Origin of the sequence: Actinoplanes sp. NPDC051411 (genome assembly GCF_040682075.1) — a bacterium.
GTDB lineage: Bacteria > Actinomycetota > Actinomycetes > Mycobacteriales > Micromonosporaceae > Actinoplanes.
In genome coordinates, this window is the sequence record NZ_JBFBAD010000033.1 from 1 (window position 1) to 87,589 (window position 87,589).

The following is an 87,589-nucleotide window of genomic DNA, read 5'->3' on the forward strand; positions in this document are numbered from 1 at the left end:
GGGGGGGGGGGGGGGGGGGGGGGGGGGGGGGGCCCGGGGGGGGGGCGCCGTGGGGGGGGCCCCGGCCCCCGGGCGTCGGGCCCGCGGCGCCCCCCCCCCCCCGGCCCGCGGCGGGCGCGCCGCGCGCCCCCCCGCCACACCTGTCGTGATCGATGCCCGTGTTGACGAGAAACGGACGAATGCGGATGCTGGCCCAGTGATACCGATATCGCGGATGTCTCCCTCCACTGCCGATGTGCCGGTCATCGCCGTGAGCGTGGCGTCATGACCGCACCCCACGAGAACATCAAGATCTTCGATCTCCGCCCGGTCGAGGCGGTCGGCGGCCTCATCCCGGGCGGCCTGCACTGCGTGCCGGTCATGGCCGGGCTGCCCGGCCTGGGCATCGAGACCGACGTCGTCGGCATCCTGCACGGCGCCGACGGCCTGCGCATCCTCGACCCCGAGCCGCACGGGATCGGCCAGCGGGTCCGGAAGTTCTTCGAGAGCTGGGGCTACCAGGCCGAGATCATCAAGCTCTTCGACGAGGGACTGCGCAAGGGCGAGTCGTTGGTCGTCGTCCCCGCCGCGTACGAGGACCGGGGCGGAATCGCCCACCTGATGGCCGGCAACGGTGGCCACGCCGTCTACTACTTCGGAGTCGGGCACGTGGAGTCGCTGACCGGCCCGTGATCCGGCCCGGGTAAGACGGCGCACCGATGGCGGCACAAGGAGATGACCGGGACGGCGATCAGGGCCGGCCCGGTCATCGAGGTGAGGAGACCCGATGGCACAACCGGATGACCGCCCCGCGGTCGTCGACGGCGATCTTGTGACCGCCGTCGACATGGTGAGCGCTCTGACCAGCGCACCGCTGCGTTTCGAGGACGGGTCGACGCAGGTCTTCCGCCGGGACGGAAGCACGATCTACACCGAGCGGGGCCGTCCGACCGACGGCACCTGGTCGGTGGTCGAGGACGGAAAGTTCTCGTCGTTCTGGCCGCCCATCTACCGGGCGACCTACCTCCTGCAGTGGATCGTCGCCGACGGCGAGCGGGTAGGCCTCCGTTTCGTCGACGCCGCCGGCGGCCGGCGGTTCGACGGCCGCTTCCAGTAGCTCAGGCTCGGTCCGGCTCCTGGTCGAACAGGTGCCGGTACTGCCCGTAGCCCGCGGCCTCGAGGTCGGCGACCGGGATGAACCGCATGGCGGCCGAGTTCATGCAGTAGCGCAGGCCGCCGTCCTCGGCCGGCCCGTCGTCGAAGACGTGGCCCAGATGGCTGTCGCCGTGGGCCGAGCGGACCTCGATGCGGGTCATCCCGTAGGTGGTGTCCTTCTTCTCGACGATGTTGGCCGGCTCCAGCGGCACGGTGAAGCTCGGCCAGCCGGTGTGGCTGTCGTACTTGTTGATCGACGCAAACAGCGGCTCGCCGGAGACGAGGTCGACGTAGATGCCCGGCTCTTTGTTGTCGAAGTACGCATTTCGGAACGCCGGCTCGGTGTCGCCGTCCTGAGTGACGCGGCGCTGCTCGGTCGTCAGTTGGGCGATCGCGTCCGGATCCTTGCTGTAGGTGTCAGCCATCGCTGCTCCCTGTTCGTTGCCGGGTTCGTCGCCGGCCGAGCGGCTCGGCGTCGCTGGACGTCTGGTACCTATCCTGTGGTTCGTCGCCGCAAGCTTCTTACCTCGCGGGTGCCCACCGGCCGCCGCCTGCGCGTAGTCGAGCCCGTGGGTCACGCCCCGTCGACCGTAGCCCCGACACGAGCGTGGCGCGATCCTCTCGCCGGCCCCTCCGGCGGGTCCTCGTCCAGGCCGCCGCCTCGGCCCGGGCCGACCCGCGGACCCCGGGGTCCGCGGGCCGGAGGTGTCAGGCCCTTGTCCGCTTCGGGAGCTTCCACCCGGGGCGGGGGAAGTGGCAGGTGTAGCCGTTGGGGTAGGTCTGCAGGTAGTTCTGGTGCTCGGGCTCGGCCGGCCAGAAGTCGCCCGCCGGGGTGACCTCGGTGACGACCTTGCCGGGCCACAGGCCCGAGGCGTCGACGTCGGCGATCGTGTCCTCAGCGACGCGCTTCTGCTCGTCGCTGGTGTAGAAGATCGCCGAGCGGTAGCTGGCGCCCAGGTCGTTGCCCTGGCGGTTCTTCGTCGAGGGGTCGTGGATCTGGAAGAAGAACTCGAGCAGCGCGCGGAAGTCGGTCTTCTCGGGGTCGTAGACGATCTCGATGGACTCCGCGTGGGTGCCGTGGTTGCGGTAGGTGGCGTTCGGGACGTCGCCGCCGCTGTAGCCCACGCGCGTGGACACGACGCCGGGCCGGTGGCGGAACAGCTCCTCCATGCCCCAGAAGCAGCCGCCGGCGAGGATCGCCTTCTCGGTGGTCACGCCGTCTCCTTACTTGTCGTAAGTGTCAGTGATGGTGCCGTTTGTGAACAGGGTGCCGTCCTGCTGGGTCCCGCGGTGCTGCTCCGGGTTAAGCCGCGAAACGGCTTCCGGGTCCTTGTGGTATCGGGTCTGCTGTGGCACAGCTCTCCCTTGCGGGATGAAGCTGGGGAACCAGGCACCTGGATGCAAACGTACAGACACCCTGCGAGCCGATTGTATTCCCCCGGCACTGGACTCTACAGTCCAAGCAGAGTTCGATGCGACCTGCCGCCGGCCGGGGGTGTTCCAGTGCCGGCTCCTCCCGGACAACTTCCGCCGGCAGGTGCAGGCTCCTCTCGGGCAGTGGCGCCGAAAGTGCTGCTCTACCGGCGTTCCTCTGCCCGTGTCCGTTCGCCGGGGGAGAGTGGGATCACGGCGGTTCCTTTTCTCACGAGCAAATGTGTCGTCGTTCTCCAGGCAGCCGATTTTGATCTTATAGTGGACTTGACCGTCCAGTTCCACCGCGACTAGGTTCGGCCTTTGCTAGCGACGAACTGCCCGGGGCGGACCAGCCGGCGACGAGTTCCACTGACGTCGGGCTGCTCCCGGGGACTGGGTTCTACCAAGACGAATCGCGATTCGGTGGGAAGGAACAATCATCATGAGTGAGAGCTTCGAGGGCCGTAAGGTCGTGGTCGTCGGCGGCAGCAGCGGCATGGGCCTGGCCACGGCCCACCAGGTGGTCGCCGGGGGCGGCACCGCCGTGATCACGGGCCGAGACCAGGACAGGGTCCGGACCGCGGTCGAAGCGTTGTCGCAGAACGGAAAGGCATGGGGCATCACGGCCGAGCTGACCGACCGCGACCAGGTGCCCGAGATCCGAAAGCAGCTCGCCGCCGAGCACGCCGACGCGACCATGCTCGTCAACGCCGCGGGTTTCTTCATCCCGAAGGCGTTCAGCGAGTACGACGAGGCCTTCTACGACTCGTACAACGAACTGAACCGCGCGCTGTTCTTCATCACGCAGACCGTCGTCGCGGGCATGGTCGCCGGCGGCCGGGGCGGCGCCATCGTCAACATCGGCTCGATGTGGGCGCACCAGGGCATCGCGGCGACCCCGCACACCGGCTACTCCGTGCAGAAGGGCGGCCTGCACTCGTTCACGAAGGCGCTGGCGATCGAGCTGGCGCCGCACAGCATCCGGGTCAACGCGGTCGCGCCCGCGGTCGTGAAGACGCCCCTGTACCTGGGCTTCGTCCCAGCGGACAAGTTCGATGAAACCGTCGGCAGCTTCGACAGCTTCCACCCGCTGGGGCGTGTCGGTAGCCCGGAGGACATTGCGAACGCGGTGTCGTTCCTGCTGTCGGACAAGTCGAGCTGGATGACCGGCGCCATCGTCGACGTCGACGGCGGTGTCATGGCCGGCCGCAACTGACCCTCGAAACGTCAGACCTTGGATCACGCCCGCGGCCTGCGGACGCCCCGCGTCCGCAGCCCGCGCCCGCGGCGGGAGGCGCGGCCCGCCGACGGCCTGGCGGTCGACTTCGTCGTCGAGGGCGGTCGCGCGCAACTGGGTGAGATCGCCCAGCGGGTGCGTGACGGGCAGCTGCGGACGGACATCGGCAACGTTGCGACACTCGACGATGATGCCGTCGCCGCCTTCAACCCGACCAAGCGGAAAGGGGAAGGCGATCATCCGCGTTCGTCCGTGAGGACTCGGACAGCGAGCGGTTTTTGCCCTCCTTGCGGATCAGCGTCGACCGCGTCGCGAACAGACGCCGGCCCACCGCCAGTAGTTGCCCGGAGCTATGGCGTGATGAGCAGTTGGTAGGCGTCGATGGCGCTCATGCCGTTGACCTGCCTCAGGTTGGGCGGCGGCGAGCAGCAAGGCAGCGAGCGGAACCGCGATGCCGGTGGTGCACCAAGGCCGCCTTCCGGTGACCACGGCGGTCAGCGCTTTCCCAACTCTGAACCGCCGGTTCTGTTCGTCAGGTGTCATTCCGATGTGCGGACACCTAAGGTGAGCCCGTGGACTTCGCCGGGTCGATCCCCGCCATCTACGACCGCTATCTGGGCCAGTTGCTGTTTCGGCCGTACGCCGATGACCTCGTGGCCCGTCTGGCCGCCGAGCGGCCAGGGCGGGCGCTCGAGCTCGCGGCCGGTACGGGCATCGTGACCGCCCAGGCGGCGAAGGCCCTGCCCGGCGTGCACATCGTGGCCACCGACCTCAGCCAAACCATGCTGGATGTCGCGGCCGGCCGCAAGGAAACGTCGGGAGTGACGTTCCAGGTCGCCGACGCCCAAGATCTGCCGTTCGACGACGGCAGCTTCGACGCGGTTCTCTGCCAGTTCGGCGTCATGTTCCTGCCGGACAAGGCACGGGCTTACGGCGAGACGCGCCGGGTCCTGCGCCCCGGCGGCACGCTGCTGTTCAGCGTCTGGGAAGGCGTCGGCGACAACCCGATCGCCGCTACCGTCCAGGCGGCGCTTGCCGGCTACTTCCCCGAGGATCCGCCGCAGTTCATCTCGCGGGTCCCGCACGGCTACCACGACCCGTCCGCAATTCGCGAGGCGCTGCACACCGCCCACTTCAACAAGATCGACGTGACGGCGCTGACACTGCCGAGCGTCTCACCTTCCGCTGGGGACGTGGCCATCGGCTTCTGCCAGGGCACCCCGATCCGCAACGAGATCGTCAGCCGCGGCGGAGACCTCGAGGCGGTCACCGACGCGGTGCGCTCCGCCCTGACGAATACCTTCGGCCACGGCGAGGTGCGTGCCGACATGGCCGCCTTGGTCGTCACGGCACGCTGATCCACGGCATGGCACACCGCCGGAACGATCTGAGCGAGTGGGCCGCCACGCGACCGCATCGCCGCGCCGCGGCCAGCGCTTCGCCGATGCCGCTGCTGGCGGCGGTGATGAGGGTGACGGGGCTGTCGTCGGTGCGGTGGGACAGGTCAGACGAGGTTGTCGCCGATGAAGCGGGCGGCTCGGTCGAGGGCTGTGTTTCCCTCGTCGAGGACGGCGGCGAAGGCCTGGAACACGTGCGGTACCCCGGGGGTGACGTCGAGGATCACGGCAACGCCGTCGGCTGCGGCCTTTACCGCGAGGCTTGTGGCGTCATCGAGGAGCACCTCGTGGGATCCGGCTTGGATGAGCAGCGGCGGAAGCCCGCTGAGGTCGGCGAAGATGGGGCTCACCAGCGGGTCGGTCGCGGCGGTGCGGGTTGCGTCGAGGTAGTCGCGGACCCGTGTGCGGATCGACTGGGCACTGATGCTCGGGTCGAGTTCGGCCTTGGTGGCGTAACTGTCGCCGCTCACGGTCAGGTCAGTCATGGGCGAGAACAGCACTGCGGCCGCCGGCATGGTCAGGCCCCGGAGCCGGCCCGTGATCAGAAGCTCGATGGCGAGGTTGCCGCCGGCCGATTCCCCCGAGACGACGACATGCTCGGCGTTGCCGGCCTGCTCGACGAGGGCCCGGTAGGCGGCGGTGACGTCCTGCAGAGCAGCCGGATAGGGATGTTCCGGGGCAAGGCGGTAGTCGACCGAGACCGCGCGCATCCCCGTCTTGCGCGCCAGGTTGGCCGCCAAGCCGACCGAGCCTCGCGCGGAGCCGACAGCAAAACCGCCACCATGGGTGTGGAAGATCGTGCCGCGAGGCTCGACACCGTCGATGTCGATGTCGATGACGGGTACGCCGCCGAGTTGGCCCGGGGTCATCCGGACGTCCTCAGGAAGGGGCTGCGCGGTCAGCATCTTCTCGAGGAGGGGACGGTGGACGGCGACGTCCCCGCCGAGGTCGAACGGGGCGTTGCGGAGGATCTGGTGGACCATGTCGCGTTGCTGGGCGGTCATGTGGGTTCCTGTCGTTGCGCGGATCGGTTGCGGCATGCCGTACCCGACTAGATTAGCCCTAATCTAGTTAGCGTCAAGCTACTTTTGGCTAAGGTAAATTAGGGTGTGATCCGACACGGCGGGAGACGACATGACTGATCTGCGGCAGGTCTTCGACGATCTGGTCAGGTTCGAGACCATGCTCTGGACCGCGGTCGACGCCCGCCTGCAGGAGACCAGCAGCACGACCCTGGCCAGCTTGAACATGCTGTTGATCATCGACGCGACGCCCAACTGCCGGGTCTTCGACATCGCGCGGGCGCTGGCGATCACGGTCGGAGGCGCCAGCCAGGCCGTGGATCGCCTCGAGAAGGCCGGTTGGTGCGTTCGCCGAGCGCACCCCACCGACCGCCGCTCATCGATCGTGGAATTGACCCACCCGGGCAGGGCGCTCCTGGCCCGCGCCGCCCCGGTGTTCGACGAGGAACTGGACCGCTTGCTGAGCGCGCCGCTCTCCGGCGCTGACCTCGGACATTTGGCCGACAGCCTCCGTGCGCTGCGCCGATCGGCGGCAGCCGCCCCCGACACAGCCACCAAGGCCACGTCGCCGAGGCCGAACTGAAAAGATCCGCCGGCTCAACCGGCCAACGCCGAGGGCCGCTACGCAGCCGAACAGGACTCCCGAGCCGCCAACGTGAACGGCCCGGGAATGAACCAATCCGTTCCGAACTCGGCTCCGTTCGCGCCGTCCCAGCGTAGGAGGCGCCGCGTGCAGCGCCACGTCGCGGGGTTCCGCCACCGGCAACCACGACCCGGGCGGCTCGGTCCCGATCGGGGTGGCAACGGGCGGTCACGCGGGGGTGATGAAGCCGGTCTCGTAGGCGGTGATCACCGCCTGGGTCCGGTCCCGGGCGTGCAGCTTGGTGAGCACGTTGCCGACGTGGGTCTTGACCGTCTCGTTGCCCAGGTACAGTTGGGCGCCGATTTCGGCGTTGGACAGTCCCGCGGCGATGAGGCGCAGGACGGTGGTCTCCCGGTCGGTCAGCCGTGCCGAGCGCAGCGCGTCGCGGGCCGGCGGGCGCCCGAACCGGCGGACCAGGTCCCGGATCGCCGTCGGGTACAGCAGAGTGGTGCCCTGGGCGATGAGCCGGATCGCGTGCAGGATCTCGGCCGGCCGGGCCCGCTTGAGTAGGAAGCCGCTGGCGCCCTCGCGTAGGGCCGCGTAGACGTACTCGTCGTTCTCGAAGGTCGTGACGATCAGGATCCTGGGTGGGTCCGGCATCGTGGTCAGGATCTCGGCGGTCGCTTCGATCCCGGTGCGCTCCGGCATCCGTACGTCCATCAGCACCACGTCGGGCCGCAGCTGCCGGGCCTGGGCGACTGCCTGCGCGCCGGTGCCCGCCTCGCCGACCACGCTCAGGTCGGGCTCGGCCTGGATAAGCGCCCGCAAACCGGCGCGGACGAGGTGCTCGTCGTCGGCGAGCAGCACGGTGACGTTCATCGGGCCGGGTGCAGCGGCAGCCGGACCCGGACCCGCCAGTGGCCGCCCTCCGCGGCGGCGGTCATCTCGCCGCGGAGCAGTTGTACCCGCTCCCGCATGCCGGGCAGGCCTTGGCCGCCGCCGTGCCGGGCGAACCGGCGCCGGGGGACCAGGGGATTGACGACGTCGAGTTCCACCTGGTCGGCGGTGGCGGCCAGGCGGACGGTGATCTCGGTACGCCCGGCGTGGGCGACCACATTGGTCAGGCTCTCCTGCAGGATCCGGAACATCTCCCGCGAGACGGTACCGGGCACGGCCAGGATCGGGCCGCTGACCGTGGCGTCGATCCCGATGCCCAGCGTCCGGTTGGCCGCCAGCAACTGATCGAGGTCGGCCAGCGTCGGCGCGGCCGCCGCCGGCGAGCCCTCGCGCAGCAGCCCGATCACGTGGTCCAGCTCGGCCATCGCGACCCGGCCGGTCTCTTCGATCGCGGCCAGCGCCTGCCGGGCGAAGGCCGGGTCCTGGTCGAACAGCACGTGTGCCGTGCCCGCCTGAAGTGTGGTGATGGTGAGCGCGTGGCCGATCGAGTCGTGCAGTTCGCGCGCCATGCGGTTGCGGGCGGCCAGGGCCCGCGTCCTCCGTTCCAGGTCGGCCACCTTCTCGACCGGCGAGGGCCCGAGCAGCACCGGCGCAGTCCGACTCAGCACAGCGCCGCAGCCCGCGACCAAGCCGGCGATCGGCGCCGCCGCGAGCAGTGCGCCGGCCGCGACGAGTATCCCCGGCCCGCCCGCCCGTGACTGCCAGTCCGGCAGGCTGACCATCCCGTCGGCGAAGGGCGCCGCCAGGCAGGTGGCCAGTACGAAGGGCGCCGCGCCGGTCAACACCGTGGTGATCCCGCCGAGCAGGAGGTGCAGCCAATACCAGACACTCGCCCGCCACTGCGTACCTTCTGCCGAGAGGGGACCGGTCGCGTCGCCGAGCAGCGCTGTGGCTATCGCGATCTCCATCCGGCGGGTCATCGGCAGCAGGCTGACGAGCACCGCGAGCGCCACGGCCACGCCCGAGATGGCGGCGCGGGCGCTCAGCCCAAGGATCGGCCCGTGGAAGAGAGCCGTCCAGATCAAGAACATCAACGGGTACGGCGCGAGCAGCGCCCCGCCGGCTAGCAGGCACGCCCACCGCCGCAGGAGGATTCGCACGAGCCTCATTCTGCCCGGCTCCCAGTCGGTATCGGCATCCCGACCGGGAGGGGGTGGCGTTTCCCGCAAATGGGGGAGACGCTCCCGCTGGCTCGTGATCCGCCGGGCCGCGGAACCGGCCAGGCTCGGCACCCATGAGACGACGAATCCTCTGGGCCTTGCCCGCGGCGCTGGCGGTCCTGTTGCCGGCCGCCGTGACCGTGGCGTACGCGGGCACCCAGCCGGCCCGGGCGGTCACCTGGGTGACCTGCGCGACCGACAGCGCCATCCCGGTGGCCGGACGGCGCTGCGGCCAGGTGCGGGTACCCCTCGACTGGGCGGCCCCAGGCGGCACCGCCATCACCCTGTCGCTGCACGTCGACCCCGCGACCGACCCCGCGGGGCGGGTCGGCGCGCTCTTCATCAATCCCGGCGGCCCGGGCGGCAGCGCGACCCAACTGGTCGACCGCGCGGTCCAGCTCTTCCCGGCCGAGCTGCGGCGGCGCTTCGACATCATCGGGCTCGATCCGCGCGGGGTAGGGGAGAGCACGCCGCTGTCCTGCGACCCGGCGCTGCAGCCGACCGCCGACGACCTCGACCCGCACGGCCCGGCCGCGTTCACCGCGCTGGTCGCCCGCAACCGGGCCTTCGCCGACAGTTGCCGGCAGCGCTCGGGAGCACTGCTGTCGCATCTGGACACCGTGAGCGTCGCCCGGGACCTGGAGGCGGTCCGGCAGGCGATCGGCGAGCCGTCGCTGAACTGGCTCGGCTTCTCCTACGGCACCGCGATCGGCAACACCTACGCCACCCTGTTCCCGCGGCACATCCGCGCGCTGGCCGGCGACGGGGTGCTGGAGCACAGCCTGCCCAGCCGGCAGATGCTCCTGGACGAGGCCCGCACCGCGGAGGACGGCTTCGACCGGTTCGTCGACTGGTGCGCCGGCTCGGTCGCATGCGCACTGCACGGCCGGGACGCGGGTCGGGCATACGACGCCCTGGTCGCGCGGGCCACGGCCACGCCGATCGCCGCGCCCAAGGCCGGCAAGCCGGTCACCGGGACACAGATCCGTCTCGGCACTCAGGCGCTGCTGCTCACCCCGGCGCAGAGCTGGCCCGCGCTCGCCCAGGCGATCGTGGCCGCGGAGAACGGCGACGCCGACACGTTCGCGTCGACCTCGGTCATCGACCCGGTCCAGCAGGCAGTCGAGTGTCTCGACTTCAGGACCATGGCGACGAGTTACGCCGCGGTACGCGAGGCGCGGGCCACCGCTGTACGGGTGTCGCCGCACCTCGGCGGCCTGGTGCAGTCCTGGACCGGTCTGACCGGGTGCGCCGGCTGGCCGATCACGCCGACCAACCCGCAGCACCCACTGCGCGTCCGCGGGAACCCGCCGATCCTGTTCGTCAACTCGCGGCACGACCCGGCGACCAGCTACGTCTGGGCCTCCCATGTCGCGTCGGTGGTGCCGCGCAGCGCCCTGCTCACCTACGCCGGCGACGGCCACACTTCGTACCTGACCTCCACCTGCGTGTCGGACACCGTTAACCGGTACCTGTTCACCACGAAGCTGCCCGTCCCGGGCAGCCGTACCTGTCCGGCCGTCTGACTCCTCCGGGCCGTTAGCTGGCCGCGGGCCAGCTGCCCGTCATCTGCCGCGGCCGCCACGCTCGTGTCTCTGTCGGCGCTGCTGTTGTCGATTGAACTGTTCAACCGTGCGTCGACACGGCGTCTGCGGTGATCTCGGTCGTTGCCTGAGCCGCGGCGAGGAAGTCGTCGACCTCCGGCGAGGTGCGTGATGGCGCCACCGCGAGGCACACCTGGTCGGGTGCCAGGTCCGGGATGAGCCAGGCCGGTCGCGTCATTCAATGGCGTCGACGGGACCACCGTCAACAACGACCGGGCGGGCATGGCTTCCTATTCAGCTCCAGAAAGCAGGCACTCCATGAGCAGCATCAGCATTATCAGCCCGGGGAATATGGCCCGCGCCGTGGCCGGCCGAGCGCTCGCCGGCGGCAACGCGCAGGCCAAGACGAGCGTGTCGGCGTTCATCGAGAGCCTCGGACTGCGCCCGCGGGACACCGGCGACCTGAGCATGGCCCACTGGCTAGAGGGAGCGGGCGTGTTGACGATGGGCTTGGCCCGCTACGGCGTCGGGAACTTCGACTTCTCCCTGGGCATCAACAGCCTCGAAGGAGCGTCACGATGACCTCCTCTGCCCGAGACCTCGAAAGAGCAGACGTCGACCTGACGGCCGCTTCGTCCGGAAGGCACGCCAGCGTGCGGCGATGGGCGTGGCTCGGCCTGGTCGCCCAGGCGGTCTTCGTCGCGAGCTGCCTCGTCCCGGTGTTCTGGCAGGGACCGCACTACAGCGCCGTCGCCCACACCATCAGCGACATGTACGCGGTCACTGCGCCGCATGCCGGGTTCCTGGTGGTGGTCCTGAGTTTGTGCGGCGCCGCCACGATGGGCTTCGCATTGCGTTCGGTGTGGTCGCAGCTGCGTACCGGTGGCTGGCGCGCGGCGACAGGTTCCGTTCTGCTCGGCCTGTCCATCGTCGGGCTCGGCGACCTGCTCTCTCCTGCCGAGAGGCTGGCCTGCCGGATGGCCGACCCGGGATGCACCGCCACGCAACAGCTGTCCAACGTGGGCGGACAGCTTGACAACGTCATCAGCTCGATCGGCCTCCTGCTGCTCGTGATCGCCGCATTCTTCCTGGCCGCCGCGATGCGCCGCACACACGGCTGGGAGGGCTGGGCGCGCCCGACGCGGTGGACGGCAGTCCTGATAACCACGTTTGCGGTGGCCAGCGTGCTGACGCAGGGGGCGGGCTACACCGGCCTGTTCGAGCGCCTGGTCGCCATCACGGGCGCCGCCACGCTCGCGGTGCTCGCGATCGGGATCCTCCGACGGACCCGAGGCACGTCCTGACGGCCGCGTCCCCATCATGCACGAGGTGCCGGTCGACACTCCGTCCACTACGTCGACTCGAACCGCGTGATCTTTGCCCAGAACGGCGGTAAAACGGTTATCGGGTGAGCCAGCGATCCAACTCGGCGAGGATGTTCTCGATCTGCGGGCGGAGCGCGTCGGCACGGAGGCGATCCAGGGATGGAGCTGATCTCCGTCTTCGATTTTCAGCCAAACAGCGACCTCGGGGTCGAGAGCGGAGCACGTGATGAGGGCAGCCCGTTTCAGCCGGTTCGGCGGTCCTGAGGTCCTCGAGGTAGTAGATCTTCCGGAGCCGCGTCCTGGGCGGGGACAGGTCCGGATCGCGGTGCGCGCCGCCGGCGTCAGCCTGAGTGACTGGATGAAGCGCAAGGGCCTGATGGATCAGGAACTTCCGCAGACCCTGGGTTATGAGGCGGCGGGGGTCGTCGACGAGCTCGGCGACGGCGTCACCGATGTGACCGTCGGCGATCGTGTGTTCGGCTTCTGCGCCGAGGGGGCGGCTCAGGCCGAGCTGGCGGTGCTGTCAGCCTATGCGCCGATGCCACCGTCGCTCGACTTTCCGGCCGCCGCCGGGCTGCCGGCCGCCATCGAGACGGCCGCGCGTGCGCTCGACCAGCTCGGCGTCGCCCGCGGCGGCACGCTGCTGATCAACGGCGCGTCCGGCAGCATCGGCAGTGCGGCGGTTCAGTTCGCGGTAGCGCGTGGTGCCCGCGTGATCGGCACCGCAGGCGCGGCCAACCACGACTACGTGCGCTCGCTGGGAGCCGAGCCGGTCACCTACGGCGAGGGCCTCACCGGGCGGGTACGGGCGCTCGCCCCCGAGGGCGTCGACCTCGCGCTCGACGTCGCCGGCAGCGGCATCCTGCCCGAACTCATCGAAATCGCCGGCGGTGCGGAGCACGTCCTGACGGTCGCGGACTTCGCGGGCGCGCAGAAGTACGCGGTGAGATTCAGCCGGGGCGACTCTGGTCGCGCGCTTTACGTGCTTGCCGAAATCGGCGAGCTGATCGAGGCCGGGCGCTTCGAGCCCCAGGCTGTGCGGACCTTTCCGCTCGCCGAGATCGCCGAAGCCCACCGCGTCAGCGAGCAGGGTAAAGGGCGGGGAAAGCTCGTTCTGCTGATCGGCTGAGACGCCTCACGCCGTCACTCCCTCCGTAAGCGAGCCCACGACTGCTTCAGCACCACGAAGACGTACTCGAATAGCCGGTGCCGCGGCTGTCGTGTTCGCCGACACTGCTTCCGAGTGGCCACCGGCGTCGCCGTTACCGGCGCCATCCCTCGCGGCGATCTTCACCCGCAACATCGCGTCGCTGGACTTTCCGATGGCGTCGGTCCGCCTGGAGGTCCCACGCTGGTGATCTCGACCCAGCGGGCTGTCACGAGAGTTTCATTTCGGATAGTTTTCGGCCCGCCCGGACCGGTGTGTCGATCATTCGTCGGGTTCCAGCAGCAAATATTGACATCGGCATATCTCGATGCCAACCTGGTCCGAAAGGGTTTTCGGGCCTCGCTCCTCCCGGTGTCCGAGCTACGGAACGCATTCCAGACCGTCCTCACCATCCCCGCCCGGAGGATCCATGGACCGCCGCACCCTGCTCACGAGTTCCGGCGCAGCGCTTGTCGCCGGCGCCCTCGCCCCCCTGATCGGATCCGGCTGGGAGGCGGCCTACGCGGCGCGTCCCGACACCGGCGTCTCCGTGTTCGCGTTCCCGCTGTCGGCGGTGACGCTCCAACCCGGCCCGTTCCTCGACAACATGAACCGGACCCTGGCGTACCTCTCATTCGTCGACGCCGACCGGTTGCTCTACAACTTCCGGGCCAACGCCGGCATCGCGACCTCGGCGCAACCATGCGGCGGATGGGAGTCACCCACCACCGAATTGCGCGGGCACTCCGTGGGCCATCTGCTGTCGGCGCTCGCCCAGGCGTACGGCAACACGCGTAACACCGCGTACAAAACAAAGGGCGACGCCCTGGTCAGCGCGCTCGCGGCCTGTCAGGCCGCGTCCCCTTCTCGCGGCTACCACCCCGGCTATCTGTCGGCGTTCCCGGAGAACTTCTTCGACCGCCTGGAGAGCGGGCAGACGGTCTGGGCACCCTATTACACGATTCACAAGATTATGGCCGGCCTGCTCGACCAATACCTGGTCGCCGGCAACACCCAGGCACTCTCCGTCGTCACCGCGATGGCCGGTTGGGTGAAGACGCGCACCGATCCACTCTCGACGACGACCATGCAGAACGTGGTGCTGCGCACCGAGTTCGGCGGGATGCCCGAGGTGCTCACCAACCTCTACCAGGTCTCCGGCAACCCCGATCACCTGGCCACCGCTCAGCGCTTCGACCACCAGCAGATCCAGAATCCCCTCGCCGCCGATCAGGATCAGCTCGCCGGGTTCCACGCCAACACCCAGATCCCGAAGATCATCGGTGCGATCCGCGAGTACCACGCTTCCGGCACCACTCGGTACCGGGACATCGCGGTCAACTTCTGGGACATCGTCACCCGCCACCACACGTACGCCAACGGCGGCAACTCGAACGGCGAGTACTTCCAGGCGCCGGACGCGATCGCGAGCCAGTTGTCGGACACCACCTGCGAGTGCTGCAACACCTACAACATGCTCAAACTGAGCCGGCAGCTGTTCTTCACCAACCCGGCCCGAGCCGACTACATCGACTACTACGAGCAAGCCCTGTTCAACCAGATCCTCGGGCAGCAGGACCCGAACTCGAGCCATGGCTTCGTCACTTATTACACACCTCTGCGGGCCGGCGGCATCAAGACCTACACCAACGACTACAACGATTTCACCTGCGACCACGGCACCGGCATGGAGTCCAACACCAAGTACGCGGACAGCATCTACTTCTACGCCGGCGAAACCCTGTACGTGAACCTGTTCATCGCCTCCACCCTTACCTGGCCGGGGCGTGGTCTGACCGTGACCCAGACGACCACGTTCCCGTCCGCGAACTCGACCAGGCTCACCATCGGCGGCAGCGGCCACATCGCCGTGAAGGTGCGGGTGCCGTCGTGGACGACCGGGATGACCGTGGCGATCAATGGCGCGAGCCAGAGCCTCACGGCAACGCCCGGGACCTATCTCACGATCGACCGGACCTGGGCGAGCGGCGACGTCCTCGACCTCACGATGGGCGCGACGCTCACCTTCCCGCGCGCGAACGACAACGCGAACGTCGGTGCGGTCAAGTTCGGCGCGATCCTCTATGCCGGGGAGTACGGCACCACCGACCTCCGCGGAACCCTGCCGACCCTGCAGACCGGCGGCCTCACCGCCGCGGGCACCTTGCACTTCACCGGTACGGCGAGCACCGGCGCGGTCTCGCTGATCCCGTTCTACAAGATGCACCACCAGCGGTACACGGTCTATTGGAACCTGTCCGGTTCCTCGGGCGGATCGTCGTCCTACGAGGCCGAGTCCGCCACTCTCGCCGGCCAGGCGGCGGTGCGCAGTTCGAGCGGCGCCTCGGGCGGCGCGCTGGTCGGCTACGTCGGCAACGGCACCGCGAACTACCTGCGGTTCACCAACGTCGCCGCCTCCCGGGCCGGCAGCCACACCGTGATCGTCTACTACGCCGCCGGCGCGGCCCGATCGGTGACGCTGACCGTCAACGGCGTGGCCGGCCCGACCGTGAGCACCCCGTCGACCGGCGGCTGGGACACGATCGGCTCGGTCAGCGCATCGGTGACCCTGGTCGCCGGCACCAACATCATCCAGCTCGGCAACGCCACCGGCTGGGCCCCCGACCTCGACCGGATCGTGGTGGCGGCATGAGGATCCGGCGGTTGACGGTCGCCCTCGTGGTCGCGGCCGGCAGCATCATGGTCGCGGCGGCCCCGGCGGCCGGCAACATCGTGGTCGCGGCGGCCCCGGCGGCCGGCAACATCGTGGTCGCGGCGGCCCCGGCGGCCGTCCGGTCCGGGGTGGTTCCGGGGCTCACCGGGGACGCGGCCCGGCAACGAGCCGGCCAGGCCGCGACGCGGTTCGGGGAAATGCGTGTCAGCTCCTCGCTGGCCGAGTTGCATACCGACTGGGGTGTCAACTTCCCCAACGGGTCCAGTCAGGGGCTGCACGCCACCCAGAGCGTCGTCACCACCGGCCAGCCGACGACCGGCGGCGATTATGTGTACGCGCCGACGGCGATCCCGGCCGGCGGAGCCTGCATCGAGATAACGACCGCATACACCCCGAGCGGCCCCGATCTGTGGGCGTGGGACTGGTGCGGCGGCCGGGACGGAGTCGGCAAGCTCACCCCGATGGACGCCGCATTCCGGTCCACCTACGCCACCACTGTGGACGGTCACACCGCCTACCAGCTCGACGAGCACCGCACTTCCACCACCGCCAACACCTGGACCGCCTATCTCTACAACTACGAGACGGCGGCCTGGGACACCTTCTTCACCAGCTCCGGCACCTATGACCTGCCCCAGTTCCCGTTCGGCTGGGACATGTTCGAGATCTACACCGCCTCCGGCAACTACTGCCACGACCTGGCCGGTCAGGTCTTCGACAGCAGCGCCGTCCAGGTGCTCGCCGGCACAACGTGGACGCCGGCTTCCCCGGCCAACAGCCGGCCCACCCAGCCGACGATTCCGCCCGGCAGCGCGTACGACTGCCCGGCGCTGACCTTCAGCATGGTTCATCCCAACGACCATTGGACGGCACGGATCGGCGGCAACACCAGCGGTTCCACCTCGTACGAGATCGAAGCCGGCGTCCTCGCCGGCCAAGCCGCGGTCCGCAGCTCGGCCGGCGCCTCAGGCGGCGCGCTCGTCGGCTACGTCGGCAACGGCACCGCCAACTACACCCGGCTCTCCGTCACCGCGGCCGGCGCCGGCAGTCACACGGTGACCATCTACTACGCGGCCGGTGCGGCCCGATCGGTGACGCTGACCGTCAACGGCGTGGCCGGCCCCACTGTGAGCACGCCGTCGACCGGTGGCTGGGACACCATCAGCTCGGTCACCACCACCGTGTCTCTCAACGCCGGCACGAACACCGTCCAGCTCGGTAACTCCACCGGCTGGGCTCCCGACCTCGACCGCATAGTCGTGAATTGAGGAATCCCCGATGAGACGAAAACTGATCCCGGTCGTCGTCGCCGTCCTCGTCGCCGCGGTGCTGCCGGCGGCTCGAGCTGAGGCCGCTGTCGCGTTCACCAGCACCGTCGCCAACGGCGTCTGCGTGAGCGTGCCCAACAGCGCCCCCACCAACGCGTTGCAACTGACCCAGCTGGCCTGCAACAGCGGCGCCAATCAGTCCTACCGGTTCACGCCGGTGTCCGGCGACATCTACACGCTCGGCACGGTCACCGCCGGGTCCTGTGTCGACATCACCGGCGCGTCGGCCGCCGACAACGCCGCGGTCATCCAGTACACCTGCAACGGCCAGACCAACCAGCAGTTCCATCTGGTGAGCGTATCGAGCACCAGGTACAACCTGGTGTCGGTCAGCTCCGGCAAGTGCGTCGCGGCGACCGGGGACAGCACCGCGTCCGGCGCCGCCCTGGTCCAGTTGCCCTGCACCACGGCGAGGTCCTGGCAGGTGCCCGGCTTCACCAGTGGCGGCAGCACCGACCCCGGGACCTATGAAGGACTGCCCGCCGTCGCCCCTAACGGCTGCCACAACTCGAGCCTTCCCAAGGCTTACGGAACCAACTTCCCGACTCCGGGCGACCCGCACGGCCTGGGCTACTCGAACCAGACGGCGATCGGCTGGGACGGCAACTACTGGCCGGTCTTCGAGTACCTGTCGGGTTCCTTCTTCGCCCGGGGCGTGAACAGCACCTACAACGCCGGCGGCACGACCATCTGCGGTGGCATGTACTCGTTCAGCGCCTACACCTACGGCGGTAACCCGGGTGCCCAGTCGGTGCAGTGGACCCAGGACTCGGGCTACCTGCCGGCGATGAAGACCACCCGCACCTCCGGTTCGGTGAGCATCTCGATCAAGGACTTCGCGGACGAAGTGACGATCGGCGGCAACGCTTTCGTCCTGGTGTACGCCCGGGTCTCGGTCACCAACAACGGCGCCGCCGCAGTGACGGTGCCCCCCGGCGGCACCGGCCCGAACCTGCTGCGGCTCACCAGCACCAGCCTGGACACCGTCGCCGCCGGGGCGACGAACAACCACGACTTCGTGGTCGCGGTGGACAACTTCGGCTCGGGGGCCGCGCTGCCCACCGGCAGCACCCTGCAGGCCGCGGCGCCGAGCTACGACACCGCCTACAACCAGATGAGCAGCTACTGGAACGGGCGGGTCGCCGAGACGAACACCTTCTCGCTGCCCGACCTGACCCTGCCCAACACCGGCAACCTGGCCAGCCCCGGCACCGCGATGACCAACGCGTACAAGGCCGGCACCATCTACAACCTGATGATGCAGGTCGGCAAGACCGAGTTCAGCGCCGCGAACAACTACGCCTGGCCGCTCAACCACGACGTGCCGGGCGAACTGACGGCCAAGTTCGAGACCGGCGACTTCCACGACGCGCAAAACCTGCTGCTGACCGCACGCATCTCGGAGCAGACCAACTTCAACGAGGTGGGCGCCAACTGGTACTGGGACGGCGTCTGGAAGACGATGGGCGCCTGGGCCGAATACCTGGCGAAGACCAACGACACTTCGTTCGTCAGTCAGTTCTTCCACGACGACGCGAGCGCGACCAGCCCGTGGGGGCCGAGCCTCTACACGATCGCGCGCAACCGCTACCCGGCCCAACTCGCCTCCGACGGGACCCTCGCGACCAACTTCGACAACGACTCCACCGGCCGCTGGCTGTTCAGCAACTTCTCCGCGCTGCAGATGCTGGCCTCCTACCGCTACATCGCGACCCGGATCGGCCAGACCGCCGAGGCGACATGGGCGAGCACCGCGTACACCAACCTGCTGAACTCGCTCAACACCGTCGTCGGTCGCAACCAGAGCACGAACGGCTTCAACTACCTGCCGTGCGAGGTCGACAAGCCGAACACCGCCAACCGCTGCAACACCTACAACGACGCCAACTGGGCCTCACCGGGCTGGGTCGGCCAGAACCAGTGGTCCACCATGCTGGCCGACGGCACGCTGACCGGCATCATGGGCGACCCCGGCCAGATCGACCGGATGTACGCCTGGGGCTTCAACCGGCTGTCGGCGAACGGGCTGCCGTACCCGACCTTCGGCGCCTTCAACGGCTACTCCACCGCCTACAACACGGCGTACTCGTCCGACGGGCTCTTCTCCAACAACTACCGCGACCTGTCGATCACCAGTTACGCCTGGCAGATCAAGACCACCACCGGCGGCCCGAACGCCTGGTGGGAGGCGAACGGCAGCGGTCCCAGCGCCGGCAACCCGTGGATCGGCAACCACGCCGGACCGCAGTTCGGTGCCTGCCCGTACGGCTGGCCGACCTCGGCCCAGCAGCAGGGTTTACTCGAGTCGATCGCCGCGCAGAGCCTCGGCGGCACCCTGTATGTCGGCCGGGGCATACCCAACACGTGGATCGCGGCCGGCCAGCGGACCGCTGTCGGCAACCTGACCAGCGCCTATAACGTCACGTCCGGATCGCGGTCGACCTACGGCGTTGCGCTCGCCGTCACCAAGCCCGGCGCCGGCCGGGTCGTCACGGTGACCCTCTCCGGCAGTGTCCCCGGCGCGGTGCAGATCCAGTTGCCGATCTTCCTCACCGTCGGCGTCTCGGCGGTCAGCGGCGGCACCTACAACGCCACCACCCACACGGTGACGGCGACGTCCGGGGCCACCACGGTCACCATCACCCTCGCTTCCTGATCCCCGATCACCAAGGGGCCGCCGGATTCGCCGGCGGCCCCTTTCCCGTACGCCGTGAGCCGTTCCCGAAAGCCTTTTCGGGAAACCGGCCGAGACGACGGTGGGATAGGCTGACGACGATGTGCGACGCGTCGAAGGTTTTTCGAAAGGAAACCGGTGGGACGACCACGCTCAACCTCTGTCACCCTGACTGACGTCGCCCGGGCCGCCGGCGTCTCGCTGGCCACCGCTTCCAAGGCGCTCAACGCGCGAGCCGAGGTCGCTCCGGAAACCCGGCGGCGGGTCCTGGAAGCCGCCAAGGACATGTCGTTTCGCCCCAATGCACTGGCCAGGGGCCTGGTCTCCGGGCGCACGCACACGGTCGGGCTGCTCATCGACGAACTCGCCGAACGGTTCGCTTTTCCGGTCCTGCTGGGCGCCGAGAACGCGCTCGGCGACGAGGAGAACAGCGTGCTGCTCTGCGACGCCCGCGGCGACGCGATCCGCCGGCGGCACCACATCCAGACCCTGCTGGCCCGGCGGGTCGACGGCCTGATCGTGCTGGGCAGCGACAACGACGTCCGCCCGTCGCTGACCAAGGACATCCCGGTGCCCGTGGTCTATGTCTACGGCGAGTCCGACAATGCGGACGACGTCTCGGTGCTGGCCGACGACCACGGCGGGGCCCGGCTGGCGGCCGAGCACCTGGTCGCCCTCGGCCGCCGGCGGATCGGCACCATCACCGGCCCGCTCAGCTATCGGGCCGCCCGGGAGCGCGTCGCGGCCCTGCACGAGGTGTTGCGCGAAGCGGATCTGCCGCTCGACTGCGCCGAGCCGATGTACGGCGAGTGGTCGCAGCAGTGGGGACGGCAGGCCACCCATGCCCTGCTCGCCCGGCACCCGGCGATCGACGCGATCTTCTGCGGCAACGACCAGATCGCGGCCGGCGCCGCGGAGACCCTGCGCGACCTGGGCCGCGACGTCCCCGGCGACGTGGCGGTGGTGGGCTACGACAACTGGGAGGAGTTCGCCGCTGAGTGCCGGGTGCCGCTGACCACCGTCGACCTCAACCTGGCCCAGCTCGGCGCGACCGCGGTCCGCCTCCTCCTGGAGGCGTTCGAGGGGCGGCCCACCTCCGGTGTCGTCCATCAGCCCGGGCGGTTGGTGATCCGGCAGTCCACCGGCGTGGCCCACACCCAGACCCGACCGTCCTGAAACGCGATCGCGCGGCCCGCGCGGTCGGTACCCCGCCGATGGGCGTCGTGGAGCACCTTTCACCACCGGCCGTGTCTCGGCCTTGCCGGGCGGGATCAGTGAGGGGATGACGGTAGGGGAGAGGGCGTCAGCCACGGCGACCACCGCCAGACCGGGGTTGACCGGTTTGACCATGCGGTAGATGACCGAAAGGCGGGTTCAAGGGCGGCGTCTGGTTGTCCGCACTGCTTCTCCTCGCTCGCCGTTCGCACGCACGACGCGTCGCGCTTCGGAGGGACGCCGGTTTCGGCACGCGGATGTCGGCCGATTGACGAGTCAATTTCGTCTCCCCGCCTCGGGCTGGATGTGACACCGGATGACCCCCGGACCAGGGGACTGTCACGAAGATATTGACGGCTATGAACGTCTGGGCTTAAATATCTCTAGCCACTGAAGTGGGAGCGCTCCCAATCCGCTGCCGACGATGATCGGAAAGGAAGCGCCATGTCCGAACCAGGGCCGCACGCTCGCGGCGGATTCAGCCGGCGGACCGTGTTGAAAGCGTCGGCCGCGACCGCCGGCCTGGTGGCCGCTTCGGCGGCCCTCGCCGAGGTGGGCCCCGAGGCCGAGGCGGCCGGCTTCGTCAACGGGGCCGACGTCAGCTGGGCGCCGCAGATGGAGGCGGCCGGCTACTCCTGGAAGAATTCCAGCGGGCAGACCCAGGACCTGCTGACCATCCTCCGGGGCTACGGCATCGGCGCGATCCGGTTGCGGACGTTCGTGAGCCCGTCCAGCAGCCCGACAGACGGCCATTGCGGCATCAACGAGGTCGCGGCGTTCGCCAAGCGGGTCAAGGCGGCCGGGATGTCGATCATGTTGGACTACATGTTCGGCGACACCTGGAACTCCGTCGGCGTGCAGAATCCGCCCGCGGCGTGGGCGAACATGAGCTACAGCCAGATGCTCTCGGCGATGAACAGCTACGTCAACCAGAGCATGACGGTCATGAAGAACAACGGCGTGCTGCCCACCTGGGTGCAGATCGGCAACGAGATCAACGGCGGGATCTGCCACCCGGTCGGCAGCGTTTCCAAGGGTGCGCAGATGACCGGGCTGCTGAACGCCGCGTACAACCAGGTCAAGCAGGTCTCGCCCGGCACGACGGTGTGCATTCACCTGGCCCAGCCGCAGAAGTACGACTCGATGACGACGTTCTACAACGCCTACCACGGCAACGGCGGGCAGTGGGACATGTCGGTGTTCTCCTCCTACGGCAGCGCGAGCGTGGCCGCCGGCATCGTCGCGAACATGCAGAAGATCTCCGCGCAGTACGGCAAACCCTTCCTGCAGAGCGAATTCGGCGGCCCGGTGAACAAGGTCTCCTCCACCGAGGCGGCGCTGGTCGCCTACATCAAGGCGCTCAAGAGCGCCGGCGGGCAGGGCATCTTCTACTGGGAGCCGGAAGGCTACTCGCCCTTCACCGGCTACAACATGGTCGCCTGGGACTCCGCGAGCCGCCAGCCGACGGCCATCATGAACGGCTTCCTATAGGCCCGCACTGACCGGGAGTCAACAATGAAGCGCTTCACCCGTACCCTCTTGGTTTCCGCGGTCCTCGTGAGCCCGGTCGTCATCGTCGCCGGCACGGCGGCGGTCAGCAGCGCGGCGTCCGCCACCGTCTATTACGTCGCCCCGAACGGCAACGACGGCGCCGCCGGTACGCAGGCCGCGCCGTGGGCCTCAATCGCGCACGCACAGTCGGTCGCGCAGGCGGGCGACACCGTCTACGTCCGCGGTGGCACCTACGCCTTCACCCGCGCCACCAGCACCTGCGCGAGCGAGACCGCCCAGGTCGACGCGATCACCCTGAACAAGAGCGGCAGTTCCGGCAGCCCGATCCGCTACTGGGCCTACCCGGGCGAGCGGCCGTTGTTCGACTTCTCCGGCATGACCGGTGTCGACTGCCGGATCAAAGGCATCGACGTGACCGGGAGCTATGTCCACCTCAAGGGGTTGGAAGTCACCGGCGTACGGCAGAACAACAACAAGAACCACGAGTCGTGGGGCATCTGGGTCACCGGCAGCAACAACACCTTCGAGCAGATCAACGCGCACAATAACATGGGTCCCGGGCTGTTCATCCAGAACGGCGGCGGCAACCTCGTGCTCAACTCCGATTCGCACGACAACTACGACCCGCTGACTTCCAACGGAGCCGGTGAGAGCGCCGACGGGTTCGGCGCGCACATCTCGGCGAATCACCCCGGCAACGTGTTCCGCGGCGACCGGGCCTGGAACAACTCCGACGACGGCTTCGACCTGATCAACGCGTTCTCGTCGGTGCTCATCGAGAATTCGTGGACGTGGCACAACGGCTACCTGCCCGGCACCAACACGGCGTCCGGCAACGGCAACGGGTTCAAGATGGGCGGCTACGGCGGCGGCTACGTGTCGAACGGCGTGAAGCACACCATCCGCTTCTCGGTGGCGTTCAACAACCGGGCGTCCGGCTTCTACGCCAACCATCACACGCTGGCCAACGACTACTTCGACAACACCAGCTACAACAACCACCCCGACTACAACATGCTGGGCGTGAACTCCAGCGGTGCCGCGGTCGGTCTCGGCAATCTGCGGAACAACATCGCGTACGGCGGGACCCTGACGTCGAACATGAGCGGGACGAGTGCCTCGTACAACTCGTGGAATATCGGCGTCACCGTTTCCGACTCGCAGTTCCAGAGTGTCTCGACCTCCGGGTGGGACGCGCCCCGGCAGTCCGACGGCAGCCTGCCCGTCCTGCCCTATCTGCGCCTGGCCGCCACGAGCACGCTGATCGACAAGGGCGTGAACGTCGGCCTGCCGTACAGCGGCAGCGCGCCGGATCTCGGCGCCTTCGAGACCTCCAAGTGACATGGCGGTTCACATGACCACGACGAGGCGCCGGATTCTGGGCGGGCTGGTGGCCCTGGCCGCCGCGATCGCGGGCACCACCGTCCCGGTCGCTCATGCGGCGGCGGCCGCGCGGACCCGCTCCGTCATCCCGTTCGACCAGGGCTGGCTGTTCCACTACGGCGACGCTTCGGGCGCACAGGCACCCACCTATGTGGACACCGCGTGGCGGCATGTCGATGTGCCGCACGACTGGAGCATCGAGGGCCCCAACCCGCCGGCCGATCCGTTCTCCTCGACTGCGCCCAGCACCGGCCGCGGCGGCTACCTGCCCTCCGGCATCGGCTGGTACCGCAAACACTTCTCGCTTACGGTCGCCAGCACCCGCAAGGTGTTCGTGGAGTTCGACGGTGTGATGGCCAACGCCGCCGTGTACGTCAACGGCACGCTGATCGGCACCCACCCGTACGGCTACACCAGCTTCCGCTACGACATCACGGCAGCCGCGAAGTTCGGCGGCGCCGACAACGTCATCGCCGTGAAGACCGACACCACCCAGCAACCGGCCGAGCGGTTCTACGCCGGCGCGGGCATCTACCGCGACGTCCGTCTCCTCGCGACCGACCCGGTGCACGTCGACCAGTGGGCCACCTACGTCACCACGCCGCAGGTCAGCACGTCGGCCGCCACCGTCCACGCGCAGACCACGGTCGTCAACGGCGGCAGCGCGGCGGCAAGTGTCAGCGTGCAGGGCGTGCTCAGCGATCCGGCCGGCACGGCGCTTCCCGCGGTCACCACGGCGGCGAAGACCATCGCCGCCGGGGGGTCGGCCACCTTCGCGTACGACGTCCCGGTCGGAAACCCCAAGCTCTGGGACCTCAAAACCCCCAACCTGTACGCGTTGACCACCAGCGTCCAGGTCGGTGGCACCACAGTGGACGACGACGTCACGTCGGTCGGCATCCGCAGTCTCACGTTCAGCCCGTCGGCCGGGATGCTGCTGAACGGCAAGGCCGTCAAGTTCCAGGGCGTCGCGCTGCACCAGGACTACCACGGGCTCGGCCTGGCCGCGCCGCAGCGGGCCATGCAGCGGCGGCTCGCCGAGCTCAAGGCCCTCGGGGTGAACGCCATCCGGACGGCCCACGACCCGCCCAGCCCGGCCTTCCTCGACCTCGCCGACCGGATGGGCTTCTTTGTGCTGGACGAGTTCTTCGACGTCTGGATCCAGCACAAATATGCGGACGTCGGCGACTACGCCGCGTACTTCGGCAAGGCGGCGCCGGCACCCACCGGAACCCCGGCCGTGCCGGGCGCGAGCGGCTCGGTGCCGTGGTACCAGGTCGACGCGACCAGCATCGTCATGCGGGACCGCAACCATCCCAGCGTGGCGATGTGGAGCACCGGCAACGAGATCCGCGACTCCCTGGCGACGCGCACCCCGCTGCTGGCCCGGATGGTGTCGATCTCGCACGCGCTCGACCCGGGCCGCCCGGTCACCCAGGCGCTGTTCCGGCCCAGTGACAGCGGCGACGTCACCGGCGCCACACGCACCACTGTGGACGTCTTCGGCGGCAACTACCGCTCCGACGAGGTCATCCAGGCGATGGGCATGTCGCCGGCCCGAGCGGGACTGTTCACCGAGATGGGCACTGCCACGTCGTCGTGGGCCACGGTCACCGGCAATCCCGGCGTCACCGGCGAGTTCCTCTGGACCGGCGCCGACTACCTCGGCGAGGCCGACGGGTTGTGGCCCACCGTGCAGGGCACGAGCGGCCTGATGGACGCGGTCGGCACGGTACGACCGATCGGCTACTCGTGGCAGAAGGTCTGGGGCGCATCCACCACGACACCGCCGGCCACCGGTACCACCGCGAGCAAGGTCGTGGCCGCCGCCGACCACACAACCGTGTCGACCGACGTCAACGACGTTTCGTACGTGAAGGCCACCGTTACCGACTCGTCGGGCCGGGTGGTGACCGGCTCGTCGGCACCGGTCGTCTTCGGCATCACCGGACCGGGCGTCATCGTCGCGGTCGACAGCGGCAGCCCGACCGAGGAATCCTTCCGCGGCAACACCCGCAAGGCCTATCAGGGCATCGCGTACGCCCTGGTCCGCGCGACCGGCCCCGGCACCGTCACAGTCACTGCCAGCTCGGCCGGCCTGACCGCCGGCCTGGCCACGCTGACCGGAACCACCAGCCCGTTCGTCGCCTGCACCGGCAGTTGCGATTAGCCGGCCGGGCGGATACCCATTGACCTCTATCTCTGCGTAGCGTCTGGTGTAAGGCATGCGAAAACTCATCGCCGTCGCCCTCGCGGCATTCTCCGGGTTCGCCGCGGCGCTCGCGGCACCAGCGGTCGTGCAGGCCGCCGCCTGCGCCGGCACAATCCAGATCGGCTCGTTGACCTTCGACCCGCCCCAAGTGACACCCGGGCAAAGCAGCACAGTCACGACGGTCGTGCAGAACTGCACCTCACAACCGCAGACCTTCTCGGTCATGACGACCGCACGGTTCCTCGGCACGACCAGCGGAATCCCGGCCGGATGCCCGGTCATCGACCCGCTGCCCCCGCGGCAGGTCACGCTCGTCAGCAGCGGCACCTGGAGCGGCAGCACCGGCTACACGGTGTTCTCCGGCTGCACGGCAACCGCGCTGGAGGTGACCGTCCGGGTCACCGACCCCGCCGGCACGCTACTCGACACGGCCACCGCGGATCTCCCGATCACGGCGGCGGCTCCCGCCTGCGCGGTGACCTACCGCGTCACCGCCCAGTGGAACCACGGCTTCGTCGCCCAAGCCACCATCACGAACACCGCCGACCAGGCCATCACCGGTTGGACGCTGACCTTCACCTACAGTTCCGGGCAGCGGGTCACCTCCGCCTGGAATGCGACCGTCACCCAGACGTCAGGCACGGTCAACGCCAGCGCCGAGAACTACGACGCCACCATCGCTCCCGGCGCGTCGGTCACCTTCGGACTCACCGGCACATGGTCGGGCGCCAACCCACCACCCCAGGCGTTCACCCTCAACGGCGACGCCTGCCGCGTCTGACACCATCCGACTCCGCCCGACCCGCGGGCCGGGCGGGTCAGTTCCTCAGCTGGGCAGTTCTGCCAATCGACGTGGGGTGAGAAAGCTGTTGCGATAGAGGTTGAGGCGAGGAGAAAGCAGATGTCACAACGCGTGCGGCTTCGGCACCTGCCGGGGCGTCTCACCACCGGGATGTTCATCGTCAACTCGGGCCTGTCCAAGCGGCAGGTGGACGACGACACCGCGGCGGGTCTGCACGGCATGGCGGCCGTGGCCTACCCGTTCGTTCGTTCGGTCCCCCCGCGGCGATTCGCCCGTCTGGTCTGCGCCGGAGAACTGGCGTTGGGAACCGCGCTGCTCCTTCCGGTCGTACCCGCCGTAGTTGCCGGTGCCGCTCTCACGGCTTTCTCGGCTGGACTGCTCGGTCTGTACTTCCGCGTCCCCGAAATGCGCGAGGAGGGGAGCTTGCGTCCGACCCAGCAGGGCATGACCCTCGCAAAGGACGTTTGGTTGCTGGGCATCGGTCTCACGTTGCTCATCGACGGGCTCGGCGACGATGTGTAGTGACCGCGGCGCTTCGGTTCCGGACGGCGGCATTGGCAATGATGCCAATCGACGCGGAAGGCTGGGCGCGGTAGTCCTGAGATGGCGGGCCGGCTGGCTGGACCGTGTCGCCTCGCCGATCCCCGTCCCGGCCGTCGCGGTACGGCACCGGACGCTGAGAAGGGACCACCGGTATGCCCGTCTTCGGAGTCGCCAGGTTCGAACGCTTCTTCCGGCTCGCCGCCGAACTGGACGTCGACAAGGACGACCTCAAACGCTTCTCGGAGTTCGTGGAGCACAAGCTCTACGACCTACTCGTGATGGCGCAGGCCACCGCGTCGGCCAATCTCCGCGATGTGATCGAGCCGTACGACTTGCCCATCACCAAAGGTTTTCAGGAGAACATCCACAAGTTTCGGAAGATGGACGACGACATCGAACTGAAGCCGATCCTGGACCGGCTGGCGACGTACCCGCCGCTCGACCGGCTGCCGAGCCAGGAGACCGAGGCGCGGCTGCCCGAGGTTGTCGGGGGCCTGGGCTCGGCTTTGGCCAAGATTATCAGGACCGTCGACCCCGAGGTGAAGAACCCGCAGAGCCAGCACTGGGAACGCGCCATGCGGATCTTCGATGAGCTGATGTGATCACATGTTCTCCTCCGCGTCGCGGACGCGGCCGGACCCGTCCCCTTCCGGCGGCCTTGCCGGCATCGTCGAAGGACGTCTCATCCCGGCCGGGGGAGGGACGCTCACCCGCGGCCGCGGAGCGTGTAAGGCGCCCGGTCGCCTGAACGAGAGGAAGTGCCGGCGTGAAGAGGATTGTGGAAATCGTGCCGGCGTCTCCCGGCCGGTACGCCCGCCGGCGCTTCACCCCCGAACGCACCCGGTCCTATCCGGTCACCTTCTGCGCGCGCGTCGAGGACGCCGAACCGAGCACCCGGCACGTCGTGGTCGGCGCCGATGCCGGCGGTCAACGGCCCGGCGCGGATCTCATCCGGTACGTCTACCGGCGCTGGGCGAAGGGCAGCCGGAGGACGTGTTCAACCCGGTCTATCCAGCGACGGAGTCCCGGACATGAGAATCGCCATCATCGGAGTGGGCAATGTCGGCAGCGCGCTGGCACGCGCCTTCCGCACGGCCGGACACACGGTCGTGGTGAGCTCCCGCCGCGCCTCGCTCGCCGAGAAGATCGCCGAGGAACTGGGCGTCTCCGCCGCGTCCTCCAACCGGGCGGTGGCCGAGAACGCCGAGATGGTGGTGCTGGCGGTCCCCGCGAAGGCGGTGGCGTCGGTGCTGGACGAGACCGCGGAGTTCCTCGACGGCACCATCGTTGTGGATCCCACCAACCCGGCAGACGAGGACGCCGAGACCGTCCTGCGGGCCTCCGCGTCGCTGGCGGAGGCGGTGGTCCTCTTGGCGCCCGGCGCCCGGGTGGTCAAGGCCTTCAACACGGTTTTCGCGAGCCGTCTCAACGATCCGGCGATCGACGGCATCCCGCTCGACGGCTTCTACGCCGGTGACGACGCACAGGCCAAGCAGGTCGTCGCGGATCTCCTGGCGGACATGGGTTTCCGGCCGGTCGATACCGGTGAGCTGCTGACCGCACGCGCGCTGGAACTGATGGCCTTCCTCAACATCAGTTTGAACGCCCGCGGCGGCTGGCCGTGGCGGTCAGGGTGGAAACTTCTCGGTCCGGTGGACTGACGACGCCCTGAGGCACAGCATCACCCCGCCGGCGGTGTGTCCGCGACGCCAGCACGGTCGTGCCGGCCAGCACGTCGCGGCGGACCGCAAGCTCGCCGTACGTGTCCTGAGGGCGAACTCCCCCGCCCAGGGTGAGCCCGCCTCATCTCGAGGGCAGTGACGCTGGAACTCCTATCGGCCGTAGGGAGAAGAATCGTGACGATCACCATGGGGCTCGCCGGTGCGGGCCGCCGAGCAGTACGAGTACACGCCCCGGCGTTGTCCACGGCCCCGGACATCCGCTTTGCCGGCATCTGGGCCCTGAGTCCCGGGCCGGCGCGGGCGCTCGCCGGCCGGTACGGTGTCCCCGCGTTCGGGGAGTTCGGCTACCTGTTGGAGAACTGCGACGCCGTGGCGTTCGCGGTGCCGCCCGCGGCGCAACCTGACCTGGCCGCGACGGCAGTCCGGCGCGGCCGCAGCGTCCTGCTGGAGCGGCCGATGGCCGGCGACCTCGCGGGGGCGGAGGAACTGGCCAAAACAGTACGGGAGAAGAACGTCGTCTCGCAGATGGGTCTCGCCTGGCGCTACGCCGCCGAGGTAAGGCGCTTCCTGCACACCGAACTGAAGCGGGTGCGGCCGGTGAGCGGCCGGGGGCGTGTGCTCTCCGACGATCACCTGGACGACGACCTCGCGGCCACCTGGCGGATCGAGCGGGGCGTGCTTCGCGACCACGGGGTAGATCTTCTCGATCTGCTGGAGGCCACGCTCGGCCCGATCGCCGACGTACAGGCGCACGGTAACCAGCACGGCTGGATCGGCCTCATGCTCGATCACCTCGGCGGTCATTACAGTGAGGCGTCCATGTCGGCGACCGTGCCGCGCGACATCTTCCGCGCCGACGTCGAGATCTTCGGCCCGGGCGGCGCGGCGGCGCTCGACTGTATCGACGTCGTCGGGCCGGCCGCCTATCGCACCATGTACGCCGAGTTCGCCGCCGCCGTGGAACAACAGACGGCTCCGGCTCTGGACGTCGAGCACGGCCTGCATCTGCAGCGGGTGATCGAGTCCGCCGAAACCGGCGTCGTGTTCGGCGCCTGACTGTATGTCAGACGTACGCCTCGTGGACGAAGCACCACCGCCAGCTCTCGTCAGGCCTCCGGAAGGAGGCGCTTGTCGTCGACCGCCAGGAACACCGTCGAATCGTGCACCCCGGCGATGTCATCTGCCGCCGCATAGACATTGGCCCGAAGCAGACCCTTCCGGTCGATCTTGATGAAACCGACCCGGCATAGGCGATCGCGCAGCTCGCCGGCAACGTGTGGCTCATCGTCCGGGATGGCCTGACATCGGCCGGTCACCGCCCCGGGGTCGCCGAGCTTCACCACCGTCACCATGCCGATCGCGCGGTCGATGGCATCGCAGACGGCCATACCCCCCAGCACCTGGGAGATCGGTCCGAGGCGGTCGCCGCGGTATTCGTCGTGCCGCTGCACCTCGGTGCTACCGGCCGCTGCCAAGGCCTGCCGAGCCTGATCGACTTCCTCGTCGGTGCCGTGCACAACCACCAGGTAGCTGCCGTCCCGGACCAGGCGCTCGTACCTCGGCAGATGCCGTTGCGCCACGAAGTGGCCGAGGACCGCGCCGACGACGCCGCCGAGCAGAGCACGCTGGCCGGCGCCGGCCGCCGCCGCGGCGAGCGGGCCGAGCACGAAGAGCGGCCCGGCGCCCGGCACGAACAACAGCGCACTGCCCGCCAGCAGTCCGAACAGACCACCGACCCAGGCTCCGGTGGCCGCACTCGGTCCCGCGATGTCGCCCGTTGTCACGTACCCGTTGAACCGCAGTTCGCTCTGCAGGTCCCGGCCGACCACGGAGATCTGGTCCGGGCGCAGGCCGGCCTCGATGAGCCGCTCCACCGCCCGTTGCGCCGTGTCGAAGTCAGCGAAGACGGCGATGACAGCTTGCTGGTACTCCAGGACCGGGGTGCCATCGACGGCCGGCGCGTCGGTGCCGATCGGGGCGAGGCCGCCGTTTCCCGGTGCGGATCCCCGGCCAACGTCGAGGGTGTCGGTCATGACTTAGCTCCCTTGCGTGTCACGGGGTTGCGGATGACGTTGCGCTGCATCACATTCCGGCAACCGGCACCACCGGCCCGCGAGCGCGACGCCCACCCGCGGAAGCAGTGGGACCCTGCACTGCCACCCCCGAACGATCGCTCCCGTCCGGGTGAGACCGGCTCACCCGGACAAGGCGATCCGGGCGTTTCATGTGGCCGCACGCACGGCGTGCGCGACGGCCGGGGCACCACGACCGGCCAACGGCCAGCGGGTACGGATACTGAGCCACGCCTCACGCCACCACGATCGCGGCGACCGCCGGCGCGGCCAGCGCCGGCGACGGCGCCCACCGTGACCTGGATGACGAGGGAGCCGGTAAAGAACGCCACAACCTGCCGCTGACCGGCCTCGTCACAGTTGGCGGGCCGGGCCCGTCAGAGAAGACGTACACGTTGACAGAGCTGAGGGGAACTGGTCATGACCTATGTCGTGGACTTCGAGACCGTGTCGACCGCCGGGCTGGAGTCGTCGCCGGCCTCCGAGGCGCTGGCCGGGCTGCGGGCGAACGAGGCCCGTTACTTCAAGAACAAGTACGACCACGTGTTCACGACCTCGCCCGCCGAGGAAGCCCGGGCGACCGTCGATTGGGTGAGCGGCGTCCTCAAGAAGGAGCGCGGCATGGTCATCTCCTCGCCGCCGCTCGAGGCGACCGAGTTCCAGGTCGACGGCGTCCGGTGGGCCTACGTCTTCTACCAGAGCGGCCTGTCGATCAACGTCCTCTACACGCTCGACGACGGCGGGAAACGGGCGGTCGGCTTCAAGCTGTCCGACGGCATGGAGGTGCCGGAGGAACTGGGGGCGTTCAAGTTCGCCCGTCAGAAGTCGAAGCTGGCTGGGACGATCCGGGGCTCATTCTTCGTCATCAGGAACGAGCACTGATCGGATTCGGCAGTGCGGGTATCGGCGTAGGTCCCGCCACCGGATCTGTGGCGGGACCGTTCACGCCGGACTAGTTCGTCGACAGAGGGCGGGCTCGCGGGCGAGGGCATAGCCGGGGAGCGGTCGAGGCGTATGCCGCTGTGGTCGTAGCGCCGCCGCCGGCAAACGGCCGTACTCCGTCCAGTACTTGCCGACACCGCCCCGATCTGGCTCGGTCTCGCCAACGGCAAAATCGGCGTCTACTTCGGACCCGCCCTCAGCCTCAAATGCGACGCGGCCCACATCCCCGACACGAAGTTTCTAAGCCAGTTCAGCTCGACCCCGGTCGGCTTCGTGACCGCCAAGAATTCGCCGATCGCCCCCGCCCTCCGCGACGCCGTCAACAAACTGATCACCACCGGCGACTACGCCAAGATCCTGGCCAAGTGGGGCGTCCCCGACTCCGGCATCCCCAAGTCCGCCCTGAACCCGCCCTCCTCGTTGTAATGCCGTGCGTCGCTGCGGGTCCTTCACCCGCAGCGACGCCGCCGGGCGCGTCCTCCGCTCAAGCTCGTCCCTGGAGTCGCCGGTCTGCGCGCGGGGCTGAATCCGCGGTCGGCAGTTCCTCGCCCGCCCCGGCGCCTCCCCGAGCGATCCGTCTTGCCGGTCAGGCGGTGACGGCGTCGATGGCCTTCTTCAGAGCGGACGGCTGGGCCGGCGTGCGTGGAGCTTTGGCCCGCAGCTCGATCATCCGGGCGCCGATGTCCTGCAGCTGCGTACGGGTCAGGCCGTCACGTACCTTCGGGAACCAGTCCTGCTCCTCCTCTTCGACGTGGTGGGTCACGTTTTCGATGAGGACCGTGGTCTTGGCGTCGAAGCGTTCGTCGTCGGGTTTCATGCCGTGTAGTTCCGCGCAGAGGATGTCGGCCACGTGGTGTTCCTCGTAGGATTCGAGGACGTCGTCTTCGAGGTCGGGCAGGAGTTTGCGGACCTCGGGATACATGACTTCGTTCTCGATGTAGGTGTGGACCGTCAGCGCCTCGATGATGTCCTTGACGATGGCGCCCTTGCGCGCGGCGGCGTTCTCGCCCGCGCTCTGGAATTGGCGGAAGAGCTTTCGCATTTCCTTGTGGTCGTTCTTCAGGAGCACGATGGCGTCGGTCGACATGGTTGTCCTCTTCGCTGGTGAGTGGATCTTTCGATGGTCAGGCGTGGGGGATGGGGAACTGGGCCCATATGTGTTTGACGTTGCCGTTGGCGTACCAGCCGATCTCGAGGGCGAGATCGGCGGCCAGTTGCAGGCCGAGACCGCCGGCGCCCGGCGGCCGGTCTTGGGCGAATTCGGGGTGGGCGGCCGGTTCCTCGTCGGCGACGTCGAGGATGAAGGCTTCGTCGGTTCGGCTGAGCCGTACGACGGTGGGCGGCCGCGCGTGGGCGAGAGCGTTCGTGGCGAGTTCGGTGGCGACTATCGCGACCTTCTCCGGAATTTCGTCGAGGACACCGCCGGCGGGCAACGGTTCGCCGGTGAGCGCCCTGTGCAACGAGGCTCGCAGCGACCGCAGCTCGGCGAAGCTGTCCAGCACCCACTGCGCGATCTCGGTGCTCGGCGCCGGGGGACGAGAGGTACTCAGTGCGGGCACGGCGATGTCGTTACCCTGCGTACCGATTCTTAAGCAAATTGGCGGCCAGACCGGAGGGGAGTATTCCGGCCGGGCCTGAAGAACAAGGCCTTCCAGCAGATCAACTGGCGTACGCCTACGTCGTCCCGACTTTGCTCCGGATCGCCGTCGACAAGACCGAGGCGCTGTGGGCCGAGGCCCTCGAACTCGTCGGGGACCTCGGCCGCCCTGGGATTTACCGCGACCGAAGCCGTCGGGGACTGCTGCGGGTTACGCCGGTGGACTTCTCGTTCGACGCGTGGGGATACCTGGAGAACTGGGCGCTCGAGGCGGTCCGCATGATGATCCGGCGAGACGCCGAGCTGCTGACCGATCTGCTGGCGGACGACGATCCTCGGGTGCGCGGCTGTGCGGCGTACGCGGTGGCCGTGGCTCTTCACGGGATCGGGCCGTTGAGGCGCTGGCGTGGTCGGAGACGCTATGGTCGAGCGAGACGTCACCGCTGGGGGTTCGGGTCGGCGCGGTGATCGCGTGGCTGGGCCTCACGCCCCCGCCCGCGGAGTTCACCGGCCTGATGGCCCGTCTGCCGATGCCGTCCACCTACGACATTTTGCGGCGGCACGTGACTGTCAACTCCGGTCGAACCGCCCTTGAATCGACGAGCCCTGAAACTGGTCAACGCCGATCGCCGGGCACAGCTCCGGCGTGCAGTCCAGGGCAGTGGACATTTCCCGATCGAACATGCCGCCCTGAAATGCCTGTGCCTCGTGACCCCGCGGCCTGGGCGCGGAAGCGGTCATGAGCCGACCTTCCGATACCGCGCCTGGAAGAAGCAGTACACCCCGAACGCGATCACGCCGACTCCCGCCACAATCAGCAGAAGCTCACCGAACGGCTGCGCGGCCAACACCCGCAACGCCGCGTCCAGACCGGTCGACGCACCCGGCTCGTGGGTGACGGCCGCATCGGTCAGCAGCACTCCCACGATGCCGAACGCGACCCCCTTCGCCACGTATCCGGCCGTCCCGAGCCACCGCGCGACGCGCTTGGCCTTCCGGCTCATCTGCCCGGTCCTCAGCTTGCGCTCGAACTGATGCTTCGCGCCGTACCAGATGAGCCCGATACCCAAAGCCACCACGCCCACGCCGACGATCCCGATCAGCCAGACGCCACCGGTGTGCGCCATCGCCCCGCTCGTGACGTCCCGCTGCTGCCGGGCGCTCGATGCGGCGGTACCTTTCAGTACCTTGTACGCGGTCCAGGCGAGCACCGCATAAACGACCACCCGCGCACCCGAGGCGATCCGCTCGAACGTGCGGGCCTTGCCGTGTTTGTCCACGTGTCCCACGGCGGCCAGCAGCAGTTGCCAGATCGCCATGGCCGTGAGGCCCACCACGACGACGATCAGCAGGAGCTTGCCGAACGGCTGGCCGGCAAGTACGTGGAAGGCACCGGACTGGTCGCCCTCCTGACCGGAGTGCCCGAGGGCGATCTGGATCGCGAGTGATCCCAACGCGAGGTGCACGAGGCCGTATCCGATGAAGCCCACACGGGTGAGACCGACGAGCGCCGGATTGCGGGCGGCCCTGCGAGCCGTGCCCCGTGCTGTATTCACCGCTGTCATGTGTTCCTGATCCCCGGATTGGGCATTTCCCGAAACATGGAGCTTCTCAGGCGGCGCACAGAGTGGCGCGTACTAACTTTCGCGGGCGGTGCGTTCATCTTCGTCGCACTGATGATCTCGGTGCGCCTGCAATGGGTGCCGTTGTCGTCGGTCGACCGTGGCATCGCGGCCGACCTGAACAGCGCGATCGCCAATCACGCCGGCTGGGTGCGGGTGATGCGGGCGCTGAGCTGGATGGGAAGCACCGGGGTGCTGTTCTGGATCACCGGCGGAGCGGCCCTGGTCCTCGCCGTGCGACGCCGGTTCCGCCTGGCCGGCTACCTGGTGATCACTAGCCTGGGCGCGCCGGTGCTCGACTACTCGCTCAAGCTGGCCGTCGGACGGCTTCGTCCCGCGGTGGCCGACCCCGTCGCGGTCGGCGGGGGCAACAGCTTCCCGAGCGGCCACGCGCTCAGTTCCTCGGTCATCTACAGCGCTCTGCTGCTGGTCTTCATGCCGGCCGTCCCGGTGCGGTTCCGCCGACCGGTGGTCGGTGCCGTGGGCCTGCTGCTCGTGCTCATCGGCTTCAGCCGGCTGGCGCTCGGCGTGCACTTCCTCTCCGACGTGCTCGGCGCCTGGTGCTTGGCGGCGGTCTGGCTCGGCCTCACCGCCTACGTGTTCGAGCTGAGCCGCGACATGTCCGGCAAGCGGGTCACCGAGCCGCTGCGCGAGGGCCTCGAGCCGGAGGCGCCCGACGACCTCGCGCCGGTGGTAAAGGATCCGTCCAGGCGCCGGTCCGCGCATCTGCTGCGATCCGCCGCCATCGCCGTGGTCGGCTGGGTGATGACCCTCGGCGCGCTGCTCGCCATCGGCCTGCCGCTCGCGCACTATCGCCACGGCAACGGCAACATCCTCGGCGACTCGACCATCCCGCATTGGTTCGCCGCGCATCGCACCCCGGCGCTCAACCGGATCAGCGAGTGGGGAAGCACCGCCGGCAACACCCACATGATCCTTTTCGTCGGTGTACTGGCGGGACTGCTGACCCTCGCGGTGACCCGGCGCCTGGCGCCGATCGTCTTCCTGATCGTCACCATGGTCGGTGAGCTGCTCGTCTTCCTGGCCACCTCGGCGATCGTCGGCCGCGCCCGGCCGGACGTGCCGCACCTCGACGGCAAACTGCCGACCTCGAGCTTTCCCTCGGGGCACGTGGCCGCCACAACCCTGCTGTACGCCTCCATCGCGATCCTGGTGATGGCACGCACCAAGGCCTGGTGGCGATGGATCTTCGTGGGACTGGCCGTGGCCATGCCGCTCTGGGTCGCGCTCTCCCGGATGTACCGCGGGATGCACCACCCCACCGACATCCTGTTCGGCAGCCTGGTCCTCGCGTCCCTGTGGTTGACCACCACGCTCTATGCGACAAGGCCGAACGAGCATGCGCAAGAGGCAGCGCATCCGGTCGCACGGCGGCGTTCGCAGCAGCTGACGCAGGTGGGACAGGCATGAGCGTCGAGGACTGGTTGCTGACCGGCGAGGAACGCGACAACCCGCACAGCGTGCTGTCCCAGCGGCCGTGGACGACCGGTAACGAGGTGTGTCCGCTGATCGACGGCGCCGCCTACTTCGCCGAGCTGTGCATCGCGGTGGGGCGGATGCGGTCCGGCGACGTGCTGATGTTCACCGACTGGCGGGGCGACCCGGACGAGCGCCTGGACGGACCCGGCAGCGAGGTGTCGCGCGTCTTCGCGCAGGCGGCGTCGGCACGCGCGTTGCAGGCTTGGCACGACGGCGGCCGGATCGGAGCGCGACCTCGCGGGAGGCTTCGCGAGTATCGACTTCCGAAGCTGTCGACCTGGTCCCGGCGAACGGCTCCCGTGTCGTTGCGCCTGTTAGCCGATCCCGACGGGCGTCCACGCCATCTGCGCCGGACCGGGGGCTACTGAGCGTTCGCGCACGCCTCTGCAACGCGCGATGCGGTTGACGTGTGTCGATCGCAGGGAGCGGCACACGGAGGTGGCGGAGTGATCGAGACAGCTCGCGACTTCGACGAGTTCTACGTGGCCACCGTCCGGAGACTGGTCATGCGGTTGTCCGCATACACCGGCGACCTCGGCGCCGCCTGGTATGTCGCTGGGCCGCCGCGAGTGTGGCATCTGCATGCCCACTGCGGCGCATCGCGTGTGGCACACCGACCCAGCCGTGACCGCAGTGCACTGTCATCGGCTACCCGTGCGCATGCCGTCCTCGCGAGCCAAGACTGAGGGCAGCTGGATCTGGCTGCGGGTGACCGGAATCGGCTGAGACCCCCGCATCGGCGCGTACGCAAGGACGGCGAAGACGTCGACGAAAGCACATAGTCCTCGGCACCACCGTCGAGCCCGGCGACCCGGTCCGCGACGGTGCCGAGGGCGGTCAGGATCACCGCCGGGGTTTTGTTGCCGCTGCGGCGCAGACGGCCGAGGAGGTTGAGGCCCTCGATGGCCGGCAGGCCACGGTTGATGATCAATAGGTCGTAGCGGCGGGTGAGGGCGCGGTGCAGGCCGGCCTGGCCGTCGCGTGCCAGCTCGGCGGTATAGCCCGCACCGCCGAACAGCCGCAGCATCAGGTCACCCAGCTCGCGGTAGTCGATCAGCACCCGAGTCGGAGTCACGTCCTCCCCTCCACTCTGACAGCCGGACGGGTCATCCGAAGTGCGCCGCGTCCAAGGCGGCCTGCAGCGATTCCAGATAGCCGCCGCTGGTCACGGTGGCGCCGCTGACCGAGTCGATGTGCGCGCTCTGCGCCTGCAGCGTCTCGGCGCGCAGCTGCGGGAGCGCGTAGCCGTTGATCTCGTCGTCCCGGTCGTTGCCGTCGGGGCGGCGCAACACGCGTACGTCGGTGATTTTGTGGTTCTGGATTTTGACCTGGACCTGGACCGGTCCCCAGCGGGTGTCGGCCACGGTGCCGTTGACCGTCAAGGCCTTGGCCGCGCGCGGCCCGCTGCTCGGGGCTCCGCTGCTCTGCGGCTCGCTGCTCTCCGGTACGACGCCCGGCGCTGCGCCGGTCACCGGCGACGGTGGTGTCCCGCCCAGGCTGGTGCGATAGCTGAGCAGCAGGACCACGGCGGCGATCGTCGAGACGATCCAGAGGGTCAGGCGGCGCATCCGCGCCTCCGCGAGGTCACCATGCGAACTCCTCGGAGTGGATCAGGTCGTCGGGCACGCCTGCGGCGTGCAGATCGGTGCGCACGGCCGCCATCCAGGGCGGCGGCCCGCAGATGTACGCCTCCCGGCCCGCCACGTCCGGGACGAGCTGGTGCAGAGCGGCCGGGTGCCAGCCGGCGGGCAACCACGAGCCGTGCCGGGGGCGGCCGCCTTCCAGATAGATCACCCGGACGCCGTGCCGCCGGGCGAGGTCGTCCAGCTCGGCCCGGAAGACCGCGTCGGCTCGGTTACGGATCCGGTAGAGCAGCACGGCATCGGCCGTCCCGAACTCGTCCAGCAGAGCCCGCATGGTCGTGATCCCGACGCCCGCCGCGACCAGCAGGGGAGGGCGGCCGCTCCATTTCGCCGGGGTCAGGGCGCCGTAAGGTCCCTCGATCAGCACGCGGGTGCCGGGCCTCAGGGACCGGACCCGGCGACTGCCGTCGCCGAGGTCCTTCACGGTGATTCGCAACAGGTCCGGGGCCGGTCCGGCCGAGAGGGTGTACGGGTTGGCGCGGGTCCATCCCGGGCCGTCCAGGAATCGCCACAGGAAGAACTGACCGGCCCGTACCGGGAGCCGGTCGAGGCGGTGGCCGCTCAGGTAGACCGAGACCACTCCGGGCGCCTCGGCGACGACCTGCACCACCCGGAGCCGGTGGTAGGCCGACCGCCACAGCGGCAGAGCGATCCGGAAGGCGAGCACCGCGCCGAGCGTCGCGGCGTACAGGCCCCACCAGTAGGCCTGGGACAGCGGTGACCCGACGAAGTCGGCGCCGGTCCAGATCTGGTGGGGCAGCGCGAGCCCGACGCCCAGATACGCGTACAGGTGCAGCAGGTGCCACGACTCGTAGCGCAGGCGGCGCCGCGCGGCCCGCACCGAGAGGATCACGACCAGGATCAGCAGACCGGTTCCGGCGGTCGCGAGGAGCATCCCCGGATAGGTGGTGACGAGGCTCCAACCGGTGCCGAGGAGCCCGCCGGTTCCGGACCCGGCGTAGCCGACGGTGATCAGGACCACGTGCGCGAGCATCAGCCAGAACGACCAGAAGCCGGCCAGCCGGTGCCGGCGGGCCAGCAGGTCCTGTCCGTAGGCCCGCTCCACCCACGGGATACGGGCCATCAGCAGGACCTGGACGAGTAGCAGATCGGATGCCCAGAGCCCGGTCAGGCGTCCCAGCGTGGTGGCCGGCTCACCGAGGCCCTGCAGGTTGCGGATCCCGCCGTTCGCCGTCCACAGCGCCGTCACGACGAGCAGGCTGAACAGGGCCAGCGCGCCCGCGACGTCTCGCCACCACCGGCGCGGAGCCGAGGGCGCCGGGAGCCGGCGGCCCGATCCGGCGAACCGGACCCGTCCGGTCGCCGCGGTGCTGGTGTCGTTCACGCGGCAAATCTGCGGCGGCGAAATGGGAGAACTCGAAGAATCAGCTTCGTAGCCTTTCGGGGCATTTGCCGACGTTCTGGAAGGACCGCTATGACCACGGTCAACGGGCTACCGGCGCACATCCTGCTGGTGCACGCGATCGTCGTGCTGCTGCCGCTGGCCGCCTTGCTGCTCGTGCTGACCGCGTTGTGGCCGGCCGCCCGGGCCCGGCTCGCCGCGCCCAACGCGATCCTGTCGATTCTCGTCGTCCTGCTGGTCCCGCTGACGACCAGCGCGGGGGAGTGGCTCGAGCGGCGGGTTCCGCAGAACGACCTGCTGCACAAGCACACCGAGCTCGGGGACAACGCGATCTTCTACGCGATTCCGATCGCCGTGCTCGCCCTGATCGTCTGGTGGCGCGAGCGGGAAGCCCAGCCGGGTTCCGGCCGGCGGACTTGGCTGGCGCCGCTCTCGACCGCGGTGACCGGCGTCGTCGCGGTGCTGGCCCTGATCGCGGGCGCGGCCGGCGTCTACGGGATCTACCGGATCGGGGACTCCGGTTCCAAGGCAGCCTGGACCGGCAGCTTCAGCACGACGGAGACGACCCCACGCGGCCAAGGCCACGACTGATCCTTTCCCCGATCACCCGGCTGCGGTTCGCGGTCTGATTCGTGATCGTCTGACCATCTCCTTCACCTACAGCCGCCGGCACTCACTGCTCAGCTGAGCAGGGCGGCGGTGCTCAACTTGCGGCCGTAGCCGCCGATACGGTGGAAGTGCGAAAGACGGCCGGCATCATGCTGCTTCTGGCCGGAGCCGCGATCACCGCTCTGACCCCGGACTCGATCGGAGGGCAGGCGGTCTACCTCGCGTGCTTCGCCGGGCTCGTCGTGGCCACATGGGCGGCGGTCCGGCGGCCCGGGCCGCGCCGGCCGTGGGTGCTGACCGCGTGCGCGGTCACCTCGTGGCTGGCCGGTGACATCACCACGGTGATCGTCCAATTGGCCGGGCGCACCCCGTCGGTCGGGCTGGCGGATGTGTTCTGGCTGGCCGGCTACCCGTTGATGGGCGCCGCGATCCTGGCCATGGTGCGCCGTCGGGCCCCGGGCCAGAGCCGGGCCGCGCTGCAGGACGGCCTTACGCTGACCACCGCGGCTGGGCTGGCGGCCTGGCAGTTCTTCATCCGGCCCGAGTTGCACGGCGGCGGCCCGACGCCGTCGCTCATCGTCGGGGCGCTCTATCCGAGCGGCGATCTGGTCCTGTTCGCCGCTGTCGTCTACCTGGTTCTCTCGCCGGGCCGCAACGGTGTGCCGGGGCTTCTCCTGATCGCCGGGAACTCACTCTCGCTGATCCTCGACACGCTGCTGACGATGCTGTCGGACGTGCTGCCCGGCTCGGCCGCCGATCGGTTGAACGGCGCCCTGCTGCTCGCCAACGCGCTGATCGTGGGGTCGGTGCTGCGTCGCGACCGCGACCAGATGCTTCAACCGGCGCCGATCGAAAAGCCGCGCCTGCACCCGGCTCGGCTGACGTTCTTGGGGCTGGCGATGCTGACCGGGCCGATCCTGGCCGTCGCCCGGCAGACCGGACGCATCGAGGAGCGCATGCTGATGCTCAGCGCCACCGCGGTTGCCGTCGGCTTCTGCCTGGCCCGCTTCACCCAGGCGGTGCACGAACAGGGCCGCACCCAGGACCGCCTGACCTACCTGGCCGACCACGACAGCCTCACCGGGCTGGTCAACCGGCGAGTGCTCGCTGAGCGACTGACCCGGCAGTTCCGGTCGCGCGACGACTTCGCCCTGCTCTACCTCGACCTCGACGGCTTCAAGGCGGTCAACGACGCGTACGGGCACGCGGCGGGTGATGCGGTCCTGGTCGAAGTGGCGCGCCGCATCCGGGCCGAGGTCCGGGACGCCGATCTGGCCGCCCGGCTCGGCGGCGACGAGTTCGCGGTGCTCAGCCGCGAGCTGGATGCGACCGGCGCCCGCGAGCTGGCCGACCGGCTGCGCCGGGCGGTGTCCGAACCCATCGTCTGTGACCGCGCCGCCCTGCACGTCGGGGTCAGCATCGGCCTGGCCACTGGCGCCGGCTGCGCGCACGGCGAGGAGATGCTCTCCCGGGCCGACCAGGCGATGTTCGAGGTCAAACGGGGACGGCGGGCCGCTGCGGGCGCCTCGGCGCCGGCTCAGCCGGGGGTGCGGGTCCGGTCGGGTACGGCGGTGAAGCCGGTCCAAGATCTGAGGAGTCCGCAGGACGTCGACGCACCCGAGTCCAGACTGCCGTTGTAGTTCACGTTGTCGCCCGGCGAGCCGGTGAACTCGGCCGACCCGCTGCCGTTCTTCTGCTCGACCGGTGTGCCGCCGGAGCAAAGCCGGCGGGCTGGGTTACGCGCACGGGAGTTCAGGAAGCCGAGGAAGACCGACCGGGGCACGCCGCCGCGCTGGGCCAGCACGGTCACCTCGGCCAACGCCTGGGTGACCACGCCGAGCAGCACGTTGTGCGCCACCTTCACCAGCCGCGCCTGGTCGCCCTCGCCGACGTAAGTCACCGATGCGCCGATCACCCGCAGCAGCGGCTCGACCTGAAGGAAGGCGGCTTTCGGGCCGGAGGCCACGATCGAGGCCCGGCCGGCCCGGACCACCTTGGGGTTCCCGCTGACCGGGGCGGCGAGCAGCGTGGTGCCGCGGCGCGGATCCGTTCGGACGTCTCCGACCCGACCGTGCTGGCGTCGACCAGGAGATGAGGCGCCACACGCTCGCGCAGCAGTCCGCCCTCGTCGAGGATCACCCGCCGCAGCGACGCGTCGTCGGCCACCGTGGCGAAGACGACGTCCAGGCCGGCCAAGTCGCCGACGACATCGGCGACCTTGGCACCGGCGATTGCCTCGGCCTTGCTCCGGGTGCGGTTCCAGACGTGTACGCCGTGACCGGCCGCCAGCGGACGCCGCACCATCGCGCCGCCCATCCGCCCGGTGCCGATCCACCGGACTTCACTCATCGCGAAGCCCCTCCTCCGTACGCGTTTTCCCGCGCCCGCCCAGATACAGCCGCGTCACTTCGGGGTCGTCGAGCAGCCGGGCGGCCGCGGCGACCAGCCGCACCGCGCCGGCGTCCAGCACCGCGCCGGTGTCCGCGGCGGCCAGCCCGGAGCGGGCGTTCTGCTCGACCAGCAGGATCGTGCGCCCGGCCCCGGCCAACTGCCGGACGCTTTCGAAGACCTGCCGCCGCGACCGCGGGTCCAGTCCGATCGACGGCTCGTCGAGCAACACCAGCGCGGGGTCGAGCAGCAGGGTGCGGGCCAGCTCGACCTGCTTCTGCTCGCCGCCGGAGAGCGAGCCGGCGTGCGCGCCGGCCCGCCGCGCGCAGATCGGGAAGGCCGCCACCGCCCGGTCGATCCGCTCCCGCAGCACCCGGCTGTCGCGTAGCAGGTAGCCGCCCATCAGCAGGTTGTCCCGCACCGTCATCTCCGGGAAGAGGCTGCGCTCCTGCGGCACGTGCGCGATCCCGAGCAGCAGCCGCTCGCGTGGTCCTCGCCGGCCGAGGTCCTCGTCGCGGAACAGCACCCGGCCTCGGGTGGGCCGGAGCAACCCGCTGACCGTCTTCAACAGCGTGGATTTGCCGGCGCCGTTCGGGCCGATCAGGCAGGTCACGCTGCCCTCGGCGACGTCCAGGTCGATGCCGCGCAGCACGTCACCGGCGCCGTAGCCGGCGACCACGCCATCGATTCGCAGCAGCATCTCAGCCGCCCAGGTACGCGTCGAGGACCCGCGGGTCGGCCTGGATCAGGGTCGGGTCGCCCTGGCTGATCGGACGGCCGGCGTCGAGCACGATGACCGGGTCGCAGAGCCGCATCACGAACGACAGGTCGTGCTCGACGATCAGGAAGGTCACGCCGGCCGCGTGGCGGGCGCGGACGTGCTGCTCCATCCGTTCGACCAGCACCGGGTTGACTCCGGCGGCCGGCTCGTCGAGCAGCACCAACCGGGGCGCACTCATCAGCACGGCGGCGAACTCCAGCAGCTTGCGCCGGCCGTAGGACAGCTGGGCCGCGAGCCGGTCGGCCTCACCGGTCAGGTCGAACTCGGCGAGCAGCTCTTCCGCCCGCTTCCGATCGGCGGCGCTGACCCGGGGCGAGGCGAGCTGCCACCACCGATGACCGGCCGCCGCGACCAGGTTCTCCACCACCGTGAGCTGCGGGAATACCCGGGCCTGCTGGAAGGTGCGGGACAGGCCGGCCCGGTAGAGCCGCCCGGGACTGTGCCCGGTGACGTCCCGGCCGGCGAAGTACACCCGGCCGGCGTCCGGCTTGCGATAGCCGGTTACCAGGTCGAAGAGCGTGGTCTTGCCGGAGCCGTTAGGCCCGATCAGCGCGGTCACCGTGCCTTCGGCGACCGACAGCGAGCAGCCGTCCACCGCGGTCACCCCGCCGAAGCTCTTGCGCAGCCCGTCGACCCGCAGCAGTTCGGTCACCGCAGCCACCGCCGCTCCGCGAGCGTCGGCAGCACCCCGCGGGGGAGCGCCAACATGATCAGGAGAAACACCATCGCGTACGCGATCAGGTAGAACTGGCTCGCACCCAGCTGGTACGCCAGATACTGCTGGCCGCCCTCCAGCACCACCGCACCGAGCACCGGTCCCCAGAGCGTGCCCCGGCCGCCGAGGAACGTCATCAGCACCACCGCGATGGTGGTCAGCGGATCCACCGCGAACTGCGGATAGATCATCCCGACCTGGTAGTACGCCCAGACCGCACCGACCATCGCAGTGAGCCCGACACTGACCGCGAAGGCCAGCACCTTCACGCCGGCGACCGGCACCCCGACCCCGCGCGCCTTGTCCTCGTCACCGCGTACCGTCGCCAGTGCCAGCCCGACCTTGCTGCGCTGCGCGCCGTAGGTCAGCAGCATCGCCAGCACGAGCAGGGCGAGCAGCACGTAGTAGAACGGCCGCTCGAAGGTGTCCGCGGCGAACGGCGCGACCGGGAAGGACAAACCCTGCGCCCCGCCGGTCAGCCCGTGCAGGTTGAACGCCAGCGTCTGCACGACGAAGACCAGGGTGATCGTGACGATCGCGAAGACGTCGGCCCGGGTGCGCATCGCGAGCGCGGCGACCGGCACGCCGAGCAACGCCACGCCCACACCGATCGCGGGCAGCCACGCGAACGGGTGCCAGCCGTCCGTCAGCCCGGCCTGCCGGTGCAGGAGGAGAGCGAACGCGTACGCGCCGAGGCCGAAGAACGCGGCGTGCCCGAGCGACGGGTAGCCGGCCAGGCCGCCGACCAGGTTCCAGGCGCTGGACAGGGCGGCGAACATCAGCACGAAGACCAGCATGTTGAGCACCCAGTGCGGTGGCCCGAGCAGGGGCAGCAAGGCCGACGCCACCACGAAGAGGCCGCCCTTGATCACGCCGCTCGCCCTCACGCCGCCCTCCCGAAGAGGCCTTGGGGGCGCACGAGCAGGACGGCCAGGAGGATCACGAAGAACGTCATCTGGGACCAGGCCGGCGAGATCGTCGAGGCGACCACGGCCGACGAGACGGAGACGATCAGCGCGCCGGCGATCGCGCCGCCGATGCTGCCCAGCCCGCCCAGCACCACGATCGACAGCAGCAGCGAGATCAGGTCGTAGTGGCTGCCCGCGTTGAACGGGTAGAGCAGGCCGTACACCGAGCCGGCCGCCGCCGCGGTGGCCGCACCCAGGCCGAAGCCCAGGGCGGCCACCCGCTCGGTGCGTACACCGAGCAGCCGGGCGGACTCCGGGTTCTGCACGGTGGCCCGTACGGCCCGGCCGAAGCGGGTGCGGTGCAGCAGCAAAATCAGCAGGGCGAGCGCGCCGGCCGAGAGTGCGAACGCGGCGAACCGGACGACCGTGACCTGGTAACCGAGCACCGTCCAGCTGTCGTTGGCGTACGAGGTGTTGATGCTGCGCCGGGTCGTGTTCCAGACGACGCCGATGACGCCCTCGATCAGCAGCGCCACCGCGAACGTGACCAGCAGGCTGAGCTCGGTGCGGTCCTCGCGGCGCAGCGGCCGCAGGAACGCCAGGTGCACGCCCACGCCGAGGACGAACATCACCCCGGTGGTCACCGGGATCGCCAGGAACGGATCTATCCCGTACGACGTGAAGAGTTGGTAGGAGAGGTAGGCGCCGAGGATGACCAGGGCGCCCTGGGCGAGGTTGACCACCTTCATGATGCCGAAGACAAGGGTCTGGCCGGAGGCCATCAGCGCGTAGACGCCGCCGGTCAGCACACCCAGGATCAGCCCTTGGACTCCGGCGTGCACGCCCTCACCCGCCCCACGCCGGCTTGGGGAAGATCGGTCCCGCCTGCGCCGTCCCGGCCGGGTAGACCGGCACCAGCTTGCCGTTCTGCCATTGGATCAGCGCGAAGCTGCCGCTCGGCTGCCCGTACGCGTCCCAGCTCAGATTGCCGAGCAGGGTCGGCCAGGTGCCCTGGTGAAGGGTCGCGATGATGGTCGCGTTGTCGATCTTCCCGGTCTTGGCGGCGACCGCCTCGACCAGCTGCCCGGCCGCATACGCCTCCGCGCTGCTGTTGTCGATCGTGTCGGTCGTCCCGCCGTACGCCTTGACGTACGCCGTCGCGAACGCGTCGCTGCCGGCCGCCTTGCTCCCCGGGAACCAGTCGCCGGAGGACATGATGCCCGCCGTGTTGCCGGCGCCGACCTTGTCGGGGAACTCGACCGGCGAGTTCGCCCCGTTGGAAAGGAACATGAACTTCGGGCTGAACTTGAGCTGTACCAGGCTCTTGACCTGCCCGTACGCGTCGTCGCTCTGGGTGCCGCCGACGAGCGCGCCGGGCTTGGCCGCGGCGACCTTGGCCATGATCGTCGAATAGTCCTGGGTCTCGGCGGGGTAGACCTGCTTGTAGACGGTCCGGATGCCGGCCGCCTCGAACCGGGCCCGGATGTCCTCGGCGACCGGCGTGGCGAACGGGTCGTCCAGCTCGGTGTAGGCCGCGGTGGCCGGGCGCTGGTCGGCCGGCAGCGAGAGAATCCAGTCGGCGAAGACGTCGCCCTGCTTGACCACCGGGGCCGGCTGGACGAAGAAGAGGTTGGTCAGCCTCTGCGCGAAGACGGCCGGGCCGCCGCCGGCCGGCTCCAGGAACGCGTACCCGTAGCGCTTGGCGACCTGCGACGCGGGCACCGTGAGGAGGCTGGAGAACGGCCCGAAGACGAGATCGACCTTGTCCTTGTTGATCAGGTTCTGATAGTTGGTGACCACCTGGTTGGTGCTGGACGTGTCGTCCACGATCTTCATCTGGACCTGGCGGCCGAGCACGCCGCCCTTGGCGTTGACGGTGTCCGCCCACAGTTGATAGCCGGCCTTGACGGCCTTGCCGGAGTCGGCGAAGTCCCCGGTCAGCGAGACCGACGCGCCGATCACCAGCGGCGACCTGGGCCCTGCCTTCGTATCCGCACTTCCGGACGAGCAGGCCGCGAGTGCCAATGCGGCGCCGGCCGCCAGGCCGGCCCGCCAGAAACGATTGCTCGTCGACATCGCCGGTTCCCTCCATAGCATGGACAGGAAGCATCTACACAATCGATTGCGGCGAGCATCCACTGTGGTACAGCCAGTGTCAACGTGCCGAATTGTCAAATGCAGCAACCGATTGTGGCGGGGGATACGCTGACGCCATGCAGCGGATCAAGCTGGCCGACGTGGCCCGGGCGGCCGGTGTCCACCCGGGGACGGCCAGCCGTGCGCTCAACCCGCAGACCCGTGAGCAGGTCAACCCGGCGACCGTCCGGCGGGTGGCGCGGGCCGCGCAGCGCCTCGGCTACGTGCCCAACCCGGTCGCCCGCGGGCTGCGCACCGCCCGCTCGTTCCTGATCGGCATGGTCGTGCCGGACGTGACCAACCCACTCTTCCCGCCCATGGTCCGCGGCGCCGAGAAGGTGCTCACTCAGGCTGGCTACACGCTGGTCCTCACCGACACGGACAACGACGCGGCCACCGAGCGCCGGCAGATCGAGCTGCTGCGGGCCCGCGGCACCGACGGCTTCATCGTCGCCACCGCCCGCTGGAAGGACGAACTGCTCGCCGAGATCGCGGCGGCCGGGGTGCCGGCGGTGCTGGTCAACCGGAACACCTCGAGCGCCGCGCTGCCGTACGTCGGCGGCGACGAGCGCACCGGCGTCCGGCTCGCCGTCGACCACCTCGTCGCGCTGCGCCACCGGCGCATCGCGCACCTGGGCGGCCCGGCGAACACCTCGACCGGCCGGGAACGGGCCGCCGCCTTCCGCCAGGCCGTCCGGCAGCACGGCCTGCCCTCCGCCGGCCTGGTGCGGGCCTGCGCCGCGTACACCGAAGAAGCCGGCGGCGATGCCGCCGCCCGCCTGATCGACTCGGGCCAGGAGTTCACCGCGGTCGTGGCCGGCAACGACCTGATCGCCTTCGGTGTGCTGGGCGCGCTGACCCGGGCCGGGCTGTCCTGCCCGGGCGACGTGTCGCTGATCGGCTTCAACGACATGCCGCACCTGGACAAGCTGGCTCCGCCGCTGACCTCGGTGGCGCTGCCGCTGGCTGAGATGGGCGCGCAGGCCGCCAGGATCCTCCTGGCCCGGGTTGCGGGGCCGGACAGCGGGCCGCCGACCCAGTCACTGCTGGGCGTGGCACTCAAGATCCGGGCCAGCACGGCCGAGGCCGGAACCTCTCCGCCCCGCCGGTGACGGTTCCGGCCGGTCATGTTCTGCGGCCGCTGCCGCCGGGACCCGGCCACGCCGCCGTCCGCCGCTACCTGCGCCGCTACCGAGGTGCGCGGCGGATCATGGCGGGGTCGAGGTCCGCCAGGCGCGACCGGCCGGCCAGCGCCATGGCCAGCTCCAACTCCGCCCGCAGCCGGGCGAGCACGCCGACGACCCCCACGGTGCCGCCGGCGGCGAGGCCCCAAACCGGCGGCCGGCCCACGAGCACGACATCGGCGCCGAGCGCCCGGGCCACCAAGACGTCCACGCCACGGCGCACGCCGCCGTCGACGAGCACCGGGATCCGACCCGCAACCGCCGCAACGACGCCGGGCAGCGCGTCCAGGGTCGCGACGGCGCCGTCAAGCTGCCGGCCGCCGTGGTTGGACACCACGATGGCGGCGGCGCCCGCGTCCACCGCGTGGGCGGCGTCCGAGGGATCGAGGATGCCTTTGAGCACCACGGGCAGGCCGGTGCGGTCGGCCAGCCAACCGAGGTCGGACCAGCGCAGCCCCGGATCGTAGGTCGCGCCCACATGGGCCGCGAGCGCCGAGCCGCCGGCCGCCGGGATGCCGGCGAGTGCCATCGTGGCAGCGTCGATGTTCTGCGACTGGGCATGCGGCGGGATCGCAAAGCGGTTTCGCACGTCGCGCCGCCGGTCGCCGAGCCGCGGCGAGTCCACCGTGACGACCAGGGCGGTGAAGCCGGCGGCCTTGGCCCGTGCCACCAGATCCAGCACGACGGCCCGATCGCGCAGCACGTACAACTGCAGCCAGCGCGGTCCCCCAGCGGCGGCGATCTCCTCGTAGCGGACACTCGCGAACATCGACGCGATCATCAGTGTGCCGGTCGCCGCCGCACCCGCGGCCGTCGCTGCCTCGCCGTCCGGATGCCAGAGCCGCTGGTACGCGACGGGGGCGACCCCGAGCGGCGCGGCCAGCCGTGCGCCGCACACCTCGACCGCCGTATCCACCGCGGACACGTCGACCAGCACGCGCGGGACCACCGTCGCGTCGCCGAAGGCGGCAACATTGGCGGCAAGCGTCCGTTCGGTGCCCGCCCCGCCCGCGAGGTAGTCCCACGCAGCCGGCTCAGCCCCGGCCTGCGCCCGCGACCGAACGTCGTCCAGGTCGTCGTCGGTCAAGGTCTCCCGCCTTTCGACAACATCGCGTCGCTCACCGCGATCTGCCTCAAGCCGGTCACGGGGCGCCGGGCGGCTCGGTGCTGCCCGTGTCGGCGGAGAATCCGGCGACCGGATCAAGCGGGTCGCGGCGGTGAGCGACGACCCGCGGCCGAGCTGGCTGCCCGGGCCGCCGACGCCGACCGTCCCGCCGGAACACCTCGTCCTCCTTGGTGACAACCCGCGCGGGAGGACTCCCGCCGCTACGGCCCGTCCCCGAGTCGCCGGTGCACGGTGTGCTGCGCCTACGCGGGTAATACTCGCACAGCGAACGGCGACCGCACGAGCCTCCGGCGACGCCGCGCCGGTGCTGCGCAACGCTCGCCGGGCCTGGTCGAAGGCTACCGGCCGCAGCGCTGGCCGGCTTCGCCGCGCCTCGATCCCACCCGACCCGCCGGCGACTAAGGTGTTTCGATGGCGAGCATTCAGCCCGAGCTCTGGGTCCACGAAGCGGGCACCGCGGTCGAGTTCTACAAGGCGGCCTTCGGGGCCAGGGTCTTGCACATCGTCGGGGGAGGGGAGGACGTCGTCGCGCAGCTCGACCTCGAAGGCGCGGTCTTCTGGGTGGTCACGGCGGACACGAATCGACACCGGCTCAGCCCTTCAGCGGCCGGCGGCACTACGGGGCGGACCCTGCTCGTCGTCGACAATCCCGACGAGTTGTACGCGCAGGCGGTGACGGCAGGCGCCACGCCTGCTTCGCCGGTCGCCGACGAGCACGGCTGGCGGGTCGGCCGCGTCGTGGACCCCTTCGGTCACGAGTGGGAGATCGGCCGACACCTCGCAGACTGAGGCCCCCCAGTGGCTTGCGCTCCGTGCTCCAGGCGCCGAACACGCGGTCCGAGCCGGATGCTGAACCGGTTCGGTGCGCGTCGGCCGAAGTGGGCCGACGGTCCATGCCGGGGTGGCGTTGGCCTGGTCCTGGTCGTCTCCACCGCGGCGACGGACGGGCCGGCGGCCCGATGCCGCCGTACCGCCCAGCCAGCCGCCGGGGTCAGGTCTGCGGCGACCAGATCACCAGGCCGAGGCACATTTCGTCGCTCGTGCCGTCGCCCCACACCACGTAGCGAGGTGGAAGCTTCCGCAGCGCGGGCAGCAGTTTACGCAAGCCTGCATCGTGGGTGCAGGTAACTCGCAGCGTGTCGCCCGGCTTGACCGCGAGCGGTGTCGGTAGCGGGTGGATCGCCTGGTCGTCGAAGTTGTAGACCGGGATGTCGAGCAGGGTGCGGGCGTCGGCAGTGCCGGGGTTGAGCTCTATCCTGATGGAACGTCCCAACAGGTGCATGTGCCCGGCAACCGCGTAGATGGTGCCCTGTTGACGTATCGGGCGGTCGCAGTGCTGGGTGGTGCCGGGTGTCGGTGTGCCGTTGTCGCACATCTGCACCAGGCCGTCTTCGGTGGTGCCGACATCTTCACCGAAGCGGTGGGTGACGTCCGCAATGGCCGCTTTCCGGTCGCACAGCGAGCCGGATTCGCCGGCCGCGCAGGGCAGTTCAACCGGCGCGGGCAGTTCCATGGTGTCCAGCGCAGTCAGCTTCCTGCTGCCGTCGGTGAGGCGCAGCCGGATGCTGGACTGGTCGGTGCCGGCTGGTTTGCCGCCGCTGGCGAGCAGGTTGTAGTGCACTTGCATGACAAGCAGGCTGCCCGGCGGCATCGGGTAGCCGACGCCGGGGGACAGCAGCGTCTCGTTGGCGCCGGGCGCCCAGTGCGCGACCCAGCCGGCGTCACCTCCGATCCCGGCGTCACCGAAGCAGGTCCATCCCTCGCCGGGGTCGGCGGCGTCGACGGCGCGCGCCTTGTCGGCTTGGCTCGGGTCGACCCGGAAGAAGATCGCGTGGTGGACGATCGATGTGTTCTGCGGAAAGAACTGGCTTCCGGTCAGGTAGGCACCGGTGGTGAGGTGCGGATCGACGAGGAAGCATCGGTACTGGTCGGTGCCACCGTTGGGCGCCACCGGTTCGTAGGGCTGCGGCATCGCCAGCGTGACGAACCGCTCGCCGGCCCGCGGCGGCGCCGCCGCTGGTATCGAGTCCGCACCGTGTTCGTGGCCGGCGTGCTCGGCTGCCGCCTGGGTGTCCGCGCTGGGCGCGGGTCCTGATCCGGTCGAGCTGCCAGTGCCGTTACCGCACGCCGCGACGATCAGTGCGACCGCCGTCCCGGCGGCGAGAGCGCTACGTCTGCGTGTCCTTCGCGTCACCTGCACCGTGGTTCGCCTCCATCCTCGTAGGCGTTTCTTCATCGAGAATGGACAATCCGCCTTGCCGGCACATCCGGGAGAACCCGGATAGAGGCCCTGAAACTGCCTGGCTCGGCGTACCGGACGGCACCGCGACCGTCGCCGTCCTGGCTGACCGGTACCGCCCTGCTCACCGCGACCGGCGGGGACTTCGAAGAACCGCCGGCGTCGTAGCGGCGGATTCCCGGTCGGCCATCAGCTCAGTGAATCGCGAAGCGTCGGCGGCTCGGAGCACGTTGTTGAACATCACGTACGCCGGACCCGCGCCGACCATGTCGGCGAGCTGCGCCAGCTGGGTGTCCGTGTAGACGTGGTGGGCGCCGGTGATGCCGTGCAGCCGGTAATAGGCCATCGGCGTCAGGCTGGGGCGCAGGAACGGGTCGGCGGCATGGGTGAGGTCGAGCTCCTCGCACAGACTGCGCACGAGGTCGTCCGGCCAGGGGCCGCGTGGTTCCCAGAGCAGGCGGACACCGGCCGGCCGGGGCGCTCGCGACAGGAACTCACGCATCCGTGTGGCCGCGGGCTCGGTCGGCCGGAAGCTCGCCGGACACTGGAACAGGATTGCGGTCGCGTCCAGGATGCGGGCGCAGTTGAGCGTGGTGTCCCAGGCGCGTTCGACGACGGGTGTCCAGCGGAAACCGCCGACTTGCGTGCGTTGCTCGGCGCTCAGCGATGTGCGCAGCCGCCGGTAGGTGGGGCTTTTCGCCTCGTGCGTGATCAGCTGCCAGGCCTTGATCGTGAACTCGAACTCCGGCGGAACGCCGGCGCGCCATCGTCGCAGCGTCGCTTCGCGGGGTGGCTCGTAGAACGTCTGCTGTACCTCCAGCACCTGGAAACGCTGCGCGTAGGAGATCAGCGCCATGCTGGCTCCGCACAAGCCCACTTTCACCGGTTTCACGCCAGTTACGTACCCAGATCGCGGGGGACACACCTCGAAGACCAGCGGCACGCAACCACCGCTTCGCCGAAGTGGTGGTTACTCACTCGACGGCTTTCCGAAATGCCGGGACGGCCTGCCCCCGCTGTTCTTGGGCGGACCGCTCGATTGGCTGCTCGCGCAGCGTGAGCGCGACGAGCCGGCGCGGTCGGCAGCACGTTTGACGCCCGAATCCCGGCTGCTCGGCCGTGTCCGAATGCCGCGTGTCGCATAAGATCAGACCACGCTGAACGTACGCCCGGAAAGCTGAGATTTGGATATCACCGCAGTTCGACGCCGGTGCCCTTCGTCGCCGTCCTCGGGCTGCTCGCCGTGGCCGGGCTGGCCGCGACGCGTTCCCGGCCCCACTTCGACCGATTCCAACCCTCATCGCAGGGTGCGTCGGCGAGCGCATGAGCGATCGGAGGACGGCCGCCATCCTGCGCGTACCGCCAAGGCGTCGTGCGGGCCGCGGCGCGATCGCTCGTGACGGCCTGCTCCTCGGCGCGGGCGGTCTGGTGACCGTCGTGGTTCTGCGCTGGGTCGGCCTCGGGGTCTCGCCCCTGATCGTAGTTTGTTCGTTCGTGGCGGTACGTCTGCTGGTGTACGCCGTCGCCCGGGCCGCGCCGGCGCGCCCCGGAACCGGCGGCAGCCCGACCGATCCGGAGCGCGAGTACGACTACCGTTTCGACGAAGGTGACCTCCTGCGGTCCGCGGTGCGCCGCTGGGAGCAGCGCCTGGAACGGTCGGATGAGGATCCGGACCGGTTCGCGCGCATTGTTCGCCCGGTCATGACCGAGATGGTCGACGAGCGTCTGCGAGCCCACCATGGCGTCACACTGGGTTCGAACCCCGCTCGAGCCCGGGAACTGCTGGCTCCTGAGCTGTGGCAGCTGCTGTCCGATCCACTCACGCCTCCGCCCCGCGTGCAGGACTGGCCGGCATACGTAGAGGCGCTGCGGCGACTATGACGTCCGCGCCGGAGACCCCAGCCCACTGGGCGTCGACCCGCGCGTTCAGCCGGGCGGTACTGCTGAGCGGGCTCTTCACCCTGCTCGGGGTCGCGCTGGGCCGTGTCGACATGGTCATGCTGGCCGCGCCGTTTGCGATCGGCGCGGCTCTCGGGCTGCGGCGTCTGCCGAGCGTAACCCCGACCGTACGCGTCGCGGCCGGCGACGAGAACGTGGTCGAAGGAGACGTGGTCGACGTGGCGCTGACGGTGACCAACCCGGACGTGGTCTCGTACGACCTGGTCGTCGTACGGACTGCGATGTCGCCATGGCTGGAGCTGGAACACGGCGACCGGCCGTTCGCGCTCGCCGCCCCCGGTGGCCGGCAGGCCGACGTTGAACTGCCGGGCGAGGCCCTGCACTGGGGGCGCCAGGAAATCGGCCCGGCAGTGGCGAGCGTGACCGTCTGCGGCGGGCTGATCGATCTCCGGCCGAGCATCTCCCCGGCCCGGGGTGTACGGGTATATCCAGCGACCCAGCCGTTCGGGGCGGTCGAGGCGATGCCGGCCGCCGCCGGACTCGTCGGCAACCATCGGTCGAGGCGGCCGGGTGACGGCGGCGAACTGGAAGGCGTACGCCGATTCGCGGCGGGCGACCGGCTGCGGCGCATCGACTGGCGAGTCTCGCTGCGTACGCGCGACCTGTACGTCGCCGCGACGTCGAGCGACCGCGACGCGGAGGTCCTCCTGCTGCTGGACGTGCTGGGTGATGTCGGGCCGTCCGGTGGGATCCGGGGACGTCCCTCGGCCGTCGACACGACTGTGCGGGCGGCAGCGGCGATCGCCGAGCATTACCTGAAGAGTGGCGACCGGGTCGCCCTGTTCGAATATGGCCGCTCTGGCCGCCGCCTGCGCCCGGCCGGCGGCCGCCGGCAGTATGTCGTTGTCCGGGAGTGGCTGCTCGACGTCCAGGCGGGAAGTACCCTCCAGCAGTCGTACGACGGCGCGCTCAGCAACCAGCGCCTTTCCCCGAATGCGCTCGTCATCGTCCTGACGCCCCTGGTCGACCCGCGCTCGGCCGGCATGCTGGCGACCTTGGCCCGCTCCGGCCGGCACGTGATCGCGGTCGACACTCTCCCGCCGGACGCCGCACCACCGGTTCGCGGGCCGTGGACACCGACGGCTACCGAGCTGTGGCGGTTGGAACGCGAGAACGTACTGTCCCGGCTTCAGGAGCATGGTGTCCCGGTCGTGGCCTGGGCCGGAGCCGGCAGCCTAGATCTTGTGCTACGCGGCGTGTCCAGGCTGGCCTCGGCGCCGCGAGGACGCTGAGATGCTGGACCGCCTCCGAGATCGCTTGAACCGGACCCGGCACGTCCTGCGCCGGGCCACCGTCCTGCCGTTCAGCGTCCGGGCCGGCATCGGCCTCGCCGCGATCTTGGCGATGTCGGTGGCCTGGCCGGCCGAGCTGGTCTTCGGGCGCCTGGGCGTACTGCTCTACCTTGTTGCTCTTTATCCGGCCGTCGCCCCGCGCGGCAACGGACCGACCGTCGTAATCATCATGGCGGCGGCCGGCTGGCTGCTCAACACCACCTGGTACGGCGAGTCAGTAAAGCTCTGGCACGTGGTCAGCCTGGCCGCCCTCGCCTATGTGGTCCACACCCTCGCCGCGCTGGCGGCGGCCCTGCCCTACGACGCGATCGTGCAGGTCGGCGTCCTCACCGGCTGGCTGCTACGGGCGGCCGGGGTGATCCTGATCGCCTCGGTGCTGATCGTGGTGACCCTGGGCCTGGCCTCTGAGCTCACCGGCCGCCAGTTCCTGCTCGCCAATCTGGTCGGACTGGCCGCCGCGTCAGCGGCCACGCTACTGCTGACGCGACTTGTGCGACGAACCTGATTCGCCACCGGCCGACGGGTCAGCTGTGCCCGACCGGCATCGTTGGTGAAGCTCCCACCTCCGCGAGCTCGCGGGTCCGGTCGGCTTGTTGCCAAGCGGCATCGTTCCGAGAATAGTGACAAGTGTCGATGCCTGCGGCCGACGTGGGCGACCTCAGGACCAACACACGCGTCGACTGTGCGTTCTGTGAGTTGCCCGTGCGTCGGAAGGAATCCAGCACATGCACGCCTCCGATCGGCTCCGAACCCGATCCGCCGCCGCCGTCCTCGCCGGTACCCTGCTGGCCGTCTCCGGCGTCGCGCTCTCCGCGCACGCCGCCACCGCCGGCTGCTCGGTGTCATACACCGTCACCTCGCAGTGGGCCGGCGGGTTCGGCGCGAACGTGTCCGTCACCAATCTCGGCGATCCGGTCAACGGCTGGACCCTCGCCTGGGCGTACCCGGCCGGTCAGAAGGTCACTCAGGCCTGGAACGCGACGGTGTCGCAGAGCGGCACCCAGGTGACCGCACGCAATGTCAGCTACAACGCCGGCATCGCCACCGGCGCCGCGGTGGCGTTCGGGTTCAACGGCTCCTGGACCGGCAGCAACCCGGCGCCGGCCGGCTTCACGCTGAACGGCGTCGCGTGCACCGGCGGGGTGACCGGCTCGCCCACGTCAATCCCGCCGACGACCTCGCCGACCCCTTCCCCGACGCCGTCCGGCCCACCGCCCGGCACCGACTGGCCGACCTACCACGGTGACAACGCCCGCGACGGGAACGCCAGCGGTCTGGCCCCGCTCTCCACGCTGTCGGTGGCCTGGACCGCGGCGCTCGACGGCGCGGTCTACGGCCAGCCGCTGGTAGTGGGCGGCCGGATCCTCGCCGCCACCGAGAACGACACGGTCTACGCGCTGAACCCGGACACCGGCGCGGTCCTGTGGTCGGCCCACGTCGGCCAGCCCGAACCGCTGTCCGACCTGCCCTGCGGCAACATCAATCCGTTGGGTATCACCAGCACGATGGTGTACGACCCGGCCACCAACCGGGTGTTCGCCCTCGCCGAGACCACCGGCGGGGCGCACACGCTGCTGGGCATCAACGCCGGTACCGGTGCGGTCGAGGTGCGGGCCGCGGCCGAGCCGCCGCTGGGCACTCCGAAAGCCCACCAGCAGCGCGGCGCGCTGACCCTGCTCAACGGACGCGTCTATATCGGCTACGGTGGCCTGCTCGGCGACTGCAGCGACTACATCGGCTCCGTGGTCTCGCTGACCACCGCCGGCACCGGCAAGCTGAGCTACGCGATTCCGACCACCCGCGAGGCCGGCATCTGGGGGACCGCCGGCGCCGTCGTCGACGGCGACCGTCTGCTGTACGCGGTGGGGAACGGCGAGTCCACCACCACCTACGACGGCAGCGACTCGGTGATCGCGCTCTCGCCCGACCTGCAGCGGACCGACTTCTTCGCGCCCTCCGACTGGGCTACGCAGAACGCCGGCGACGCGGACCTCGGGTCGATGAGCCCGGCCCTGGTCGGCCAGTTCGTCTACACGGACGGCAAGGCGGGCATCGGCTACGTGCTGAGCCGCGACAACCTCGGCGGCATCGGCGGTCAGGTCTCCCAGCTGAACAACGGATGCTACGCCTTCGGCGGCAGCGCGGTCGCGGGAAACACGATCTATCTGCCCTGCACCACCGGGCCGCGAGCGGTGACCGTCGGCGCCGACGGCACGGCACGCGAGCTGTGGCGGGCCGGCATCAACGTACCGGCGGAGGGCTCACCGGTCATCGGCGGCGGCGCCGTCTGGGTCGTCGACTACTCCGGTGGCGTGCTGTACGCCCTCGACCCGGGCACCGGGGCGGTTCTGGCGCAGATTCGGGTCGGCCAGGCGCCGAACTTCGCATCACCGAGCCTGTCCGGCAGCCGGGCATACGTCGGGACCCGCGCCGGCGTCACCGCCGTCGCCGGTGCCTGATACCGGCCCGACGACGACCGGGGCCGCATGCCGGGGGAGATGCGGCCCCATCGGGGTCCTCGGCAACACGACGCGGACCGCGACCTCCAAGCGACATCTCGGCGGCATCGGACTCGCGGAACCTCCGCTCATGCCGACGGAGGAGCCGTTATCACTTTCACGCTGGAGGGCGGCATCGACGCGGAGGTCGATCGGCTGACCGCCGTCGGCGCGTCGCCACCGCGTTGCCGTCGCGGGCGTGCGCGCGCACGCTGTTGACGAGGTCCCGGACGGCCAGGGTGGTGTCAGGAGCGAAGGGTGCGCAGGCCGGTGCGGATCTCGCTCACCAGGATCTCGGGCTGTTCCAGGGCCGCGAAGTGCCCTCCCTTGGCGGCCTCCCCGTAGTGGATCAGGTTGCTGTAGGTGTCTTCGATCCAGGTTCGTGGCAGGCGTGGGATGTCCTTCGGGAAGACGGTCACCGCGACTGGAAGCGTCAGTTCAGGGCCGGCGAAGGTGTTCGATCTGTTTTCCCAGTAGATGCGGGCGGACGACGCTGCGCTGTTGGTGAACCAGTAGATGGATATCGCGTCGAGAATGTCGTCGATGCTCAGTGCGTCCTCGGCGAGTCCGTGGTTGTCGGTCTTGGACTGCAACTTGTCGTAGATCCAGGCGGCCTGACCGGCGGGCGAGTCCGCCAGGGCGAATCCGATCGTTTCCGGCTTCGTGCCCTGAAGGTGGTTGGCCCCGCCGAGATCGCCGGTGTACAGGGCGACGGTCTCCACGGCGTGGCGCTCTTCGGGCGACAACGTCTCGGGTATCTGTGCGGGAAAGGCGTACTGGGTGTTGAGATGAATTCCGAGGAGCCCCTCAGGCTGCATGGCCCCGAGGGCGGTGGTGACGACGGCACCCCAATCGCCGCCTTGCGCGGCCCATCTCGGATAGCCGAGACGCTTCATCAGTTCCGCCCACGCGCGCGCGATGCGCGGCACGGTCCACCCGGTCATCGCGGGCTTCTGGGAGAACCCGAAGCCGGGAAGCGACGGGACGACGACGTCGAAGGAATCGGCGGCGTCACCTCCGTACGCCACCGGATCGGTCAGCGGGCCGATCAACTTCAGGAACTCGACGATCGAGCCGGGCCATCCGTGCGTGAGGACCAGCGGCATCGCGTGGGGGTTCTTGGACCTGACGTGGATGAAGTGGATGTCCAGCCCGTCGATCTCGGTCAGGAATTGGGGGAAGCGATTGAGCTCGGATTCGAAGCGCCGCCAGTCGTAGCTGTGCTCCCAGTAGTGGACCAGCGATTTGGTGTTCTCCAGGCGAGCCCCTTGTGACCAGTCGCCCACCGTTTCCCGATCCGGCCAACGAGTCCTGGCCAGTCGCTGCCTCAAGTCGTCTACCTCCGAGTCCGGGATCGAGACGGTGAACGGGCGGAGGGCGGCGGTCGGCGGCGTCGGTGCGGTCATGAGCTTCTTCTCCTGAGCTTGGGAGTGCGGCGCAACTGCGGTTGCACACTGGTGTGCAGCCTAAGTCACTGCACACCAGTGTGCAGCGTGATTTGTTGCACATGGTTGTGCAACGATGGTGTCGTGCCGGCTGAGTCCTCCCGAGTGCGCTCGATGAACGAGACCCGCGCTCGCATCCTCGACGTCGCCCTCGACGTGCTAGGAGAGAACCCCGAGGCCGGAATGGGCGATATCGCCTCGGCGGCCGGCGTCGTCCGTCGCACGGTCTACGGCCATTTCCCCTCGCGCCTCGACCTGGTCAGGACGCTTACGGAGCGGGCCGTCACCGAGATGACCGCCCTGTTCGCCGAAGTCAACGCCTCGCCCGCGGAAGCGGACACGATGTGGGCCCAAATCGTCGCGCGCGTCTGGCCGGTGGCACATCGTTACCGGGCGCTGCTGGCGCTTCGCCGTGGCGAGTTCGGCGACGTGATCCACGGTCTGCTGGGGCCGGTCGATGAGCTTCTCGCCGAGATCGTGAAGCGAGGCCAGGACAGCGGCGTGTTCGCACGGCACCTGCCGGCAGCGATTCTCAGCCAGGTTGCCTACGGCACCGTGTTCGCCATCGCGGACAGCTTCCGGTCGAACGGCCCGCAAGGCGCCCGAGCAGCGACAATCACGAGTCTGCTGATGCTGGGGGTTCCCGAGACGCGCGCGATCGATCTCGCGGGTGACCAGCCCTGACCCGCAACACTCCGGCGCGGCGTGGCCGTCCATCGGGTGCGGGATCGATCGACTACGCCAAGCGTTGCCCGGGTGATCGGTTGCGTCACCGCGAGCGATCCGGTGCTGCCGCTGAATGAGCGGCCCATTTCCTGGCTGAATGAGTTGATCGCCGATGCCGGATCCCGCACCCAGCCGTACCGGCGCCCCGATCGGCGACGCCCTCACGGCGTGGCTGCAGGCGCCGGGTGCACGGCGGATGCGAGGCCGGGTCCGGCCATTGCCGGCGGGCGGTACGCGGTTCGCGTTCTACGGCCGGATCTCGACGGGGCCGGCGGCAGCGGCGCCTGATATCGGTCCAGTGACCGCCTCGCATGTGCGGTGGATCTTCGCTCGCCGGTTGGAGGGCCGTAGTCCGGCGGCGATCGCCCGGATGCTCAACGAGCGGCGGGTACCGCCACCGGGAGCTTACGACCAGATTCGCAACCCGCATCGGCAGCAGACGTTGTGGACGTGGCGGACGGTGGCGGCGCTGTTCGTGAATCCCCGCTATACCGGCCGGACGGCCGCCGGCTGCTGCCGCGTGTTGGTCGTCGCGTGTCAGCGGACCGAAGTGTCGGTGTCGTTCAACAGGTTGGCGAGGGTCGCAGGGTGGCTTCCGGGTACGGCGCGGCCGTCACCCGCATCCGCAACGGTTTGTGTCCGGTGATGGCCGCAGACCCTCGTCGCCGCTCTTCGCCATGATCGACCCCTGGCCGGGGGCTTCAGCGTCGCTTCAGAGCCGTGTCAGCGATGGCGGCCACGCTGGTGGCGATCGGGCACACACCAGACTTGCCGCGATCGGCCCCCACCTTTCAGGCCAGCTCTATCGGAGGTCCCATGAACAAGCGGCGGTCGGTCCGCTCCACATTGTCCGTCATGCTCATCGCCACGTCCCTCTCCTTCGTCCAGACCCGACCGGCCCACGCCGCGGCCGAGCCGAACCAGGTCACGAACGTCACGGTCAGCCAGGCGGACGGGTTCACCACCGTGGCCTGGACGCCGGTGGACGGCGCTACCGATTACCAGATCGAGCGCACCGGCGTCGACGCCAGTGACTCCCCGGTCTCGCCTCCCACCGTGGTCGGTGTCTGGCGACCCAACCGCCAGGTGAACAACGGGTCGCCGACCTTCGCGGACTCCGGCTTCAACCCCGGCGAGCGGTTCGAGTGGCGGGTGCGCGCCCGGATCGGGACGGCGGAGCAGCCCTACTCGACCCCCGTGTTCGGCACCACGCTCCCGCCGTCGGGCGACCCGGCCATCCCCGGGCAGAACCTGCGCACGCAGTGGGAGACCACCCAGGCCGCGCAATTCACCAGCGACGTCAATGAATTCGACTACACCGCGGCCGTCGACCGGATGAGCGACCGGGTACGGGTGGTCGAGATCGGCCGGACCGTCCAGGGCCGCCCGATCAACATGTTCGTCATCGGTCTTCCGGCGCCGCCGGCCACCCCGGCCGCCGTCGCCAAAACCTCACCGGTGGCGATCAATTGCAACGTTCACGGCAACGAGCCCAGCGACCGCGAGGCGTGTCTGATCATGGCCCGGCAGCTCGCGTTCGGCACCGACGCGCGGACGCTGGACCTGCTCCGCAACACCACCGTGCTGATCATCCCATCGATCAACGGGGACGGCCGGGCCGCGAACAGCCGGGGCAACTCGACCGGGCAGGACCTGAACCGGGACTACTCGCTGATTCGGCAGCCGGAAACCGCGGCGTACGTGCGAATGCTGCGCGACTACCGCCCGGTGGCCGGCTACGACGGGCACGAGTTCGGCAACAATCAGGCCGGTGACCTGCCGATGCTGCCGCCGCGGCACCAGAACGTCGCCCAGTCGATCTTCGACGAGTCGCTCGACATGATCGAGAACCACATGTACGTCGAAGGTGCCAAGGCCGGCTGGTGGCCGTGCCCGTACGGTTGCCAGAACGGCGGAGCCGTGGGCCTGTCCGAGGAGACCATCCTCCGCAACACCCTCGGTTTGAAGAACACGGTCAACTCGCTGTTGGAGCTGCGCAGTGCCGGCGGCCCGACCCGTCCCGACGAGGCGAACGCGGCGAACAACCGCCGACGCAAAACGTTCTCCGCGCTCTGGACGTTCAATTCCTTCTTGGACTTCCACCGCGCCCAGCTGCTCGACATTCGGACGGCGCGTAGCGCGGCGATCCAGTTCCAGTCCGGAAACACCGGCCGGATCGTGTTCCGCGGGTCCCGGATCATCCCGGCGCATCCCGCGCCGCACCCGGGGGAGGCGCCGCCGCCCGCGGACCAGCCGGGCCCGGACCAGATCCTGGACAATGCGCCCTGCGCCTACAAGCTGACCGACAAGCAGTACAACGGCGGGCGTACGGACGGCCCCGACGGAATCGGCACCACCGTCGCCCAGCGTATCGCCGATCACGGCTGGAAGGTCGTCAAGGTCGCCGACGGCTTCCTCGTACCCCTGGCCCAGCCCGAGCGTGGCCTGATCCCGCTGCTCCTGGACGGGCAGGCCGCCGAGCCGTGGGTCAGCGGCGAACGGGTGTTCCCGGCGCTCACCGGCCCGCAGCCCGGCCCGTTGACCGTCACCGGGTTCGCCTGCCTGTCGGCGGCCACCGTCAACGGCGCGGTCACCGTGCGCCCCGGCGGGACGCTGATCGCCACCGGCTCGACGCTCGGCGGTCCACTCACGACCGACAACGCCGCCGGGGTCTTCCTCGGCAACACCATGGTGCGTGGCACGGTACGGGTGAGCCGCACCGCCGGACCGGTCTCGCTGATCGGCTCGCCGCTGCTGGGCCAGGTCACCCTGGCCGACAACACTGACCGCGGCGCGCCGTACCTGGCAGGTAACACCATCGCCAGCACGCTGAGCTGCACGGGCAACGAGCCGGCGCCGATCGACCTTGAGGTCCCCAACAAGGTCATAGGGGCGAAGACGGGGCAATGCGTGGCCTTCTGAGCCTGATCGAGAACCGGCGGAGCAGGTCGACCGACCACCCCGCCGGTTCGCCGGCCACGGCAAAGGGACACAACGAAGTAGCGGCGCGGCTTCGCCTCACCAACGCGCCGCAGAACACGAGCGGCGATCAGTTCGCAAAGGCCACCAAGACCGTCAGGGGCCATGCCGACAGGCGGCCAGGAACGGACGCACCCAGGGCGGCCACCGCAACGTGGGGCCTCCGGGGGCTCGGACCCGGAGCAGAACCGCATCACCGACGAATGTCCGGAGCTCAACACGACAGGTACCCACACGGTGATCGCTTCGCGGGAGTTGGCGTGCAGCGCCTGAGGGCTCTTGGGTGACCTTGCCACTGGCCAGTTGAGCGGCAGGACGTCGGGGGTGGCGGCCGCTGTGCTCCTCAGAGCGCGAGCCGTAGGGACGGGGTGTAGGTCCGGCTCACGCAGATGAACATGACCTCACCGGCGGCCCGCTCGGCGGGCGTCAGCAGGGCGTCGCGATGGTCTGGGACGCCTCCCAGAACCTCGGTCTCGCAGGTGCCGCACGTTCCCTCGCGGCAGGACGACATGACGGGCACGCCCGCCTCTTCCAGCACCGACAGGATCGACTGGTCGGCCGGGATCGTGAGGGTTCGGCCGTCGTAGGCGAGTTCGACCTCGAACTCGGTGTTCTGACCGGCGGACGGGCCGGCGGCGAAGCGTTCGACGTGGAGCGTGCTGTCGTCGCACCGCGCGGCGACCGCGTCCAGCAACGACGCCGGGCCGCAGCAGTAGATCGCGGTGCCGGGAGACGGCGGTCCCAGTGCCAGGTCGAGGTCGATCGGCCCGACCCGGATGTCGGCCGCCGCGGGGAGGCGGTCGAGGAAGGCCATCGACTCGCGGCTGCGGCCACCGTACGTCAGATGCCAGGGCGCCGGGGCGGCGGCCAGCATCGGCAGCAGTGGCGTGATGCCGATGCCGCCCGCGATGAACCGGTATCGGTCGGCGGATACCAGCGGGAAGTGGTTGCGGGGACCGGTGACGCGGATTTTGTCGCCGATCACCAGCCGGTCGTGGATGTAGGTCGAGCCGCCGCGCCCGGACGGCGTGCGTAAGACCGCGATCTCCCATCCGCAAAGGTCGGCAGGGTTCCCGCACAATGAGTAGGAGCGGGTCAGACCGGTGGCCAGGTGCAGGTCGATGTGGGCGCCTGGTTCCCACTGGGGCAGCGGCTCGCCGGCCGGATGAACGAGCCGCAGACCAACCACTCCGGCGGCCAGCGGTGTGCGGGAGTGGACGACGAGGTCCATCAGTGTCCGCTGGGGTGGGCCAGCAGCCAGTCCCACAGCTCGATCGGGTCGTCGCTGATCTGCTCGGCGCCGCAGAAGCAGACCCCGCGCAGGCGGTCGGTGCCCAGTACCCAGTGCACGCGGTAGACCGTACGGGTGGTCATGAGCTCATCCGGGCCAGCAGGCGCCGCGCGGCCAGGCCGCCGGTGTCGATGTTGACCGACAGCTCCTGGTAGCCGTCCGGCTCGGCCGCGAGGACCCGCTCGAGGATGTTCAGGGCGGCCACGTCCTGGAGCACGACGGTGCGGTTGTTCTCATACAGGAAGTCGGACACGGCGGGGTCGTCCTGGGCGAAGTCGCGGGCGACGGCCCAGAAGTCGTACGTGCTGCCGGCGGTCGACGGCGTGATGCCGTACACGATCTCCATGTGGAAGCCGGAGACGTCCTCGCCGACTGGAGCGACCCGGCTGTGCAGCCGGTAGAGGCACGGCGGCTGGTATTCGATGTCCTGCCAGCGGGTGATGCGGCCGTCGATGCCGGTCGACTTGGCGTAGAACGGCGGGCAGGCGGCGTCGGCCATGCGACGGCTGACGTAGATGACGCCGCGATCGTCGTCGACCTCGGTCGTGATCGGCGTCTCGGCGACCTCGGGCGTGCCGATGTACCCGCCGTGCAGGTAAGTCTCATGGGACAGGTCGAGCAGGTTGTCGACCAGCAGTTGATAGCGGGCGGCCAGTGGCTCCATGCCCGATACGGTGGTCCAGCCGGGGTCGGTGAGTTGCGGCGCGCGGGGGATCGCAGCCGGGTCCGCGGTCGCCGGATCCCCGATGTAGACCCAGATGAACGAGTCCTGTTCGACGACCGGGTAGGAAGAGACCCGGGCCGTCCGCGGGATGCGCTGCTGGCCGGGAACGGACACGCAGGCACCGTCCGGGCCGTACGTGAAACCGTGGTAACCACAGACGATCCGGTTGTCGTCGATGCGGCTCTCGGACAGCGGAAAGCGCCGATGTACGCACCGATCGGCCAGCGCGACCGCCCGGCCGTCGCCGGTGCGGTAGAGCACGATCGGCTCCTCGCAGACGGTGCGGCCGAGGAGAGAGGAGCCGACTTCGCGGCCGTAGGCGACGATGTACCACTGGTTGCGGGCGTAAGCGGTCATGACGTCTCCAGAAATAGCTCGGGCCGGGCGGCGGCCAGCTTGATCAGGCCGCCGGCGCGCAGCATGTCGAGCAGGAACGGGTCGGCCGGTGCGCCCGAGGCCGACCGGCCGGTGGTCAGGTTGCTCAGAGTGCCGGTGGTGAGGTCGACCCGGACGCGGTCGCCGTCGGCGACCAGGCCGGTCGCGCCGGTGAGTTCGAGCGGCGGCAGGCCGACCTCGAAGCAGTTGCGATAGAACGTGCGGGCGAACGAGTCGGCGACCACGCAGCCGATGCCGGTGGCGGCCAGGGCCTTGGTGGCGATGGCCCGGCCGGACGACTGTCCGAAGTGGTTGCCGGCGACCACGACGTCGCCCGGCCGGACCTCGACCGGGAACGACGGGTTCTGATCCTCCAGGACGTGCCGGGCGATGACGTCCATGCCCTCGAAGACATAGCGGGACTTGACCAGGGCGTCGGTCGGGATGTTGGCACCGAACACCCAGCAGCGGCCCTCGTAAATCACCGTGCCCTCCCCTCGATGACGCCGGCGAGAGCGGAGGCGGCCACGGTCTCGGCCGAGGCGAGGTACATCTGGGCCTCGACGCTGCCGTTGCGGCCGGGGAAGTTGCGGGCGTGGGTCGAGACCATGGCCTCGTCGGCCGCCATCGCGCCCATGTTGACCGCCTGGTTGGATCCGGTGCTGGGCGGGAACCAGGTGGCGCCGGCCTCGTGCAGCGTCGTGACATGACCGGCCCGCAACGCCTCGCTGAAGACCGCACGACTGGACGGCACGATGTTGAACCTGACGTCAGGGTGAACGTGCCGTCCGGTGAGCACGGCCGCCGCGGCCGCGATGTCCTCGAGCCGGCCGCCGCCGTGCCCGCCCAGCTCGGCCCACTGGATCGGGCGGCCCGCCATCTCGCCGACGGATTTCACGTTACCGACCGTCGGAGGACAAGCCACCGACGGGGAAACGGATCCGACGTCGAACCGCAGCACCTCGGCGGCGTCGCCCGGATCGCTGGTGACCGGCTGGGTCGAAGGACCCGGCAACGCGGACACGAAGGCGGCCGTGGTCTCGTCGGGCTCGACGTAGCCGCATTTGGCGCCCAGGTCCACGCTGATCAGTGGGAACAGCCAGCGTTCCCAGAACGGAAGGGCCCGGATGTAGGGCCCGGCGAACTCGAGCGCCCGGTAGTTCATCGCGCCCTCTCCGATCTGCGCGGTGAGCCAGAGTGCGACGTCGCGAGGCGTGACGCCCGGTCCCACCACGCCGGACAGCTCGACGCGGGTCGTCAAAGGCACCTTGAACCATGCTTTTCCGTACGGCAGCACGGTTCCCGCATGCGAGTCGTTGCCCAGCGCCACGGCCAGCGCCCCCAGCGTCCCGTGAACGGGGGTATGGCTATCGGAGCCGACCACGATCATGCCGGGCTTGACGTGGCCGTGCCGGACCGCCGCGTGATGCAGGTTGCCGTTGCCGCAGTCGTACAGCGTGATGCCGTGCTTGCGGGCCCACTCCCGATTGTGAGTGAGCACCTCGGCCTGCTGTTCGGTAGGCGGGGAGAAATGATGATCGAAGACCATGACGACGCGCGACGGGTCGGGGATCGGTTTGTTGACCTGCTTGTCGTACACCTGGGAGGTCAGATAACCCGAGAGGTCGTGCATCAGCAGCCGGTCGACTGTGGCGATGACGATCTCGCCCGGCTCGACGAGCGGGCGTCCACTGGCCCGGGCCAGAATCTTCTCGACCATGTTCACGGAACCATCACCTCGCGCGGATCGGTGATGACGCCGCGGATCGCCGACGCCGCCGCGGTGGCCGGGCTGCTCAGGTAGATGCTCGACTGATAGCTGCCCATACGGCCCTGGAAGTTGCGGTTGGCGGTGGAGAGCGTGACCTCGCCGTCGGCCATCGCGCCACCGTTGCCGGCGCAGGCACCACAGCCCGGATTGGTAATCATGGCGCCGGCCTCGATGAGCGTGGTGACGATGCCGTCGGCGGCCGCCCGGGCCATGATGGCGCTGCTGGCCGGGGTGACCACGAGCCGGACGCCGGGTGCCACATGCCGTCCGGCCAGCACGGCGGCGGCGATGGCGAGGTCGTCGTACTTGGCGTTGGCGCACGAACCGATGAAGACCTGGTCGAGTCTCGTGCCGGCCACCGCGGTCACCGATCGGACATTGTCCACCTGATGGGGCACGGCGATCTGCGGCGCCAGAGCGCCTCCGTCCAGCTTGACCGTACGCCGGTAGACCGCACCGGCATCCGGGAGCAGCGGATGCACGTCGTCCCGGGCCACGCCCGCGCTCTCCAGATAGCGCAGCGTCGTCTCGTCCGGGGCCACGTACGCGTTCTTGGCCCCCATCTCCATCGCCAGGTTGCAGAATGTCATCCGCTCGGACACCGAGATGCCCGCCGTGTAGTCGCCGCCGAACTCGACCGAGTCGTACGTCAACCCGTCCGCGCCCAGGTCGCCGATCAGCTTGAGCATCACATCCTTGGCGTACACCCCGTCCGGCAGCGTCCCGTCGACTTCCAGCCGCACCGACTCCGGCACCTTCACCCACAGCTTGCCGGTCACCCAGGCCGCCGTGATCTCGCTGAACCCGACGCCGGTGCCGAACGCACCCAGCGCGCCGTAGATGGTGGAGTGCGAGTCGGTGCCGATGATGAACTCGCCCGGCCGGATCAGGCCGCGCTCCATCAGCACGATGTGCGCTATGCCGGCGTCCACGTCGAAGAAGTGCCGGACGCCCATGCGCCGAGCGAAGTCGCGGCACAGGGCATGGTCGGCCGCGGTCTTCTCGGTCATGGCCGGCGAGATGTGGTCCATCACCATGGCAACCCGGTCCACGTCGTACAGCCGGTCGACGCCCATCTTCTCCAGCGTGCGGATGCACCGCCAGCTCGCGGTGTGGCTCATGTAGAGGTCGGGGTACGCGTCCACGATCTGGCCCGGCTCCACGCCGGCGACGCCGGACGCGCGTTCGATCGCTTTCTGGGCAAAGGTTCTGCTCATCGGGCTACCTCCCTCATGAGGTGCGGGATCAGGCCGCCGTCGGCGAGGATCGCGCGCAGTCCGGGCGGATAGGCGGGAAACGCGAACCGCCGCGCCCCGGTCTCGACCACCCCGGCCTCGTAGTCGACCCGCAGCTCCCCGCCGTCGGCCACCACCGAGACCGCCTTCGGGCACTCGACGGCGATCAGGCCGGTGTTGATGGCGTTGCGAAAGAACACCCGGGCGAACGAGGCCGCCACCACCGCCTTGATGCCGGCCCCGACCAGGCAGCTGGCCGCCTGCTCACGGGCGCTGCCACAGCCGAAGTTGCGCCCGGCAACCACCACGTCGGCGCTTCGCAACCTGGCTTGAACTTCAGGTCCGAGCGGCTCGAAGGCGTGCTCGGCCAGCTCGGCCGGGTCGATCGACACCAGGTAGCGGCCCGGGATGATGACGTCGGTGTTCACGTTGTCGCCGAACTTGATCACGGTGCCACCAGTCACGGGCTCGTCTCCTCAAGGAACCAGTCGGTATCGATGACGTGGCCGAGCCCGCGTTCCTCGGCCCGCTGCAGCACCCGGGCGCCGACCGCGGCGAACTGCATGCCCATGCCGGTGTTGTTGGCGAATACCGTGATGTCGTCGCGGGCTTCACGCCCCGGGACCGTGCCGGACAGCAGCTCGCCCAGCTCGCGGATGTCGTCCCAGGCGAGGCGTCCGCGCTCGACCGGCCCGAGGATGTCGAACTGCTTGTCGTGGTGCACCTGCTCACGCGACAGGACGACGATGCGGTCGGCGCGGTCGAACGTCGTGTCGTCGAGCTCGCGGCGGGTGGCCGTGCCGTCGGGTGAGGTGATGGCCGTGACGTGGGTGCCCGGTTCCAGCCACGCGCCGTCGAAGCAGGCGTCCATGGCCGCGGTCGCGCAGGTGACGATCCGGCAGCCGGCCACCGCGTCGCGGCGCTCGCCGACCCCGACAATCTTGCGGCCGGTGCGGGCACTCCACTCGCGGGCGAACGCCTCCCGGTGCTCCCGGGTGGGGCTGTAGACCCGCACCTCCTCGATCGACGGGCGGACCATCAGCAGGCACTCCAGGTGCGCCTGGGCCTGCCAGCCCGATCCGAACATGCCGGCCACCGTGACGTCGGGGTTCGCGAGCTCGCGGATGCCGAGCGCGGAGGTGGCGCCGACGCGCATCTTCTGGATGAAGCTGTCGTGGATGACGGCCAGGGGCTCGACCGAGGTCAGGCTGTAGAGGGTGACCAGGCCGACGTACTTGCCGCCGGGCGCGACCGGCAGCAGCCGCCGCCGCTTCACCCCGCTCGGCAGGGTCTCCACCCCGGCGATGTCGGAGGTGATGCGCAGCGCCCACACCCCGGTGGACACCGTCCCGCCCTCCTGCGACTTGAACCGGAACCTGAACCCAGGGTGACCGGGGTGCTCGACCGGGAAGTAGGTGTGATTGCGGGGCCGGTTCGCGCCCTGGCCGGCGGACAGCTCCCGGTAGGCGGCCTCGAGGGCGTCCATGCAGTCCTCGGCGGTGAGGACCTGCTGCACGTCGGCGTTGGACAGGATTCTCATGCCCTCACCACGCTCAGCAGCTCCGGCCCGCCCGCCCCGATCCGGACGGTGTCGGCCCGGATCAGCATGCCGTCCGGGAACACCGTCTCGACCAGGACCGCCCCGATCTCGCCCTCGGCCGGGCGGTCCGGGGCCGGGCGGAACTCGCCGAGCGTGGCCAGGTCGGCCTGGTTGATCCAGCGTTCCTGGGTGACGCCGCCGTTCGGCGCCGGGCCGAGGATGCGGGCCGCGTACGCCCAGACCGTCCGGTACTGACCGAGAACCTGAAGTGAGGTGGAGCCGCCGGCCGTGCTGGTGGTGATGCGGACGTCGAGGAAACCGACGCCGCGCAGCCGGCGTTCCAGCTCGGCGATGCTGCCGTCGGCGCGGGCCAGGGCCTCGGCGATCAGGCCGGCCGCCGTACGGATCAGCGCCTCCTCGGTCGCCGACGGACGAGTCCGGTGCGCCCGGACGAGCGCGCCCAACGGCCGCACCGTCCAATCAGGAGCGCTGGCGGTCACCTCGTCGACGACGGCAGCCGGCCACAGGTCGGCGCCAACCAGCCCGGCGACGCCCGGTCCGCGATCGGCGAGGAAGTCGTGGACCAGTGTGCCGAACGACCGTCCACTGCGGATGTCACGGACCGTCGACGTCAGCCGCATCCACGGAAACACCCGAGGTGACAACTTGGTCAGCACCACCGGATCCCCGTCGGCCGGGATCGCCAGCATGCCCTCGTTCCAGTAGATGCAGAGGTTGGTCAGGTAGGCGATGTCGTCCGAGCTGAACACGTCGCCGTAGATCAGGCCCACGTCCACACCGGCCGCGCGCAGGTCCGCGCGGACCGCCGTCAACCGGCGATCCCATTCCGCCGGCGGCGTCTCCGTCGCGTCGAGCACCACCAGGCCGCGTTTCACGCCACGCCTCCCGATTCGAAGAGCTTTCGTTCCGTACCGATGAGCACCTCACACCCCGCGGCGGTGACCCGCACGGGGTCGCCGAGCACGTGATAGCCGGCGATCGGGGTGTAGGTGTTGGGATGGATGATGAAGACCGCGTTCTCCGGCAGCACGGTCTCGTTGCCCTCGATGATCGGTGTCTCGTCCAGGTGCAGCCCGTGCCCGTGCCCGCGCACCCGGGTGTATTTGCTGGTGCAGTACTCGCCGAAGCCCCGGGAGCGGAAGACGTCGTTCTGTGCCTTGGCGACATCGTGGGCGGTGACGCCGGGCCGCGTGGCCGCTATACCGGCCGCGACCGCCTCGTCGAACAGCTCGAACGACCGCTTCTGTACCTCGCTGGCCGGGCCGACCACGGCCGATCGGCAGATCTGCAGCCAGTAGCCGTCCAGCTGCGGGGTCAGCTCGGTCCGCACCATGTCACCGGCCTCGAGCGTGCGCGGCGACGGCGCCGTCATGCCCCGCACCTCGTCCTTGCCCGAGGCGATGAGCATGAAGTTGTCCTCGGCGCCCATCGCCTTGATCCGCGACTCGACCTCGGCGACGATCCGGTATTCCGGAAGGCCCGGCTCGAGCACTTCGACGAACGCCTCCCAGCCGGCCGCGCAGACCTCGGCCGCGCGGCGCATCCGGGCCAGCTCCCAGTCGCTCTTGACCAGGCGTACGCCGTCCATCAGCTTCGTCGCCGAGGTGATTTCGGTGTCCGGTAAGGCTTTTCCGATCGCCCGCATCAGCAGGGCGGGCACCAGCTCGTGGTGCGCGATGCCGAGCCGTCGTGGATGCAGGTCGGCCAGCCGCCCGGTGAGCTCGGCCGGATCGGCCATCACCAGGGGCGCCGCCTGCGCGACCCAGCCGGTGCGTTCGGCCGGGGCCAGGTCGGCCCGGGCGGTGCTGAACGCGACCGGTTCGGCCTGCCGCGTGAACAGCACCGCAGCGGCGCTGCCTACGGCTGGGGTGTCGGTCAAGTAGCGGACGTTTTCCCGCCGCCAGCCCGGGCCGTACGCGAGGAGCGCGTCCAGTCCGCCGGCGGCCATCGCTTCGCTCACCTTGCGGTGACGAAGGGCCAGTTCGGCCTGGTCCTCCGCAGTGATCGGCATGGTCCCTCCTTCAGTTGACGATGGGTTCGGTGCCCGGGACGGCCGTGCGATGCCCGACCCGGGCGCGCAGGTCGCGGGTGATCTGTTCGACGCTGCGGTCGCGGGTCTCGAAGGTGGCGAGGATCGCGGAGGCTCCGGCAATCACCGAGATCACGGCGAACAGCACGAAGAAGACGTAGTTGCCGGCGTGCGCGGCCAGGACGTACCCGACGAGCGTCGGCATGACCAGGCCGCCGGCCTTCTGCCAGGCCGCCGCCCAGCCGAGACCGGTGGCGCGTCCCGCGGTCGGGTACAGCTCACTCGCGTACGCGAAAAGCGTGGCGCCGCCGAGGCCGGCGCCGAAAAATTGAACGATGAAACCGAGGGTGATGACCGCGGCCGTGGCCGTGGTCGCTCCCCAGATCAGGCAGAACACCGCGGCCGCGAGGAACGACACGCTCATCACCAGCCGGCGGCCGATCCGGTTGATGAGCTGACCGGCGAGGACCGCGCCGACCACCGCCGCGGCCGTGATGATCGCCGTGTAGGTCAGGCTGCGCAGCTCGGCGACGCCGCGTTTCTCCAAGATGGACGGCAACCAGCTCGACATGCCGTAGAGGAAAGCGCCGGCGCAGAGTTCCATCAGCCAGATCGAGACGGTATATCGGGCGTACGCCCGGCCGAGCAGGAATCGCACGTTGCCGAGCCCACCTTCGTGCTCGTCGTCAGTCAGCTCCTCGTGCAAGGAGGCGGACGGTGTGGCGATCCGGTCGACGACGCGCCGGGCCTGTTCGACACGACCGCTGCGGAGGAGAAAGCGCACCGATTCGGGGCAGGCGACGAGGACCAGTCCCGCGGCCAGGACGGCGATCGCGCCGAGCGCGAACATGGTGTGGAAGCCGTGGCCGGGCACGACGAGCGCGCCGATGCCGGCGGCGACCGGCAGGCCGAGGATCCATGCCGCCGACGCCATGGTGACCATCGGGCCGCGATGCCGGGACGGCATGAACTCGGCGATGTACGGCAGCACGACGGCGATCTCGGCGCCCAGGCCGAGACCCTGCAGAGCCCGCAGCCACAGCAACGCGGTGAAGCTGTCGGCGAAGACGGCGGCGAACGAGAACCCGGCGAACACCACGATCGACGCGATGAGAAGGAACTTGCGGCCCAGCCGGTCGGCCGCGGTGCCGGCGACCGCGGCCCCGATCAGCATGCCGGCGAACAGGGACGAGCTGAAGTGGCCGATCTGTTCGGTGCCGAGGTGGTAGGTCTTCGCCATGCCGGGCACCAGCGCGCCGGTCATGTTGATGACGAAGCCGTCGAGAAAGTGGCCCACCAGCAGGGCCAGATAGATGGTGAGATGCCGTCCGGTGAACCGCGAGCGGTCCATCCGGTGGAGAAGATCGGAGGACATGAACGTTCCACCTCCAATTTCGTGTTACCGCTCGTCGAGCTGGCTCTGGGTGTCCTCGTAGATCCCGTTCAGCGCCGCCAGCAGGGGCGGCACGAGGCTGGGATCGATGCCGGCGGTGAGCCCGGCGGTGAACTTCTCGAGTGCCCGGTCGGCCGCGTCGCGCGCGGTCCGGCCCTTCGCGGTCAGCGCGAGGCGCATCGTGCGGCGGTTGGTCGCCGTGGTTCCCCTCGTGAGGAAGCCCTGGCGGACGAGTTTGTCGACGCTCTCGGACATCGTGGACGGCCCGCGGTGGGCCAGCCGGCACAGCTCGGTCAGCGAGGTGTGACCGGCACCGACGCGAGACAGGATGCGGTACTGCCGGATGGTCAGGGCCGGATCGAGCGAAGCGAGCAGCTCGGTCTGCAGACGGGTGAGGCGGCCGCCGAGCGCCATGAGCACGTCGCCCAGCTGCGTACGATCCGGATCCGCCGCCATGTTCGGTGCCCCCACTCTCCGGTAACCGTAAATTCCGGTACCCGAAATGTTGTGTCAGCGACGTTACGCCGTCATCGCCTGCTTGTGAAGACCAGGTATCCCCCGCTCAGAGCCTTACTACGGGCTTCAACACCAGGTACACACCGTCGTCAGCTCGTGAGTACCCAGCGGCCACGTTGTCCGCCGGCTCGGAAAGCGCGGTACGCGGACGCGGCCTCGGCCAGGGGCAGCGTGCCGGTCCGACGCGGTTCCAGGACTCCCCGCGCGGTCAGCCCGAGCATCTCCCTCAACAGGTCACCGTCGGGAGATACCACCGCCGAGGTCACGTTGATGCCACGCTCCGGGGAGGGTTCGAAACCCGGGAAAACCCCCACATAGGCCCCGTGATCGCGGACCGCCTGCAGGGCTGTTGCGTTCAGCAGGGCGGTGTCCAGCACCGCGTCGAAGCCACTCGCCGGATCGAGAACCGTGATGACCTCTGTGGCCCCGGCTCTGGTCAGGAAATCACGGTCTGTCGCCCGGGCAAGCCCTGTGACGGTCCAGCCTGCGCGCGCAGCGAGCGCCACGGCGTAGCCGCCGACGCCGCCGGCGGCGCCGGTGACGAGTAGCCGCCGCCCCCGGGCCGGGCCGAGCAGGACGAGGAGTTGCGCGGCGGTCAGCGAGTTGAGCGGCACCGTGGCCGCGTCCAGCAGATCGACCTCGTCCGGAACCGGCGCCGCGTCGGCCGCCGGGACGATCACGTATTCGGCTGCCGTACCTGCGGCGGCATGCATTGCGTGCGGGAAGTGGAGCGCCGCGACGGGTGTGCCGATGGCGATATCGCGAACGCCAGGCCCCACCATGTCGACGACACCCGCCACGTCCAGGCCCAAACCTTGGCGGCGCGAGGAGTCTTCCACATCGATATTGCCAGGCGAACCGTCGATGATATGGAGATCGGCCATATTGATTGCGGCGCCGACCATCCTGATACGTATCTGACCGAAGGTGGGCCGTGGGTCCGGGATATCCACCAGCTCCACCTCGTCGCCAGCGTCCGCAAGGGCGACGACAACTGCTCGCATAGCTGTAATCCGTTCCTGTGTGATTCCCTGGGTCGTGTGCAGCGGCCGTCGGACGAATTCGTCAGCGCTGGCCGGCGCGCTGAAAGTGCTCTTCGAGCAATACGTTTCCTGCTCTCAGCAGCCAGGCGTCGAGATCCAGCAACCCGGGATGCAGCGCTCGCAGTGCGGCGATGTCGGCCTGCCAACCAGAAAACGACGTCATTTCTGCGGACCTACTGGCGGGGGCTGCCACGGGGATGTCCCGCCCTGTCGCCTGTCCGATCACCGATCTGATCTGATCCACCGTCAGTTCGTCCCCGGCGAGTTCGAGCGCCTCGCCGAGGAAACGGTCCGGGTTGGCGAAAGCCATTGCGGCGAACGCGCCGATGTCGTCGAGGGCGATGAGCTGGACGGTCTCGTCGGCTGGAAGCGTAGGGAGAAGTGGAATCTCGCCGTAGACGCCGTAGGTCGGGTCGGCGAAATTCTCCATAAATGCGACCGGGCGCAGGACCGTAGCCGGTATGTCATGGGCCCGGATGTACTGCTCGATTCTCGACTTCACTTCCCAATGGGCGATGCCGGTGGCCCGGTCGGCGCTGGCCACCGAGGCATAGACGAGATGCCGGACACCTGCGCCCAACGCGGCGTCGGCGACGTTCCGCCCGCGTTGCCACTCGTTCTGGGCGAAGTCAGGGGGGATGAGGGCGGGCTGGACACTGAACACACCGTGTGCGCCGCGGACGGCGGCGTCGATGCTGTCCCGGTCGTCCAGGTCTGCGACCACCAAATCGGCGCCAGCGTGGGCTAGGCGGGTGGCCGCCGCACCGCGCGGATCCCGGACCAACGCCCGTACGTGCCAGCCGTCGGCGAGAAGGTGCCGGGCCGTGGCCCCGCCCTGTTGCCCGGTGGCTCCCGTGACAAGGATGGGCCGGTCTGTCGTGGCCATGTCTGTATTCCTTCGGTACGCTGGTCAAATCTGGCGGAGCAGTGCTCCGCCAGCCTTCGTCGAAACGGTACGGAGCACCGCTCCGCTCGTCAACCGTCAGGAGACCAAGTGGCCGAGACCACAGCCCGGACCGACGCACGGCATACCCGGGAACGGCTTCTGGCCGCGGCCCGGGACGCGTTCGCCAGCTACGGCACCGAGGCGTCCTTGCGCGACATCGCCCGGCGCACGAAAGTCGGTATCGGCACGCTCTACCGGCACTTCCCTACGCGGGAAGCACTCCTGGAAGCGATCCTCGACACCAACTTCGACACGTTGCGCGAGCGCGCCGAACAGCTACTCGAATCACCGTCGATCGCACCACTCGAAGCGTTGCTGACGTGGCTCAACGACCTGGCTGTCGGCGCGCGTACGTATCAGGGTCTGCCGCATTCGATCATGGTGGCCTTGGCCGACGAGAACTCCGAACTACATGCCTCCTGTGCCGCCATGCGTGCCTCCGGCGAACGGCTGCTACGCCGCGCGCAGGACGCCGGGCAGGTGCGCACCGATATCACGGTGTACGAGATGATCGCGATCATCATCGGCTCGGTCTGGGCGGTGCAGCAGGATGGCGGACTGTCCGACCGGATGGCCCGCCTGCTCGATGTGGCGGCGCATGGTTTTGTGCGGCACCCGACGGCCGCTGGCGGTGATCGCTCGGACCGGCCATGAACCGACCCACCAGCGTTACGAACGACGATCCAGCGAGTTTCGCGACGCGGGTGAAGACGTCGTACCTCCGACCGCCATCTTCTCGGCCAAACGGCATGCACGTATCGAGCCCGTTTGTCGTGATGTCTGGCTCACCCAGGAGGGCAGCACCGAACTTGTCGCCGGCTATCGCGTGCCGACCCGAAGGGCAGCGGGTCGGTTGCTGGTCAGCAGCATTTCCGCCCCGCGACCAGCCTCACCGCCAGGGCTGGGCTTGCCCTGGACGGCCGCCGTTCAGCCGGCTCGTGCTCGTCTTCTCCGCACCGCCGGGCTACCTCACCCGCCCCTACATCGTCTACCGCAGCCGCGACGTACAGCTCGGTTCTCGCCCGGCGCGCCGCGGCTGGGAACGGGTCGGCTGATCCTTTACCTCGATCGCGACTCGACCGGCGCAGACCTCCTCGTCAGGCCGGACACGGACTCACGGCCTCGAAGCGGTGACCGTCTGCGGCAACGACCTGCGCATCCTCGGGGGAGAGCCGGGCTCAAGGTCGAGCCGGGCCGGGCGGTGTGCAACGATCGGCGCGTCGTCGTTTGGTGTCGGCACATGTGCCGGACTCCGGTTGTGCGCGACGTTGAGCGCGGTCAGGCGGAGGCGGGTAGCGGCTCCTGCGGCCAGTTGAGGACCTTGGCGCCGAGCACCGCCGCCTGCAGCGTGAAGCGATGGGCGGGGTCGGCCGGGTCGTAGCCGGTCAGTCTCTTGACCCGGTCCAGACGGTAGGTGACGGTGCGTACCGACACGTGCAGTCGTTTCGCCGATTCCGTGGCCACCTCACCGGTGGCGAAATAGGCGTCCAGGGTGTCGAGCAGTGGTTCGGCGCCGAAGCGTGCCTGGGTGAGTGGGCTGAGTACGGCCTGTACCAGGTCCACGATGGCAGGTTGGTCGCGCAGCAGAACCCGGTAGATGAGTAGGTCGTGGGCGTTGATGACGGGGGTGTCCGTGTGTAGCCGGGCCGCCATGGTGATCGCCTCGCGGGCCTCCTCGTAGGACCGGGCGATGCCGTACAGGCCGGGGTGGGCCCGGCCGACGGCTACCCGCCAGGGCCGGCCGCGGGGGAGCCGGCTCAGTTCGCGGTGCATGAGCCGGCCGAGTTCGTTGCTCGCGTTCAGCCCGGGCGGCTGCCGGCCCGCTGCTGCCGCGTCAGCCGGTGCCAGCACGACCAGCAAGCCGTCCTTGGTCGCGACCAAGACGTCTCGATCGCCGAGCCGGTCGAATATGACCGCCTCCAGGGCGCTGATCGCCGCATCGGCGTCCGGTAGCCGCCTGCTCGGCGCGGCCAACGCCACCTGGTGAACCCTGGCGAGGTCGAGACCGAACGGTTCGGCGCGTTCGACGAGGGTGCCGAGGTCGGAGTCGCCGCGAAGCAGATCGTCGATCAGCTCCCGGCGCAGCGCCTCCTCCCGGCGGACCAGATCGCGGCGAGCCACCGCGTAGCCTTCGGCGAGCGTCGCGACCGCGTCGTCGACGACCTGCAGAACGGCAGTCGCGGCGGCGCGTACCGCTTCACGGTCGCGGGAGAGCACCACCTTCGGCAGGTCCTGCCAGAGCCGCCGCGCGGCGGACAGATACAGCTGCACCACTCGTCCCGCGGAGATGCCCTGCTCGGCGGCGCGACGGCCGAGCAGACCGACCGCGTCCAGCTCACCACGCTTGGCCCGGCGACCATGGATGGCCGCGTCGGCAAGCAGCGGCAGGTAGTCTCCGAGCAACTCGACCGGGATCCCGCCGGCCTCGCGGCTGGCCCCTTCGGCGACGTCGACCAGCCAGGCATCTTCGGGGCTCGGTGTCGCGGGCCGGCGGCTGCGGCGCCGCCGACTGGTGTCGGTCACCTCTGCCTCGCCTCCTCGAGCCGCGAGGGCAATCCTGTGCGGTGTCCCTGACAAGGACCGCGGCAACCAGTCGGCTCGGAATCGATCCATGGCCATGTGGGGGTGCCCTGCGACGTCACAACCTGCCTCAGCCGTGTTGCCGACAGTCGGCAGTCTAGACCCGCCGTGTCTGTGTGCCGAGGCTCTGCTGCGATCAGGCCGGGTGAGGCGACGATGAAGGTCGGCTCACCAACTCGTGACGCCGAAGGAGATGCGACCGGAAGGAGGAGAAGTCATGTGGTTGCGAACGTTCCAGCCGCCGCCCCACCCGGCGCCGGCGGCTGGTGCACAGGCCGCGGACCACCGCCACGGAGATGACGGGTGGCCCGTCCGCCGAAAGACCTCCCGCCACGAGCGGACCACGACCAGATTCGCGGCACCGCAATGATCAGACCTGCGGCGGGTCCGCCCGCGTCGCCGATCCCGGGTCCGGACGGCGAACACCAGCGCGCGATCGTTGACTCGCGTGACCGGAGTACCCATGTGCCCGGGGATCCGCCGGACGCCTACGACGACCTCGGTGCCTTTGCCGGCGACATCGTCGACGAGTGGGGCAGGCAATCGTTCCCGGCCAGCGACCCTCCGGCCAATTGGTGATGCCGTCACTGGACCGGAAAGGTGAATCGGCAGGCGCCGGTCCAACCGGGCGGCCCTCAAACGAACGAGGTGACCGGTCCTCTTGTAGTTCCCGGGCGTCGTGTCAGGAGCGGCGCATCTGTGACAGCGCCATGCCGACCGGGATGCTCACCGCCAAGACGAGTAGGAGCGCCCGGTAGGCGACGTCGATCAGCCCTGACAGCCCGCCGGCTGGCGCGCCGCCCGTGCCCGTATCCGGTCGGGCGGCGCGCCACGCGATCGCCAAGGCGATGACCAGCAGGAGCGAGCCGAGATCGACTGCCAGCGGGTCGCCGGCCAGGGTTGCGCCGATCACCACGGCATTGCCCACGTTCCAGCAACCGATCTGTGCCCAGGCGCGGCGCGGCTGCGTCCCAGCGGCTCGCCGCGCCGGACGTCTAACGGACGTCGTGGACCGCGGGGACCACCATCACCGGGCACGGGGCGTGCTCGATCAGGCTTCGCGACGTTGAGCCCATCACCAGCCCACGAAATCCTCCGCGGCCCCGGGAGCCCACGACCAGCAGGCCAGCCGAGGTGTCGTCAGCGAAGCCGATCAACGCGGACGCGACTGAATCTCCCGGCACGACCTCGGTGCGGTACTTGACGTCCGGGTAACGGGCGCCGACGCCGAGCCCGCCCGCCGCGTGATCACCCACCGTGGCCCAGAACCCCGGGTTGCCGACAGCGAACGTATCGCCCGAGCCTCGCCGGGCCGGCTGATGATGCGCCAGGATCAACTCGACGTCGCGCAGGTGTGCTTGCGCGAAGGCGGCCTCTGCCGCCCGGTTGGCCCCAAGCGAACCGTCGGTGCCGAGCACGACCGGCGCGCCGTCAGGCGGGCATTCCCCGCGCACGACCACGACCGGGCAGCGAGCATGCCCGGCGACCTGGGGTGCCACCGAGCCCACCAGGAGACCGGCGAACCCGCCCATGCCGCGGTGACCAACGACGAGCGACTGAGCATCGTGTGAGGCTTCCACCAGTACCGCCCCGGGCGACCCGTCGACCAGGCGCGTGGTTACCGACAAATGCGGGTGATCAGCCCGGACCGCGCGTGCGGCCTGGGTCAACAGGTCCAGCATCGCGGCCCTTGGCCCTTGATCGTGTTGATCGTACGAGGCGTGAAACGGAGGAAGCATCACCGGCCAGCCGAAAGCATGGACGATGCGCAGACCGCAGCCTTGTCGCAGCGCCTCCCGGGCACCGTACCGAACGGCGGACCGAGCCGTCGCCGAACCGTCGAAGCCGACCACCACGGGCGCGGTCATCTCGAGACCTCCGTTGCTGCATCAGTGCCGGCCGTCGGCTCCGGCGCCCGTGGTGATGCTGGTAGTCGCGCCCAGGAACGCATGACGATTCCCTCCCCGGCGGGCTTGGAGCCCACGTTGCCGTCGTGTTGTAACTGCCCCTTGGCGTGCGTCCGACCTGCCGACGTGGCCGCGATCAGGGCCACTCAGTTGTCGAGTCGTGATGTCGGTCTACGGCGCCGCCGTCTTCTCCACTATGAGTTCGCTTGCGGTGGGCGGACAGTGCTGACGATGGACACGTAAGCGGCCCCGAGTTGCCGGTCACCGGCAACCATGCGGTCCCCGATTGGTGCGCCTCCACCTGCCTTGTCGCCAGCATCCGGACGAAGCTGGTGTCCGGACAGGGAGGTGGCGGGGGCTGCCGGCGCCCGCCGGGGCAATCAGCCTCGCCACCATCGCACTGGCACTGTTGAACGCTGACCCGATCCGCATCACTGCCTCGCAGTTTGCCGGTGGTCGGCAATCAGACCGGCCGGAGATGGCCGTGACCAGGCCTGACGGTGGCGGGCTGATTCGGTGATGGTTGGAGACAGACGCAATCGTCCCCACTTTGGAGGTGTTCGGCCATGCCGCAATGGCTGGTTCGTGACGTGATGACCTCGGAGGTGGTCACCGCGACCGTCGACACCCCGATCGGAGACGTCGCCGACCTGCTCGCCAGCCACCGCATCAGCGCCGTGCCGCGCCCGATGGCACGGCCGGACGCCGCTATCCGCGACGACGTCATCGAGCACGTGCGGCGGGTCTTGTGGATCGACCCGGTCCAGGTGCAGGTCCACGTCCATGGCGGAGTGGTGACCCTCACCGGAGCCGTGGGCCGGCGCAGCACGGCAGCCATCGCGGCCCGCCTGGCCGGAGAGGTGCCGGGTGCGGTGACGGTCGTCGACCGTATCCGCTACGACTTCGACGACAGTTCCCTGACCCGCTCGCGCGTCGGCCGCACCCACCCGTTCAGCGCCGACCCGTTCGGCCCGAGGCGACCAGCCGGGTCAGCGGTGTGACGCCCGCGGCCGGGCACCGGCGTACCGCGTCTGACGCGCCGCCGCCGGTCGTCCCGGCGTCGCCGGCCATCTCGTGGCCCGGTCGGCGAGCGCCGTCACCGGCTGCCGACATGGTCGAGACGACAGCTGACAGCCGGCTGTGGACCGGCACCGGCCCAGCGTTCCCCGTACTGCAAGGACACGGCAACCGCCGATGCGCCGCTTCATCGACCGGAGCCGGCCAGCTGATTCAGGCGCCGCAGGCGCCGAAAAGGAGGAGAGATGCAGCAATGGACGGTCCGAGAAGTCATGACCCCCGAGGTCCTCACCGTGGACTACGACACGCCGCCCGCCGAGGTCATCACGACCATGACGACGTACGACGTGAGCGCCCTGGCCGTCGCTGACGCCAACGACACTGTGCTGGGCATCATCACCCGTACCGACGTGCTGAACAGCATCCGGGTACGAGGACCGGACCGGCGCTCTCGCGTGCCGTGGCGACGGCCGGTGGCGACGCCGGCATTCACCGCGTAGTCGGCCGGGCAGATGATGAGCGCGCCGGCAATGACTGTCGCCCCCGATGTCACGCTCGGCCAGGCCGGCCGGCTGATGCGCGAGTACGGTGTCAATCGGCTCCTCGTCACGGGACCGGACCGGCGGCTGCTGGGCGTCGTCACCGCCGCCGATCTGCTGAAGGTGTACGAGCGTCCGGACGACGAGATTCGCGCCGACCTACGCCAGTTGCTGGCGACCCTACCCAGGCGGGACCTCGCTTTCGATGTACGCGACGGCGTAGCCACGATCGCCGGAACCGTCGAGGAGGCCCTGACCGCGACGCTGCTCGAACGGCTGGTCCGGGACGTGTCCGGCGTGACGGCGGTCCACAGCGACGTCCTCGTCACCCCGCCCACAGCGGCCGCGGCCACCCCGGCCCCCGAACCACAGCAACACCCGGTGGACGGCTGGTGGCCGACCCGGCGACCCGCCCGCGCAGTTCCGTCCGGGTCAAGCCGAAGCGACGACCGGACCTGAGTTCCTTTGCTCGTCATCGCGCACCCGACAACCGTGTCCACGCATCGATACCCCTGAGGAGTCGGATAGGGCTATCGCCCAACGAACCGCGCTGCTGCTCGGCAGCGCCCACACACCACCGCGGCGGCTGTCGCCGCGCCGGAGAGCGATATCCAGCCGCCGGTGACCCGAACTGCGCCGCCGGCTGTCTCCGATGCAACGCCGGTTCGCGATTCTCAAACGCAGAGGAGTCGGAGATGGAGAAATGGTCGTTGACAGCGCTCGCCGATGGGCTGCTCAGTCATGCACTCGGCGCCTCGGATCGCAGCGGCGTACGAACCGTCTGCGATGGACGGTCGGGCCTGCTCTACCAGACGGTGATCGCCTTGGCCCACGGCCAACGGCTGGAACAGCACGACAACCCAGGCGACGCCACCGTGCAGGTACTACGGGGCCGGGTACGGATCACCGCCGGCGACGACACGACCGAGGGTTCCCCTGGACAGCTGCTGATCATGCCCGGTGCCCGGCGCACGGTGGTAGCGCTGGAAGACACGGTCCTGCTGCTCACCGCCGCCAACCGTACGACACCGATCGCGGCCGGCCTCGGCAACACCAGCCTTCGCCGTTCAATACCAGCAGCGACGCGGCTACCGACATCAGCCCGCAATGGCACCTCCGCCCGGGCCGCGAACGACCTGATCACGACGGCGCATCGCCGGGAGCCAAGTCGATGAACGAGCCACATGCTTTCGTGATCGTCCAGGCCGGGTTGACCGGGACGAAGACCGCGCAGACGCCGCGGGAGTCCACTCTCTGCCTTGGCGGCGACCTTGCGCGCGACGTCCTGGTTGCGGACGGTCGGTAAGAAACGACGCCCGGAGTTGCGCGAGATCGGCATAGCGGCCGGTGACGACGTGCGCGAACATCTGGTCGGGCGAGGCCGGGACTGGATAGTGGTGGTCTGGCCGGCGGCCTGGGACATGTGTGCGGGACGATTCGGCGCACGGCGCCGGTAGTGGAAGGCGTACAGATATGGCGACGGTGCGTCCGCAACGAATCTCGCCCTATCCGGGACCGGTGAACCGAGCGCCGAGAGGGTCTGCGGTCGCCCGATTGCTGCGGACCACCGACGCGAAGCAGATCGGCTTGATGTACCTGGTCACGTCGTTCGGGTTCTTCTTCGCCGGTGGGCTCATGGCCTTGTTGATGCGAGCGGAGCTGGCCCGGCCGGGTCTGCAGTTTCTCTCCCCGGAACAGTACAACCAGCTGTTCACCATGCACGGCACGATCATGCTGCTGCTGTTCGCCACGCCGATTGTGTTCGCTTTCGCGAACTACATCGTGCCGCTGCAGATCGGCGCGCCGGACGTCTCGTTTCCCCGGCTGAACGCGTTCGCGTACTGGCTGTACCTGTTCGGCGGGCTGATGGCCGTCGGTGGTTTCGCCACTCCCGGCGGCGCGGCGGACTTCGGCTGGTTTGCCTACCAACCCCTGGCCAGCGCGCAACACAGTCCCGGAGTGGGCGGCGACCTGTGGTACATCGGCCTGGTCCTGTCGGGCCTGGGCACGATCCTCGGTGCCGTCAACATGATCACCACGATCCTCACCCTGCGCGCGCCCGGGATGACCATGTTCCGGATGCCGATCTTCACGTGGAACATCCTGGTCACCGCCCTCATGGTCGTCATCGTGTTCCCGCTGCTGGCCGCCACCCTGCTCGCCGCCATGGCCGACCGGATGCTGGGCGCACACGTCTTCGATCCCGCCACCGGTGGCCCCATGCTCTGGCAGCACCTGTTCTGGTTCTTCGGCCACCCCGAGGTCTACATCGTCGCGATCCCGTTCTTCGGCATCGTCACGGAGATCATTCCGGTGTTCTCGCGCAAGCCGCTGTTCGGCTACAAGGGACTGGTCGCCGCGACCGTCGCCATAGCGAGCCTCTCCATGTCCGTGTGGGCGCACCACATGTTCTCCACCGGACAGGTCCTGCTGCCGTTCTTCTCACTTCTGTCCTACCTGATCGCCGTCCCCACCGGCATCAAGTTCTTCAACTGGATCGGCACCATGTGGAAAGGCCAACTGAGCTTCGAAACACCGATGCTGTTCGCCATCGGCTTCCTGGTCACCTTCCTGTTCGGCGGCCTCTCCGGCGTCCTGCTCGCCTCACCACCCCTCGACTGGCACGTCACCGACAGCTACTTCGTCGTCGCGCATTTCCACTACGTGCTGTTCGGCACCATCGTGTTCGCCGTCTTCGGCGGCGTGTACTTCTGGTTCCCGAAAATGACCGGCCGGAAGATGGACGAACGCCTCGGCAAAGTCCATTTCTGGCTCACCTTCATCGGTTTCCACACCACTTTCCTCGTCCAGCACTGGCTCGGCACCAAAGGGATGCCCCGCCGTTACGCTGACTACCTTCCCTCCGACGGATTCACCACTCTCAATACGGTGTCGACCATCGGCTCCTTCATCCTCGGAGCATCGATGCTGCCCTTCGTGTGGAATGTGTGGAAGTCCTACCGATACGGCCCACAGGTCAATGTGGACGACCCCTGGGAACACGGCATGTCCCTGGAATGGGCCACCTCCTGCCCACCGCCGCTACGCAACTTCGACCGCATGCCCCGCATCCGCTCCGAACGCCCGGCGTTCGACCTGCATTACCCCGAACACGCGCCTGGCCACTCCCTGCAACACCCACCGGCCGGAGGCGCCAAACCACTCACCGACGAATCACACGGCGGCGCCAGCTATCGCGACCGGTGAACGGGTCGGAACCTCGAACCGGCGCAGTGCGGCGCGGGCGTCATCGGCAAACCGGCGGTCAGCGGCCGGCCGGCCCTGCCTCGTAGACGAGGTCGGCCTGACACTGGCGCGGCCGCACGAACGGCGTCAGACGCGCTTCGAGCGGTGCCCGGGCATCCTGCTCGACGAGCCCCTGCAACAGCCCGAGGTGCATGGCGCACACGATGCCGGGGTGGTCTTCCGCCAACGACCAAAAAGGACAGGCATGCAAGGTCATCTGCACCTGACCGCCGTTCGCGGCGACGGCGGGTTGAAAGCCCAACTCGGTGAACACCGCTGAGACCATGCTTACGGTGGCCTGCACGTCGTCGGACTGGCCAGGGGAGTGCGGCCGAAGCCGCTGCGCCCACGCCCAGCCGGCCTTCCTGGCTATATCGCTGCCGTCGTTCTCAGCCAGATGGTCGACAAGGACAGACGCGAGAAGTTCGTATCCACCGTCTTGCACCGCGGCCGTGACCGCCTCGTACACGGTGCGGGGCCGCCCGCGACGACCCTGTCTGGCCGAGTGTTCCCGAACGAAACCAGTTTTGATCAGCACGTCGAGATGGAACCGGACGGTATTGGGATGCAAACCGGTGACAGCAGCCAACGCCTGAGCGTCCGCCGGAGCGGCGGCCGCCCGAAGAGCCTGTAGCAGCCGTCGTCTGCTCGGAACGGCGAGTGCTCCGAAGGTCACATCATTAGGCACGCCCTGAATATACACGACGAGTATGGTAAAAAACATTGAGGAGGCGTTCATGACATACGTGATCGCAGAACCGTGCATCGACGTCGTCGACCAAGCGTGTGCGGAGGAATGTCCGGGCGGTTGCATCTACGAGGGTTCTCGCGCCCTGTACATCGAGCCCGCCGAGTGCGTCGACTGCGGTGCCGCGCTGGTCAGCGGACACGGCAAGCCTGCGTCGTGAACATTCAGCCGCGGCCTGACCGGGAGTGACCTGGCTTCGAGGGTGGGGAGGAAGCATGATGAGACAGGGTGGCCCGCACTGGCCGCTTCGGCGGATGATCGTTGTCGGCGTCGACGGCTCCTCCGGCTCGAAGGTCGCTCTGCGCTGGGCGCTGACGCAGGCCGAGCGAACCGCCGCCGACGTTGAGGCCGTTAACGTTTGGACGCCGCAAGCGACCTACTGGGCAGGCATGCCGGGGGCGTTCGTCGTTGACGACCTCGCCGCTGTTGCCGAGACGGTCCTGCTGGACTCCTTGGTCGAGGTGACCCGGGAGTACGGCCGGTCGGTTCCGATCCGCCCCCGGGTGATACGGGGATTTCCCGCCGAAGAACTGCTCCGAGCCGGCAGCTCAGCCCAATTGCTGGTCCTCGGCGCACCCACGCACGGCACCATGACCGGTCTGCTGCTCGGCTCGGTCAGTCACCGATGCGTTCAAGGCGCGACCTGTCCGGTCGTGATCGCCCCGGCCACGCCGAATCGGCTGCCACCGCAGTCGTTGAGGTGGACTGACGCGGACCGGCAGGTCATACCACCAAGGAGTTGAACATCGGACCCGCTTCCTGAGCCGCCGGGCCGGACCGGCGGCAATCCGGCGGTCACCTTTCGCGAAGAAGGCAGCCATGAACCCCACTCCGTCGCGCACCGATCTGACAGTCCCGGCCGACGTGCTCGTCGCCGCCGCGGAGGCGGCCGCGCGTTGGGCGCCCTCAGTGCTGAACACCCAGCCATGGCGCTGGCGGGTACATCCGGACCGGCTGGAGTTGTTCGCCGAGCCCCGTCGTCAACTCGGCGTCCTCGATCCGGACGCTCGGCTGATGATCCTCAGTTGCGGCGCCGCCCTGCATCACGCGTGCGTTGCCCTGGCCGCCCAGGGCTGGACCCCGCGGGTCACCCGTACACGCGGTCCTTCCACAGTCGGGCCGCTGGCCGTACTCGACGGCTTCGAAGAGGTAGCGATCACCTCGGCCGCACGTCAGCAGGAGCAGGCCATGCGGACGCGATGCACCGACCGCCGGCCGGTCAGCGATCAACCTGTCGCGTCCCTCGCCATCCGCGCCATCGAAGCCAGCGCGACAGGCGCTGTCCGTCTGCAGGTCCTGACCGCTGAGCAGGTCCTTGATCTAGCCGCTGCCGTATCGAGAGCCGACGCGGTGCAAGCTCTCGACCCGCGTGCCCGCGAAGAGCTCGACCACTGGACGAGCCGGACCATGACCGAAGGCGTCGGACTGTCGCCGGAGGCGCTGCCGGAGCGACTGGCGCAGACCACGGTTCCGGGTCGCGGGTTCGGCCACGCGGGAACCCTGCCGATCGGGGCCGGCCACGACCGGGCCGCCACGTACGCCCTGCTCTACGGCGACGGCGACGACCCTACGCAGTGGCTGCAGGCGGGCGAGGCGTTGTCGGTCATCTGGCTGGCCGCCACCGCGCTCGATGTCTCGGTGCTGCCGTTGAGCGACGTCGTCACCGTACCCGGTACTCGCGAAGCACTCCGTCGGGTACTCAAACCTCTGGATCATCCGTACCTGGCGCTGCGGCTGGGAATCGCTGACGCTGCGCCCGGCGTGCTGCCGCGCACCCCTCGGCTACCGGCCGCTCAACTCGTCGAGGTTGTCCCCGCCGAACGCCGCTGACGAAACGACTTCCGGCCACCCGACGCACGGATGTGGCCGGTAGAAAGGAGTCAGGATGAAGCCCACGACCGGGCGGCGCCCGGTGATCAGCGATGGCCTACCGAGCCAGCTTCCGGACATCGACCCCGAGGAAACCAACGAGTGGGTCGAGTCGCTGGATGGAGTCATCG

General features: G+C 69.3%; 88 protein-coding genes and 2 pseudogenes. 48 read left to right on the plus strand and 42 right to left on the minus strand.

Going from position 1 to position 87,589, the window contains the following annotated elements; all coding sequences use genetic code 11:
• Positions 1–264 precede the first annotated feature (264 nt).
• Together AB0M88_RS19725 and AB0M88_RS19730 are read left to right on the plus strand one after the other, a co-directional pair.
• On the plus strand, positions 265–672 hold the full coding sequence (locus tag AB0M88_RS19725; RefSeq protein WP_364103742.1) for a hypothetical protein: 408 nt from the start codon (positions 265–267) through the stop codon (positions 670–672).
• Positions 673–766: 94 nt separating this feature from the next.
• Positions 767–1,096, plus strand: a complete 330-nt coding sequence (locus tag AB0M88_RS19730; protein WP_364103745.1) for a hypothetical protein — start codon at positions 767–769, stop codon at positions 1,094–1,096.
• Between the two features lies 1 nt (position 1,097).
• Here AB0M88_RS19730 and msrB read toward each other — a convergent pair whose 3' ends face one another.
• On the minus strand, positions 1,098–1,559 hold the full coding sequence (msrB, locus tag AB0M88_RS19735; protein WP_364103748.1) for a peptide-methionine (R)-S-oxide reductase MsrB: 462 nt from the start codon (positions 1,557–1,559) through the stop codon (positions 1,098–1,100).
• A 283-nt stretch (positions 1,560–1,842) separates the two neighbouring features.
• On the minus strand, positions 1,843–2,349 hold the full coding sequence (gene msrA, locus AB0M88_RS19740) for a peptide-methionine (S)-S-oxide reductase MsrA (RefSeq protein WP_364103751.1): 507 nt from the start codon (positions 2,347–2,349) through the stop codon (positions 1,843–1,845).
• A 640-nt stretch (positions 2,350–2,989) separates the two neighbouring features.
• Here msrA and AB0M88_RS19745 point away from each other — a divergent pair.
• Both AB0M88_RS19745 and AB0M88_RS19750 read left to right on the plus strand, forming a co-directional pair.
• Positions 2,990–3,763, plus strand: coding sequence for an SDR family oxidoreductase (locus AB0M88_RS19745; RefSeq protein ID WP_364103754.1), 774 nt, complete (start codon positions 2,990–2,992; stop codon positions 3,761–3,763).
• Positions 3,764–4,356: 593 nt separating this feature from the next.
• Positions 4,357–5,142 carry a class I SAM-dependent methyltransferase gene (locus AB0M88_RS19750; RefSeq protein WP_364103757.1) on the plus strand — a complete coding sequence of 262 codons (786 nt, stop codon included), beginning with the start codon at positions 4,357–4,359 and terminating at the stop codon, positions 5,140–5,142.
• Between the two features lie 146 nt (positions 5,143–5,288).
• On the opposite strand, the gene AB0M88_RS19755 is transcribed toward AB0M88_RS19750, so the two are convergent.
• Positions 5,289–6,185, minus strand: a complete 897-nt coding sequence (locus AB0M88_RS19755) for an alpha/beta hydrolase (protein WP_364103760.1) — start codon at positions 6,183–6,185, stop codon at positions 5,289–5,291.
• Between the two features lie 130 nt (positions 6,186–6,315).
• Between AB0M88_RS19755 and AB0M88_RS19760 the strand changes: the two genes are divergently transcribed.
• Complete coding sequence (locus AB0M88_RS19760; protein ID WP_364103763.1) at positions 6,316–6,786, plus strand: MarR family transcriptional regulator; 471 nt, start codon at positions 6,316–6,318, stop codon at positions 6,784–6,786.
• Between the two features lie 228 nt (positions 6,787–7,014).
• On the opposite strand, the gene AB0M88_RS19765 is transcribed toward AB0M88_RS19760, so the two are convergent.
• Positions 7,015–7,665 carry a response regulator transcription factor gene (locus AB0M88_RS19765; RefSeq protein ID WP_364103766.1) on the minus strand — a complete coding sequence of 217 codons (651 nt, stop codon included), beginning with the start codon at positions 7,663–7,665 and terminating at the stop codon, positions 7,015–7,017.
• On the minus strand, positions 7,662–8,843 hold the full coding sequence (locus AB0M88_RS19770; protein ID WP_364103769.1) for a histidine kinase: 1,182 nt from the start codon (positions 8,841–8,843) through the stop codon (positions 7,662–7,664). The genes AB0M88_RS19765 and AB0M88_RS19770 overlap by 4 nt, the downstream gene beginning before the upstream one ends.
• A gap of 134 nt (positions 8,844–8,977) precedes the next feature.
• Here AB0M88_RS19770 and AB0M88_RS19775 point away from each other — a divergent pair, with 134 nt between their 5' ends.
• Entirely contained in the window at positions 8,978–10,429 is a 1,452-nt protein-coding gene (locus AB0M88_RS19775) for an alpha/beta hydrolase (RefSeq protein ID WP_364103772.1), read from the plus strand.
• Positions 10,430–10,529: 100 nt separating this feature from the next.
• Here the strand turns inward: AB0M88_RS19775 and AB0M88_RS19780 are convergent, their stop codons facing one another.
• Positions 10,530–10,685: a hypothetical protein gene (locus tag AB0M88_RS19780; protein WP_364103774.1), complete on the minus strand. Its 156-nt coding sequence runs from the start codon at positions 10,683–10,685 to the stop codon at positions 10,530–10,532.
• 80 nt (positions 10,686–10,765) lie between these two features.
• Here AB0M88_RS19780 and AB0M88_RS19785 point away from each other — a divergent pair, with 80 nt between their 5' ends.
• The 15 genes from AB0M88_RS19785 (at position 10,766) to AB0M88_RS19855 (ending at position 30,000) form a co-directional block, all read left to right on the plus strand.
• Positions 10,766–11,029 (plus strand): hypothetical protein, encoded by a 264-nt coding sequence (locus tag AB0M88_RS19785; protein ID WP_364103777.1) that lies wholly within the window; start codon positions 10,766–10,768, stop codon positions 11,027–11,029.
• Positions 11,026–11,751 (plus strand): DUF998 domain-containing protein, encoded by a 726-nt coding sequence (locus tag AB0M88_RS19790; RefSeq protein ID WP_364103780.1) that lies wholly within the window; start codon positions 11,026–11,028, stop codon positions 11,749–11,751. The genes AB0M88_RS19785 and AB0M88_RS19790 overlap by 4 nt, the downstream gene beginning before the upstream one ends.
• 247 nt (positions 11,752–11,998) lie before the next feature.
• Positions 11,999–12,901, plus strand: coding sequence for an NADP-dependent oxidoreductase (locus AB0M88_RS19795; protein ID WP_364103783.1), 903 nt, complete (start codon positions 11,999–12,001; stop codon positions 12,899–12,901).
• A 448-nt stretch (positions 12,902–13,349) separates the two neighbouring features.
• On the plus strand, positions 13,350–15,572 hold the full coding sequence (locus AB0M88_RS19800; RefSeq protein WP_364103786.1) for a beta-L-arabinofuranosidase domain-containing protein: 2,223 nt from the start codon (positions 13,350–13,352) through the stop codon (positions 15,570–15,572).
• A complete protein-coding gene (locus AB0M88_RS19805; protein ID WP_364103789.1) occupies positions 15,569–16,861 on the plus strand; it encodes a carbohydrate-binding protein in 1,293 nt (430 codons plus the stop codon). Before AB0M88_RS19800 ends, AB0M88_RS19805 begins: the two co-directional genes overlap by 4 nt.
• A gap of 10 nt (positions 16,862–16,871) precedes the next feature.
• Positions 16,872–19,577: an RICIN domain-containing protein gene (locus AB0M88_RS19810; protein ID WP_364103792.1), complete on the plus strand. Its 2,706-nt coding sequence runs from the start codon at positions 16,872–16,874 to the stop codon at positions 19,575–19,577.
• 156 nt (positions 19,578–19,733) lie between these two features.
• On the plus strand, positions 19,734–20,771 hold the full coding sequence (locus tag AB0M88_RS19815) for a LacI family DNA-binding transcriptional regulator (protein ID WP_364103795.1): 1,038 nt from the start codon (positions 19,734–19,736) through the stop codon (positions 20,769–20,771).
• Positions 20,772–21,254: 483 nt separating this feature from the next.
• On the plus strand, positions 21,255–22,301 hold the full coding sequence (locus tag AB0M88_RS19820; RefSeq protein ID WP_364103798.1) for a glycosyl hydrolase 53 family protein: 1,047 nt from the start codon (positions 21,255–21,257) through the stop codon (positions 22,299–22,301).
• Positions 22,302–22,325: 24 nt separating this feature from the next.
• A complete protein-coding gene (locus AB0M88_RS19825; RefSeq protein WP_364103801.1) occupies positions 22,326–23,663 on the plus strand; it encodes a right-handed parallel beta-helix repeat-containing protein in 1,338 nt (445 codons plus the stop codon).
• 13 nt (positions 23,664–23,676) lie between these two features.
• Complete coding sequence (locus tag AB0M88_RS19830) at positions 23,677–25,875, plus strand: glycoside hydrolase family 2 TIM barrel-domain containing protein (RefSeq protein ID WP_364103804.1); 2,199 nt, start codon at positions 23,677–23,679, stop codon at positions 25,873–25,875.
• A gap of 55 nt (positions 25,876–25,930) precedes the next feature.
• Positions 25,931–26,698: a cellulose-binding domain-containing protein gene (locus tag AB0M88_RS19835; protein WP_364103807.1), complete on the plus strand. Its 768-nt coding sequence runs from the start codon at positions 25,931–25,933 to the stop codon at positions 26,696–26,698.
• 171 nt (positions 26,699–26,869) lie between these two features.
• Positions 26,870–27,241: a hypothetical protein gene (locus AB0M88_RS19840; protein ID WP_364103810.1), complete on the plus strand. Its 372-nt coding sequence runs from the start codon at positions 26,870–26,872 to the stop codon at positions 27,239–27,241.
• A 173-nt stretch (positions 27,242–27,414) separates the two neighbouring features.
• Positions 27,415–27,864 carry a DUF1931 family protein gene (locus tag AB0M88_RS19845; protein ID WP_364103813.1) on the plus strand — a complete coding sequence of 150 codons (450 nt, stop codon included), beginning with the start codon at positions 27,415–27,417 and terminating at the stop codon, positions 27,862–27,864.
• A 429-nt stretch (positions 27,865–28,293) separates the two neighbouring features.
• Positions 28,294–28,923 (plus strand): NADPH-dependent F420 reductase, encoded by a 630-nt coding sequence (locus tag AB0M88_RS19850; RefSeq protein ID WP_364103816.1) that lies wholly within the window; start codon positions 28,294–28,296, stop codon positions 28,921–28,923.
• Positions 28,924–29,118: 195 nt separating this feature from the next.
• Positions 29,119–30,000: a Gfo/Idh/MocA family oxidoreductase gene (locus tag AB0M88_RS19855; protein ID WP_364103819.1), complete on the plus strand. Its 882-nt coding sequence runs from the start codon at positions 29,119–29,121 to the stop codon at positions 29,998–30,000.
• A gap of 50 nt (positions 30,001–30,050) precedes the next feature.
• Here AB0M88_RS19855 and AB0M88_RS19860 read toward each other — a convergent pair whose 3' ends face one another.
• Positions 30,051–30,977, minus strand: coding sequence for a general stress protein (locus AB0M88_RS19860; protein WP_364103822.1), 927 nt, complete (start codon positions 30,975–30,977; stop codon positions 30,051–30,053).
• A 459-nt stretch (positions 30,978–31,436) separates the two neighbouring features.
• Between AB0M88_RS19860 and AB0M88_RS19865 the strand changes: the two genes are divergently transcribed.
• Both AB0M88_RS19865 and AB0M88_RS19870 read left to right on the plus strand, forming a co-directional pair.
• Positions 31,437–31,898 (plus strand): phage tail protein, encoded by a 462-nt coding sequence (locus AB0M88_RS19865; RefSeq protein WP_364103825.1) that lies wholly within the window; start codon positions 31,437–31,439, stop codon positions 31,896–31,898.
• 333 nt (positions 31,899–32,231) lie between these two features.
• Positions 32,232–32,384 carry a hypothetical protein gene (locus tag AB0M88_RS19870; RefSeq protein WP_364103828.1) on the plus strand — a complete coding sequence of 51 codons (153 nt, stop codon included), beginning with the start codon at positions 32,232–32,234 and terminating at the stop codon, positions 32,382–32,384.
• Positions 32,385–32,544: 160 nt separating this feature from the next.
• Here AB0M88_RS19870 and AB0M88_RS19875 read toward each other — a convergent pair whose 3' ends face one another.
• On the minus strand, positions 32,545–33,045 hold the full coding sequence (locus AB0M88_RS19875) for a hemerythrin domain-containing protein (protein WP_364103831.1): 501 nt from the start codon (positions 33,043–33,045) through the stop codon (positions 32,545–32,547).
• A 37-nt stretch (positions 33,046–33,082) separates the two neighbouring features.
• Entirely contained in the window at positions 33,083–33,517 is a 435-nt protein-coding gene (locus tag AB0M88_RS19880) for an ATP-binding protein (protein ID WP_364103834.1), read from the minus strand.
• 131 nt (positions 33,518–33,648) lie between these two features.
• Between AB0M88_RS19880 and AB0M88_RS19885 the strand changes: the two genes are divergently transcribed.
• A complete protein-coding gene (locus AB0M88_RS19885) occupies positions 33,649–34,023 on the plus strand; it encodes a hypothetical protein (protein WP_364103837.1) in 375 nt (124 codons plus the stop codon).
• 102 nt (positions 34,024–34,125) lie between these two features.
• Here the strand turns inward: AB0M88_RS19885 and AB0M88_RS19890 are convergent, their stop codons facing one another.
• Together AB0M88_RS19890 and AB0M88_RS19895 are read right to left on the minus strand one after the other, a co-directional pair.
• The gene (locus tag AB0M88_RS19890) at positions 34,126–34,296 is read right to left on the minus strand and encodes a hypothetical protein (protein WP_364103840.1); all 171 of its coding nucleotides are present in this window, start codon (positions 34,294–34,296) and stop codon (positions 34,126–34,128) included.
• A complete protein-coding gene (locus tag AB0M88_RS19895; protein ID WP_364103843.1) occupies positions 34,293–35,120 on the minus strand; it encodes a DUF1206 domain-containing protein in 828 nt (275 codons plus the stop codon). The genes AB0M88_RS19890 and AB0M88_RS19895 overlap by 4 nt, the downstream gene beginning before the upstream one ends.
• A gap of 36 nt (positions 35,121–35,156) precedes the next feature.
• Here AB0M88_RS19895 and AB0M88_RS19900 point away from each other — a divergent pair, with 36 nt between their 5' ends.
• Both AB0M88_RS19900 and AB0M88_RS19905 read left to right on the plus strand, forming a co-directional pair.
• Complete coding sequence (locus AB0M88_RS19900; RefSeq protein ID WP_364103845.1) at positions 35,157–36,608, plus strand: phosphatase PAP2 family protein; 1,452 nt, start codon at positions 35,157–35,159, stop codon at positions 36,606–36,608.
• Positions 36,605–37,045, plus strand: coding sequence for a hypothetical protein (locus AB0M88_RS19905; protein WP_364103848.1), 441 nt, complete (start codon positions 36,605–36,607; stop codon positions 37,043–37,045). The genes AB0M88_RS19900 and AB0M88_RS19905 overlap by 4 nt, the downstream gene beginning before the upstream one ends.
• A 110-nt stretch (positions 37,046–37,155) precedes the next feature.
• Here the strand turns inward: AB0M88_RS19905 and AB0M88_RS19910 are convergent, their stop codons facing one another.
• From AB0M88_RS19910 to AB0M88_RS19920, 3 genes are read right to left on the minus strand one after another with little or no spacing between them, the layout of a single operon-like run.
• Complete coding sequence (locus AB0M88_RS19910) at positions 37,156–37,737, minus strand: response regulator (protein WP_364103851.1); 582 nt, start codon at positions 37,735–37,737, stop codon at positions 37,156–37,158.
• 46 nt (positions 37,738–37,783) lie between these two features.
• Positions 37,784–38,245: an FMN-binding protein gene (locus tag AB0M88_RS19915; protein ID WP_364103854.1), complete on the minus strand. Its 462-nt coding sequence runs from the start codon at positions 38,243–38,245 to the stop codon at positions 37,784–37,786.
• A 16-nt stretch (positions 38,246–38,261) separates the two neighbouring features.
• On the minus strand, positions 38,262–39,665 hold the full coding sequence (locus tag AB0M88_RS19920) for a ferric reductase-like transmembrane domain-containing protein (protein WP_364103857.1): 1,404 nt from the start codon (positions 39,663–39,665) through the stop codon (positions 38,262–38,264).
• Between the two features lie 90 nt (positions 39,666–39,755).
• Here AB0M88_RS19920 and AB0M88_RS19925 point away from each other — a divergent pair, with 90 nt between their 5' ends.
• Both AB0M88_RS19925 and AB0M88_RS19930 read left to right on the plus strand, forming a co-directional pair.
• Positions 39,756–40,274: a DUF2231 domain-containing protein gene (locus tag AB0M88_RS19925; protein ID WP_364103860.1), complete on the plus strand. Its 519-nt coding sequence runs from the start codon at positions 39,756–39,758 to the stop codon at positions 40,272–40,274.
• Between the two features lie 146 nt (positions 40,275–40,420).
• Positions 40,421–41,932 carry a GGDEF domain-containing protein gene (locus AB0M88_RS19930; RefSeq protein ID WP_364103863.1) on the plus strand — a complete coding sequence of 504 codons (1,512 nt, stop codon included), beginning with the start codon at positions 40,421–40,423 and terminating at the stop codon, positions 41,930–41,932.
• On the opposite strand, the pseudogene AB0M88_RS19935 reads toward AB0M88_RS19930, so the two are convergent.
• From AB0M88_RS19935 to AB0M88_RS19960, 6 genes and pseudogenes are all read right to left on the minus strand, one after another.
• A pseudogene (locus AB0M88_RS19935) lies at positions 41,830–42,641 on the minus strand (NAD(P)-dependent oxidoreductase). The gene AB0M88_RS19930 and the pseudogene AB0M88_RS19935 overlap by 103 nt on opposite strands.
• Entirely contained in the window at positions 42,634–43,380 is a 747-nt protein-coding gene (locus AB0M88_RS19940; protein WP_364103866.1) for an ATP-binding cassette domain-containing protein, read from the minus strand. Before AB0M88_RS19940 ends, AB0M88_RS19935 begins: the two are co-directional and overlap by 8 nt.
• A gap of 1 nt (position 43,381) precedes the next feature.
• Positions 43,382–44,122 (minus strand): ABC transporter ATP-binding protein, encoded by a 741-nt coding sequence (locus AB0M88_RS19945; protein WP_364103869.1) that lies wholly within the window; start codon positions 44,120–44,122, stop codon positions 43,382–43,384.
• Complete coding sequence (locus tag AB0M88_RS19950) at positions 44,110–45,063, minus strand: branched-chain amino acid ABC transporter permease (RefSeq protein ID WP_364103872.1); 954 nt, start codon at positions 45,061–45,063, stop codon at positions 44,110–44,112. Before AB0M88_RS19950 ends, AB0M88_RS19945 begins: the two co-directional genes overlap by 13 nt.
• Entirely contained in the window at positions 45,060–45,926 is an 867-nt protein-coding gene (locus AB0M88_RS19955) for a branched-chain amino acid ABC transporter permease (protein ID WP_364103875.1), read from the minus strand. Before AB0M88_RS19955 ends, AB0M88_RS19950 begins: the two co-directional genes overlap by 4 nt.
• A 4-nt stretch (positions 45,927–45,930) precedes the next feature.
• On the minus strand, positions 45,931–47,160 hold the full coding sequence (locus AB0M88_RS19960; protein WP_364103878.1) for an amino acid ABC transporter substrate-binding protein: 1,230 nt from the start codon (positions 47,158–47,160) through the stop codon (positions 45,931–45,933).
• Positions 47,161–47,297: 137 nt separating this feature from the next.
• Here AB0M88_RS19960 and AB0M88_RS19965 point away from each other — a divergent pair, with 137 nt between their 5' ends.
• Positions 47,298–48,332 carry a LacI family DNA-binding transcriptional regulator gene (locus tag AB0M88_RS19965; RefSeq protein WP_364103881.1) on the plus strand — a complete coding sequence of 345 codons (1,035 nt, stop codon included), beginning with the start codon at positions 47,298–47,300 and terminating at the stop codon, positions 48,330–48,332.
• Between the two features lie 76 nt (positions 48,333–48,408).
• Here AB0M88_RS19965 and AB0M88_RS19970 read toward each other — a convergent pair whose 3' ends face one another.
• Positions 48,409–49,491, minus strand: a complete 1,083-nt coding sequence (locus AB0M88_RS19970) for an alpha-hydroxy acid oxidase (protein ID WP_364103884.1) — start codon at positions 49,489–49,491, stop codon at positions 48,409–48,411.
• 450 nt (positions 49,492–49,941) lie between these two features.
• Here AB0M88_RS19970 and AB0M88_RS19975 point away from each other — a divergent pair, with 450 nt between their 5' ends.
• The gene (locus AB0M88_RS19975; protein ID WP_364103887.1) at positions 49,942–50,319 is read left to right on the plus strand and encodes a VOC family protein; all 378 of its coding nucleotides are present in this window, start codon (positions 49,942–49,944) and stop codon (positions 50,317–50,319) included.
• 202 nt (positions 50,320–50,521) lie between these two features.
• On the opposite strand, the gene AB0M88_RS19980 is transcribed toward AB0M88_RS19975, so the two are convergent.
• Both AB0M88_RS19980 and AB0M88_RS19985 read right to left on the minus strand, forming a co-directional pair.
• Complete coding sequence (locus tag AB0M88_RS19980; RefSeq protein ID WP_364103890.1) at positions 50,522–51,502, minus strand: monooxygenase; 981 nt, start codon at positions 51,500–51,502, stop codon at positions 50,522–50,524.
• Positions 51,503–51,893: 391 nt separating this feature from the next.
• The gene (locus AB0M88_RS19985; protein WP_364103893.1) at positions 51,894–52,625 is read right to left on the minus strand and encodes a DUF72 domain-containing protein; all 732 of its coding nucleotides are present in this window, start codon (positions 52,623–52,625) and stop codon (positions 51,894–51,896) included.
• 467 nt (positions 52,626–53,092) lie between these two features.
• On the opposite strand from AB0M88_RS19985, the gene AB0M88_RS19990 reads away from it, so the two are divergent.
• The 4 genes from AB0M88_RS19990 (at position 53,093) to AB0M88_RS20005 (ending at position 57,479) form a co-directional block, all read left to right on the plus strand.
• A complete protein-coding gene (locus AB0M88_RS19990; protein ID WP_364103896.1) occupies positions 53,093–53,650 on the plus strand; it encodes a hypothetical protein in 558 nt (185 codons plus the stop codon).
• Positions 53,647–54,960 (plus strand): DUF58 domain-containing protein, encoded by a 1,314-nt coding sequence (locus tag AB0M88_RS19995; protein ID WP_364103899.1) that lies wholly within the window; start codon positions 53,647–53,649, stop codon positions 54,958–54,960. The genes AB0M88_RS19990 and AB0M88_RS19995 overlap by 4 nt, the downstream gene beginning before the upstream one ends.
• A gap of 1 nt (position 54,961) precedes the next feature.
• On the plus strand, positions 54,962–55,525 hold the full coding sequence (locus tag AB0M88_RS20000) for a hypothetical protein (RefSeq protein WP_364103902.1): 564 nt from the start codon (positions 54,962–54,964) through the stop codon (positions 55,523–55,525).
• Between the two features lie 220 nt (positions 55,526–55,745).
• Positions 55,746–57,479 carry a cellulose binding domain-containing protein gene (locus AB0M88_RS20005; RefSeq protein ID WP_364103905.1) on the plus strand — a complete coding sequence of 578 codons (1,734 nt, stop codon included), beginning with the start codon at positions 55,746–55,748 and terminating at the stop codon, positions 57,477–57,479.
• A 284-nt stretch (positions 57,480–57,763) separates the two neighbouring features.
• Here AB0M88_RS20005 and AB0M88_RS20010 read toward each other — a convergent pair whose 3' ends face one another.
• Complete coding sequence (locus AB0M88_RS20010; RefSeq protein WP_364103908.1) at positions 57,764–58,924, minus strand: epoxide hydrolase family protein; 1,161 nt, start codon at positions 58,922–58,924, stop codon at positions 57,764–57,766.
• Between the two features lie 153 nt (positions 58,925–59,077).
• Between AB0M88_RS20010 and AB0M88_RS20015 the strand changes: the two genes are divergently transcribed.
• The 3 genes from AB0M88_RS20015 to AB0M88_RS20025 all read left to right on the plus strand — a co-directional run bounded on the left by AB0M88_RS20015 (position 59,078) and on the right by AB0M88_RS20025 (position 62,611).
• Positions 59,078–59,647, plus strand: coding sequence for a TetR/AcrR family transcriptional regulator (locus AB0M88_RS20015; protein WP_364103911.1), 570 nt, complete (start codon positions 59,078–59,080; stop codon positions 59,645–59,647).
• A gap of 238 nt (positions 59,648–59,885) precedes the next feature.
• Positions 59,886–60,335, plus strand: a complete 450-nt coding sequence (locus tag AB0M88_RS20020; RefSeq protein ID WP_364103992.1) for a recombinase family protein — start codon at positions 59,886–59,888, stop codon at positions 60,333–60,335.
• Between the two features lie 170 nt (positions 60,336–60,505).
• On the plus strand, positions 60,506–62,611 hold the full coding sequence (locus AB0M88_RS20025; RefSeq protein ID WP_364103914.1) for a M14 family zinc carboxypeptidase: 2,106 nt from the start codon (positions 60,506–60,508) through the stop codon (positions 62,609–62,611).
• Between the two features lie 400 nt (positions 62,612–63,011).
• On the opposite strand, the gene AB0M88_RS20030 is transcribed toward AB0M88_RS20025, so the two are convergent.
• The 14 genes from AB0M88_RS20030 to AB0M88_RS20095 all read right to left on the minus strand — a co-directional run bounded on the left by AB0M88_RS20030 (position 63,012) and on the right by AB0M88_RS20095 (position 75,492).
• Positions 63,012–63,899: a PDR/VanB family oxidoreductase gene (locus tag AB0M88_RS20030; protein ID WP_364103917.1), complete on the minus strand. Its 888-nt coding sequence runs from the start codon at positions 63,897–63,899 to the stop codon at positions 63,012–63,014.
• Positions 63,899–64,042, minus strand: a complete 144-nt coding sequence (locus AB0M88_RS20035) for a hypothetical protein (RefSeq protein WP_364103920.1) — start codon at positions 64,040–64,042, stop codon at positions 63,899–63,901. The genes AB0M88_RS20030 and AB0M88_RS20035 overlap by 1 nt, the downstream gene beginning before the upstream one ends.
• Complete coding sequence (locus AB0M88_RS20040) at positions 64,039–65,040, minus strand: aromatic ring-hydroxylating dioxygenase subunit alpha (protein ID WP_364103923.1); 1,002 nt, start codon at positions 65,038–65,040, stop codon at positions 64,039–64,041. Before AB0M88_RS20040 ends, AB0M88_RS20035 begins: the two co-directional genes overlap by 4 nt.
• Entirely contained in the window at positions 65,037–65,543 is a 507-nt protein-coding gene (locus AB0M88_RS20045; protein WP_364103926.1) for a 3-isopropylmalate dehydratase, read from the minus strand. Before AB0M88_RS20045 ends, AB0M88_RS20040 begins: the two co-directional genes overlap by 4 nt.
• Positions 65,540–66,778 (minus strand): aconitase family protein, encoded by a 1,239-nt coding sequence (locus AB0M88_RS20050; protein ID WP_364103995.1) that lies wholly within the window; start codon positions 66,776–66,778, stop codon positions 65,540–65,542. Before AB0M88_RS20050 ends, AB0M88_RS20045 begins: the two co-directional genes overlap by 4 nt.
• 2 nt (positions 66,779–66,780) lie before the next feature.
• The gene (locus AB0M88_RS20055) at positions 66,781–68,046 is read right to left on the minus strand and encodes an aconitase/3-isopropylmalate dehydratase large subunit family protein (RefSeq protein ID WP_364103929.1); all 1,266 of its coding nucleotides are present in this window, start codon (positions 68,044–68,046) and stop codon (positions 66,781–66,783) included.
• Positions 68,043–68,528, minus strand: a complete 486-nt coding sequence (gene leuD / locus AB0M88_RS20060) for a 3-isopropylmalate dehydratase small subunit (RefSeq protein ID WP_364103933.1) — start codon at positions 68,526–68,528, stop codon at positions 68,043–68,045. Before leuD ends, AB0M88_RS20055 begins: the two co-directional genes overlap by 4 nt.
• Complete coding sequence (locus AB0M88_RS20065; protein WP_364103936.1) at positions 68,525–69,604, minus strand: ornithine cyclodeaminase family protein; 1,080 nt, start codon at positions 69,602–69,604, stop codon at positions 68,525–68,527. Before AB0M88_RS20065 ends, leuD begins: the two co-directional genes overlap by 4 nt.
• Positions 69,601–70,500: a hypothetical protein gene (locus AB0M88_RS20070; RefSeq protein ID WP_364103939.1), complete on the minus strand. Its 900-nt coding sequence runs from the start codon at positions 70,498–70,500 to the stop codon at positions 69,601–69,603. The genes AB0M88_RS20065 and AB0M88_RS20070 overlap by 4 nt, the downstream gene beginning before the upstream one ends.
• Positions 70,497–71,636: a Xaa-Pro peptidase family protein gene (locus AB0M88_RS20075; RefSeq protein WP_364103942.1), complete on the minus strand. Its 1,140-nt coding sequence runs from the start codon at positions 71,634–71,636 to the stop codon at positions 70,497–70,499. The genes AB0M88_RS20070 and AB0M88_RS20075 overlap by 4 nt, the downstream gene beginning before the upstream one ends.
• Positions 71,637–71,646: 10 nt before the next feature.
• Positions 71,647–73,029 (minus strand): MFS transporter, encoded by a 1,383-nt coding sequence (locus AB0M88_RS20080; protein WP_364103945.1) that lies wholly within the window; start codon positions 73,027–73,029, stop codon positions 71,647–71,649.
• A 24-nt stretch (positions 73,030–73,053) separates the two neighbouring features.
• A complete protein-coding gene (locus AB0M88_RS20085; protein WP_364103948.1) occupies positions 73,054–73,503 on the minus strand; it encodes a winged helix DNA-binding protein in 450 nt (149 codons plus the stop codon).
• Between the two features lie 149 nt (positions 73,504–73,652).
• Entirely contained in the window at positions 73,653–74,567 is a 915-nt protein-coding gene (locus AB0M88_RS20090; protein ID WP_364103951.1) for a zinc-binding dehydrogenase, read from the minus strand.
• A 61-nt stretch (positions 74,568–74,628) separates the two neighbouring features.
• Complete coding sequence (locus AB0M88_RS20095) at positions 74,629–75,492, minus strand: NmrA/HSCARG family protein (protein WP_364103954.1); 864 nt, start codon at positions 75,490–75,492, stop codon at positions 74,629–74,631.
• 108 nt (positions 75,493–75,600) lie between these two features.
• On the opposite strand from AB0M88_RS20095, the gene AB0M88_RS20100 reads away from it, so the two are divergent.
• Together AB0M88_RS20100 and AB0M88_RS20105 are read left to right on the plus strand one after the other, a co-directional pair.
• Entirely contained in the window at positions 75,601–76,206 is a 606-nt protein-coding gene (locus AB0M88_RS20100; protein WP_364103956.1) for a TetR/AcrR family transcriptional regulator, read from the plus strand.
• A gap of 122 nt (positions 76,207–76,328) precedes the next feature.
• The gene (locus AB0M88_RS20105) at positions 76,329–76,607 is read left to right on the plus strand and encodes a respiratory nitrate reductase subunit gamma (RefSeq protein ID WP_364103959.1); all 279 of its coding nucleotides are present in this window, start codon (positions 76,329–76,331) and stop codon (positions 76,605–76,607) included.
• A gap of 223 nt (positions 76,608–76,830) precedes the next feature.
• On the opposite strand, the gene AB0M88_RS20110 is transcribed toward AB0M88_RS20105, so the two are convergent.
• The 3 genes from AB0M88_RS20110 to AB0M88_RS20120 all read right to left on the minus strand — a co-directional run bounded on the left by AB0M88_RS20110 (position 76,831) and on the right by AB0M88_RS20120 (position 80,000).
• On the minus strand, positions 76,831–78,075 hold the full coding sequence (locus AB0M88_RS20110; RefSeq protein WP_364103961.1) for a helix-turn-helix domain-containing protein: 1,245 nt from the start codon (positions 78,073–78,075) through the stop codon (positions 76,831–76,833).
• Positions 78,076–78,814: 739 nt separating this feature from the next.
• A complete protein-coding gene (locus AB0M88_RS20115; protein ID WP_364103964.1) occupies positions 78,815–79,060 on the minus strand; it encodes a hypothetical protein in 246 nt (81 codons plus the stop codon).
• 67 nt (positions 79,061–79,127) lie between these two features.
• Positions 79,128–80,000 (minus strand): universal stress protein, encoded by an 873-nt coding sequence (locus AB0M88_RS20120; protein WP_364103967.1) that lies wholly within the window; start codon positions 79,998–80,000, stop codon positions 79,128–79,130.
• A gap of 605 nt (positions 80,001–80,605) precedes the next feature.
• Between AB0M88_RS20120 and AB0M88_RS20125 the strand changes: the two genes are divergently transcribed.
• The 6 genes from AB0M88_RS20125 to ctaD all read left to right on the plus strand — a co-directional run bounded on the left by AB0M88_RS20125 (position 80,606) and on the right by ctaD (position 84,802).
• Positions 80,606–81,040, plus strand: a complete 435-nt coding sequence (locus tag AB0M88_RS20125; protein ID WP_364103970.1) for a BON domain-containing protein — start codon at positions 80,606–80,608, stop codon at positions 81,038–81,040.
• Positions 81,041–81,301: 261 nt separating this feature from the next.
• On the plus strand, positions 81,302–81,556 hold the full coding sequence (locus tag AB0M88_RS20130) for a CBS domain-containing protein (RefSeq protein ID WP_364103973.1): 255 nt from the start codon (positions 81,302–81,304) through the stop codon (positions 81,554–81,556).
• A 15-nt stretch (positions 81,557–81,571) separates the two neighbouring features.
• Entirely contained in the window at positions 81,572–82,054 is a 483-nt protein-coding gene (locus AB0M88_RS20135; RefSeq protein WP_364103998.1) for a CBS domain-containing protein, read from the plus strand.
• Between the two features lie 236 nt (positions 82,055–82,290).
• Positions 82,291–82,770: a cupin domain-containing protein gene (locus AB0M88_RS20140; RefSeq protein ID WP_364103976.1), complete on the plus strand. Its 480-nt coding sequence runs from the start codon at positions 82,291–82,293 to the stop codon at positions 82,768–82,770.
• An 84-nt stretch (positions 82,771–82,854) separates the two neighbouring features.
• Entirely contained in the window at positions 82,855–83,052 is a 198-nt protein-coding gene (locus AB0M88_RS20145; protein WP_364103979.1) for a hypothetical protein, read from the plus strand.
• 16 nt (positions 83,053–83,068) lie between these two features.
• Positions 83,069–84,802 carry a cytochrome c oxidase subunit I gene (gene ctaD, locus AB0M88_RS20150; protein WP_364103981.1) on the plus strand — a complete coding sequence of 578 codons (1,734 nt, stop codon included), beginning with the start codon at positions 83,069–83,071 and terminating at the stop codon, positions 84,800–84,802.
• Positions 84,803–84,860: 58 nt separating this feature from the next.
• On the opposite strand, the gene AB0M88_RS20155 is transcribed toward ctaD, so the two are convergent.
• Positions 84,861–85,544 carry a helix-turn-helix domain-containing protein gene (locus AB0M88_RS20155; RefSeq protein ID WP_364103984.1) on the minus strand — a complete coding sequence of 228 codons (684 nt, stop codon included), beginning with the start codon at positions 85,542–85,544 and terminating at the stop codon, positions 84,861–84,863.
• 34 nt (positions 85,545–85,578) lie between these two features.
• Between AB0M88_RS20155 and AB0M88_RS20160 the strand changes: the two are divergent.
• From AB0M88_RS20160 to AB0M88_RS20170, 3 genes and pseudogenes are all read left to right on the plus strand, one after another.
• A pseudogene (locus tag AB0M88_RS20160) lies at positions 85,579–85,713 on the plus strand (ferredoxin family protein); the annotation flags it as partial.
• A 130-nt stretch (positions 85,714–85,843) separates the two neighbouring features.
• Entirely contained in the window at positions 85,844–86,332 is a 489-nt protein-coding gene (locus AB0M88_RS20165) for a universal stress protein (protein WP_364103986.1), read from the plus strand.
• A gap of 121 nt (positions 86,333–86,453) precedes the next feature.
• The gene (locus AB0M88_RS20170; RefSeq protein ID WP_364103989.1) at positions 86,454–87,419 is read left to right on the plus strand and encodes a nitroreductase; all 966 of its coding nucleotides are present in this window, start codon (positions 86,454–86,456) and stop codon (positions 87,417–87,419) included.
• Positions 87,420–87,589 lie beyond the last annotated feature (170 nt).

Coding starts and splice junctions, on each gene's coding strand:
- AB0M88_RS19795 (WP_364103783.1), top strand. CDS start 11,999: ATGAGGGCAGCCCGTTTCAGCCGGTTCGGCGGTCCTGAGGTCCTCGAG.
- AB0M88_RS20030 (WP_364103917.1), bottom strand. CDS start 63,899: ATGGACCTCGTCGTCCACTCCCGCACACCGCTGGCCGCCGGAGTGGTT.
- AB0M88_RS19835 (WP_364103807.1), top strand. CDS start 25,931: ATGCGAAAACTCATCGCCGTCGCCCTCGCGGCATTCTCCGGGTTCGCC.
- AB0M88_RS19940 (WP_364103866.1), bottom strand. CDS start 43,380: ATGCTGCTGCGAATCGATGGCGTGGTCGCCGGCTACGGCGCCGGTGAC.
- AB0M88_RS19725 (WP_364103742.1), top strand. CDS start 265: ATGACCGCACCCCACGAGAACATCAAGATCTTCGATCTCCGCCCGGTC.
- AB0M88_RS19960 (WP_364103878.1), bottom strand. CDS start 47,160: ATGTCGACGAGCAATCGTTTCTGGCGGGCCGGCCTGGCGGCCGGCGCC.
- AB0M88_RS20010 (WP_364103908.1), bottom strand. CDS start 58,924: ATGACCGCACCGACGCCGCCGACCGCCGCCCTCCGCCCGTTCACCGTC.
- AB0M88_RS19745 (WP_364103754.1), top strand. CDS start 2,990: ATGAGTGAGAGCTTCGAGGGCCGTAAGGTCGTGGTCGTCGGCGGCAGC.
- AB0M88_RS19995 (WP_364103899.1), top strand. CDS start 53,647: ATGACGTCCGCGCCGGAGACCCCAGCCCACTGGGCGTCGACCCGCGCG.
- AB0M88_RS19825 (WP_364103801.1), top strand. CDS start 22,326: ATGAAGCGCTTCACCCGTACCCTCTTGGTTTCCGCGGTCCTCGTGAGC.
- AB0M88_RS20075 (WP_364103942.1), bottom strand. CDS start 71,636: ATGCCGATCACTGCGGAGGACCAGGCCGAACTGGCCCTTCGTCACCGC.
- AB0M88_RS19730 (WP_364103745.1), top strand. CDS start 767: ATGGCACAACCGGATGACCGCCCCGCGGTCGTCGACGGCGATCTTGTG.
- AB0M88_RS19980 (WP_364103890.1), bottom strand. CDS start 51,502: ATGCCGCAGCCCTACGAACCGGTGGCGCCCAACGGTGGCACCGACCAG.
- AB0M88_RS19765 (WP_364103766.1), bottom strand. CDS start 7,665: ATGAACGTCACCGTGCTGCTCGCCGACGACGAGCACCTCGTCCGCGCC.
- AB0M88_RS20095 (WP_364103954.1), bottom strand. CDS start 75,492: ATGGCCACGACAGACCGGCCCATCCTTGTCACGGGAGCCACCGGGCAA.
- AB0M88_RS19860 (WP_364103822.1), bottom strand. CDS start 30,977: ATGACCGACACCCTCGACGTTGGCCGGGGATCCGCACCGGGAAACGGC.
- AB0M88_RS20125 (WP_364103970.1), top strand. CDS start 80,606: ATGCCGCAATGGCTGGTTCGTGACGTGATGACCTCGGAGGTGGTCACC.
- AB0M88_RS20005 (WP_364103905.1), top strand. CDS start 55,746: ATGCACGCCTCCGATCGGCTCCGAACCCGATCCGCCGCCGCCGTCCTC.
- AB0M88_RS20025 (WP_364103914.1), top strand. CDS start 60,506: ATGAACAAGCGGCGGTCGGTCCGCTCCACATTGTCCGTCATGCTCATC.
- AB0M88_RS19775 (WP_364103772.1), top strand. CDS start 8,978: ATGAGACGACGAATCCTCTGGGCCTTGCCCGCGGCGCTGGCGGTCCTG.
- AB0M88_RS19785 (WP_364103777.1), top strand. CDS start 10,766: ATGAGCAGCATCAGCATTATCAGCCCGGGGAATATGGCCCGCGCCGTG.
- AB0M88_RS20040 (WP_364103923.1), bottom strand. CDS start 65,040: ATGACCGCTTACGCCCGCAACCAGTGGTACATCGTCGCCTACGGCCGC.
- AB0M88_RS19865 (WP_364103825.1), top strand. CDS start 31,437: ATGACCTATGTCGTGGACTTCGAGACCGTGTCGACCGCCGGGCTGGAG.
- AB0M88_RS20080 (WP_364103945.1), bottom strand. CDS start 73,029: ATGTCCTCCGATCTTCTCCACCGGATGGACCGCTCGCGGTTCACCGGA.
- AB0M88_RS19985 (WP_364103893.1), bottom strand. CDS start 52,625: ATGGCGCTGATCTCCTACGCGCAGCGTTTCCAGGTGCTGGAGGTACAG.
- AB0M88_RS20165 (WP_364103986.1), top strand. CDS start 85,844: ATGATCGTTGTCGGCGTCGACGGCTCCTCCGGCTCGAAGGTCGCTCTG.
- AB0M88_RS19925 (WP_364103860.1), top strand. CDS start 39,756: ATGACCACGGTCAACGGGCTACCGGCGCACATCCTGCTGGTGCACGCG.
- AB0M88_RS19975 (WP_364103887.1), top strand. CDS start 49,942: ATGGCGAGCATTCAGCCCGAGCTCTGGGTCCACGAAGCGGGCACCGCG.
- AB0M88_RS19800 (WP_364103786.1), top strand. CDS start 13,350: ATGGACCGCCGCACCCTGCTCACGAGTTCCGGCGCAGCGCTTGTCGCC.
- AB0M88_RS19755 (WP_364103760.1), bottom strand. CDS start 6,185: ATGACCGCCCAGCAACGCGACATGGTCCACCAGATCCTCCGCAACGCC.
- AB0M88_RS20140 (WP_364103976.1), top strand. CDS start 82,291: ATGGAGAAATGGTCGTTGACAGCGCTCGCCGATGGGCTGCTCAGTCAT.
- AB0M88_RS19790 (WP_364103780.1), top strand. CDS start 11,026: ATGACCTCCTCTGCCCGAGACCTCGAAAGAGCAGACGTCGACCTGACG.
- AB0M88_RS20135 (WP_364103998.1), top strand. CDS start 81,572: ATGAGCGCGCCGGCAATGACTGTCGCCCCCGATGTCACGCTCGGCCAG.
- AB0M88_RS20085 (WP_364103948.1), bottom strand. CDS start 73,503: ATGGCGGCGGATCCGGATCGTACGCAGCTGGGCGACGTGCTCATGGCG.
- AB0M88_RS20015 (WP_364103911.1), top strand. CDS start 59,078: ATGAACGAGACCCGCGCTCGCATCCTCGACGTCGCCCTCGACGTGCTA.
- AB0M88_RS20120 (WP_364103967.1), bottom strand. CDS start 80,000: ATGACCGCGCCCGTGGTGGTCGGCTTCGACGGTTCGGCGACGGCTCGG.
- AB0M88_RS19905 (WP_364103848.1), top strand. CDS start 36,605: ATGAGCGTCGAGGACTGGTTGCTGACCGGCGAGGAACGCGACAACCCG.
- AB0M88_RS19850 (WP_364103816.1), top strand. CDS start 28,294: ATGAGAATCGCCATCATCGGAGTGGGCAATGTCGGCAGCGCGCTGGCA.
- AB0M88_RS19845 (WP_364103813.1), top strand. CDS start 27,415: ATGCCCGTCTTCGGAGTCGCCAGGTTCGAACGCTTCTTCCGGCTCGCC.
- AB0M88_RS19780 (WP_364103774.1), bottom strand. CDS start 10,685: ATGACGCGACCGGCCTGGCTCATCCCGGACCTGGCACCCGACCAGGTG.
- AB0M88_RS20090 (WP_364103951.1), bottom strand. CDS start 74,567: ATGCGAGCAGTTGTCGTCGCCCTTGCGGACGCTGGCGACGAGGTGGAG.
- AB0M88_RS19810 (WP_364103792.1), top strand. CDS start 16,872: ATGAGACGAAAACTGATCCCGGTCGTCGTCGCCGTCCTCGTCGCCGCG.
- AB0M88_RS20130 (WP_364103973.1), top strand. CDS start 81,302: ATGCAGCAATGGACGGTCCGAGAAGTCATGACCCCCGAGGTCCTCACC.
- AB0M88_RS20105 (WP_364103959.1), top strand. CDS start 76,329: ATGTCTGGCTCACCCAGGAGGGCAGCACCGAACTTGTCGCCGGCTATC.
- AB0M88_RS19900 (WP_364103845.1), top strand. CDS start 35,157: ATGGAGCTTCTCAGGCGGCGCACAGAGTGGCGCGTACTAACTTTCGCG.
- AB0M88_RS19840 (WP_364103810.1), top strand. CDS start 26,870: ATGTTCATCGTCAACTCGGGCCTGTCCAAGCGGCAGGTGGACGACGAC.
- AB0M88_RS20065 (WP_364103936.1), bottom strand. CDS start 69,604: ATGAGAATCCTGTCCAACGCCGACGTGCAGCAGGTCCTCACCGCCGAG.
- AB0M88_RS19890 (WP_364103840.1), bottom strand. CDS start 34,296: ATGACCGCTTCCGCGCCCAGGCCGCGGGGTCACGAGGCACAGGCATTT.
- AB0M88_RS20020 (WP_364103992.1), top strand. CDS start 59,886: ATGCGAGGCCGGGTCCGGCCATTGCCGGCGGGCGGTACGCGGTTCGCG.
- AB0M88_RS20035 (WP_364103920.1), bottom strand. CDS start 64,042: ATGACCACCCGTACGGTCTACCGCGTGCACTGGGTACTGGGCACCGAC.
- AB0M88_RS19805 (WP_364103789.1), top strand. CDS start 15,569: ATGAGGATCCGGCGGTTGACGGTCGCCCTCGTGGTCGCGGCCGGCAGC.
- ctaD (WP_364103981.1), top strand. CDS start 83,069: ATGGCGACGGTGCGTCCGCAACGAATCTCGCCCTATCCGGGACCGGTG.
- AB0M88_RS19990 (WP_364103896.1), top strand. CDS start 53,093: ATGAGCGATCGGAGGACGGCCGCCATCCTGCGCGTACCGCCAAGGCGT.
- AB0M88_RS19820 (WP_364103798.1), top strand. CDS start 21,255: ATGTCCGAACCAGGGCCGCACGCTCGCGGCGGATTCAGCCGGCGGACC.
- AB0M88_RS19875 (WP_364103831.1), bottom strand. CDS start 33,045: ATGTCGACCGACGCCATCGTGCTCCTGAAGAACGACCACAAGGAAATG.
- AB0M88_RS19965 (WP_364103881.1), top strand. CDS start 47,298: ATGCAGCGGATCAAGCTGGCCGACGTGGCCCGGGCGGCCGGTGTCCAC.
- AB0M88_RS19895 (WP_364103843.1), bottom strand. CDS start 35,120: ATGACAGCGGTGAATACAGCACGGGGCACGGCTCGCAGGGCCGCCCGC.
- AB0M88_RS20055 (WP_364103929.1), bottom strand. CDS start 68,046: ATGAGCAGAACCTTTGCCCAGAAAGCGATCGAACGCGCGTCCGGCGTC.
- msrB (WP_364103748.1), bottom strand. CDS start 1,559: ATGGCTGACACCTACAGCAAGGATCCGGACGCGATCGCCCAACTGACG.
- AB0M88_RS19915 (WP_364103854.1), bottom strand. CDS start 38,245: ATGCGCCGCCTGACCCTCTGGATCGTCTCGACGATCGCCGCCGTGGTC.
- AB0M88_RS19830 (WP_364103804.1), top strand. CDS start 23,677: ATGACCACGACGAGGCGCCGGATTCTGGGCGGGCTGGTGGCCCTGGCC.
- AB0M88_RS20050 (WP_364103995.1), bottom strand. CDS start 66,778: ATGGTCGAGAAGATTCTGGCCCGGGCCAGTGGACGCCCGCTCGTCGAG.
- AB0M88_RS20000 (WP_364103902.1), top strand. CDS start 54,962: ATGCTGGACCGCCTCCGAGATCGCTTGAACCGGACCCGGCACGTCCTG.
- AB0M88_RS19760 (WP_364103763.1), top strand. CDS start 6,316: ATGACTGATCTGCGGCAGGTCTTCGACGATCTGGTCAGGTTCGAGACC.